The following is a 115,343-nucleotide window of genomic DNA, read 5'->3' as shown; positions in this document are numbered from 1 at the left end:
TATAGTTTGCCGCGTTTCTCTCCCATTGTTATATATACGAAGACAGGGCATCCGAGTGATATGGCATGAATGATACGCCAGTAACAGTTTTGCCGAAGTTTCACTATCTGGTCGAGAATTATCAAACAGAGGTGAATGATTTCCTCAAAGAGCGGTTTGACCGAATGTTTTTTGAAGTTGAGCCGGTCATGATCGACTTTGCCAGTAAAGCTGAAACTGATAACGCGCAGATCCTGTTTTTCGACTCCATCAGCCATATACAGGATCTGAGTGATCAGGTTACACAGGCCTATTTTGACACTCTTAAAACAGGCTTTTCCGCATTCCGTCGCGGACAGTCTATCCACTATCCAAAGCCGATTATCGAGGCGAACAACACTGAACAGATCGACATCGTAGAAAATAGTGACCTTGAGATACACATCGCCATTCAGTCGATGATCACCCGGTCGAGAAATAAAAACCATCAGGTGCTTTATCAAATCGGCCAGCGGCTGGCGGTTATGCAACAGGGCAGGAAACTTCGAGACCCGGATATACCGGCCTGTCCTGATCATATTGCCACAACTTTCCAGGCGGTCTCCTGCAGGTTTGAACTTGAGCAGAAACTGCTACTGATACTCTATGTTTTGTTTGAAAAGAATGTCCTGAATGATATTGGTACCTTGTATGCCGAAATAAACAAGATTCTTTCCGACGCCGGTATCTATCCTCATCTTGCACCCGTGGTTTCATTAAATAAAAGCAAGGCACAGAACAGTGAAGAACGTGTGCCGGCAGAAAACGAATCAAGCAGTCAGCCGGAAGCGGCAAAGAACACGTCACGGGGCAGGACCGAGCCGTTAACCAATGAGGATTTTTCTATTGGCGAAGCGGTGTTCAATTCCATCCTTTCACTGTTGACGGAACGACGCCGAACCGACCCCCGTTTCAAGGATCATCCGGAATATCGTCCGGATGGCAACCTGGAACAGCTGAGAAGCAAACCTGACCTGGTGACGGCGATCAATCAACTCGACATGCCAAAACATTTTGACATGGGGGTTTATGAATCCGAAACAGCAGCCACACTCACACCTGCCGATAGAAGTGCGGCTACTATTGAATACCTGCAAAAAAGGATCACCAGCGAAAGAGAAGATATTTATAGGGAACTGGATACAAATACCATTCCTACTGCTGACCTGGATACGATAGAACTGGTCGGCATGCTGTTTGAGCATATTCTCGATGATCAGGATCTTGCCAGTCTTACAAAAACCCTGATATGTCACCTGCATACGCCTTATCTGAAAGTGGCAATAATCGACCGTGATTTTCTGACCAATCCTGAGCATATCGCCAGAAAACTGCTGAATTTGGTGGTGAATGCCGGGCGCCGCTGGGTCGATGAAAACAATGTTGAGGCGGGTATCTATCACAGGATGAGCGACATGATTCAGATCATCATGCGCGACTTCAAGGATGACATTTCACTCTTCAGCCGTGCCTATGATGAATTCCTCGATCACCTGCAGGCACTGGAACATAAAACAAAAATACTTGAGGAGAGAACCAAGGAGGCCACCAGGGGGAAGGATAGACTGGAGTACGCACGGCTACGTGCCGATGAAGTTATGCACCAGCATTGCGCCGGAGTGCGCTTCCATCCGGTACTCTGGCAGTTCCTTTCCGTTGTCTGGGAAAACTATATGACTCTGCTGCTGTTAAGAGATGAACAGGCAGAAAAGCATAAGGAGTGGCGGACAGTCCTGATGGTGATCAATAGCGTCATCAAGATCAACAACGGCTACACAGACCCCCAAACAAGGGAATGGCTGAAGCACACCTGGCCACGACTAAAGAACAGCATCGAGTCAGGGCTTGATTTTCTTGGTAATACCAATCCATCGGAGTATGTTGCTTTACAGCAGGCAGTTCATGAATTACAGCGATCCACTCAACCGGAACCGGTAGAAAAAGTTGTCGTTCAGCCTGAGGCTGAACTGCGCACCAATAGAGAAGCGGTCAAGGGTATGCGATCAGAAAAAATGCGCAAACTCCTGGCAAAGGCACAACAAACAGATATCGGTAGCTGGTTTGAGTTTGATGAACCTGATGGCAAGTTACAGCGTGTCAAGTTGTCATGGTATAGCCCGGTGACAAATAATCATATGTTTATAGACCGCTTTGGCTACAAAGCTTTTATTCTGCCCACGGAAGTCCTGGTTTCGAGGCTGGCCAATGAGACAGCGCGCATTATTGAGCCAAACCGGTTCCCGTTCGTGGATCAGGCCCTGAAGAAGATCTACGGTCTGTTGCGAACCGGATAGTTCATTGCCGATACAGAATACGGCTGAAAGCATTTCGACAGTTCTGCGATAATATGCCGGGTTAACCAGATCAATCGGCATCCGGCTGGATGCCAGGGCGGCAATTGCACGTACTCACCAAGGCTGTAATCCTTCACCTTGGTTATTTCTGTTTATACACAAGGTATCGGCTTACATAATGAAAGCTCCTTATCCACACCTGCTCGCGCCGCTTGACCTTGGATTCACTGTGTTAAAAAACCGCGTTTTGATGGGCTCCATGCATACGGGACTGGAGGATAGAAAGGCGGATTATCCAAAATTGGCGGCCTACTTTGCCGAACGGGCTCGCGGTGGTGTTGGATTAATGGTGACCGGCGGCTTTGCACCGACACGGGCCGGCTGGTTGGCGCCTTTCGCCTCCAAACTGACCAGCAGGTTCGAGGTTAAACGGCATCGGTTAGTTACCGATGCGGTCCACCGGGAAGGCGGTAAGATCTGCCTGCAGATACTTCATGCAGGGCGCTACGGCTATACACCGATCAGTGTTGCCCCGTCGGCAGTGAAATCACCCATCACCCCATTCAAGCCCCGCGCACTCTCCGCCCGGGGGATACAAAAGCAGCTTGAAGGTTTTGTACGTTGCGCCCGTCTTGCGCAACAATCCGGTTACGATGGCATCGAGGTGATGGGTTCCGAGGGGTATTTCCTGAATGAGTTTCTGGTCACCCATACCAACCTGAGATCGGACAACTGGGGCGGGACATTCGGTAACCGCATGCGCCTGCCAGTTGAGGTGGTCAAACAAATCCGCGCGGCGGTGGGCCGGGAATTCATCATTATATTCCGCCTCTCAATGCTGGATCTGATTGAAAAGGGGAGCAGTTGGGAAGAGGTGATCGACCTCGCCAAGGCAATAGAAGCCGCCGGTGCCACATTGATCAATACCGGTATTGGTTGGCATGAGGCGCGAATACCCACTATAGCCACGATGGTTCCCCGCGCCAGCTTTACCTGGGTTACCGGACGATTGAAGGGTGAGGTGGGGATTCCGTTGATCACCACCAACCGGATCAATACCCCGGAAGTTGCAGAAGCGGTGATCGCACAAGGCGATGCCGATATGGTCTCGATGGCCCGACCAATGCTGGCCGACCCGGAGTTTGTCCGCAAGGCGGAGCAGGGCAGGGCCGATCAGATCAACACCTGTATCGCCTGTAATCAGGCCTGTCTTGATCATGTCTTTTCCCGGCAACGGGCCACCTGCCTGGTGAATCCACGGGCATGTTACGAGACTGAGTTGAACTACCCGCCGGCAGAGCGGCGCAAGCGCGTCGCGGTTGTGGGTGCCGGACCCGCCGGCCTGGCCTGCTCCACCATCGCCGCCGGCCGGGGGCATGAAGTGCATCTGTTTGAGGCAGATCCGCTTATTGGCGGACAGTTCAATATGGCCCGGAGGATTCCGGGAAAAGCGGAATTCAATGAGACCCTGCGCTATTTTAATCGCCAGATTGAACTGACGGGCGTGGTGCTGCATGCCGGACAGGAGGTGACAGCGGAGGAATTGATATCAGCAGGTTACGATGAGGTAGTGATTGCAACAGGTGTGCTGCCCAGAACCCCGACAATCACTGGTCTCTCTCACCCCAAGGTGCTCAGCTATATCGATGTATTGCGCGAGCAAAAGCCTGTCGGTGAACGGGTGGCGATCATCGGTGCCGGTGGCATTGGCTTTGATGTGGCCGAGTACCTTTCCCACAATGAACCGGAGACCGGTCCGGCTGAAGGGGTCGACGCCTTTCTTAACGAATGGGGAATAGACAAGAGCCTGGCTGCCAGGGGCGGAGTTGCCGGTATGAGGCGGGCATCCATAGCGTCGGGCAGAAAGATATATCTGCTGCAACGCAAGGCAAACAAGCCTGGTGCCGGCCTGGGAAAAACGACGGGCTGGATCCACCGGGCCACTCTGAAACATCGCCAGGTAGAGATGTTGGCAGGTGTCCGGTATGAGCGGATTGATGATGAAGGGTTGCATGTTGTCATTGATCACAAGCCGCGACTGCTCGACGTGGATAACGTCATTATCTGTGCCGGCCAGGAGTCGAGAGCATCGCTTTATGAAACGTTGCAGGCGCGGGGTGTAGCCGCGTATCTGATCGGTGGCGCCAAACTGGCGGGAGAACTGGATGCCAAGCGGGCGATTCGTGATGGGGCCGAGTTGGCCGCCGTATTATAAGCGAGGCATCACGCCTCGAAAGATTTCAGGGCATCAATATCCAGTATGGTAATGGCACCATACTTTACATCGACGATCTTTTCAGACTGCAGTACATGCAGGGCCTGGTTGACCCGTTGGCGGGAGATACCCGAGAGATTCCCCAACTCTTCTTGAGATACCTCCAGCTTGTAATGCATGCCGGGATAGAGGTTGAGATTAAACATGGAGGCCAGTGCACGGGCGACCCGCGCTTCCGGCGACAGGAAACGGTCATACTCCATATAGCCAATGAACTGGCCGAGACGTTCATTGAAATGGGTCAGCAGGAAGCGGTTAAAGCTGATGTTCTGTTCCAGCAGGGTGAAAAACGTCTCTGCAGGCATGAAGCCTATACGGGATTTCCGCAGTGCAACAATATCGTATCGCCTGGGTTCACGCTTCAGCAGAGAGCCCTCCCCAACCCAGCTGCCGGAAGGGATTCCGGTGATGAATGAGATCTGCTTGCCGGTGTGGGATTCACAGGAAATTTTTGCCAGGCCGTCGATAATACCGACCCACTCTTCAGTGGGGGAACCTTTCCGGCAGATAATGTCACCCGCGTTGAAGTGCCGCTCGTACAGCGTGTCCCTGACCAGCTGTTGCTGGGCCGGTGACAGGTCCTCCATCCAGGGGTTTTTAACCAGAAACTGTTCGAGAGTTTCCATAGCTCCAAATGTCATCTGAATGACAGAAAATAGAGAAATGAGTTGCTATGATAGCAGATCATAAGGGATTGAAATATCCAAGCTGAAATTGTGCTTGAAACAAGTATTGCATAATAAAAACAATGAGATAAAAGCTACCGGCCCACCTTGTCTGAAAGTTGTTGTATGTGGATGTTGAAGCGGGCCGTGATCAAAGGCGAATACTACGGAGCATTGTGACATGTCTGCACATATGAGTTTTTCAGTCGTCAACGAGACCTCTTCATTTATCTCCCCACTCCCCGTTGCACAGAACGATGCGTCCAGCCAGGTGGACGATGCAGTGATCCAGATACCCGATGCTTGCTGGGAACCGGTTGACTTCCTCGACGGCAATGAGAACGGCATACCCAGCCAACTGTTGGCAACCCTTTACGTCAATTCCTGTCCCATGCATTTTGAGGCTTACCTGGTGGATGAACAGGGTGATATCTGTGATGCCCGGCATCAGCAGGCGATCAACCTGGTCAAGGCGGCACTACGGGATGATGAACCCTGGAAGAGTTTCAGCTATGGCGGTCATGACTATGTGATGATCGCTATCCCGTTTGGCATAAGTCGCTGAAGGGCACCCCGGGAGTAGGGCGGAGTCAAGGTTCTTTGACTCCGTCCTCTTACGATCAATCATCCCGGTTTTCGATCACCCCGACAAAACTCTCCATAAAGCGATTGGCCTGGTAGGCATCCAGAGCCCGGTGGTCAATGGTCAGGGTGAAATAGGTCATGGGGTGGTTCTGTATTGAATCTCTACCTTCGATTGTCCCTGACAATGACCCGCTTTATGAGATAAATCATCGACTTCTTTTGTGTTGCTGCCGTGGTTCGTGGTTTGTTGCTCAAGTGAGAGTTGATTCAAAAAAACTGTGCTTATACCGCGGCTGGTTTGTATGCTATGCGCTTGATAAGGTGGATAATCACACTTCCATTTTGTGGAACTCGATATCTCAGGCGCCGAGGGAGGGCGATATGATCTGCATCAGCTGCGGCAGAACCCATCGGTACATCAGTTCTTCCGTTGATCAGGGCATGCACTGGCTGCGTCAGGATGAATCCACCCGGCTGGGTATCTGTTCTTTCTGTCCGGACTCTGTTGCCGCCTGGGATCAGGGTGCCCGGGATGTCCGTGATCTGGCCGCTGCGAAGCTAAAGACCGAACGTGAGACTGATCTGCCCGGTTGGTTGATCAAACATGCAAAATTGCCGTCCCTGCCACATGTGTTGATAGAAATCTATAAAGAGCTCGAATCGGAAACCGCCGGTATCGAGCGCATGATACAACTGCTTGAGACCGATCCCGGTTTAACGGCGCGGACACTCCAGATTGGAAACTCCGCTTATTACGGGGCGGCAAAGCAGATCACCCGGGTGGAAGACGCTATCCTGCGCGTCGGCCCATTCGACCTCTGGGCCTTGCTGATCTCCACCGAAGTCAAGAGCCTGTTTTTTGGTATTCGGCCAGATCTGATGGATATGAACAGCTTCTGGCAGCACTCCCTGTTCACCGCCTGCGCCTGCCGAGTATTTGCAGAACAGCAGCGTCAGGATTCGGCAGGGGAGCTGTTTGTTGCCGGATTGATTCATGATGTCGGCAAACTGTTGTTTCTGCAGATGATGCCGATAGAGTATGCGGATGTGATTAATCGTCATATTGGTGGCGATGAAGGCGCGGAACTGGAGGTGGAGCTGTTGGGCATTGATCATGCGCAATTGGGTGCGCGGCTTTTTGAGAATTGGGAGTTGCCGGGGATACTCATTAAACTGACCGCCGGTCACCACACGAAATCCTCACCATCGGAACAGGTGACGTTGCTGCGCCGGGCCGATAAGCTGGCGCATGAATACCTCGATCATAAACCAACCAATGCCGAGTCACAGGCACATACGGAACCGGCCATTCAGCCGATAGCCGCACTATTTCAACAGCTCACGGAGCTGGTACTTTGATCATGACCGATCATCTTTACAGACAGGTACCACTTGAATTTATCGAATTGCCTCCGTCGAAAATGCAGCAGCGTGCGGATGAGTTTCTTGAATTCATGAAACGTCGCCGCAGTATCAGGTCATTCTCGGACCGCCCGGTGGATCGAAAGGTGATTGAGCAGTGTCTCCGGACTGCCGGACGTGCCCCCAGTGGAGCCAATCAGCAACCCTGGAAATTTGTGGTGGTGAGTGACCCGGGGCTGAAACGCACAATCCGCTTGGCGGCTGAGGAGGAGGAGCGCGAGTTTTATTCGGGAGGCGCCTCGGAGGAGTGGCTTGATGCACTGAAGCCACTGGCTACCAATGCCGAAAAACCTTTCCTTGAATATGCCCCATACCTGATCGTGATTTTCAGCGAAAACTACGGGATCGATGAAGCGGGAAAAAAGATCAAGCATTACTATGTGCGGGATTCAGTCGGCATAGCAACCGGCATGCTGATCACGGCTATTCATAATGCCGGACTGGCCAGTCTGACCCATACACCCAGTCCGATGCGTTTTCTTAATCAGATACTCGACAGGCCGAAAAACGAAACCCCTACCATGATTCTGGTGGTCGGTTATCCAGAGGCGGGGGTCGGGGTGCCGGATATCGAAAAAAAATCTCTGGATGAGATTGCTGTTTTCAAGTGATCGACAGCGTGGCAGCCGGGCAAGCGGGACGGTATCGCTACCCTCAGTATGTCTCGTTCTTCGCCTCAGTCCAGCCTTCAGATCCGGAGCGGTTATTGGTTTCTGCTGGACGTTTCCTTGAGGCTATCTACCGGCGGGCAGGTTCTGAACTTCGCTGACGCCTGCTTGATTTCAGACCATGCCACACTGGTTGTCGCTGTCTTCTGTTCAGTTGCGATCCGGGGTGGGAGTCTATCCGGTTTCTCTGCTCTATACACGAATCGCCCAAACTTGGGTCTGCTGCTTGGCTACGGTGGAACTGTTCGAGAACGTATGACGCCGGGTATTATCCTGCTACAACAGGCTCTTACACGGATAAAGTGAAGCGGGACATGGGTCAAATAATGCTATTGTGTAGGCAATAACAAAACCGACAGGGGAATTAAGATGTCGTCCAGTCTGCTTTTTATCTCGGTTGTGGCGGTGATTGGCGGCGTTGCCGTCGCGCTGCAGGCCCAGTTGATGGCGTTGCTTGATCGGGGCATGGGTACTCTGGAGAGTGTATTTATCACCTATGGCAGTGGTGGGCTGTTGGTCGGCCTGTTGATGCTGGCTCTGCGTGGCGGCAACCTCTCGATATGGCATACCTTACCCTGGTATGCCTTTCTTTCCGGGGCCGCCGGCTTGGTGATTGTTGCCGCTATCGGATTCAGTGTTCCCCGGCTTGGGCTGGTGTCCGCTTTCACCTTGATCGTTGCGGCCCAGTTCATAGTGGGGGCACTACTGGATCACTACGGCATTCTTGGTGCCCAGGTGCGGGAACTGAACCTCCAGAAGATAGCCGGTATGCTGATACTGCTACTGGGGGTCTGGTTGACGGTTCGCAGTTGAACCAAGGCATGAAAGGAAAGCCGATATTGCAGGGTCTATATCCCTGACAGGTATGATTCCGCCGTGCGCTTCTGCTTGGCAGAACGACTGCCGCTACCAGGGAGCAACCTTCATGACCCAACCGGCAGCACATTGTTTGAAGCTGATTCTGGTTACTTGTTTCATGTTGCCGGTATCTGCGACCGCAGAGCGTATTGGTGACTTCGAACTCTATCCGGATCGGGCCTCTATCCCACTGGGGGAGATCCACTCGGGCGGGCCAGCAAAGGATGGCATCCCCGCCATCGATAATCCACGATTTGTACAATCCGGGGCGGTCGCTGATCTCAAACCGGAATCACGGGTTCTGGGATTGGACTGGAACGGGGTTACAAAGGCCTACCCGATAGGGATCATGAACTGGCACGAAATCGTCAATGACCGGTACGGTGAAGAACCTGTGGCGATCACCTACTGTCCGCTGTGTGGCAGCGGCGTGGCTTTTTCTGCGCGTGTCTCCGGTGAGGTATTACAGTTCGGTGTATCGGGTCTGCTCTATAACAGTGACGTGCTGCTCTATGACCGAAAGACGGAGTCACTCTGGTCACAGCTGCTGGCCCGTGCGGTCACCGGTGAGATGAACGGCACCCGGCTGAAGGTGTTGCCACTGGTGGTAACGACCTGGTTGGAGTGGCGGGCGCAGCATCCGGAGACATGGGTACTGTCGCGGGAAACGGGGTACACCCGAAACTATGATCGGGACCCCTATGCCGGCTATGAAACCAGCGAGGGGATCTATTTTCCAGTCAAGAAACAGGATCCGCGCTATCATCCGAAAGAACAGGTACTCGGGCTGGAGATAGACGGGCAGTTCAAGGCTTATCCGGTCGCCGAACTGAGTCGAACGGAGGGCGAGATCCAGGATCGGTTTGCCGGTCAGTCCTTCACCATCCACTACAATCCCGTCAGTCAGAGTGCACGATTTTTCGATCCTCAAGGTAACCAGATACCAGTTATCCGTTCATACTGGTTTGCCTGGTATGCGTTTCATCCCGACACCGCGGTATTTCGTCCGTGACCGCCGGGCCGATCAGCGATACTGGTCGATTCCGGTATCCTGCAGTCGGTCATAATAGCGCGCCCGGTAGAGATGACGCACACCTTGTTCATCATTTTGAAATGCCGTTCGGTCGTGGAGGATGTTGTTACTGATCAGCCCCATTCCCGGTTCCAGTCTGCCACGAAAGATGTAGGGCGAATCACTGTTGAGGATTTCGCTCAGGGCTCCCAGCGCCTCTTGGGTAAGCGGGTCTTCGGACCAGACGACGTGGCGGGTCCGGATGGTATAGCGCATGTGCAGGTTGCCACAGGGCATGATGGAAAAAACCGGGCCGACCTCCTCTTGCCGGGCCACTTCGCTCATGTTCATGCGCGGTGGTATGGTCATTACATCCGGCCCCATAAGCGCGGTAATGAATTCAGGGTTCCTGTCACGCAGCAGGATATAGGCAATTTCATGATCGAGCAGGGCGTTTTCGCCGCCGCTGCCGGCACTCTGGATACAGTGCAGGATCAGCGAGTGGATCTGCTCTTCGGGCCTGTTGTAGTAGCCATCAGTGTGCCACTTGATGGGGCGATTGGAGTAAGGGATGTACTGCTGTCTTACTCCGTCTGCGGCGACTTTCAGTGAGGTAAGACCGGTGTCATCCGAAAGCCAGTTGTGATTCAGGTGCCTGGCGCCAAACTGTCGTCCCAGCGAGAGCGGAATCTCGGGGTCCGGATCACTCCCGGTCTCGCTGATGTAGATGGCCATATTGGCCTTCTGTACCCGTTTCCTGATGGCGTTGAACTCGTCATCGCTCAGGCAGCGTGGGTCCCTGACCAATACCAGCAGTTGTTCCAGGGAAGTGGGGTAGCCGGCCAGTTTTCTGGCCCGCCAAGCCTGATAAAAACCATCATCATCCAGACTGAATGGTGTTCTGATCACATCTTCGGAAACGGCTGTATCGGGCATCTGCGGACTACCGGTCAGGAAACATTCAATAAATATTAGCAATTACTAACAAACACTGCCAGTAGACCGATGCGCGGCAGGCGTCACCCTGTTGGCTGCACCGATGTTTATCATTTTAATTCAGTCAGATATGAAGGATTGTTGCTAACCTTCCTGATCCAGTAGCGGAAACAGTGCGTCAATCTTTGCCGCGCAAATGAAATCGTTTTCTGAGAGGTTGCCGATTGCATGGGTACTGTACTGTACCTTGCAGCGGTTATAGCCTACCTCCAAATCCGGGTGATGATCCTCCCCATTGGCTATCCAGGCCACTGCATTGACAAAGGCGATGGTCTGGTAAAAGTTTCTGAAGCGAAACTCGCGGGTAATGGCCTGGGTAGCACCGACCAGTTGCCATTCCGCTGACAGGCTTGCCAACAATGCTCGGCATTGTGCCTCTGACAAGGGAGGTGTTTGGGGGTTACACGCTTTACAGTGCCTTGTCTGCAGCGCGGCAGACTTTGCTTCCGCATGTGACATGACTGCACCTCAAGTTACCGTCGTTGATTGATTTCACTGCATTACCAGTATGGTACAACTCAAGCGGATCTGCCGGGAGAGAGTGGTACTGCGGTTACATCTGAAACATTAAGTTGTTGCCTACGAATGTGCCAAATAGGTTAGAAACAGCTATGGAATTCCACAAGCCGGCTTAATTGCCAATCATGCTGATGACAGGGTTTCCGATAACCGGATGTTGCGGTTTGGGATAATTGCGCGTAATACGCTTGACGTAGTTTTGGGTTTCCCGATAGGGAGGAATTCCGCGATAACTCTCCACGGCATTTTCACCTGCATTATAGGCCGCCAGTACCAGTGATACCTCTCCATCGAAGCGCTGCATCAGCCATTGCAGATAGGCCATCCCTCCGTGCATGTTCTGTGAAGGGTCCCAGACATCCGCAACGCCAAAACGCCGGGCAGTGGCTGGAATCAGCTGCATCAATCCACGGGCATCCTGTGGGGAGTGGGCCTGCGGGTTAAAATTGGACTCGGCCCATATCACGGCAAGCACCAGATCGGGCTCCAGGCCGTAGGCGGGAGCCCAGACCCTGACCCAGTGTTCAATCTGCTGACGATTTGGATTTTGCTGTTTCTTCAGGGTACTGCATAGGGGGTCCTGACGTGGCTCCACTGCAGCCAGAACCTCCAGCATTCGTTTGGCGGCGGGATCCCCGGCGGCAGCGGCCTTTTCAAACCACCCGGCCGCCACCGATGGGTCCTGCGCAACCCCGCGACTGTTGAAATACATCCAGCCCAGGGCATAGTAAGCCTCGGTGTCTCCCCGGTCCGCTGCCATGCAATAGAGCCGGTAGGCCTTTTGATAGTCCTGCCTTACACCACGCCCATGCTCATACCGTACAGCCAGTTCGCGCAGGCCATCCGCTTGTTGCGGATTTGCCGCCAAGCAGAAAACGGGCGTCAGAAGAAGAAATAAAAGGGCAGGAAATAATCTGTAGTGCATGGCTGAGTCACCGGCGTGAAGATGCCCATGCATTACGCAAATATTATTCCATAACGCTAAATTATTATTAATGTCAGCTGGTTACAAATTTCATGCAGATCCAAAACTGGTCCAGTGTAAAATTGCCTGACAACATTGATCGGCTATTCGTGTACCACCAGCACATCGCAGTTTCCGTTTTCAATAACATGCTTGGCGGTGCTGCCCAGCAGGACACAGAGTCCATGGAATCTATGTGAACCAATGACCACCAGGTCGGATTGCTGTTGTGCTGAATAGGCGGATACCGCCCGATCGACAGACTCCGATGTCACCACCACCTCTTTCTCCACCTTCAATCCTTCAATGACCGATGTAAAAGCCTCCAGGCCGCGCAGTCGGAGATTTTTTGCCGCACTCGCTTTTTCCTTATCGTCAGCAAAATTGTCCACAACATTCAGGAGGGTCAGTCGTGCGTTGTATCGTTTGGCCATACGCACGGCTTTGTAGATGGTCATCAATCCCTGATCATTGAGATCGGCGGCAACCACGATATGCCGATAATCGACCACATTTTCATCGTCTGCGTCGGTTGTATTGCGAACCACCAGGGCGTCGCACTCTCCATGATCGCAGGCGGTTTCACTGCTTTCCTGGAGCAGCGGCTGCAGTTGCCCGTAGAGGCCGCTATCCAGGACGATCAGGTCACCACTCACCTCATCCGCCAGCCGGACTATCTCAAGCAGACTGCCTTGAGCACGCTTCGTCTGTACGATTTCAGAATGTTCGGCAGTCAACTCATTCAACCGTATGCTATCGGCGGCTTCGGATGTTTCTGCGATATGTGCCAGCGTCACCTGACTGTGCAATTTTGCAGCGACATTTGCCGCCCTGATAGTGGCCGGCTGCCGGGTTTCTGATGGCGAGAAAAGAGCGACAATACTGTGGTAGCCAACGGATTGCTTTGTTGTCATGGGCCGTTACCTGGTAGCTGAAAGTATCTCTAGCATAAGTGTGAAGCTTTGCTGATTACAACTGCATTGAGTTTACTTGCGGATTGGATACGGCCTCAAGCAGTTGCGTTACACCGGGATAGTCGGCCCGGGTTAATTGATACTTTCGTCCGCAACTACCCCAGGATTCCCCGGCTTCGATGGCGCGTTTCAGATCATCTGGCCGATCAATGATCAGGCCGCCGGTTGAGTGGATACCCAGGTCGAACAACAGATCGGGTAGTCCACTGGCACTCGGGCCAATCAGGTTTATCTTTGCCGGATTCCCGGCGGCCTGGATAATCGATTCAATGGTGTTGTTGATCAGGGTCGAGGCGGTACACAGGATATAGTCACAATCAGCCAACGCCTCTGGGGTGGTAAAAACCGCCAGTCCCAGTTCTGCCGGCACCCGTTCAGGTTGCTGCTCTATGACAGTGACCTTTTTTCCCTGGGCGAGATAGCGTTCTATCAGAGGTCCGAAAAAGCCCACCATGCCGATATGGGTATCGGGCAATTCGCTGTCGGCCCGCTTGCCAATGGTGGAGGGGTCAAAGCCGGCACGCTTCATCAGATGCTGACTGAGTGCGTTGAATGCGCCCAGGGCCAGCGCGCTGCGGGGGATGTTGACGCCATCGAGATGACGGGCAATGGTGACAGGTGATTGCCCGATGGTTGCATGAGCTGTTGTCTCCACCCATTCCCGGGTTTTTTCAAGGCAGGTATAAAATGGCCCGGTGCTGCCATCACTCAGCACAACGAAACCAAAGTTATCCTTTATATCCGCTGACGCCTCATCGACAGGAAGCAGAATTTGCCCAATCAGCGGAAGACTGATGGCGTTGTCGATCTGAGAAATCAATTCATGATAGTGGGTTAGGTAGGACATATTCTGGTGACCTGTTATCTGTTCACTAAACTATAGAAGAACCGGCTGTTTCGTGACCGCGACTTTACCATATCGCAAAAGGAGACGCGGACGCGGTAATAGGCCCGATTGTGATTGCTCCCGGGGATGACGGGCGCTACCATGATTGCGCCAAAATCGGCCGGCCCCATTGATCATCGTCGCCCATGAATGATGCTATTTCAAATCTCTTTCCACAACCTGTCTGGAAGCATTTTGACCAGCTTACCCGGATACCCAGACCCTCGCACCATGAGGCGGCAGTACAAGCGTACGTCATGCGGGTGGGTGAGCAACTGGGGCTGCAGGTCATCAGAGATCAGGTAGACAATATCCTGATCAGAAAGGCGGCTTCTCCCGGTATGGAGTCGGCGCCTGGCGTTGTGCTTCAGGGACATCTCGATATGGTCCCACAGGCCAATGCCGATACCCGGCATGATTTCACCAAGGACCCTATTCAGACCCGGATTGAACAGGACTGGGTGAAGGCGTCCGGTACCACCCTGGGAGCGGATAACGGCATCGGTGTGGCGGCGGCCCTGGCGGTGCTGGAATCCCGTCAGCTCAAGCATGGCCCAATAGAGGCGCTGTTCACCAGCAACGAGGAAGATGGCATGACCGGCGCTTTCGGTATCAGGCCGGATTGGTTGCAGGGGAAACTGTTACTTAATATGGATTCCGAAGACGAAGGCGTCCTCTGTATTGGCTGTGCCGGTGGTGCCAATGCCAGTACTCGCCTGGAGTACACACCCGAGGCCATTGAACCCGGCTGGATCGGCTATCGTCTTACACTAAAAGGTCTCAAAGGAGGGCACTCAGGGGTAGATATTCACCGCGGCAGGGGGAATGCCAATAAACTGCTGTCCCGTTTGCTATCGGTTGCTGAATCGGTTTGTGATATTCGGCTCAGTTCATTCGCCGGAGGCAATATGCGTAATGCCATTCCTCGGGAGGCGACCGGCGTATTCCTTGTGTCGGCATCCAGAACGGCAGAGCTGAAGGCATTGATTGAAGTTCATTCGGATGCCATAACGTTGGAACTGGCGGCCGTCGAACCGGATCTGTCGATCGAACTTCAGCCCGATACAGGCGCGGAATATTGGCTGCCGCAAGGCATTCAACAAGGATTGCTGGATGCTTTGATGGCCTGCCCGAACGGGGTAATGCGCATGAGCGACACCATGCCCGGACTGGTGGAGAGCTCAACCAATCTTGCCATTGTAAATGTGGCGGATGGCCGTATTGAGATCAAAAGCCTGATCCGCAGTTCGGTTGACTCTGCTCGCGATGAGCTTTGCGCGGTTCACCAGTCACTGTTCAGGCTGATCGGGGCGAAAACCGTGATTGATGGTCAATATCCCGGCTGGAAACCTGACCTGAATTCACCGCTATTGCGGATCATGCGCCACGCCTACCAGGAGATTTTTGATAACGAGGCCGAGATCGGGGCAATCCATGCCGGTCTCGAGTGCGGCATCATCGGGGGTAAGTACCCGGGGCTTGATATGATCTCGTTTGGGCCTACCATCCGCTACCCGCATTCGCCGGATGAATGCATGCACATTCCCTCGGTGCAGCGGTTCTGGGATCTGCTGGTTGCGACACTGGCGCGTTTGCAATAATTCAGCATATTTCTGAAAAGCATTTATAAAACAGGACCCTATCCATAAGTGGTGGCTGCTCTATACATAAGAAAAATTGAATCTATGGCGCATTGCATCAATCGAGGCAGTGTATTACGGTTTCGCAATGTCAATTAAACACCCCATTATCGTAATCACCGGCTCGTCGGGCTCCGGCTCCAATCGGGTTAGTGATGTGTTCAATCACATTGCCTGGCGAGAAAAAATCAGCCATCTCATCGTGGATGGCAGTGCGTTCCACCGCTATGAACGGGATGAGATGGCAGTACGGGTTGAAGAGGCCTGCGCCGATGGCCGCTACCTGAGCCATTTCAGTCCCGACGGCAATAGGCTTGATCTGCTGGAGTCCCTGTTCAGCGAGTTTTCATCCAATGGTTCTGGCCAGTACAGACACTATCTTCACACCGAAGATCAGGCGCAACAGCACGGTCAGGAAGTAGGCACCTTTACCCCGTGGGAATCTCTGCCGTCGAATCTGGACCTCTTGGTGTATCAGGGATTGCACGGTGCGTTTACCGGCCCCGATGTCAATATTAAGCGGCATGTGGATCTGACCCTGGGGGTCGCTCCCATTGTCAACCTGGAATGGATTCAGAAGATCCATGTCGATATCAAAAATCGGGGTTATACGCTGGATGCAGTGCGCGCTGCTATCCAGCACCGGTTGCACGACTATGTCCACTACATCACGCCGCAATTCTCACAGACCGATATCAACTTTCAGCGTATTCCGTTGGTGGATACTTCCAATCCGTTCGACGCACGGGATATGCCCGAGAATGACGAAAGTATGGTGGTGATCAGTTTCCGGGAACCCAGGGACCATGACTTTGCCTTTCTGTTGAAACGGATTGACGGTGCCTTCATGACACGGCGTAATTCTCTGGTGGTGCCAGGCGGCAAGATGGAATTCGCCATGGAGATGTTGTTGAACCCCCTGGTGCATGAGATGATGGAACGGCGCCGTCAGTTACAGGAGATCTGATCATCACTTCCGATAACACTAAAGACCGTGCCATCCTCGAAGCGATGCGCAAGGTATTAAGCGCGATCATCCGGGACACAACACCACCGCCGGGCATGCGCCACCCCCTGACCGATGAGACGATTCAGGATGTGCGGGTCTGCCTGGGGATGATTACGGCCCGAGAACGGGAGCTGGGTGACGAGGCGGGCGAGACAGCGCAACGCCCCTATTATACGGACGCGCAGCCCACCTCAACCGTTGTTCCGTTCGACCTGGGCAAAGGCAAGGACAAGGACGGGGAGTAGCCGCGGCCTGTCGAATGACAGCCCGCACCGGTTACTCTTTACTCGAACAGCTATCGATATAACGCCGCTGCAGATCGGCGAAGTTGTCGATCCGCCGGTCCCTCAGGAAGGGCCAGATACGCCGTACCGATTCGCTCCGTTCCAGATTGACCTCTACGAGCAGGATGTCCTCGTCTACGCCTGATTTTCCGAGGATTTCTCCCTGTGGACCGCAGACAAACGAATGTCCCCAGAACTGTATGCCTCGGCTCTGGCCAGACGGGTCCGCTTCGTGACCGATCCGGTTGCAGGCCGCCACCGGCAGACCATTGGCAACAGCATGACCCCGCTGCACCGTGACCCAGGCATCGCGTTGACGCATCTGTTCGTCCTCATTATCAGTCGGGTCCCAGCCAATGGCGGTGGGGTAGAGCAGCAGTTCAGCCCCGGCCAGTGCCATCAATCTGGCGGCCTCGGGATACCACTGATCCCAGCAGATCAGCACACCCAGTCGGCCGACGCTGGTGTTGATCGGGGTAAAGCCTAGATCGCCCGGGGTGAAGTAGAACTTCTCATAGAATCCCGGATCATCCGGAATATGCATTTTTCGATAGCGCCCGGCTACCCTGCCATCGCTGTCAAAAACCACCGCGGTGTTGTGATAGATGCCGGCGGCCCGCTTTTCGAACAGCGAACTGACAATCACCACGCCCAGTTCAGCGGCCAGGGCACCGAAGTGCTCGGTGGAGGGGCCGGGGATGGTCTCCGCTAGATCAAAAACACCTGTCTCCTCGGTTTGACAGAAGTAGGGCGTGTTGTGTAGTTCTTGCAGTAATATCAGCCTTCCACCCGCCTTCGCGGCCTGGCGTATCCGGTCGGTGATGAGCGCCAGATTTGTATCTCTGTCACTGCCACAGGCGTGCTGTACCAGGGCGATCTTGAGGGATTTGCTGTTGTTCATAGATAGTGTCTGAAAAATGGTTTCGGTGCCCCGGAAGGCAAACAGTTGTGGGCCGATTTAACAGGATTCAACGGGTCGTCACAACCTCGATCTGTATGGATCAGTCGGACAGAGCCGGGGAGAGTGTCACCTGCTGTGGAAACTGCATGGTGATACAGTGCAGGCTGCCGTTCTGTCGGATCAGTGGCAGGCAGTTGATCGGAATAATCTCGCGTTCCGGAAAACTCTCCTGCAGACGGCGAACCGCTTCCACATCCTGGGGAATATTATAGACCGGCAGCAGCACCGCTCCGTTGATAATCAGGAAATTGGCATAACCTGCCGGCAGACGATCACCATGCTCCGATATGATTGGCGGGATCGGCGGTAGCGGTATCAGTCTGTAGGGTGTCCCGTCGCGCTGCCGGAATTCACGGAGTTCTGCGGCCATCGCTTCCAGTTCCTGATGATCGGGGTCGTCCGGTGTTGCCGTGGCATAGAGTATGGTCGCCGGGTCGCTAAACCGGGCCAGGGTGTCAATATGGCCGTCGGTGTCATCGCCAGAGAGATGGCCATTATCCAGCCATAAAAATCGCTCAAGCCCCAACTGCCGGGTAAGCAGGTTCTCAACCTGCGCTGTTGTCAGTTGAGGATTTCTGCTCTGGGTCAGGACCGAACTGCGGGTCGCCAGCAGTGTTCCCTGGCCATCGGTTTCCACTGCGCCACCCTCCAGCACCAGCGGTACGGTCCGGTATTCGGCGTCGGTGAATAAGCCTGAATGGAACAGGTTCTGATTGATCCGGTTATCCAGATCGGCGGGATATTTTCCACCCCAACCGTTGAACTGAAAATCCAGCAGCAGGGCACCTTTATCACCGATACAGGTCAAAGGCGCGTGGTCCCGGGCCCAACTGTCATTGGAAGGGGCGATGGCGAACAGCAGATGGTCTGTGTCGATTGCCGCGTCAGCCAGTTTTTGACTGATAACCCGCTGGTGGCTCTTGCTGTTACAGACGATCAGCAGCTGTTGAAATCGGGTCACCTGCCGGCTGATCGAAAGGTAGACCCGATCCACGGCTTCGAGATGTTCGGCCCAATCGGTCTCCCGGTGTGGCCAGGTCAACATGATGGCGGATTGCGCCGCCCATTCGGCGGGCAGAAGGTATTCGGGTGTCAAGGAAGCGGTTCCATAGGACACCGGCCAGCGGCCGGTGTCTGGGTTGTCAACGGTGAACGACGGTGTTGATCACGTATTCGTTTTCAAAATAGACAGTGAAATCGGTATAAACCCAGCGACTGATTGGCGGTTCACCGACCCAGGGTAACTCCTGTGCAGGTGCCCCGAACTGGGCGCGAACACTGTTCATGCTCTGCCCGGTGCGCGGGCGCAACAAACCGTCACTGCTGTTTGCCGGTGCCTGCTCTATGGCATCGAGCAGGAGCACATCGGCTGATATCAGAGGGGGAATGGAGGCGAGCGCGGCAACCAGTAACAGTGTTGAAATGGGTTTCATAATATAGGAACTCCTGTCCTCTTATTCTCTAAGGTAAAATATAGCATTTTGATCTAGATCCCGAAACACAAAGGTGTTTCTTTTCAGAATATGGTTTAATGCGCGCCTATGTACAAGCCTCTCGAACTGTTTATCGGATTGCGGTATACGCGCGCCAAGCGACGCAACCACTTTATCTCTTTCATCTCGCTGATCTCCATGCTGGGAATCATGCTGGGTGTCGTGGCGCTGATCGCGGTGCTTTCAGTTATGAATGGCTTTCACAAAGAAGTCCGTGAACGAATTCTCGGAATGACTTCCCATGCCACCATTTCCTCTTATCAGAACAACCTGACAGAGTGGCAGGAGGCGATGCAGCTCTCTACCAAAAACCCCCATGTGGTGGGGCAGGCGCCGTTTATCGAGGCCCAGACCATGCTGACCAATGGGCAGAAGGTCAGTGGCGCCATCCTGCGCGGCATATTGCCGGCGTATGAACCCAGGGTCTCCGAGGTGGGTGAACATATGCTGGCCGGGCGTCTGGATCAGTTGGCGGCCGGTGAATTCGACATTATCCTTGGCAAGGAGCTGGCCCAGTTGCTGGGAGTCGGGGTCGGTGACAAGGTGACCGTAGTCACGCCACAGATACGTGTTACCCCTGCCGGGGCCATGCCTCGGTTAAAACGCTTTACGGTTGCGGGAATATTCGAAGTGGGCATGGGAGAGTATGATCGGGGACTGGCGCTCATTCACATGCAGGATGCGGCCAGGCTGCTGAAACTAGAGGAGGGTGTCACCGGTGTCCGTCTCAAGCTGGATGACCTCTACCTGGCCCCTGAGGTCTCCCGTGAGCTGGCCGAGCAGCTGCCCGGCGTCTATCGGGTCAGTGACTGGACTTTCCAGCATCGGAATTTTTTCAGTGCCCTGCGCACCGAAAAGCGCATGATGTCCCTGATACTCTTTTTGATCGTCGCAGTTGCGGCATTCAATATCGTTTCCACCCTGGTGATGGTGGTGACGGACAAACAGAGTGATATCGCCATCCTGCGCACCCTGGGTATATCGCCCCGCAGTGTCATGGGCATCTTCATAATTCAGGGCGCTACCATCGGTTTTGTCGGCACCCTTCTGGGAATTGGCGGTGGCATCCTGCTATCGCTGAATCTGGAGTCAATCGTCAAGTCGATTGAACAGCTTTTCAATGTAAATTTTCTTGACCCCAATATCTATTACATCAGTACACTGCCGTCCGACCTGCATTGGGACGATGTGGGTATGATCAGTATCAGCGCCTTTCTCATCACTCTGGTTGCCACTCTCTATCCGGCCTGGCGCGCCTCCCGTACCCAGCCGGCCGAGGCGTTACGTTATGAGTGAGAAAGCCAGCGTACTCGAATGCCGGGATCTAACCCGTACCTTCGTCGATGGACAACTGACGGTAAAGGTACTCAGCGGCATCACCCTGCGCGTGGAGCGTGGGGAGCGGATCGCCATCGTCGGCAGTTCCGGCTCAGGAAAAAGTACCTTGCTCCACTGCTTGGGTGGGCTGGACCGGGCCACCAGCGGGGAGGTTCTGATCGATGGACATAATCTGCAACGCATGAGCGAGAAGGCGCGGGGTCTATTGAGAAACCAGGCGCTCGGTTTTGTCTACCAGTTTCACCATTTGTTACCCGAGTTTACCGCTCTGGAAAACGTCGCCATGCCGTTGCTGATCGGCAACCACCCGGTACCCGAAGCAAGGCAGCGGGCCGCAGAGATGTTGTCACGGGTTGGTTTGGAGCACAGGATAGGACACAAGCCGGGGGAGCTTTCCGGTGGTGAACGCCAGCGTGCCGCTGTTGCCAGAGCCCTGGTGAACCACCCGCGCTGCGTGCTGGCCGATGAGCCGACCGGAAACCTGGATCAGAAAACGGCAAGGCAGGTATACGGTCTGATGCTGGAGCTGAATCGGGACCTGCAGACCAGCTTTATCGTGGTAACTCACGACATGGCGTTGGCAGAGAGTATGGACCGGGTGCTGCTTCTCTCTGATGGCCTGCTGAATGGCCAGCCAGTCCCGGAAGTGTCTATTTCGGGCCCCGCCGGTTTTTCCAGTTCGAGATGATGTGCATACGCCATAACCCGCGAATGGACAGGTATCCAATCAATGCGGCTATTAACGCGCAAACCAGACTACCCAGATAGAGCGGTTGCCAGATACTGCCCATGCTGTGGCTGAACCACTCCATGGTGGGTTCAAAATCACCGTTTGATGCCGGATTGCCCATGATCCAGGTGCCGACCAGATAGGTGAAATAAAATAGCGGTGGCATGGTGAGGGGGTTAGTGATCCATACCAGGGCAACTGAGATTGGCATATTAACCCGGACCGGTATAGCGGTTGCCGCTGCCGCAATCATTTGGAAGGGTATGGGAATTAAAGCCCAGAATAGTCCCACGGCAAAGGCACCGGCGACAGAGCGGCGATTCAAATGCCAGAGATTCGGATCGTGCAGAAGCTGACCAAAGACCTTGAGATGCTTGTGATTCCGAATCGTCTCATGATTCGGGGTAAAGCGTTTGATCAGGTTTTTTGGCATACAACCTCTTCTTGACAGTGTAATCCCCCCTTATAAAGGGCAGCGTATTGAATCACGCTATCACGCTTTTGACCAGTATTCACACGGTTTCCCACCATTATTGAACTCTGACCGGGGCTTGCAGATTCCCGTTTTATGGCGTTCTCTGTTGGTACAAAAAGCAGTGGAGTTAATCCACAATAAGATCTAATCTACTAGCTCAACGATTGCCAGATCATAAACCCAGGGAAGGGCGATGTGATTCACTCTACGATAGCTTTTGTCTTTGGTGTCCTGCTGCTGCAGTTTCAGCCGACGCTGCCCCCGCTGTTTTCATTGCCATTATTATTGCCGCTGGTAATTCTTGCCTGGCGCTACCGCTCCCATTTAGCCATCCAACTGCCCGCAATCCTGATGTGTGGATTTCTCTGGGCTTCAGTAATGGCGCATTTCGCCATGCAATCCAGTCTGCCGAGAGCATTGGAAGGGGTCGATTTACAGGTCACCGGTGTCATTGAGTCCCTTCCGGATGTGACCGCCCACCGGACACGCTTCTGGTTTCATATTGAGCAGATTTCCGATGCGGAGCGGCGCTATTCATCCCCTGGTCGGGTGCAATTGAGCTGGTATCAGAATGCGCCTGAACTGGCAGCAGGTGAACGCTGGCGGTTATCGGTCAGATTAAAACGGCCTCATGGAATGGCCAATCCCGGTACCCTGGACTATGAGCGAACTCTGTTCCAGAAAGGTATCAGAGCGACCGGCTATATCCGCGAGGGTGAGATGAACCGTCGACTCGACACGCTGTATGTGGGCTTTCTGTTTCAGCGTCTGCGGCAGATGATTGCCGAGCGGGTTGATTCTGTGCTGCAGCCGGGACAGCCGTCAGGATTGGTGCGTGCGCTGGTGATTGGCGATCGCAGTCGCCTCTCCCAGGATGAATGGGTGGTCTTTCGCAAGACCGGCACCAACCATCTGGTGGCGATCTCAGGGCTGCATATCGGTATTGTTTCCGGTCTTGCTTTTTTTCTTGGCGGCTGGTTCTGGCGTCAGTCCGCGGCACTTTGCAGCCTTATTCCCGCACCGCGGGTGGGCGCCATTGCCGCCCTGGTCAGCGGCTTCTGTTATGCCGGTCTGGCGGGTTTTGCCATCCCCTGTGTGCGGGCGGTGGTAATGCTTTCAGCCGTGCTGGGTGGTCTGCTATTTCGTCGCATGGTTCAACCGTCACGCGGTCTCTGTATCGCACTGCTGTTAATTGTGCTGGCGGACCCGGTGTCGGTATTGTCCGCCGGTTTCTGGCTCTCCTTTGGGGCCGTGGCGGTGATTATGCTAGGGATACTCGGGAGGAGCAGGGTAAGGCCTGTGGTGATTCCGGGGTTGTTCAAGATTCAGTGGGTTGTTGCACTGGGTCTTGCTCCGATACTGCTGCTGCTTGGGTTTGATCTGCCAGTCGTCTCTCCACTGGTCAATCTTATCGCCGTTCCACTCTTCTCACTGCTGTTGGTTCCCCTCACGCTGGTCTCGGTGCTGATGCTCATGTTGTGGCCATCCCTGGGTGTAACGCTGCTCACGGCTACCGCCTGGTCGCTGGGCCAGATACAGGCGATACTCGCCCTGGTGGCGGAGCACGGTGACCTCATTTCCCTGGCCGGTACACCGCCGCTGTGGATGCTGCTGGGCGTTCTGGTGAGCACTCTGTTACTGCTGCTGCCAGCCGGCATCCCGGGAAGATGGTTGGGAACGCTTCTGCTCTCCCCACTGCTGCTCTACCGGCCAGCGCATCCGCCCCATGGCGAGGTCTGGATGACCATGCTTGATGTGGGACAGGGGCTGGCTATCGTGCTGGAGACCTCAGACCACGTGCTGCTTTATGATACGGGTCCTATGTTCCCATCCGGATTTAATACCGGTGAAGCGGTTATCGTGCCCTTTCTGAATACCCGGGGTGTGGAAAAAATCGACCGGATCATCGTGACGAACGGTGATATGGACCACCGGGGCGGAGTGGCAGCGTTAATGCGATCGTTTCCATCGACAGAGCTGTTAAGTGGTGAGCCGGAACGTATCCCCATCGGTGAGCCGGTACGTTGTACCGCCGGCATGCAATGGGTATGGGATGGGGTGCGATTTGAGATACTGCATCCAGACGGTTCTTCGCGCTGGCGGGGCAATAATGCATCCTGTGTGCTTGCTGTCGACACGCCGGCTGGACGGTTGTTGCTGACCGGGGATATCGAGGCGGAAGCGGAAGAGTCCCTGGTTGCAAACTATGGGGAACGACTGGCGGCGACAGTGGTTACGATACCGCATCATGGCAGTGCCAGTTCGTCGGGTGGCCGGTTTATCGCTGCAACCGACCCACAGTATGGTTTGATATCAACCGGTTACCGGAACCGTTACGGATTCCCCAAGGCCGCAGTACTGGAACGTTGGCAGGGACAAAATGCCAGCCTGTTGAACACTGCTGAAGCCGGTGCTTTATCCCTGAGATTGAAGGCAGATGGCCAGATCGACGGCCCTTTCCGTTATCGAGAGACCCATAGACGATACTGGATGACCCCATGATTGTGCAGGACGATCAGGATGGGAAATGTCTAACAGCTTTCGATCACTGCATGGAATACAGTATGATACTGCTCATTTGGTGAGGCGGGCGGCCCTGATCCGCACAAAAGAACTCCAGAGGGAATAGACAAGGTGTTTGAACTGGTTAAAGCTGGCGGCATTCTGATGCTGCCTATCATCGCATGTTCCATCGTGGCCATGGCGATTATCATCGAACGCTTGTGGGCGCTTCGATCCAAGCGTGTCATACCGAATAACCTGGTAGCGCAGATCTGGCAGCTGCATAGCAAGGGACAACTCACCAACGCCCATGTGGTTACCGTCAAGGAGGGTTCCCCCCTGGGTCGCATTCTGGCGGCCGGTCTGGCCAATCGCCAGCATACCAAGATAGTGATGAAAGAGGCGATAGAGGAGGTCGGGCGCCAGGTGGTCCACGAGCTGGAGCGCTACCTCAACACCCTGGGCACGATCGCCTCGATCGCGCCTCTGTTGGGACTGCTGGGGACGGTGATTGGCATGATCAAGGTTTTTGCCGCCATTATGACTGCGGGTGTGGGTAATCCCACCGTGCTGGCGGGCGGCATCTCCGAGGCGCTGATCACCACGGCCGCCGGACTGTCGGTTGCCATTCCGAGCCTCATGTTTCACCGCTACTTTGGCGGCAAGGTGGAGCGACTGGTGATCAAGATGGAAGAGCAGGCGCTGAAAATGGTGGAGGTGATGCAGGGTGAGCGAGAGCAGGAGTAAACCCAGGTGAATTTACGCCCACATCGCAAGGAGTCGCCAGAGCTGAATCTTACCCCGCTGATTGACGTGGTCTTTCTGCTGCTGATCTTCTTTATGGTCTCCACCACCTTCGATAAGGAGTCCCGTATCAAGGTGGAATTGCCGACCGCGGCGACCCAGGATGAGCAGGTGGAGGAAGAGAAGGTCCTGGAGATCACCATCGATGCCAGTGGACGCTTCTATGTGGATGAGCGGGAAGTGGTGAACACCGAGGCCGATACGCTGAAGCGGGCCATTGAAAAAGCGGCCGGCATGCGCCGCGACCTTCCGGTCATTATCAAGGCGGATGCCCGCGCCTCCTTTCAGTCGGTGTTCAAGGTGATGGATGTCACCAGTCAGCTGGGCTTTGTCAACATGACCTTTCCCGGCAAGCAGCCGGTAGAGGGCAACTGACCGATTCGTGAAACGTCTGGATCACTACTGGGATAGCGTCAATCCGGTTTCCGCTGCCCTGCTGCCGCTTTCCTGGCTGTTTCGCATGGTCAGCTGGCTCAGGTATCGTGCCTACAGGGTCGGGCTGCTTGCCACAAAAAAACTGCCGGTGCCCGTCATTGTGGTGGGCAATATCACAGTTGGCGGCACGGGTAAAACCCCGCTGGTGATCTGGCTGGCTCGACACCTGCGAGACCTGGGCTACAAGCCCGGCATTATCTCCAGAGGCTATGGCGGTAAGGCAGCCGACTGGCCACAGCCGGTAGTACCTGAAAGCAATCCTGTCCTGGTGGGGGATGAGCCGGTCATGCTGGCCAGTCGAACCGGCTGCCCGTTGTGGGTAGGGCCCGACAGACCCGCGACCGCCCAGGCGCTGCTCGCCGCAGCCGATTGTGACATCCTGATCTCGGACGACGGCCTGCAGCATTACGCACTCCATCGTGACCTGGAAATCCTGGTCATCGATGGGGCCAGAGGGCTGGGCAATGGATTTTCTCTGCCTGCCGGGCCGCTGCGCGAGCGTCCGTCACGGCTGACCCAGGTGGACTTGGTAATAGCCAATGGACCTTCGGATTTAACCAGCAACCAGATGAGTCTGTACCCGGGACAAATGATCAATCTGGCATCGCCATCCCTCCAGGTCGGGTTGGACTATTTCAAGGATCAGTCGGTGCATGCGATGGCGGGTATAGGGAATCCCGAACGTTTTTTTAACACCCTGCGCGCGGCGAGTCTGCAAGCACATGTGCACCCGTTTCCCGATCACCACTGTTTCAGCGAGGCGGAAATAACCCCGGATGATGCCCTGCCGGTGATCATGACGGAGAAAGATGCGGTAAAATGCGCTCCATTCGCCCATCGGCGGCACTGGTACCTGGAAGTCAGTGCGCAACCGGACATGGGTTTTATACAACAGCTGGATAAGCGAATCAGAGAGTTTAGAGATGGATAAGAAATTGCTTGATATCTTGGTGTGCCCGCTGTGCAAAAGCAAACTGACTTACAACAAAAAGGCAGGAGAGTTGATCTGCAAGGCGGATCGGCTGGCATTCCCCATCCACGATGGCATCCCGGTGATGCTGGAGGAGGAGGCGCGTAGTCTGCCCGCGGATGAAGAGGTAGAGTAATCCGTCCCATCGTCCGGAGTCAGCAATGAACTTTAAAGTCGTTATACCCGCTCGTTATGCTTCAACTCGATTGCCGGGAAAACCACTGCTTGAAATAGATGGAAAACCGATGATTCAGCACGTGCATGAGCGTGCCGTTGAGAGCGGGGCCGATCAGATAATCATTGCCACGGATGACCAGCGAATCGCCGCTTGCGTGAGGGGATTTGGTGGTGAGGTCTGTCTGACCGATTCCCGTCATCGCAGTGGCACCGATCGCATAGCCGAGGTGGTAAAACAGTATGCCTGGGCAGCGGATGAAATCGTGGTCAACCTGCAAGGCGACGAACCGGATATGGCCTCCACGCTGTTGCACCAGGTTGCCGTTGACATGGACAACCATCCGGATGCTGTCATGACCACCCTCTCCGCCGACCTGAGCGATGCGGCGCAGTTGTTTGATCCGAACGTGGTCAAGTTGGTGACCGATGCCAGGGGCTACGCCCTCTACTTCAGTCGGGCGCCCATCCCCTGGAATCGGGATGAGTTTGCCAACCGGGAACGGCTACCTACATCGGTTCAGGGTTATCGCCGTCATATCGGGCTATATGCCTACCGCGCCGGATTTCTGGATCGATACATCCAATGGCAGCCCGCTCCGCTCGAGCTGGTTGAATCGCTTGAGCAGCTCAGAGTGCTCTGGCATGGCGAACGGATACATGTCAGTGCCGCGGCGGAGATGCCGGGGCAGGGCGTGGATACGCAGCAAGATCTGGACCTGCTCAATCAACGGTTTCAGCAACGGAACAGACCGCCGGCTAGTGAGTAATATCTGTGCCGACCTTGTTGGCCAGGAGTTCCAAAAGCTCCTCGGAAAGGGTGTCAGGTACTTTTCCGAACAGTGGAATCAGAACGGTTTCGGGTCCTTTTCTGGACGGCTCGCCAAACAGGTTTTCCTGAATGATTGCTTTATTGGATGGGTCAGAAAGCACCAGGACTCCCTCATCCGCCAGCACTTCATGCAACACCCACTCCCTACCGAGATGGTTGAAATGGCTTCCAATCAGTGAGCGTATGCGCAGAACAAAATCCTGATCTTCCAAAATAGACTCCAGGGTAAAGGGGCAAAAACGGATGGGTGATCGGAAGAGGGCAGGGTCACTCCTCCTAAAAATGGCCATAGGATACAAGTAGATCACTATTTCTGCGACCATGATTAAAGCGGCGGTCCGAGCCGTCTCTATGAGCCCGCCTGCGTTCCACGCGGTAGCGCCTGGATCTTGTGGTTCGCCGGTCAACAATTCCCTCATAGACACAATGACATTCAGCGGCATCACAGCCAGGAAATGGAAGTCTTGGAGGCTGGTTGACCTGGTACACCTGGTCCATCTGACGGATGGCGGATTTACAGCCACACCTGGATACCCTTAGCAGGATAAAGCGATCATATCGTCTGATCTTATCCAGTTCGGCCTTCCGCATCTCCTCAATACTTAACGGTTTGCTTTCGTATTTGGAAAACCATTTCATGATATCTAATACCGGTCTATGCACTGTATACATAATTATAGGCCAACTTTCTCCCTATGCTGAAAAGCCCGGGATAACCGTGGAAGCTAGACTATAAACGGACTTGAAGTGCCAGATGGCTGGGGGTTGATGGAGTGCCGCAGTTCCGCGGGGTGCTGGACATCATTCGGCAACCGTTTATCCTGAGTGTCATTTCAATGACGGCAGACAACGGTCCCGCCAATCGTGGAATAATGCGATAAGAATGAATAATGTGCAGGATGCCTGACTGATAGGCTGTCGGTCACAGGATACGGACCCCGTCCTGCCCCGTTTAAAGGTCTCAAAATATGAAAAAAGTATCCGTTTTGTTCGTCTGCATGGGCAATATTTGTCGTTCACCTACTGCACATGGCGTGTTTGAACAGATGGTCAAAAATGCTGGATTGACTCCATATATTGAAGTCGATTCAGCGGGCACGCATGCTTACCATGTGGGCAATCAACCCGATCCCCGTTCCCAAAAAACCGCACTTGGTCGGGGTATTGACCTTAGCAGGCAACGCGCTCGCAAAGCGGCACGGGAAGATTTTGAGCGGTTTGACTATGTCATCGCCATGGATCGGGACAACCTGAACAATCTGTTGGAAATTGCTCCGGATGATTTCCGGGAGAAACTGCATCTGCTACTCGATTTCGCCCCTGAGTTGGGCATACGGGAAGTCCCCGATCCCTACTATGGTGGTACCGGGGGATTCGATAGGGTTTTTGATCTGGTTTCGGCCGCCTCGGAGGCCCTGTTGGCAACAATAAGAAGGGAGCATCAGATTTGATCAGGTAATGCATAATAGCGGAGGGCGGCTTATTGCCGCCCTCCGCCATACCTGTGAAATTTCCTGGTGTCTGTTTACGAGTCCGTATCTGACGCAGGTCTATTTGTCGGCTTGTTGCTCGACACCATGTCATTGTTAGCTGCCGGCGCTTCAGCCGATTTATTGGCCATTGCCGGCTTGGCCCCGGATGTCTCGCCTTGCGGTTTTGCCGGGTCGGTATTGACACCGGGTTTGGTCTCAACCTGGCGTAGCGGCCGTTGCTCAGCCACCGGAGACGGCTGGGCAGCCTCCTTCGCTGGTGTCGCTTCAGGCTTGGCTGGTGCCGGTTTGGCCGGAGGAGGCGTTGGTACGGGCTTTGCCGCCATAGGCTTGGTCTCAACCTGCCGCAGTGGTTGTTCTGTGGCTAGGGGGGATTTTGGTGTTGCCGTAGCCACCGCCGCAGGCTTGGGTGGTGTTTCTGCCGGTTGTTTTACCGGTGCTGCTGACTCAGCCGGTTTAATTGCCGACGCTTTGGTCTCAACCTGCCGCAATGGCGGCTCCTTTGGCCCGCTTACCTTGGTATCCGGCTTGGTCTCACTCTTTTCCGCCGGTTTCACCACGGCTTTCGGCTCTGCTGGTTGTTCAGGTTTTACCTGTGGTTTTTCTGGTGCCGGGGCTGCGGGGGATTCAGCGGCCGGGCCTTTAGTGGTGTCTGGCGACTTTTCTGTTGCCGGTGACTTTTGGGCCTGCGGTTCGGCAGCCGATGTCGGCCTGGCAGTGGTATCTGTTTCTGCACCTCCGCCGGTCTGGGCCGCAGCCTGGGTGGCTTTTACATCGGTTTCGCCAGCAACCGGGCGACGTGCTGTTTTCTCGTCCCCTGAGTCACCTGATGCCTGGACATCTGGCGTGCCGCTGTCTCCATCTTGATTAGACGCTCTTGGCTTGCGCGTACGCGGACTTCTGCCGGGACGGGACTGATCCTTCTCCTGGGCGCCTCTCTCTTGCGAGACGGGGGTATCTCCTGTCCGGTCACTCTTGGCTGTATCTCCGTTACCATTTGTCGTGCCGGTTTCGTTGTCACCGGTGTTTGTTTTACGCCGCCGCCGGCCACCGCGACGTCCGCGGCGGGAGCTGCGCTTCGGTTCATCTCCAGTGGATGATTGCTCGGCTGGGCGGTTGTCTCCGGCTGTTGCCGGTTTTTGCTCCACCGCAGGCTCTTGATCACTACCGTTGCGCTTGTCGGCCCGGGTGTCGCTCTTGCGTTGGGCAGACTGCTGTTGACGGCTATCGTCGGATTTTTTCTTTCCGGTCGGCTTTGGCTTGCTTGAGCGGCCCGAGTTCGATCGGCGGCTCTCTTCCTGATTGTCCCGGGTGCGCTTGTCACGTGTTTTGGGTTCTTCACGCTTTTCGCTGGACTGTCTTGCCGGTGCCGATTTTTGCGTGCGGGATTCAACGGTTTCGGCATCATCGCCAATGATGGCCTTCCACAATTTGCTGAAGAATCCTTTCTCGCGTGGCTTCTCCTCCACAGTCGTCTGACGCTGCTGGGGTGTTGGAGCAGGGGAGGAGGGAACAACCCGTTTAACCGTCGGTTCTTCCGTTTTAGTCTCCTTGGGTTTGGCAAAACCAGGGGTTTTGTCTTCCGGTTCCACCATCATCTTGTAGCTGGAGGTCTCTTCAGCGTCTTCCGGTAGATCCTGTTCGCGAATGCGTTCAATTTCGTAATGTGGCGTCTCAAAATGGATATTGGGGATCAGTACAACATTCACATCCTGACGCTGCTCGATGTCATGTATCGCCTCGCGTTTTTCATTCAGCAGAAAGGTCGCCACGTCCACCGGCAACTGGGCGTTGATCCGCAGGGTATTCTCCTTCATGGCGTGTTCTTCAATGATACGAAGCACCGAAAGAGCAAGGGATTCGACCCCACGGATAAAACCGTGGCCATCACATCGGGGGCAGACATGCAGCATGGACTCGCCCAGTGAGGGACGCAGGCGCTGCCGCGATAGCTCAAGCAGACCAAAACGCGATATGCGTCCCAGCTGGACACGCGCACGATCCTGCTTCATCGCCTCTTTAAGTCGGTTCTCAACCTCCCGCTGATTACGGGTGGGGGTCATGTCGATGAAATCGATCACAAACAGACCACCCATATCACGCATTCTGAGCTGGCGGGCGATCTCATCCGCCGCCTCCAGATTGGTGTTCAGTGCCGTCTCTTCAATATCGGCACCCTTGGTGGAGCGCGCCGAGTTGATATCGACAGAGGTCAATGCCTCAGTGTGATCGATGACGATAGCGCCGCCGGAAGGCAGACGCACTTCACGCTGGAAGGCGGACTCTATTTGACTTTCGATCTGATAGCGACTGAACAGTGGTACTTCATCGGTGTAGTGACGCAGTTTTTTAACATTATGCGGCATCACCTGCTCGATAAACTCACATGCCTCTGCATAGACCTCGGGGTGATCAATCACAATCTCGCCAATATCTGCCCGCAGATGGTCGCGGATAGAGCGGATAATGACATTGCTCTCCTGATAGATCAGAAAGGGGGCAGGTTTCTCTTTGGCGGAGGTTTCGATCGCTTCCCAGAGTTGTAGCAGGTAGTTGAGGTCCCACTGCAGGTCTTCCTGGCTCTTGCCAATCCCGGCAGTACGTACGATTAGGCCGGCGCCATCTGGAATCTCAAGGCCGGACATGGCATCACGCAGTTCGTTGCGCTCCTGGCCTTCAATGCGGCGGGAAATACCGCCGGCCCGGGGATTATTCGGCATCAGCACGAGATAACGACCGGCGAGAGAAATGAAGGTGGTCAGTGCGGCACCCTTGTTGCCACGCTCTTCCTTCTCGATCTGGACAACGACTTCCTGTCCCTCTTTGATGGCATCCTTGATCTGTACACGTCCGCCAGACTCTTTTGCGGCACCGGTAAAGTAGTTACGGGAGATCTCTTTAAGTGGAAGGAAACCGTGACGGTCCGATCCGTATTCTACGAAGGCGGCTTCAAGACTCGGCTCTACCCGAGTAACTTTCCCTTTGTATATATTGGCTTTTTTTTGTTCTCGACCGGCTGTTTCAATGTCCAGGTTGTATAATTTTTGGCCATCCACGATGGCTACCCGCAACTCCTCTGGCTGAGTTGCGTTGATCAACATACGTTTCATATTGTGAAATTCCCAGGGCGCGCTTTCTTCCTGCAGGAACCGGACAGGGTTATATGACACCTGGCTTTACCGGGTCGTTCCCAGTATCCAGATTCCCATCAAAAGCGAGAGCTGCACGCGTGATTGAATCAGCCGTTGGCCTGTTCAACACGGCAGCATCTTTGAAGCACGCCGTTAATTATGTACATCGAGTGCGTCTGCAATACGATGCGTTCTTTGTTATGCATAGGGCCGGCAGTGGATTCTGCTGATCGATCTATCTCACCTGGGTGAGAGATCTGATCGCCCGCAATAACAGAACGCCACCAGGCAGGTGGGCGTTCGGTGATCAGTTTGCTTATAGCGGATACAGATAGCCCTATTAGCTAAATTCGCCGCTAACGGAGGATTATAACTATCTTAAGCAGGTGCAGCAAATAGAGAGTGCATGGGACAGGTCGACACTATTATCGATACCTGGCCAGGTAATATCAGCTTAAGTAACTAATTTACTGCAGTACGCCAACAACTGCTTGGTGTCGTTTCCGAAACTGGTATCATAAGGCCGATGTCAAACTCCCAGCCGATCAGCAGCACCGTGCATATCCTGAATATAGAACCGGGTTATGAAGGGCAGCGTATTGATAACTTCCTTATCAATCATCTCAAAGGCGTTCCCAAGAGCCTGGTCTACCGGATTCTCCGCCGCGGCGAAGTGCGGGTCAACAAAGGGCGCATTAAAGCAAACTATCGCCTGCAGGTGGGCGATCAGGTGCGCGTCCCTCCGGTTCGCATGGCTGAAAAGGATGAGCCGGGGAGAGTCGATAGCCGCCAGTTGGATCGGCTCGAAAAGGCCATAATATTTGAAGACAAGCGATTGCTGGTACTGAATAAACCATCGGGAGTCGCGGTGCATGGTGGGAGTGGCCTCAGTTTCGGAGTCATCGAGGCCCTGCGTCAGTTGCGTCCTGAAGAACATCAGCTAGAACTGGTGCATCGACTGGATCGGGAAACTTCCGGGTGTCTGCTGATTGCCAAGCGCAGAAGTGCCTTGCGCACGCTACATGAACTTATGCGCTCCAATGGGATCGATAAGCGTTACATCACGCTTGTGAAGGGTCACTGGCGCCGTGATCGTGTCGAAGTCGACGCGCCGCTTCTGAAAAACACCCTACAGGGTGGTGAGCGGGTCGTGGTGGTTGATCCCCGCGGAAAGGAGTCCGTTACCCGGTTCAGTGTCAGGGAACGAATGGGGGACTTTTTATTGATCGAGGCCCGGTTGATGACAGGGCGCACGCATCAGATAAGGGTTCATGCAGCACACCTGGGAACCCCGATACTGGGTGATGAAAAATATGGTGATGCAGCTGCCAACAGGGAGGCGAAGGAACTGGGTCTGAGGCGATTGTTCCTCCACGCTGAAACATTAAGGTTTCGCTGGCCCGATGAGAAACAGGATCTGGTGTTCAGGGCGCCGCTTGAGCCGGTGCTGGATGAACTGTTGACCCGGATTCGAGCGAAAGCGAGCTGAATTAAACTGGTATTTACAAACAATGAAACGTAAGTTCAAGCTCCTGGTGTTTGACTGGGATGGCACACTGATGGACTCGGAAGCGAGGATTGTCTCATGTGTACGTGCCGCCACCCGGGATATGGCGATTGAAACCCCGGCAGACGAGCAGATCAGAGATATTATCGGGCTGGGGCTGAAAGAGGCCCTCGAGAAGCTGTTCCCCGGCTCTGATGAGCCTTTCAAGGAGCGTTTTATCGCATTTTATCGGCGCTATTTTCTCCATGAAGACAGCACGCCTTCGCTGCTCTTTCCCCGCGCCTTGGAAGTGCTGAACGGGTTGGTTGCCCAGGACTATCTGCTGGCTGTTGCCACGGGAAAGGGGCGGCCAGGCCTGGACAAGGTATTGGAGGAGACCGGTCTCAAGTCGCTGTTCCATGCCACCCGGTGTGCTGACGAAACCTTTTCCAAACCACATCCGGAGATGCTGATGCAGATTATGGATGAACTGGGCGTAGAACCGGCGGACACCCTGATGATCGGGGACACCGAATACGATCTGCAGATGGCCATTAATGCCGGAACCCACGGGCTGGCGGTAAGCTATGGGGTTCATTCGGTCGATCGTCTTAATCAGTTCAATCCCCTCGGATGTCTGGATGATATATCAGAGCTTTCGGATTGGCTGGATCGCTAAGTCTCGATTTAGGACTATTACAATAAATTCAGAGTAAGAACGATGGATAATCTGGAACAAGAGAGAGTGAAACGCAAGGACGGCTGGGAACGGGAGTTGTTGGAAAAGCTGGCCACGGCATCCATCACCGAGCAGCGGCGTGCCCGGCGATGGGGCATTTTTTTCAAACTGCTGACTTTTGCCTATCTGGTCACGCTACTCATTCTTTGGATTCCGGGCACCTTGCCAGATGCCGCCATGAAAGCGACCAAGGAGCATACCGCTCTGATCGAAATCAACGGCGTAATCGCGGACGATGCGGAGGCCAGTGCGGATAATGTGGTGACTGCCCTGCGTTCAGCTTATGAGGACAAGAAAACCAAAGGGGTAATTTTGCGTATCAATAGTCCGGGCGGCAGTGCGGTGCAGGCGGGATATATCAATGATGAGATCCGTCGGCTTAAAGAGAAGCACCCGAAAATACCCGTATATGCAGTGGTCACCGATATGGCCGCCTCGGGCGGCTACTATATAGCTGTGGCAGCCGACGATATTTATGTGGATAAAGCCAGCATCGTCGGGTCGATCGGTGTGCTGATGAGTACTTTTGGTTTTGAGCGCGGCATGGAGAAACTGGGCGTAGAACGCAGATTACTGACGGCTGGCGAACACAAAGGCATTCTTGATCCATTTTCTCCCCTGAAGCAGGAGGAGAAGCAGCATATCCAGGAAATGCTTGATCAGGTACACCAACAGTTTATCCAGGCGGTTAAGGATGGTCGCGGCGACAGACTGAAGGAGAGCGGTGATATCTTTAGCGGGCTGTTCTGGTCCGGCGAGGAAAGTATCAAGCTCGGACTGGCGGATGGTCTGGGCAGCAGCAGTTACGTCGCGCGCGAGTTGATCGGCGCCGAGACTCTGGTGGATTATACCCGGTCAGAGGATCTGCTGGAGCGGTTCGCCAAACGCATTGGCGCTGGCGCCGCGGCTTTTGTTTCCAGTCGCACCGATTTAGGGATAAACCCGGCAATTCGCTGAGCGTCTGTGGCGGGGTGCGGCCGATCAATCTGCCAGGCAGGAACGGATGCGATCGTGGCATCTACAAAATAGTACCCGCAGTTTTCCTGAATACGGCGGTTAGCTGGGTATTCAGGATGGGTGCCGGGTTTAATGTTGCCACGGTTCCGAGGTCCGGCGTACTATCGCCTTAGTGATGATTATCGCCCGAAGCCCAGAGACAGCCTGAAAATATTGTTATGATCGGTCCTGTTGACTCCAATTGCGCCAAGACCCTTTGTAAAAGCCACCGCAAGGTGAGCTCTCCGGCCTCCGAGGGTGAAGCGAATATTTTCTTCAATCTCTGCATGGACCGCGTTCATTACTCACCCGGCCGTAATGCCATCTACTTTGTTGACTCCAGCTATATCAAGGTAGCAGAGACCATCGATCTGGTCCTGAAGGGGCTGGGGTGTGATCCACAGATTGAACAGCTCTACCTGGATCAGCTGAGCATTTTCAAGAGCCTGAAACGGGTAAAGCTTGAGCCGGCTCAGGCCCGGGCCGTCATGGTGGCCCTGCGCATGCAGGGCATGCAGATCACCGTATCAAAATAAGTGATCAACCTGTCGGGCCGGCAGGTAAGTAGGAGCAACAAACACCTTAGTGTCGCTATTTGGTCATCTCCTTGACCTTGTCGACCACCTCCCCGGTTTTTTCGATGGTCGCCTGCTTCACCTCTTCATATGTTTGCTTTATGGCCTCCATGTCGGCATCCTGGGTTGGTGGTGACGGCTCTTCCCGGGAGGGTTCATCGAGGCGATCTTTGTTCATTTCGTCCCACTTTTCACGCGCCGACTCGGTGGACTCTGATATCGCATTGCCCAGCTCTTTAGCTGATGCTTTTGCATGCTCGGCAGCCTTTTCCATGCTGCTTTTTTCCGCGCTCCCGGAAGCGCGCTCGGTACCCTGATTTTCCGCACCGCAACCAGCCAAAAGCAACGTGGATATTGCAATTATTAATACCTGTTTGTTCATGACACGCCTCGTCTTGATAGTCTGCTGATGGCGGAACAACCGGTGGTTCCCTGTGGGGTCCATGATGACAATCAGCCTGGTATGTATCAAGTGAGTAAATGTAAACAACAGTGTCAATATTGTTACTCTCTCCAGAAGGGTTTAGCTGCCTCCTGTTCCGCCTCACAACGACTGATACCGATATCACTCAGCATACGGTCATTCAATTGCAGCAATACCCGGCGCTGTTGTTGCCGTTGGTACCAAATAGTGATCAGTTCGCCGAGCCGACGGTGGGGGTGTCTTCTCGGTTGGTGCGCAATCAGGTTGCGTAGTGTGATTTCCATTTATCGATCTCCGCCTGTTTGATGAGACCTAGTTTATGCGTTACTCTGTGACCGTTACAGATTCACAATATAAATATCTATTGCATTACAGTTTTCCAATTTATCCACCTGTGAGGCATCCTTCGAGGCCTATCTGTACTGGTTAATATGAAAAAATACGAACAAGTTGCCCAAACTCTGAGTGAACAGATAGCGGGTGGAATCTATAAAATGGGCGATCGCTTACCCTCGGTCCGCCATCTGAGCGGGCAGTTGGGCGTGAGTATATCCACGGTTCAGGAGGCCTATCTTCTGCTGGAACAGCGCGGTCTCACCGAGGTACGGCCAAAATCGGGGCATTTTGTCACCCGGCAACAGCAGCGGTTGCTCGATTTGCCGTCTACCCAGGCCTACTCGGCACACCCCAAGGAGACCAGTACCTGGGCCAAGGTGTTCCATGTGCTCTATCAGACGGAAACCGCCGATGCCCTCTATCTGGGCCGGGCGGTACCTAACCTGTCACTTGGCACCCTGAAGCCACTGCAGCGATCACTTGCCTCTCTGACACGACGCGGCGAACTGCGTGGCCTCTCTTACGACTATATTTTTGGTTGTGATGAGCTGCGTAAACAGATCACCCGCCTTGCCGTTGACTCCGGCTGCAATCTATCTTCCGATGAGGTCATCATAACTTCGGGTTGTCAGGAGGCGCTGGCCAGCAGTCTGCGTGCACTGACGCAACCGGGAGATACTGTGATTGTCGACTCTCCCAGCTTTTACGGTTCGCTCCAGGCGATAGAAGCGTGTGGCCTGAAAGTTTTGGAGCTGCCGACGCACCCGGAGCAGGGGATCAGTCTGGATGCAATGGAGTTGGCGCTGGAGCAGTGGCCGGTAAAGGCCTGTCTGATTACCCCCACGTTTAATAATCCGCTGGGATACACCATGCCGGATGAGCGCAAGGCGCGGCTGGTAGAGTTGTTGGCACGCTTCGATACGCCGCTGATTGAAGATGATATCTATGGGGATCTGGCCTACGACACCCCCAGGCCGCGCACCCTGAAGTCTTTTGACAAGGAGGGGCGGGTGATACTCTGCTCATCCTTCTCGAAATCTCTGGCACCTGGCCTGCGCGTTGGCTGGGTGGCGCCAGGCCGCTACGCCAGCCGCGTCATGCATATGAAATATATATCGAGTATGAGTTCGGCTACACTGCCCCAGTTGGCGGTGGCTGATTTCATCTCACGTGGCGGGTATGACCGCCATTTGAAAAAGGTTCGATCCGTGTATAAACGTGGTCGGGATTATCTGCTGGAGTGGGTTACCCGCTATTTTCCTGAAGGTACCCGCGCCTCCAATCCCCGGGGAGGATATCTGCTTTGGGTGGAACTGCCGGAAACGGTCAACTCAATGGCATTGACTACCGCCGCTATGGAACAGGGTATAGGGGTGGCGCCAGGCGAGCTGTTTTCCAGCACCGGAAAATATACCCACCATATTCGAATTAATTATGCGGATTGTCCAACTGCTAAAATGGAGAAGGGTGTAAAAATGTTGGGTGAGATAGCAGCAACCATGGATCAATCGGCATGAATCGATTTGAGCTCGATTGCACCATTATCTCCAGGATACTTGCAGACAGAGGACACCAGGTTCCTGAACCGGTGGAGTATCCTGAGGGATATTTTTCCGCACCTCCGGAACCCGCATCGGTGCTGATACCGCTGTTCAGGGATATTGACGGGTGGCGGGTTCTCTATATCCGGAGATCCGAGCACGAAGCTGACCGTCACAGTGGGCAGGTTGCCTTTCCGGGGGGAAAGCTTGATGCGGTTGATCGTGATGCCCACGATGCCGCCCTGCGTGAGGCCCAGGAAGAGATTGGCCTCGACCCGGAACATGTATCCATACTTGGTAATTTAAAATCCTATCGCACTATCAGTAACTACCTGGTAACTCCGGTCGTGGCGGAAATCAACTGGCCTGTTCCGCTGGTATTGGACAGCCGTGAAGTAAGCCGGGTTTTTAGTATTCCGGTTACCTGGCTGGCAGACCCGGCAAATCATCAGATTAGCAGGCGCGCGTTGAACAATGCCGATGCCAGCGTGCAAGTGATTCACTTTCAGCGTTATGAAGGTGAGTTGTTGTGGGGAATAACCGCCAAATTGACCGTTAGTCTGCTGAATCTTATTGGACTACTGGATGCCAGGCGCTAGAAACCTGCCGGGCGGGGCCATTTCCGGCCGATGGCGTTAAATTCGCCCGGTTTCCAAGATTGGATTGTCGGAAAATGCGTCTCTATCAAGCTCCTCCATACATGCTAACATTGCCCTCCTGACTAAAAGTGGCTTCTCCGCGCGCCGACGCTCATACATGAAAAACCTGACCCGTAGGTTTGAGAACTCATCACTTCCACTTGCCCTCAAGTGGTCGGTTATTATCGCCTGTTTTGTTTCTCTGGTGATGGGCCTGCTCGGCTGGTTTTTAATTAATCAACAGACCGCCACCTACCGCCAGCAGAATGAAGTTCTGGGCGGAGTCGTGGTTGACCAACTGGCTTTTGCTGCCGGTGAGCCACTCCTGGCCGGTGATGACCTCAGTCTGCAAGTGCTGGTCAGGCAGCAGGAGAAAAACTCCCTGATTATCGGCATGCAGGTGTTTGATCTCAAGGGGGCACTGAAGGCAAGCGCCGGCGTCTCGCCAATCGGCGATATTCTGTTCCTGCTTGGGCGGGACGACGGTCTGCGCCAGCTACCCTGGCGCACACCTTATGTAAATGCCGTCTCTTTTTTCAGTAGTATCAAGTTTAAGGATGTCGTCGCCGGGTACGCGGTGGTGAGTATTGATCAGGGTCCACTGGAGCGGCAACTCAATGCGCTGACCGGCGCACTGATAACCACCACTATCGGTTTGATAGTACTCGGGGCATTACTGGCATTCCCCTTGTCCCACAAACTATGTCAGCCGATTTATCAATTGGTGAAAGTGGGAGAGGCCATTGATAGCGGCGATACCCGAATGCCGATCACCATAGGGCGGAAAGATGAGATAGGCCGGGTCCTTGGTGCCTTCCAGCACATGGCAGAGGGCATGGAAAAAAAACGGGAAGTGGAACAGGCGTTTTCACGCTTTCTTTCTCCCACCATCGCTCATCAGGTGTTGAACCAGCCCGAAGGTAGTGAGTTAGGCGGCATTACCAAAGATGGTAGTGTACTGTTCTGCGATGTGGTTGGTTTTACTGAATTGTCGGAATATCTGTCGCCACAGGAAGTGGGGGCATTACTGAACCAGTACTTCAGCTACTTTTCCATTGCGGCAGACAGCTGCAATGGAACGGTGGATAAGTTTATCGGCGACTGTGTCATGATCCTTTTTGGGGTGCCGGAGTCGGATGCTTCCCATGCACTGCACGCGGTTACCTGTGGCGTGCTGATTCAGGAGATCGCTACCCGCATCAATCACCAGCGCTATAAAAAGGGATTGCCCCTGGTGCAGTTCAAGATTGGTATCAACAGCGGTCAGATGTTGGCTGGAAACCTGGGGAGCGTCGAGCGGATGCAGTACACGGTGGTGGGGGATACGGTCAATCTTACTGCGCGCATCTGCGATATATGTGCGCCGGATCAGATTCTGGTTACTGAGGCTACCCTGGCACAGCCGGGCGTCAAATCCTTGATCAAGAGTGTTCCCCAAAATACCGTAAAAGTTAAGGGGCGTCGCCAATCCGTAAAGACTTATCTTATTGATAGTGAATCATTTATCTCCGAGTCCATGTTTCAGGAAAGCCTCGACAAAATACTGCCCATGGAGGAGGTTCCGTGAAAATTCTGCCGATTCTGCTGCTCGTCGTCCTGCTCGCGGGTTGCAGTGCCATTACCACAACAGTCTCGCCAGTGACGAAGGCAACCACTCCTTCGGTACTGATCAAACAGGCGGAAACACTATACAAGCAGGAGCAGTGGCATAAGGCAGTAGCCCTTCTGGACGCAGGGGTTAACCAGTTTCCGGAAGAGCGGCGAATTGTTGAGTTGAGATCGGAAATAATTCGTGACTGGGAGATGCGAAAACGCAATAAGGAAGACTGGATTCTTGTCTATGAGACACAGTCGTTGAAGGAGAAGATCCCCTATCTGGAGGATCTGGCGACAATTGACCCAGAGAATTTAATTACCAAATCTCGCCTGCTTTTTTGGAAAAACCTGCTTGAATCCAAAGTTACCGGCTTGATTGCCTGCGGTTCAGTGCATCTGCATCTTGATCAAGCGCTTGCCGAAGAGTGCGCAACTCTGGCGGAAAAGATTAAACCGACCGAGGAGAGTGCGCATCTGCTCAAGAAAATCAAACAGTCCCATGCCGCGCAAAAACGCACGGAACGCTCTGAACAGGCTGTTCGGGAGAAACAAAACACAGCACAACAACGTGAGCATCTGATGAAACTTGCAAGGGCGCAGCTGTCTGATGATGCTATTCCTGATGCGATTGCCTCTCTTAACCGGCTGCTGGAGCTGGTACCGGATGACGCGGAAGGCCGTGCCTTGCTGGATCAGGTTATTCAATTACGCGATGAAAAGGTGACACGCCTGATTGCATTCGGCGATGCGCTTTATCGTGAAGAGCAGATAGAACAGGCGGTTTCCGTGTGGGAATCGGCAGAAAAACTCGATATGGGCCGACAGGATGTGGCCGCCCGGATTGATCGCGCCATGAAAGTGCTGGAACGGCTGCGGGAAATTCAGAAACAGCCCTAGTTCTAAGCCTGCTTCCTCACGCATCCACCGCCGGTCGATTGGTTGAACTGATATCACCTGACCAGAAGGCATTTCGCGGGTTCAGGAAGTCGCTCCAGGGGATGTAATGCGAACCATCGCATGAGAAATTCAGGCCGACCAGACCGTTGAAGATATTGATGGATCCAGAGCGTAAATAAACGGTTTCATCTGCCAAGCGTAACTTGGTGAATCCATCCAGTATCGATTTGATTTTATCCTGTGGTAAAACCGCACCGGACGGGTAAGGGTGCAGGGGATAGGCGAGGCAGATATCCGGGTCTATCAGCTCCTCCACTTCCAGCATCCGGTAACGGTAGGGATCATCCACCAGCCAAAGGGTTGCCCGGCTACTGGAAAAGTGAAGCTTTCCGTGGAATACCCCCCGCTGGGCAATCAGTTCTTCCATAATGGCCATTACTTCGTCGATATGGCTGTCCAGGACACTTTTAACCCTCGTTTGCTGAAACAGCAGGCCGCGAATCGAGGGGTCGCCCTTCATTTGTCGCCATTGATCCGGCTCGTCATACAACTGCTGGGTCAACGGGAGATTGCGAAGATCAAAATCGGCACCCAGCAGCCCGATGACCTGTCCCTCTCGTCTGACCAGTTGGATTGCCGTGATACTGGGGCGTCCTGAAAGCAGGCTGATATAGGCCTCCGAAAGGTGATAGTCGACGGCCGGATAAATACTATTCAGATAGGGCCGACTGGAACGATCCCGACCGAAATGTTCCGGAAAACGGCCACTGCCGTTGATATTGTCCGATATCTGAATTGCGTCGGTGCCCAGGGCGTAGATATAAGCGCAGTAGGGAAGTTCGGCGACGTGGGTTGCGAGTACTTGGTTAATCGATTCCCGTACGGGCCAGGCATCGCTGCAGGCGTCGGCGATCCGCCCGAGAATGGGACGGATCAGCTTGCCCAGGGCGTGTCGCTGTTTACTGATGCTTTTCTGTATGGGGCTGTTCATTACCGCTGTCAGCTAAAAAAGAAATAAGAAGAAGGCATAATCAAGGAATCTTGATCCCTTCCACATCAAGAAATGCGATAAGCCGGATAAGCGGTAACCCGATCAGGGAATTCGGGTCATCGCCCTCCATGCGGCTGAACAGAGAAATACCCAGTCCCTCGGATTTAAAACTACCGGCGCAGTTGTAAGGAGTTTCCGCATCCAGATAACGTTCTATCTGCTGTTTATCAAGTTTGCGAAAATGGACGTGGAATAATTCACAGCTTGCCTGTACCTCCCCCGTTGCCGCGTTATAAAGGCATAGGCCGGTGTAAAAAGTCACCCGTTTGCCCGACACCAATGAAAGCTGTCTGATGGCATTGTCACGATTTCCCGGTTTTCCCAGTATCTGGTGGTCAATACAGGCCACTTGATCCGATCCAATCACCAGAGAATCCGGATGCCGTTTCGCAACGGCTGCGGCCTTCGCTTTGGCAAGTCGAATCACTAACTGCTCAGGGGTTTCCTGCGCCAGGCGCTGTTCATCGACCTCTGGTGCATCGACGTCGAAGTCGATGCCCAGTTTTTCCAACAGGGCGCATCGAAAAGGGGAGGTCGAACCAAGAATAATTCCTGGGTTGGTTGATTTGTGTGTGGAAATGTTGCCGTTCATGGGGAGGGGTGAGCGCTCATTCGAGTAAATACTGATTTGCTAATGCTATCAAATAACCGCTTAGCAGGGGAGGAAATGTCCGACTAATGGATGCAAAAAAATTTGCAATGTTGCAGTCATATTGCAATGTCTTGACATTTTTAAAACCTATAGATACATTGAGAAAAAGCATTGGTTTTATCAATACATAACATCCATGTAGGATATACATATTTATTATCAATGAGTTATAAATCCACACGTATCGCATAGACTTGACAAGATAGCCCCGCATCCCATAGAAATGCTGACCGTTTTAAGTCTTTGCTAATATTGAACCGTCATGCTGTAACTCAACGGATTGAGAGGGCGGGACGAAGGGGTCGAAAAAATGCACGTATCCGATCTGCTGGTTGAGGGAGTGAATCTCATGCTGTTAGGCATGGGAAGTGTGTTTCTCTTTTTAACCGTTCTGGTACTTGCGATGAGCGGGGTGTCAAGACTGGTTGCCCCCTTTGCAACTGATGACACCTATCCGAATCCGCACCGCCAGCCTGTATCAACGCCGACCGAAGAACACAAGGAGACCATTGCGGTGATCTCCGCGGCAATCAGCCGTTATCGAAAAAAACCATAAAACAGCGGTCTTAAATACCGTGCGGCAAGGCCGCTTCTTTACGCATCACTGTCTAGTTAAGCGAAACTCCTATGACCAATAACACTAAACTCGGCATTACCGAAGTCGTTCTGCGCGACGCTCATCAATCACTCTTCGCCACTCGTTTGCGGATTGAGGATATGTTGCCGATCGCGGCCAAACTGGATCAGGTCGGCTTCTGGTCACTGGAAACCTGGGGGGGCGCCACTTTCGACTCCTGTATCCGCTTTCTGGGTGAAGACCCCTGGGAGCGGCTGCGCCTGCTGAAACAGGCAATGCCGAACACTCCGCAACAGATGCTGTTCAGGGCGCAGAATATCCTCGGCTACCGGCACTATGCGGATGACGTGGTTGAGCGTTTTGTTGAGCGGGCTGCTGCCAATGGCATGGACATTTTCCGCATTTTTGATGCCATGAATGATTTGCGTAACCTGGAAACCGCTGTCAAGGCGACGCTGAAGGCGGGTAAACATGCGCAAGGCACCATCTCCTATACCGTAAGTCCAGTGCACGATACCGCTTACTGGCTGGACATGGCCAAGGGTCTGGAGGATATGGGGGCAAATTCCATCTGTATTAAAGATATGGCTGGCCTGCTGAAACCCTATGTCGCTTTCGATCTGATCAGCCAGATCCGCGAGGCTGTCTCAGTACCAATTGCACTGCACTGCCACGCTACAACCGGATTGAGTACCGCCACTATCGTCAAGGCCGCCGAGGCCGGTGTGGATATGGTGGATACCTCAATCTCCTCCATGAGTATGACTTATGGACATTCGCCGACCGAATCGGTGGTATCCATATTAAACGACACGGCGCGGGACAGCGGGCTTGATATCCATCTGCTGGAAGAGATTGCCGCCTACTTCCGCGAGGTTCGCAAGAAGTACGCAAAGTTCGAAGGCTCTCTAAAAGGGGTGGATTCCCGTATCCTGGTTGCCCAGGTACCGGGAGGCATGCTCACCAATATGGAGGGGCAGTTGAAAGAGCAGGGTGCGGCAGACCGGCTCGATGAGGTACTGGAAGAGATTCCCCGGGTTCGCAAGGATCTCGGCTATATCCCCCTGGTCACCCCCACATCACAGATTGTGGGCACCCAGTCGGTACTCAACGTACTCAATGGTGAACGCTATAAAAATATAACCAAGGAGACTGCCGGTGTCCTGAAGGGAGAGTATGGGGCAACGCCGGCGCCCGTGGACAGTGCGCTGCAGTCAAAGGTGCTTGAGGGGGCTGAACCGATCCGCTGTCGACCGGCTGACCTGCTGGAACCCGAAATGGATAAATTGACCCGGGAATTCCAGGCGATCGCTGAGGAGAAGGGTATAACGGTTGCAGAAAACCTGGTTGACGATGTATTGATCTACGCGCTGTTCCCGCAGATCGGTCTCAAATTCCTGGAAAACCGCAATAATCCGGATGCTTTCGAACCGGCACCGCAGACCGTGCAGCAGCAACCCGTGGCGACTCCTGCTCCACCCGCGCCCGTCGCGCAAGGAGCGGAATCTTACACGGTGACGGTCAATGGAAAGTCTTACAGTGTGACGGTTGCGGCCGGGGGCGAGATACAGCAGGTAATCCAGCATCAATCATCGGCTCCGGCACCCGGCACGACCGGAGAAGCGGTGCCGGCACCGCTGGCGGGCAATATCTTCAAGGTCAAGGTAGCGGTAGGCCAGCACATCAATGCGGGTGACGTGATCATGATCATGGAGGCGATGAAGATGGAAACCGAGGTAAGGGCGACTCGTGGCGGGATCGTGGAAAGAGTAGTCGCCAAAGAAGGTGAGGCGGTCCAGGTGGGTGATCCACTTGTGATCCTAAGCTGACATGAGCGGAGCAGAAGCACTCTGGCAATCCATGGGTATTGCCAATATGACCTGGGGCCAGCTATTGATGATGCTGGTGGGATGCCTGTTGATCTATCTGGCGGTTGCCCGGAAATTTGAACCACTACTGCTGTTGCCGATCGGTTTTGGCGCCATTTTGAGTAATATCCCGGAGGCGGGGATCGCCGATGCAGGCGGGCTTTTATACTATATCTATCACATCGGTATCGAAACCGGGGTATTTCCCCTGCTGATTTTCATGGGGGTAGGCGCCTTAACCGATTTCGGTGCGCTGATCGCCATGCCCAGTACACTGTTTCTGGGCGCCGCCGCCCAGTTTGGCATTTTTGCCACCCTAATCGGCGCCTTGACCCTGAATATGATTCCCGGCTTTAATTTCAGTCTGGCTGATGCCTCCGCCATCGCCATCATTGGCGGCGCCGATGGTCCGACTGCCATCTTCCTGGCTTCACGCCTGGCCCCTGATCTGTTGGGTGCGATCGCGGTAGCGGCATACTCCTATATGGCACTGGTGCCGATCATCCAACCCCCTATCATGCGCCTGCTGACCACGGAAAAGGAGCGGAGTATCGTTATGTCCCAGTTACGGCCGGTTGGCCGACTGGAGAAAATACTGTTTCCATTCACTGTCTTATTGCTATGTATCCTCTTTCTGCCCTCTGCCGCCCCTCTGATAGGCATGCTGATGTTCGGCAACATCTTAAAAGAGGTGGGTGTGGTGGACCGGCTGAGCCGTGCCGCCCAGAATGAGATAATCAACATTGTCACGATCTTTCTGGGTCTGGCCGTCGGATCAAAACTGTCGGCGGACAAGTTCCTGACGCTTGACACCCTCGGCATACTGGCGCTGGGTGCCATTGCCTTCTGTATCGGTACCGCAGCGGGGGTTTTGATGGGGAAAGCAATGTGTAAGATTAGCGGAGGTAAGATAAATCCACTGATAGGTGCTGCAGGGGTATCAGCGGTTCCAATGGCTGCACGGGTAGTGAATAAGGTTGGCCTGGAAAGCAATCACCATAATTTCCTGCTCATGCATGCCATGGGGCCGAATGTGGCGGGGGTTATCGGCTCTGCGGTAGCCGCGGGTGTATTGCTGGCAATAGTTGGAAATTGATCAGTCCAGATAACAAAGAATAGTATTCCTGGTGTAATGCCCGTCGTAGGGATGAGCGCGATACTATCCTATTGCCTGCACGCTAACATGGTGAATGCACGTTATTTTTTTGACGTTTCCCGGAACCCGTAATATCATTGCGCGCTTATGTCGTCGCGACTTCCTGAATTCATCGATCCCCGACGCCTTGCGAACCAGGGGGGCGGGTACTCCGGTACGGTGGAACTGGGTGATCTTCCCCGTTTAAGCGGGGCGCTCATGGATACTGGTGGTGTCGCTGAGTTCAATCTGGAGTTCTATAGGGACAACAGGAATCGCGCACGCATTAAAGGACAAATTCAGGCGGATCTGGTACTGGAATGCCAGCGTTGTCTGGGTGCAATGGTATTACCGGTAAGTGCCGTACTTGATCTGGCCGTTATTCAGGTGCCGGAAGAAGCGGAACGACTACCGGAGTCCTGTGACCCGGTATGGGTCGAAGAGGATACCTTGCGACTGTTGGATCTGGTGGAAGATGAGTTGATACTTGCCATCCCCCAGGTACCAAGACATGAACCTGATGCCTGCAGGGTGGCCGGCGTCAATCCGGTCCAGGGAGAGACAGCGGATCAGGAACAGGAAGATGATGCGTCAGACAAGCCGAATCCATTTGCCGTACTGGCCGGGTTCAAGTCTGATAAATAGTTTAAATTTAATTGCTTATTGTAAATCAGGAGCTTGAACCATGGCGGTCCAGCAGAATAGAAAAACTCCTTCAAAACGTGGTATGCGTCGTTCACATGATGCACTGAAGGGTGAGACCCTCTCCATCGACCCAACCTCCGGTGAGACTCATCTTCGTCATCATGTCTCTCCTGACGGTTTCTACCGCGGCCGCAAGGTTGTCAGCGGTAAGGGCGAATAAACCCTCACACCGTGGGTAGTATGATAGTGGTTCCACACAACCGTCCTTTTGGGACGGTTGTGCTTTTTTGCGCCCGTAAAAGCAGTCTAAATCCCCGAGGAAATGCAGGTGAGTGATCGGATAACCATAGCCCTGGATGCGATGGGGGGTGATTATGGCCCTTCCGTGGTAGTGCCTGCCGCAATTGACTTCCTGAAAAAAGATCGGGATGTTGACCTGATCCTGGTAGGGCGGGAAGAGGCGATAAAAGAACATCTGCAGGGGCATCGACCGGATAGTCGGCTGCGAATCATTGCCGCTTCCGAAGAGGTCGGCATGGATGAATTGCCGTCCAAGGCCCTGCGTGGAAAAAAAGACTCATCCATGCGCGTGGCCATCAACCTGGTGAAAGAAGGGCAGGCGCACGCTTGCGTCAGCGCCGGTAATACCGGCGCTTTGATGGCCATTGCCCGCTTTGTCCTGAAAATGCTTCCCAATGTGGATCGCCCCGCCATCATTACCGCGTTACCGTCCATGACCGGGCACACCTGGGTGCTCGATTTGGGGGCTAATGTTGAAAGCAGTTCAGATCACCTGTTTCAGTTTGCCGTGATGGGCAGTGAACTTGTTGCTTCGGTCGACGAAGATATCCCCAATCCACGCATAGGGCTGCTGAATATAGGGCAGGAAGAGATCAAGGGAAATGATCAGGTGAAGCGGGCCGATGAACTGTTGAGTAACAGTTCGCTCAATTATATTGGATATATTGAAGGCGATGGTGTCTATACTGGTGAAGTCGATGTGGTGGTGACCGATGGATTTGTCGGCAACATCGCACTGAAAAGTGCGGAAGGTGTCGCCAAGATGATCGCTCACTACCTGAAAAGCGGCTTTAAACGCAATATATTTACCAAGCTGGCCGGTTTGCTAGCCATGCCGGTGATCAACGGCTTCCGAAAGAAAATCGATCCGCGACGATATAACGGGGCCAGCCTTTTGGGATTGCGTGGAATTGTGATCAAAAGTCATGGCGGAGCCGATGTGCTGGCCTTCAATCATGCCATCCACATGGCCAAAAAGGCCGTCCATAACAACGTCCCTGAGCGCATCGCCCATGGGGTCGAACGTCAACTTGAAAAAAGGGCAAGCGTGTGACCTATTCCCGCATTATCGGAACAGGCAGTTATCTGCCTGAGAAAGTACTCACCAACGACGACCTGGCAAAAATGGTCGATACATCAGATCAGTGGATCAGGGAACGCACTGGCATACACAAACGTCATATTGCGATCGATGGTGAGACCACTTGTGACCTGGCCGAACATGCGGCGCGAAATGCAATTGCGGCCTCGGGCAAAGATGTCTCGGATATTGACCTGATTGTGGTGGCAACAACCACTCCGGACCAGATATTTCCCAGCACCGCCTGCCTGTTACAGAGTCGTCTGGATATCCATGGTTGCGCCGCCTTTGATGTGCAGGCCGTTTGTACCGGATTTATTTATGCGCTGAGTGTTGCTGATAATTTTATTCGTGCAGGAAACGCCACTTGTGCGCTGGTAATCGGCGCGGAAACCTTTTCGCGTATTCTGGACTGGCAAGACCGTGGTACGTGCATCCTGTTTGGTGACGGTGCCGGAGCGGTCGTCATAGAGAAAAGTGATGAGCCGGGTATTCTCTCCAGCCATTTGCATGCGGATGGTGATTACGCGAATCTGTTACAAGTCCCTGAAGGTGTTTCCAAGGGCTATGACGTGGTCAGGCAAAACGCCGCCTTCGTCGAGATGAAAGGTAACGAGGTGTTCAAGATGGCCGTGAACACACTGGGTCGAATCGTTGATGAAACACTGGATAAGAACGGCATGAAAAAATCTGATGTGGACTGGCTGATACCACATCAGGCCAATATCCGCATTATTCAGGCCACCGCACGTAAACTGCGTATGCCGATGGAACAAGTCGTGGTTACTGTCCATGAACATGGTAATACCTCGGCAGCCTCGGTCCCGCTGGCACTGGATGTCGCGGTTCGGGACGGAAGGATCAAAAAGGGAGAAACCCTGTTGATGGAGGCCTTCGGTGGCGGTTTTACCTGGGGTTCCGTACTGGCAAAGTTTTAACGGATTCGTAACACGGTTGGAGAGAAAGATGCTTGAGAACGAAATTGCGCTGGTAACCGGGGCAAGCAGGGGTATCGGTGCGGCCATCGCCTTGGGACTCGGGGAAAAAGGGGCTACGGTCATTGGAACGGCAACTTCTGAAGCCGGTGCGGCCGCAATTACTGCCCGAATCAATGAGGCCGGTTTCAAAGGGGAGGGGATGGTGCTGAACGTCACCGACCCCGCATCCATTGACAGTGTGCTGAAGGCTATCGCAGAACGTTTCGGTGCCCCCGGCATCCTGATCAACAACGCCGGTATCACGCGGGATAATCTCCTGATGCGGATGAAGGATGATGAGTGGGATACCATTATGGATACCAATCTCACCTCGATATACCGGCTTTCCAAGGCCTGTCTCCGCTCAATGATGAAGGCGCGCAAGGGACGCATTATCAGCATTGGCTCCGTGGTTGGTTCTACCGGAAATGCCGGCCAGACCAATTATGCGGCAGCCAAGGCGGGCATGATCGGTTTCACCAAATCCTTGGCCCGTGAAGTGGGCTCACGTGGCATCACTGTCAACGCAGTTGCGCCCGGTTTTATCGATACCGATATGACCCGGGAGTTACCCGAAGAACAGCATAAAAAACTGCTTTCAGAGATTCCGCTGGCTCGCCTTGGCGCACCAAAAGAGATCGCTAACGCCGTGATTTTCCTCGCTTCATCAGCTGCGGATTACATCACCGGTGAGACTTTGCACGTCAATGGCGGTATGTATATGGGGTAAACCCTAATAATTATCCATTCATTCAACCATCATGGATCGAATGTATCGGATTGTTTTTACAAGTTTTTTTTATCACATCAAAAAACAAGAAATTAAAGGCCAATTTGCTTTGAACTTTTGAGGTTTGATGAATACAATACCCGTCGGTCGTGTGACAAGCCGACCATATTTTTTTACCGGAGGAATTTAAGAACATGAGCTCTGTCGAAGAACGTGTTAGGAAGATAGTTGTTGAACAGCTGGGTGTATCTGAAGATGAGGTGACCCTGGAAGCCTCTTTTGTGGACGATCTGGGTGCAGACTCTCTTGACACTGTCGAGCTGGTCATGCAACTGGAAGAAGAGTTCGGTACTGAAATTCCAGATGAAGACGCTGAAAAAATCACCACTGTTAAGTTGGCAGTTGAGTACATCAACGCACATAGCTGATTCACTCTCACCCGTCTAAATACAAGGCCGCACAGCCGTCAATAGCGACTGGTTGCGGCTTTTTGCTTTATTAAGGTCCCAATAGGGGGTAGATCTCAGATGTCTGAAAGAAGGGTTGTTATAACCGGGTTGGGTATGGTGGCGCCGGTTGGACACACAGTTAAAGAGTCCTGGGAGAATATTCTTGCAGGAAAGAGCGGTATTCAGCCGATTACTCATTTCGATATTGAACCTTTCAGCGTCCATTTCGGCGGTCCAATCTATGGATTTGACGTGACCCAGTATGTTCCCAAGAAGGATGTGAGAAAAATGGATAAGTTTATCCATTACGGCATAGCCGCCGGCTCACAGGCCATTGAGGATTCCGGACTGGAGATCAACGATGAGACTGCCCCGCGTATTGGCGTGGCGATCGGTTCCGGTATTGGTGGTATCACCGGTATCGAAAACAGCTACCACGCCTATCTTGATGGCGGACCAAGAAAGATTTCACCGTTCTTCGTTCCCGCGAATATTGTCAACATGGTCGCGGGAAATCTCTCAATTAAATACGGATTGAGAGGTCCCAACTACTCCATTGTATCCGCCTGCAGTACCGGCACGCATAATATTGGTGAGGCGACCCGCCTGATTCGTCATGGCTATGTCGATGCCATGGTGGCTGGTGGCGCGGAGATGGCGACCTCGCCGGTCGGACTGGGCGGTTTTGCCGCTGCCCGTGCACTTTCTACCCGTAACGACGATCCTCAGGGTGCAAGCCGGCCATGGGATCGTGACCGCGATGGTTTCGTGCTCAGTGATGGAGCAGGCGTCATGGTGCTTGAAGAGTATGAAGCGGCCAAGGCCCGCGGTGCCAAAATCTATGCCGAGATCGTCGGTGTGGGCATGAATTCCGATGCCTATCACATGACAGCCCCGTCCGTGGGTGGTGAGGGCGCCAGCGAGTGCATGCTGCTTGCGCTTAAGGACGGTGGAATCAACCTGGAACAGGTGAACTATATCAATGCCCACGGCACCTCGACGCCGGCAGGTGACGTTGCCGAAACGCTTGGTGTGAAGCGAGCATTTGGCGATCACGCCTATAAGCTGGCAGTCAGTTCGACAAAATCCATGACCGGCCACATGCTCGGAGCCGCCGGCAGTGCCGAGGCGGTATTTACCGCGCTGGCTATTCGTGATCAGGTCGCGCCTCCCACCATTAATCTGGAAAACCCGGATCCGGAGTGCGATCTTGACTACGTGCCGAATACCGCCAGAGAAATGAAAATAGACGTGGCCATTTCCAACTCCTTTGGCTTTGGCGGGACCAACGGCACGTTGGTCTTCCGACGTGTTTCCGACTGACCTGCTGTTGGTCGGATTACCACTCCTTGTACAATAAAAAACGCCTACTGCTAGGCGTTTTTTATTGGCGGGGCTTTCAATCAGGGGCGGTTCCAACTATCTTTCCTGTCGATAGTCCCGTGAAACCCAATCAAGACACTCAAGAGGCATACGTTTGTTAATCAACGGCAAAACCGAAACCCAGGTTGAGGCAACTGATCGTGGATTGCAGTTTGGCGACGGATTATTCGAAACCGTCGCCATTAAAAACGGACAGCCCTGTCTCTGGCGACGACACATGGAAAGGCTGCTGAGTGGCTGTTCCCGTTTGGGTATTACACCACCCGACTCCAGCCAATTGTTTGACGAAGTCATCAAGGAACTCGGTGAAGAGCAGCAGGGGGTGATAAAGATTATTATCACCCGTGGGCCAGGTCGGCGAGGTTACCGCCCACAGCCCAATGGTGAGCCTACCCGTATTATCAACTGGAGCAAGGAACCGGTTTTTCCGGAACAGGTTTATCAACGTGGAATAGTGGCGCGGTTATGTGCAACGCGTCTTGGCTGGAATCCGGCATTGGCCGGGCTGAAACATCTCAATCGCCTCGAGCAGGTACTGGCCCGATCCGAGTGGCATGACCCATCAATTCAGGAAGGCCTGATGATGGATGCCGCCGATAGAGTTATTGAGGGAACCAGCTCAAATTTGTTCACCGTTCAGGATGGAAAACTCTATACCCCTGATCTTAGTCGTTGCGGTGTGGCTGGCGTCATGCAGGGTCTGGTGATTGAAGTGGCTGAAGAGCTTAATATTCCACTCATTATTACCGATATTTCACTGCAAGATGTTTGGGTGGCCGATGGCCTCTTCGTTTCCAATTCGCTTATCGGTATCTGGCCGATCCGGGAGCTCTCAGGGCAGGATTTTGCGGTAGATGCTATACCGGGAAAACTGATAGAGACTGTTTTGACACGGGGCTACAGCAATGAATGACCTCTTTTCCTTCTCTAAACAGGCCCAGATCCGGTAAAGTCTTACTGATGTTTTATCGACTACTTGGAATCCTTGTTCTTGGGGGAAGTTTTGCTTTCGCCTGGGTGATGATGTCACTCAATAGCTTCAGTGAGAATCCGATACTGTTGCCCGAGACCGGGATTGCCTACGAGCTTCAGCCAGGCACCTCGCTCTCCGCTGTTGCAAAGGACCTTGAACAACGAGGTTATTTGCAGAGTGCATTCTATTTCCAACTGATGGCCCGACTGGATGGCCAAGCCAGTAACATCAAGGCCGGGGAATACCATCTTCAGGCTGGATTAACGCCTAAATCATTGCTGGCATTGCTGGTTTCAGGGCAAGTCGTGAGTCACACTCTCACCCTGGTGGAGGGATGGAATTTCCAGCAGGTATTGGCGGCCATATCCGGGCATGAAGCCCTGAAAAAGACCCTTGTCGGTCTCTCCGATGAAGAGATCATGGCCAGGCTTGGATCTCCCGACATGCATCCGGAAGGGCGCTTTTTACCCGATACCTACCATTTTCCCAAAGGCACCACCGATCTGGACTTCCTGAAGCGTGCCCAGCGCGCGATGGAACAATTACTGGCGCGAGAATGGGCTGAACGGGAGCCGGATCTGCCACTCACCACACCCTATGAGGCACTGATACTCGCCTCTATTGTGGAAAAAGAGACCGGGCAGGCAGCGGAGCGTCCGGAGATTGCCGGTGTATTCATCCGCCGGCTCAAAAAAGGGATGTTATTGCAAACAGACCCGACGGTAATTTATGGAATGGGGCCGTCATTTGACGGAAATATCAGGCGTAGTGATCTGCGCCAGGATACGCCTTACAATACCTACGTCCACAGAGGCCTGCCGCCGACCCCCATCAGCATGCCGGGAGCAGATGCCCTACATGCCGTATTACACCCGGCCAAGGGCAGTAGCCTCTACTTTGTGGCCAAGGGTAATGGCTGGCACTATTTTTCCGATACGCTGGCTGAACATAACAAGGCCGTAAGAAAATACCAGCTTAAGCGATAGCAACATATGGCAGTCACCAAAGGAAAGTTCGTTACGGTCGAGGGAGGCGAAGGAGCCGGTAAAAGCTCCAATCTGGCCTTTATTCGTGATCTGCTGGAACAATCGGGTCTTGAAGTGGTTTTTACCCGTGAGCCGGGTGGGACCGCCCTGGGCGAGGACATTCGGGATCTTCTGTTGGGTCACAAACATACCGGCATGGCCAGGGACACCGAATTGATGCTGATGTTTGCAGCCAGGGCGGAACATCTGGCGCGGATTATTTTGCCGGCGCTGAATGCGGGTAAATGGGTGCTTTGTGACCGTTTTACCGACGCCTCCTACGCCTATCAGGGAGGAGGGCGTGGCATTGACATGTCACGGATTCAGGCATTGGAGGAGTGGGTGCAGCAGGGACTCAAACCTGATCTGACCCTGTTACTGGATCTGCCGATAGAGACCGGTCTTGATCGTGCGGGACAACGCTCGGAGCCTGATCGTTTCGAGGTGGAACAGCACGCCTTTTTCGAACGGGTCCGTTCAACTTATCTGGAAATAGCCAACCGGGATAACCAGCGTGTCCACATTATTGATGCGGCAGTGCCGCTGGTTCAGGTTCAAGAGCAGATCCGCGCCATCATGAATCAGTTTATACAGGCAGAACTCCATGGATGAGAATCTGTCAGTGGATGTGAAAGATGCCGCTGTGCTGCCTTGGCAGGAGGCTAACTGGGACAGGCTTTCCGCTGCGAAAAAATCGGGACGCATGCCCCATGCGCTCCTGTTGACCGGTGGCGTGGGACTGGGCAAATCCTGGTTTGCCCATCGCCTGGCAGCAGCTCTTCTATGTAACGATCCCCTGGAAGATGGCAGGCCCTGCGGTAGCTGTCAGAGTTGTCGGCTTCTACGTGCAGAGACACATCCGGATTTCACCTGGATACAGCCTGAGGAGCCAGGCAAGGCGATCAAGATCGATACCATCCGGGAGTTTACCCAAAAAGGGGCGCTCACCAGCCGCTCCGGTGGGTTCAAGTTAATCATCGTAGAGCCTGCGGATGCATTGAATACCGCAGCGGCAAACAGCCTGCTGAAGACCCTGGAAGAGCCGGTTGAGCGTACGGTTATCATTCTGGTAACTGCCAATGCCGGCCGACTGCCGGCGACAATTCGCAGCCGTTGTCAGCGCTATCATTTTGCGCCACCGGATGAAGGTACCGCGCTTACCTGGCTAGACAAACAGGTTCAGGATACCGCGAATTCCCGATTACTACTCTCACTGGCCTCGGGCGGCCCCTTGTTGGCGGTTAAATATGCCCGGGATGGCATCCTGGCAGAGCGCGCCAAGATGATTGATGAGCTGGTGGCGATGTTGCAAGGTACGCAGGATCCTATCCCCGTGGCCCAACGCTGGAGCAATCTGGAACAGGATGGCGTCGTCAAATGGTTCAGTGGTTGGGTGATAGACCTGATCCGGGTAAAGATTGCCGCGGAATCTGCCAATATAATTAATGTTGATCAAAGGGAGTGCTTGCAAGCGCTGGCGCGAAAGGTAAACTCTAAAAGACTGTATGCACTGATGGACCGACTGTTTGACGCAAACCGGACACTGGGTGCCCAGCTGAATACACAGATGCAACTGGAAAGCCTGCTGCTGGATTGGGCGGGCATTGGCGTTGAGTGAAATTGGTATGTCTGTAACGAATGCACCAGCGGCTCGACAAGGCATTCTCTCTTTGACCATCAAGGACAAGAATGCCCTGTACGCGGCCTATATGCAGTACGTCAAAAATGGCGGTCTTTTTATTCCTACCAATAAAAAGTACAGCCTGGGCGATGAGGTATTCATGCTGTTGACCCTGATGGAGGAGACAGAGCGCATACCCGTGGCTGGAAAAATTATCTGGATCACACCAGTAGGGGCTGAAGGTAACCGTGCAGCGGGTATCGGCGTCCAGTTCAGCGACCAGGATGGCGGTATGGCCAGAAACAAAATCGAGGGCTATCTTGCCGGCGCCCTTAAATCCGATCGTCCGACGCACACCATGTAGGCTTCCCGCCCGTCCACTTTATTCGATAGATTTAAGAGATCGTAATGCTTGTCGACTCTCACTGTCATCTGGACTGCCTGGATCTGGCGCCTTTTGGCAACAGCTTTGAGAAACTGCTCGAATCCACCCGTGAAGCAGGCGTGGGGCATATGCTCTGTGTTTCGATAGATCTCGAGAACTATTCCTCCATGCTGGCATTGGTCGAAGATCAGCCCGATATCTCTATTTCCGTTGGCGTACATCCGAATGACCGGGATCGCCAGGAACCCAGCCCCGAACAGCTGGCCACACTGGCCCGGCACCGAAAAAATGTCGCCATCGGAGAAACCGGGCTAGACTATTTTCGCAGCGAAGGTGATCTCGAATGGCAAAGAGGGCGTTTCCGGCGCCATATCGCCGCGGCTAAACTGTGCAAAAAGCCGCTGATTATTCATACCCGCGCCGCCAGGGAAGATACCATCGATATCATGCGGGAGGAGGGGGCTAGTGATGTTGGCGGGGTGATGCACTGCTTCACGGAAGATTGGGAGATGGCCAAACAAGCCTTGGACCTTGGCTTCTATATCTCATTTTCCGGGATCATCACCTTTAACAGCGCGGCCGACCTGCGTGACGTGGCGAAGAAAGTACCTGAAGACAGAATCCTGATCGAGACGGATTCACCCTATCTTGCACCAATTCCGCATAGGGGAAAACCCAATGTTCCGGCCTATGTAGGGTATGTGGCAGACAAGATCGCAGCCATCCGCGGACTCACACGAAAACAAGTAGAAACGCTCACAGCAGATAATTTTAATAGATTGTTTTTTACAATTTGAATATATAGTTAGGGTATATATTTAAACTATTTCTTAAGTGTCTTTGGCCGGGAGTTTTCGTCCAGTCCCACGTAAGTAATGGAGGCGAGGGCGACGCGTCCAACAGTGTGAGGATTCCTGTCGCGCTCGGCATAGACTTCAACCTTGACCCTTATTGAAGTATTTCCCATACGCTCCACCTCAGCGTAACAGCTTACCAGGTCACCCACATGGACCGGCTTTTCAAACTGAAAGTCATGCACGGCCACTGTCGCCACTCGGGTATCGGCTACCTGCATGGCGATAATGCTGCCGGCAATATCCACCTGTGACATTAACCAGCCACCGAAGATATGCCCTGAAGGGTTGGTATCTGCTGGCATCGCAAGTACTCTGACGGTTAACTGACGTTCGCCGGGGTTACGCTCTTCTATAGGGTATTTGCTCATAATATGTCTCACGTACTCACTGAAATAATATATCGTGTTATCCGATAGTACATTGTTATTAATAACTTAGTATTTATAGTTAAAGTTATTCATTGTTTATTATTTGATCCAGTATCCGAATTGCGTCATGGAGTTTCTGCTCTCCAGTATAAAAATGAGGTGAGAATCGAATGCCGCCTCCACGGAGTGCACAGATGACATGGCGTCTCATCAATTCCCGGTAAATCTTCTCGTGATCCCCAGCAAGCACCTTAAATGTCACGATTCCAGAGCGCCGCTCCTGGTCAGGAGCGCTGATTAATTCAAGTTGATTGTGTTCAGAAATCAACCGGATCAGCAGATCAGTATTACGCAGAACATTCGTCGATATCGTCTCAAGGCCGATCTCTCTTATGAGTGAGATACTACTGTTAAGTGCATGAATACCCAGCATATTGGGGCTGCCACACTCGAAACGACGGCCACTATCGGCAGGTGTGGTTTCGAGAGTATCGTAATTTCCGGCTGATTCCAGCATATGCCAGCCGAATTGGTTCAGTTCAAGATCTTCCCGGATATGTTTACCCGTATAAAGCAAGGCAACACCTTCCGGCCCAAGCATCCATTTATGGCCATCAGCAACGACAAAGTCTGCCTTGATCTGGTCGAGATCAAAGTCCAGGGCCCCGAGGCTCTGAATAGCGTCAACACAAAATAAGATGTTGTTTTTATTGCAATAATCACCGATGCGCTGCAGATCCATTTTCAATCCTGACGCATATTGAACTGAACTTACGCTAATCAGCCGTGTGTTTTTATCACAAGCCGCAAGCAGGGCGGCTTCAGGTTCCTGGCCACCGGTAGGTTCAATCATTCTGGCCGCTACGCCATAGCGTTCCAGGCTTTGCCAGACAACCCGGTTTGAGGGAAATTCCTGTTTCAGAAAAACCACATTCTGGCCGTTTCGCCACTCAATCCCGTGGGCAATGGTTGACAGTGCCTCAGAGGTGCTTTTTTGAATAGAGATATCATCAGAAGACGGCGCATTGATTAACCAGGCGAGATTTTCACGTAGCTGGCGTTCTGTATCCAGCCACTGCAGATAGTTAGTTGCGCCCAGGCTACTGTTTTCATTGGCAAATTGTTTAACAGCATCTGCCGTACACAAAGGCCAGGGTGACACGGCTGCGTGATTCAGATAGATAAGATCATCATTCAGCCCGAATAGATTTTGCGATATGTTCATTTAGACCGTCATTACCAATTTACGGGGTTTAAAGTGCAGAATAGCGGTCTTTTATATGATAAAGCCAGTCCGGGCGTGTTTTGCTGGGTATTATTGTATTGCGCATAATACATATTATGTTAAATGATATGTCTGTGAAATTAACATTATTACGGATTAATGGCCCAGCGGTATAGCTAGCGGGTTTCATGACGACGAAAGCTTGTTATGCCACCAGACTCAAATGGGCATCGATGACATCCCAGGGGGCCTGTAAGGTGCCCGATTCCGTACGCTCCAATAAATCCACCTCTTCCAGTGCTCGGATGTCGCCATGGACATTCTTGTAGTCACGTGCCAGTGTCGTCGCTAGTGCCCGTACACTCATCGGACCTTCTTGGCGGAGGGTTTTCAGCACTTCCAGGCGACGTGGCGTAATCACGGCCAGCAGCATGGAAAGATCCTCAAAGTTCAGGTGAACTTCAGTTTCCGACTGTTCACCCCGTTCTGCCCGCTGCCAGGCGTCCACAAAGCGGTCGAATCCACGATCAGGGGCTTCAGTGCCAATATGGATATGCTGTTTAGTCATCTTGATTACCTCGCAGTTGTTCGATGTCGCCTTTAAAATCAACCATGAGTTGTTGTACGGATACCCAGGAGTAGGCCTCCTCGCGCTCATTCCCCTCGCCATCGCGATAGTGGCGGTGATCACCTTTACCTTGCTCGTTGTCGTATCGCACCAGACACTGGCCGGGTTGACCGTAATAAAGCCGGTATTTCAATCCATGAGGTCGTTCCGCATCGGGTGCTGGTAGCCGCCAGATCACCATTTCACGGATGGCACCATCGCGGTAGACGTACTTGTCCTTGAAAAGTAATTCCGCCTTCATATGGTAAACAATACCATATGGCATTTATCAGTGACAGCGGTGTTCAATTATATCCATGATATGGGATGGGGAGTAGTATATGCGGACGAATTTGGTGACTAGTGGGACTAGTCTTACGAAGGCCGGCCAGATTGACATCGTGGCTGATGAAAATTCATTCACCGATAAAGGGTTGAGACTCATTTCACCCTGCCGAAGCCGACTCAACGAAAATCCCGCGACGAGATATTTAACTCACCCAGCCAATTACTGCGATCCTCCAGCTTGTGAGCGATCAGATGCACAACCTGCCCCTCGCGCTGTACCTGACCGTTGACCAGTAACAGCCGGGCGTTCAACACCACCTGACGAAAATGCTCCAGCATCTTGGGCCAGATGACCAGATTGATCTGGCCGCTCTCGTCCTCCAGAGTGGCAAACATCACGCCGCTGGCGGTATGGGGCCGCTGACGACAGATCACCAGGCCGGCCGAGCGCAGGAAGGTGCGATCGCGCGCAGCCTGCACCTCGGCCGCCGTGCGCACCCCGGCGCGGCGCAGGCGGGTGCGCAGCAACTGTAGCGGGTGCCGGCGCAACGACAGGCCCAGGGCGTCATAATCGGCGCACACCGCCTCCCCCAGCGTCGGTTCCGGCAGAGCGACTCCCCGCTCTTCTGTCGACGCGGCAAATAACGGGGTTGGTTCCTCGACACCCAACACCTGCCACTGGGCCTGGTAACGGTGCCCACCCAATCCGGCCAGGGCATCGGCGGCGGCCAGGGCCTGAAGATCGCGTTCGTTGAGTCGGGCGCGCCGGGACAGGTCAGTGATATCGGCAAACGCTTTTATTTGGCGCGCCTCGACCAGGCGTGCCGCACCGTTGCACGACAGTTCATTGACCAGGTGCAGTCCCAGCCGAAGTTCCGGTCTGGCGCCCCTGCCTGGCTCCAGGGAACTATCCCAGTTGCTGCGGCGTACATCCACCGGATGCACCCGCACACCACGGCGCCGGGCATCCTGGATCAGCTGTGCGGGGGCATAGAAACCCATCGGCTGGCTGTTGAGCAGACCGCAGAAAAAGGCCGCCGGATGGTGACATTTTAGCCAAGCCGAGGCGTAGGCCAGCAAGGCAAAGCTGGCTGCGTGGGATTCGGGAAAGCCGTATTCGCTGAAGCCCTTGATCTGATCGAAGATGCGCCCGGCAAACTCCTCGCTATAACCACGTTGGCGCATGCCATCGAACAGCTTGCGCTGAAACACCTCGATGCCGCCACGGCGTCGCCAGGCCGCCATGGCCCGTCGCAGGGCGTCGGCCTCGCCGGCGGAAAAACCCGCCGCCACCATGGCCAGTTTAATCGCCTGCTCCTGAAACAGGGGCACCCCCAGGGTGCGTTCCAACACGCTCCGCACCGCCGGGCTGGGATAATCCACCGGCTCCAGTCCCTGCCGTCGGCGCAGGTAAGGGTGCACCATGTCCCCCTGGATCGGTCCCGGGCGCACAATGGCCACCTCGATCACCAGATCATAAAAACAGGCCGGGCGCAGTCGTGGCAGCATGGTCATCTGGGCTCGGGATTCGATCTGGAATACGCCGACAGTATCTGCTTTGCTGATCATGGCGTAGGTGGCCGGGTCTTCCGGCGGGATATCCTGCAGACGAAACGGCTCTCCCCGGTAGTCACTGATCAGTGCCAGGCTGCGCCGGATGGCACTGAGCATACCCAGGGCCAGTACGTCGATCTTTAACAGCCCAAGGGCCTGCAGATCATCCTTGTCCCACTGAATGACCGTGCGCTCGGGCATGGCTGCATTTTCAATCGGTACCAGCCAGTCGAGCCGTTTTTGCGCAATGACAAAGCCCCCGACGTGCTGTGAGAGATGGCGTGGAAAGCCGATCAACTGGGTGGTCAACCCCAGCAACTGGCGTATCTGTGGCTGCTCCGGATCAAACCCCAGTTCGCGAATGCGCTGGATGTTCAATCGGCGGCCGTCCCACCAACTGTGGGTGGTGGCCAGGCGCTCCAGCGTATCGCTATCAAAGCCCAGGGCTTTACCGGTCTCACGCAGGGCACTGCGGGTACGGTAGGTGATCACCGTGGCGGCCAAGGCGGCCCGATGACGGCCGTACTTCTCATAGATGTACTGGATGACCTCTTCACGCCGTTGGTGCTCGAAGTCCACATCGATATCGGGCGGTTCGTTGCGTTCCTTCGAGATAAAGCGTTCGAACAGGGTCGACAGGCGTGCCGGGTCCACCTCGGTGATACCCAGGGCGTAACAGACCGCCGAATTGGCCGCCGACCCCCTCCCCTGGCAAAGAATTCCCCGCTCACGGGCAAAGCGCACGATGTCGTGTACGGTCAAAAAATAGGGCTCGTAGTTGAGCTCACCGATCAGCTGTAACTCGTGCTCGATCTGATCCCGCACCTTGCGACTGACCCCGTCGGGCCAGCGCACCTGCATACCGGCCTCGGTCAGGGTCCGCAGATGGGCCGCCGGGCTGAGTCCTTCTGGCACCAGTTCATCGGGATACTCATAACGCAGCTCGTCCAGACTGAAACAGCAACGCTCGGCGATAGCACAACTCTGTTGCAACCATTTTCGGGGATAGATCCGTGACAAGGTCGCCAAAGGCCGAAGGTGACGTTCGGCATTGGGATAGAGCGCCCAGCCGGACCGGGCCAGTGTGGTGCGATGGCGGATGGCGGTCACCAGGTCCTGCAGTCGCTGACGTTCACGCCGATGCATGTGCACATCACCAGCGGCCACGATCGGCAGGCCGAAGTGATTGGCTGCGGCACGCAACGAGCGCAGATAGTGTGGCTCATCACCGGTTAGCAGCCGGTTGGCCTCCAGCCACAGGCGGCCGCCAAAGCACTCTGCATAGCGGGTCAGTCGATGCTGATCCTGCGGGTTGTCGGGGTGCAGCAGGACCAGGCAACCCGGCAGATTATCCAGGCCATCGATAGCCAGCCGGTATTGTCCTTTATCGGCGGCCCGCCGAGCCCGGGTGATCAGGGCACTCAACTCGGCGTAGGCCTGGCGGTCAGTGGCCAGCAGCACCAGCCGGTCACCCTCCTCCAGCCGGAATTCGCTACCGATGATCAGCGGCAGCTCCTGCGCCCTGGCCTCTTCGTGGGCCCGCACCACACCGGCCAGGGAACACTCGTCGGTCAAGGCCAACGCGCGATAGCCCAACCCGGTGGCCTGTGCCACGAGCTCTTCCGGGTGTGATGCACCGCGCAGAAAACTGAAGTTGGAAAGGCAATGCAACTCGGCGTATTCGACAGGCAACGGGGTCACCTCAACCAAAACGGCCGTGCAGGTACCAGTCTCGCTCATTGGCCTGCCTGAATAACCACAGCCTGGCGCCGTGGCTGTCGGTGGCGATGAAGTAATCACGCCGCACCCAACGGCCCTGCCACCAGCCGCTCTCAATCCGTTCCGGTCCCTGTTCCAAGCGCAACGGCCCATCGCGCCACGGCCCTTCCGGTCCCTGCCGTAACCGCTCCGGTGGGTCCAGCAGCCACAATGGGCGTTGCCCCATGGGGTTTCCTTCGGCTGACTCGCCCAGGCCCCATGCCGACTCGGGGCGATGGTCGGCTAATACCCCCAGTCGCCGCACCGTATCCCGGCCCAGGCGTGCCTGCAGGCGTTCCCATAGAGTTTGTTCTTCCAGTTGCCCGGGCGCATGACCAAAGAGTCCCAGGCTGGCGTGATTAGCCAATCGGAAATCGACACTGGCCAGGCGCAGTCCCAATACCGGCGCCTGCAGTGCTTCCCGCTCCAGACGGTCACGCCAGAGTTCCAGCAAGTAGTCCGGATCACGATGAGGCTGAAGCAGCTGCAAAACGATAGCGGAGGGTGGTATATCCACATACTCCAGTGTCAGCGTCAGCTGATCGATGGTGGCGTCGGCACCCAGCAGTGCCCCGCCCAACTCCTGCAACAAACGCCGCAGGCCAAACAGCAGTCCGGTGCAGTTATCGACCTCGGCCGGCAATTCCAGCCGCGCCTCAAATCGACGAGGCGGCTGGAAACAGGAACGGGGATCGGGCTGGTGACCCAGGGCGCGATCGAGCCGATCGAGCCACTCCGCACCAAAGCGTCGTCGCAATCCCGCTCTTGGCAGGCGCAGGCACTCTCCCAGATGTCGCAGTCCCATACGGCGCAGTGCCTGGCGCTGTTTGTCCGACAAATCCAGACAACCTAACGGGAGCACGGTGAGTGCCGTATACAATGCTTTGTCCTGGGTGATCACCAGCGATTGGGGCAAGGCGCTAAACCACCAGGCCGCTTGGGGATTGGGTGCAATAGCGGTGCGAGGCGAGTGACCGAGCCGGGCACAACTGGTGATTACCTGTTGGTGCAGCGCGGCCACCCCGCCGAACAGGCGCCGGCTGGCACCAATCTCCAGCAGCAGCCCATGGGGGGACTGGAGCACCACTTGGGAGGTGAACTGCATAGCCCAGTGGGCCAAGTGCTCCAGCCCTTCAGCCTCTTGCCCCATATCCCGGTCAACAATAGTGAGATCCGGCACCAATAGCTGGGCTTTCTTCATGCTCATGCCCCGACGAATACCAAGCTGACGCGCGACCGGACTGGCATCAAACACCTGCTGACGATTGGCGTGCTGTTCACGAATTACCAGGGGCACAGCTGCCGCCTGCATGGATGTGGCGAGCCGCTCCAGCGCAAGGTGCGAAAAACGCAGGGCCAACCAGAGCATGTCACACTGCCAAACAGGTGTGGGCACCAGGACGGCGTCCACGGCATTTAAGCAGTTCCACACCCAGTCCTTGGGCTTGTGCACTCAACAGCAGACGCAAGGCTGCCGGAGAGCTTTGCGAGGCCGCCGCCCGGGGACGAAACAGAAAACCGGGACACTCCCCCTGCTCGGCGGCCAGTTGCAGGCGGCGCAATATCCGGGTGTTGATGGCCTTGGGCCAGAACAGCACCGCACCGCAGCTTCCTGATCGCAGGCACTGCTCCGCCACCCAGGCGGCGTCGCCAGCCTTATCGGGGGAGATCCAGCACATGCTGTCCAGGGATATCCGTGCTTGGCGTAGCGCCGGGGCATAAGGAATATAGGGTGGTGAGATCCAGACTGCCGGCTTTCCTGTTTGTCCCAGTTTACTCAGCAATGGACGCAGCAGGCCCAGTTCGCCGATACCGTGATGATCGAGCAACAGCTCGGTGAGTGCCGCCCCCGGCCACCCGCCACCGACCAGCAGCGTATCAAGGTCCGTATAACCACTGGATAACGTCTTGGGCTGATGGCCAAGGAGCAGTTTATCGCCGCGCCAGACAGGGACGCTTGAGAGGATTTCTTCCAGGATCATCGTTCTCTTACCAGGAGGCAGTAGGCGGAATAGCGACAGCTACCTGATCACTACGAATAAGGGATCTATCGCTGTTCGAATCTGTGCTTTAAAGCATAGAGAACATATGGAGAACTTTCAACAGGTTGTTGTGCCGGGTGTTGCACAGGAGCGGGACAGCCAGATGGGTTTTCTACACAGATACATCAAATGGGGGCCGCCACCTCGCGACTCTGGCGAGGTGGCGGAAGTGTGTGTCTGCTATGCCTGCTCTATCTGGGCATTTGCGGATAGTGGTAGGGATATCTCACCGCGGGTCCATAGACCGGCGGACGTGGCGGGTAAGGCCAGTAATAAGGTGCTACCTGAGGGTTAAAGCCCCAGGGATATCCGGGTGTAATGAAGCCACGTTGATAGGGTAACGGATAACGTCGGCCCATTGTGGTTGGCGCTTGTTGCATGTTATTTGCCGAATTCCCAGTCTGACCCTGATCTATCCCTGGCGTAGCAGCCGCAGGTGCGGGTGATTGAGTTGCTTCAATACGATTGGGCATGGGCCGCTGGGGATTGGTCCACATCGGGGCTACTCCAGGACGACTGTATCCTGATGCCATGCCTGGCGAAGGCTGTTGATCTTCCACTGGGCCGGCAACGCTTGTCGGTGGCGCCTGACTCTCTGAGTCTGCTGATCCAGCAAGCGCGCTGTTGTTTTCCGCCACAACGGCAGTTTCTTCAGCCTGTGGGCTGGTGTCGCTGTCTGTTGATCCAGTCATCGCTACCGGCTGTTGTTCACTGCCCTCACCCACTGATATTTGCCCTGTTTCGTCGTCTGCGGACTGTGATACCGGGGCAGGCGCGGGGGGCGTTGTGGTGGCAGCTTGCTGATCCCCTTCTGCCGGATCCGTTGCAGAGATGGGAGCCGCTACTTCGGTAGGTTTGTTGTCCTGTACTTCGGCATCGGCTGTTTCCACGGTTGTGGTGGCAGCTTGCTGATCCTCTTCTGCCGGATCCGTTGCGGAGATGGGGGCCGCTACTTCCGTGGGTTTGTTGTCCTGTACTTCGGCATCGGCTGTTTCCGCGGTGGTAGTGGCTGTCACGATAGCCGATGCATTGTCACTGGAGGTTTGATTGGCGGGCGCCGAATCAGAACCATCCTTTGCTGCTTCTACCATTGCCGCATCTTTTGCATCCGGTTGATCGGTGGCTGTTACCGGATTACCGGTTTGCGTTGTATCGGTTGATGAGTTGTCTGTGGTTGCGACCTGTTCCGTCTTGTTCATTTCAGCGTCGCGCAGTGCGGTCTCATCGCCAGTTCCATCGCCATTGTTGGTGAGCGTGCGTAGGTAAAGTAATCCGGCTACGATGACAATGGTCCAGATAAATGACTTTTGCCAAAATCCGAGGCCGCTCCCGGTGTTTTTGGCTGGCGGGGGTGTCTGTTTTTCAGCTGAATCAGAAGGCATGAGTCCCATCTCCTCTAATCGTTTCTGAACATTTTCATTCCGCGGTGAGGTATCTTTCTGCTGCTTTTCTCCCGACTTCGGGGCAGCGGCAGCTATTTCGGCAGTCACTTCTGTTGTCTTATCAGAAACCTGATCAGTTGCATTGACTGATGCTTCGGTCACCGGATCCGAATCAGGATTCACTGTGTCAGCCATATCTTCGGGTGGTGTTTCTTGAGCAGATACCGCAACGGGTTGTGGTGACTCCGGCACTGTTGCCGGCGATGAACTGCTTGCGTCTTTCTCCATACTGGCCGCGATGCCGCTTTTTCTGGCCGCTTTTTTCTTTGGCGCGGCCTTTTTCTTTACGCTGACTTTTTTCTTGGCGGCAGTTTTGGCTTGAGGTGTCTTTTTCCTTGCGGCCTTTTTCTTAACTGGCGGCGTATCCTTGTCTGTTACCGTTTCCCCGGTAGCTTCCTTTGGTGCCTCGTTCAGATCATCCTCGGCCATATTCTCTACTCCTGAGTTGTTCCACTTCATCCCGAAAGCCTATCGTTTGCGGGCAATAGATTCTATGTGCTGGATCAATCCTAGCAGTTCTAACCGGGCGCTCAGACATTGGATATCTTTATGAGGATATAGAGGGATGATTGGGCGTTGGCGGAATTTTACTTTTCCAGTGATTCAACCAGCGCTTCTATCAAGGCAATAATTTGCTCCATACCTCGACCGATATGCTCTTCGATCTCTTTCATCGAAATCGGACCGTCTCCTTTTCCCGCCGCCCAGTTCGCCACCACGGCGCAACAGGCATAGTCCAGTCCCAGTTCCCGGGCCAGTGCTGTTTCCGGCATGCCGGTCATGCCGACCAGAGTGCAGCCATCCCGCTCCATCCGGTTAATCTCCATGGCGGTTTCCAGGCGCGGCCCCTGGGTGGCCCCATACACGCCGTTGGCAACAACAGGGATATTGGTGGTTTTTGCCGCCATCATTAATTGTTGGCGTATCTTTTCACTGTAAGGATAGGTGAAATCAATATGCGTAACCTGGCTCAGGTCATGCTCGAAATAGGTGTGATCCCTGCCATAGGTATAGTCGATAATCTGGTCTGGTATGGCGATAACACCGGGTGCCATCTCTGAACCTATACCGCCGACAGCGGCAATAGCTAGAATTTGCCTGGCGCCGATATGCTTCAGTGCCCAGATATTTGCACGATAATTGACCTTGTGGGGCGGTATGGTATGGGCGGTGCCATGTCGTGGCAGAAAGGCAATCTCACGGTTTTTGAATATGCCGTGGGTAATTGGTGCCGAAGGTTCTCCATAGGGGGTATGAATTACCTGTCGCCGGGTGATCTCAAGTTCTTGAAGCCGGGTGAATCCCGAACCACCAATTATTGCCAAGTCAGTCACTGTATCCACCCTGCCACATTTAATTAATGGGTTTTACTGGTAATAAAACAGTTATAAATCCAGATCGAGAGAGGGATTCTCTTCATACTGCGCAATAATTTCCAATGCATGTTTCCATCTTGGATCAAGATGCAGGGCATCTTTGGATAGCGCCTTTCTACCATGCATGCGCACCAATCGCATCTGCGCCGCCGGATCGGTGTAGTCCGCCAGCGCCTCTAACACTTCGGCCGCACCTGACGGGTTATTGCAGACCAGTACCATGTCACACCCCGCCGCTAGCGCCACCCTGGCCCGCTCGGCAAAACTCCCGGCCTGTTCCGCGGCGGCCATGGTGAGATCATCACTGAATATCACACCGTGGAAACCGAGTTGATCGCGAAGTACGTCCTTTAACCAGAACCGGGAGAAGCCGGCCAGTTGCCGATCGGCCTGCTCGTAGATCACGTGGGCGGGCATGATGGCATCCAGGCCATAATCGATCATGCGCTGAAAAGGGATTAGGTCCTCCATCAGCAGGTCGCCCATCGGGCGGCGATCTACCGGCAATTCACAATGGGAGTCTTCGGACACGCCGCCATGGCCGGGGAAATGCTTACCGACCGCGGCCATCCCCGCTTCATGGACGCCCATCATCCAGGCATGGGCGATTTCAGCCACATTGAGTGGTTTAGCATCAAAGGCCCGATCACCGATGACACTACTGAATCCGAAGTCAAGATCCAGTACCGGCGCAAAACTGAAATCAACCCCGACGGCACGCAACTCCGCCGCCATTAACCAGCCGATGCGTTGTGTAATAGCCTTGGCCTTTTTCGGATTGGCCCGATTCAGCTCTCCAAACCAGGCCGCGGGTGGCAGTCGGGTAAACCCCTCTTTGAATCGCTGCACCCTGCCCCCCTCCTGGTCTACCGCAACCAGTAGTGGAGGTATGCGCAAGGCATGTATCTCGGCAATTAGGGAAGCAATCTGGTCGGGCGATTCATAATTTCTGCTGAACAGAATTACCCCCCCGGCGGCGGGATGACGCAGTAATTTCCGCTCATCTTCCGTGAGCGCCGTTCCCTGAATATCCAGCATAAGCGGGCCGTGGCTCATGGAGCGAATTCCTCAATCATCATTTTTTTCAATCGGCTATACTGTGCGGCTTGATTAGGAGGGGAGTCCGTCCGGTCTTTCCACTGTGGATTCAGTGTTAAGTCTGGCAGACTCCTGAATCAAGCATTACAAATTAAACGGATTCGGAAGTAAAGATGCGTTTTTCAACCCTGCTATTGAGTGCTGCACTTGTCTTGTTTACGTCTATACTTTTCGCGGCCGACGGGGAGATTGATGATGCGAAAGCACCCGCTACCATGGCCTATTACGAGCTGTCTCCCTCCATTGTGGTCAACGTCAAAGGAAGGGCGAAATATATTCGCTGTGATGTGCAGCTCATGACCCGGGACGAAGCTAAGCTTCCCGCTATCAGTCTGCATGCCCCGGCGCTGCGCCATGAACTGATCTTATTACTGAGTGATCAACAGGGAACCGATATTCGCACAAGCAAAGGCAAGGAAAAGTTGCGAAAAATCGCGCTTAAATCACTGAAGGGTGTCATGAAGGCGCAGGTTGGCGATGAGATGATTGATGATCTTTTCTTTACCACTTATCTGGTGCAGTAGCTGTATCGAACTTCAAAACTGCTCGCGTATATCCACGATAGTTCCCACCGACACCTGGTCGTATAGCTGGATCAGTTCGCTGTTACGCATCCGGATACATCCATGGGATGCCGCCCGTCCCATCGGCTCACTGTCCGGTGTGCCATGGATATAGATAAAACGTCTCAGGCTATCGACTACGCCGCCCCGGTTTCTGCCCGGTTCCAGTCCGGTTAACCAGAGGATTCGGGTCAGGATCCAGTCACGATCCGGGTTGGCGGCTGCCAGCTCAGGCGTATGTATTTCACCGGTGGGCCGGCGACCAATAAATACGCTGTTAGTCGGTTCACCATCCCCAATCTTCAGGCGGATGCGGTGCAGACCACGCGGAGTACATTCGCTACTCTGGAGTTCGCCTGGGCCGTTACGTGCGGTTGAGACTGAATAGGTTGCGACACACGCACTCCCGGACAGCAGGCGCAGTTGCTGCCGTTCCAGGTCAACCTGAATATGTAGGCCCTGGCGACTCACCACTGGGTGTAGGGATGCTTGACCAGGCTGGCATTGTAATAGCGGGGATCTCCAGACACCTCTTTGCCAGCCCAGGGTGGTAGCTCAAACGACTCATCTTCACTGTTTAATTCAACCTCCGCCATGATCAATCCCTGATTCTCTCCAGCAAACAGATCCAGATCCCACACATGGCTTCCCCATTGCACCTTATATCGCGTTTTATCAATAAAGGGATGCTCGGCCACCTGTTCCAGTATCTGTTCGGCATCCGACAGTGGGATTTGATACTCAAACTCCGCCCTCGTTATGCCTGTGGTAGCGCTCTTGATATTCAGATAGGCGACCTCACCGGCAATCCGGACCCGCACGGTAGCGTTTGGCTGATTGGCGATGTAGCCCTGTTTCAATACCGATTTAGAGAGTATATTTTCTTTCCATTTATCATTTATAACCAAATACTTGCGTTCTATTTCTAAAGCCATTTATATATCCGCCTATGGTTTCTCAAAGAGCGCAATCGATTCGACATGGGCCGTATGGGGGAACATATCCATGACGCCCGCCGAGACCAGCCGATAGCCATGCCGGTTTACCAGCTCCCCTGCATCCCGTGCCAGGGTACCCGGGTAGCAGGAGACATAGACAATTCGTTTTACGCCCAGTCTGGGGAGATGCTCAAGCACCTCAGCAGCGCCGGAACGGGGCGGATCGAGCAGGGCCTTGTCGAAATGCTCACGCAGCCAGGGCTCCTTCTGCAACGAATCATACAGGTTGGCCGTATAGTAGCGGCTGTTTTCAATGCCGTTGTGCCTTGCGTTCTCCCTGGCCCGGGCAACGAGTCCCGCGTCCCCTTCCACACCAACCACTTCAGCCACGCCCCTGGCAATCGGCAGAGTGAAGTTACCCAGTCCGCAGAACAGATCCAGCACTCGGTCTTCCGGTTCCATGGCCAGCAGTTCCAGTGCGCGTTCAATCATCAGGCGGTTCAGGGCGCTGTTCACCTGGGTGAAGTCGTTGGGCAAAAAGTGAATGTTCAGGTCATACGCCGGCAGCGCATATTGCAGATCAACCGGCTCGCCGTTCAGCGGGATGACGGTTTCCGGACCGCCGGTCTGGGTGTAAACGGCGATATCCCGTTCCCTGCCAAAGGCCAGGAGCGCCTGCTCATCGGCAGACGACAGCGGCTCAAGGATGCGAAACACCAGCACGCACCGGGTGTCGCCCATCGCGACTTCAATCTGGGGTACACGCTCTCTGATGCTAAGTGATCCGATCAGCTCGCTCAGGGGCGTGATGAGCTGTCCAACCCGGGGATGCAGGATATGACACTCCGAGAGATCAGCCACATAAGGAGAGCCCCGCTCACGAAACCCCACCAGCACCTTTCCTTTCTTGGCCACGTATTTCACCCCAAGCCGGGCTTTTCGCCGATAGCCGAAGGTGTCACTGCTGACAAGCGGCGGTAATATCGCTGCCGGTATCACCTTGCCGATGCGCTGGAAAGCATCCATGAGCGCCGTCTGTTTGGAGAGAATTTGTGCGTTCGTGGATTGGTGCTGAAGGGAGCAGCCACCACACAGGCCAAAATGGGGGCACTGGGGTACTACTCGATCAGGTGAAGCGGTGATGATTTCAATGGCTTCACCTTCATCAAACTTTTTTTGCACCCCTGTATAGCGAAAGCTGACGGACTCCCCCGGTAATGCGCCCTGTATAAATACTGCCTTGCCGTCGATGTGTGCCACCCCACGGCCGTCATGACTCAGGGTGTCGATACCTGTTACTACCGGATCTTGTGGCAACTTGCGTCTTCTTGAACGTCCCATGAAACCTAACATTCCTCATTCAGGAAAGGCTATCTGTAAAATATCAACGGCAGCCTGTCCGGCTGCCGTTGATTCTGTAGAGCGGGATAACAGTCAGCGGGTTATTTCTGTACCCAGCCGCCACTTGCGTTCTGATACCACCATCCCCTGGATGCTTTCTCAACCCAGGTACGGGCAAAGGTGGCACGGATTTCAGGCTCCCACTCGGGGTGACCATTGGCATCGGCAATCGCGCGATAAAGGGCGCTACGGTCGCTGTTTTCGCTACTGATCAGCCCCTGTACCTTGTTGCGATCCTTGAGCGGGATCGCTCCGGCGTCGTGTACCGCGATCATGGCATCCCGGGTAAATCCCACCGCACCGCTGTTGTAGTGTGGTGTCAAGGCGCTGTTGCGGCTCTTCATGCTGGCTTGCAGTTTGCGGATAGCCGGCGAACTGGCATTAAAATCGGGTTGAGCCGCCTGGGCCGACGGGATCAGGAACTCGAGCGTCCCGGATGCGATGGTTTGAAATAGTGACTGGTTGAGTGATGAGCTCTTTTTTTCGTCCTTATTCTGCTCTTCCTGCTGTTTTTGCTTGCCCAGGATATCGTCCACTATCCGTTCAGCTGCCTCTTCTGCCTGGGCCGCGGGAAAATAGATGTTGATGGTAACGCAGGCGGCAAGAAACAACAGGGTTGCCAACATACTGCCTATTCTTAATACTTTCATCGGGTTAGCTCCTTAAATGCCATTCTATATTTTTACTATTTGATTACGGGCGCCCCGCCCTCTGTGATCTGTTTTAACTTGCTTACCAGCACCTGCCAATCGGTCTTTCGATTAAAGCCCATGATGTCGATCCGGGGTAATCCACCGCCTTTGACCAGGTAGTAACCCCTGTCGGCAGCTTCAATTCCGCCCATGTGGCAGACCCCACGCTCAAGACGACAACTGATACCAAGCCGGTCGTATCCAAAATCTTCAAACATCCTCAGGAAGCTCCGGGATATGGCACCGGAAACTCCCGATCCACCCAGGTTAGAGATATTATCCACCGCCTTCTGGTTGATGCGGTGCCGGCTATCGTCATCCTCCGGTGTGTAGAAGGCCGCATTGAACGACACGGGAGCCCAGTCTTCCAGCCTGAGATCGTCTACGCGGCCTTCCAGTTTCCCGGTAATCTTACCAAATGAGAACGCGCGGGTCAGAGTTTCCAGCTCAATATCCTTCAACTCCAGGTCGGCACTCAGCGCAGGTAATGCACCAAACAGATCATCCAGCTTAAGGTCCCGAATAACAATCTCTCCATCAAAAATCTTTACCAGTGCCACACCATTCACGGCAATAACGCCGTTTTCATACGAGAGTCCGGGAATCATTCCGGAAAGCTGTCCCGCGAGCGGAGGCCAACCGACGGCGCTACTGATTGTGGCCATGCTGATCGGGGTGAGGTAGCCTTGAAACTGGACCTTGGGGCCCGATTCTCCCTGCTCCAGGGCAAACTTCTCAGCCTGTAATTTACCATCCAGTATCGGTATGCTTGCCTGTTTCACGAGCGAAACAGCCCCGCCGGAGAGATTCAGATCCACTGCCGTGGCACCCAGCGTGATGCCCCCGAACAGATGCCCCCCCTGCCAACTGAGGTGGCTCTCTTTCGCTAACCCGCTGGACCAGTTGATTTCCCCATCCAGGTCATACAGGGCAAACTGACCCTTGCCGTCCCCCCGTACCTGTAGTCCCTGCTCAATATAGACATCCTCAAGGCCGACTCTGAGCTGGGTATTGTTTTCCAGATGAGTGATATCCACGGCAAATTGTCCAGCCAGTTCCATATCCTCAAGCTGGGGATTGGCCAGTACCGGCAGCACATTATCACGAAATAGTGCTGCCAGATCCGCCGCTTTCGATGTCAGGTTCAACGCAACCAGCCGTGTTTCGTTTTCAACCGATATGTCTGCTGACCCGGTGATATCCAACCTCTCCGGCTGACTGAATTTGAATGTATCGAGGGTGATCAGCGACTTATTTGTCTGATAACGATAAGCGGTTTCCAATGACAGAGGATGGCTGGATGGCGAGAGATAAAACAGCGGTGTCAGCACTTCTCCGGCAGAGATGTCCATCTGCTGTTTTCCGGACCAACTCCCCTTGCTTAAGGAAAACCCACCACGCCATTCCCCCGTCAACCCCTGTCCGATATAGTTTCCCGATTGATCGGAAAAATTGACGTCGGTGAAATTGATACGGGTACTGCCCCGGTGTAATTGGGCGCCTCTCCCACTCAAGTCCATGGACAAACCAAAGCGCCCATTAAGCGATAACCAACCGATCGGCTCTGCCAGCGCGGCATGCAGTTTTTCCAGCTTGTTGATCTCGACATCACGCCCCCTCAGCAACAAACGCCACTGCTGTTTGTCGAGCTTCATCTCAGCAGTAAATTTACCGCCAGACAGCGTGATATTATCCAGATATATATCAATGAGTTGAGACGATATTTTCCAGTCAATTCTGGATGTTATACGGCGCTGTTCCTGACCGTTCAGTGAGAAATCGATCAGACCCTCCTGGCAGCTGATCCGATCATCTTCGATCTTTCCGCTCTGGCAGGCAAAACGAAGCGTTCGAACGGGAGCCGGTAACCCCGGATGTCTGATCTCGTCAGCGGAAAGTATAAAGCGGTCCTGAGGTGACTGAAGATCAAGTTGCAGCACCACCCCCTGGGCCTGCCACTCCTCGTCACCGATATTGCCCAGGGAAAGTGAAAAATAATCGGAGGCCGTGAGCGCAAAAGGCGCTAACAGCAGTGCGCCAAAAATGCCTGCCAGGTTGAAGAAGTAAGCTGGGTTATTCAGCCGGGAACACACCCGTTGAAAGATATCGATCGCCCCTGTCACAGATAATCGCCACAATGGTTGCATGCTCTACTTCCTGCGACAGTCGGAGCGCGGCCGCCACCGCGCCACCGGAAGATATACCGGCAAATATGCCCTCTTCCATGGCCAGACGACGGGTAACATCCTCGGCTTCCTCCTGGGTCACATCCAACGTCCGGTCCACCCGTTTCTTGTCAAATATCCTGGGGATATATGCCTCCGGCCAGCGCCGGATACCGGGTATCTTCGCTCCTTCTGCAGGTTGAACACCAATAATCTGTATCGATGGATTCATCCCCTTCAGATATTGCGATACCCCCATAATTGTACCTGTGGTACCCATGGCACTGACAAAATGGGTGATCTCTCCCTCTGTCTCATCCCATATTTCCGGCCCGGTCCCCTCGATATGGGAGAGTGGATTATCGCTATTTGAGAACTGGTCCAGAACCTTGCCTTCACCCCGTTGTTCCATCAGTTGCGCAAGGTCCCGCGCACCTTCCATGCCCTCCTCTTCCGTCACCAGAATGAGTTTTGCGCCATACGCTCGCATTGAGGCTCGCCGTTCAACACTCAGATTGTCCGGCATGATCAGTATCATCCGATACCCCTTGATCGCGGCCGCCATGGCCAGCGCGATACCGGTATTGCCGCTGGTCGCCTCTATCAGCGAGTCCCCCGGCTGGATATCACCCCGCTCCTCCGCGCGTTGAATCATGCTCAACGCCGGGCGATCCTTGACTGAGCCGGCCGGATTATTCCCTTCGAGCTTAACAAGCACGGTATTCGTGGTGTTTCCGGGTAAACGCTGCAGACGCACAAGCGGTGTATGACCGATAAATTCTTCAATGGTTGGGTAATTCATGCGGAAGGCTACTGTGGGGTCCTATGAAAAGAGGTCATTCTATAGTATAGAACTGATATATTCTGACAGCGGCGTTTCCGCCGCAAGTCGGCATTTAGTCTATCAATAACGCCAAGAGAACAAAACAGAAGCATCATGAAGTATTCGCATCCAGTTATTAACAGCCCAAAATGGTATTGGGCTTTGGGTCTGGGGGCGATCGTCTCCCTGCCCGTTCAGGCCATGGATGCCGTCAGCCCGCTTCCTGAGGAGCTGTTTTTCAGTGAGGTACCTGTGGTGTTATCTGCCACACGCCTGAAGCAGTCACTGCCGGATTCCCCGGCATCAGTTACTGTAATTGATCGGAAAATGATAGAGGCATCCGGTGCCATTGAACTGGTTGATTTGCTGCGTTTAGTGCCCGGTTTTCAGGTCGGCTACGACACTGGGTCACGATTTACCGTCACATCCCATGGCAATACCGACCGATTCGCCAGAGACATGCAGGTATTGATCGATGGCAGATCCATCTACGACCCGGCTTTCGGTGGAATAACCTGGAGTAACCAGGAGCTGGACATGGATGACATACAGCGCATCGAGGTGATTCGCGGTCCCAATGCCAGCACTCATGGCTCCAACTCTTTTGCCGGAGTCATTAATATCATTACCCGGCACCCCTCGGAGCAACCCGCGATTCGGGTCAAGACCCTCGTTGGCGACGGCGGCAGACGGCAGATCTATAACCGGTTTGCCGGCAGCGAGGGCAATCTTGCCTACCGCATAGCCCTCAAATATGACGAGAATGATGGTTTTGATAACCGGCATGACAGTTCAGACACGCGTTGGCTCAGTCTCCGCAGCGATTATCAGATCAACAGCCGGGATGCGTTGTTGTTCGAACTGGGCGGGAGCGGCGGGACCCACCAGGATGGTTTTCCCGGCGATGCCGCCCAACCACTCCGTGCAATGGACGAGAGCCACGCATTTCAGCAGCTACGCTGGACCCGCAGCCTCTCCCCGGGCAACGAGTTTTATCTTCAGTTCTACCATAACTATCAGGAGATTGATGACAGCTTCTCAAATGCTGTTAACTTTGCACCCCTAAATGTCTCCTTGGGTTATGGATTCGAATCCCAGCGTTATGATCTGGAGATGCAGCATACTTACGACTTCAACCCGGCCCAGCGTGTGGTCTGGGGTCTGGGGGTAAGACAGGATCAGGCCAAGGGGATCTGGACATTCAAACACAATGACTGGATGACCCGGGATCAGTATCGCGCCTTCGGCAATTTCGAGTGGCGGCTGAACGATAACCTGCTGCTCAATCTTGGGGGCATGTATGAAAAATTCGAACAGAAGAAAGGCTTCTTCTCCCCGATGGCGGCAATCAATCTGAAGCTGGACGAATTGAATACCCTGCGTCTGCGCGCCACCAGTGCCTACCGGATGCCTACCTTCTGGGAAGACCATGCCGACCTGTCAATTGTACAAACAGGCTCTATGATACCGCTGGTTCAACTGTTTAAAACCAATATCAACCTGCGGCCTGAATATATCGAATCCTTTGAATTGGGATACCTGGGTAATTTCCAGGAACAGGGACTGACCCTCGATATGAAGCTGTTTCATGAAGAGATCAAGGACATGATTGCCGAGGTAAAGGATTTGGGCACCCCGGATCAATCTTCCACCTATTTGAATAACGGGAGTTTCAATATTGAAGGTTTCGAAGTCGGCCTGCGCTGGGACCCGTCACCACGCAGTATGCTGCATATCGGCTATAGCTCGATCAATACGTATGGCATTCGCGTCAATAAGATTAATCCGGTTGAATACCGATATCTGCTGGGCTGGGCACCGGATCTGACCATGAGCATACTTGCCAGCCACCAGTTTGCGAATGGAATTAAATTGAGTTCCGCCTACTACTACATGGACGATTTCACCTGGGCTGGTGATGGTGATCCAGTAGATATCAACAGGCGGTGGGATATCAAGATTTCAAAACAGTTTGAGCTGGAGCGTGCCGATGGAGAAATCTCATTAATTTTTCAGAATATCGGACCGGATAATAATTTTCAGGATTATCGTCTCGATAACGTCTGGACAGACCGGGTATTTCTACAGGCCAGTTTGAACTGGCATTGAGGACAACATGTCTTCCCGCGGGTAACCGTAACTTTTACATGGAGGTTTTATTGTGACTTTTTACCAGAGGCATCGGCAGGCCTAGTGTCGTGACTTGCCTGAACCCTTGTCTTAGGCTTGGCTATCTATTGATACCGATGCGGTATCGCAGGTGGTTATTTTCTGCTTTTTTGCACACCTTGGGCTTTCTGTTGATTCTGCCCTACAGTTACGCAGGGCAACATAGTGTAGCTGTCTTCAGTAGCGGTTCAGCCCCGGTTTATAACCAGGTTGCCAAGCAACTAAAATCCTATCTCGGTGAAAAATGTGCTGATGTTAGTCCGACCTGTTCACCACGCCAGATCTTTATCCTTACACAGCCCTCCGACGGATCCACTCTTGTCATTCCGCCAGACACAAAGCTGATTATTGCGCTCGGACAGCATGCCGGTGAAGAGATACATGGCATGAATACCGGCATACCTATTCTACATGCCCTGATACCAGAAGCGGCTTATCAACAAATGGGTAAAGATAAACAACACTCCGCTATTTATCTCGATCAACCGGTCAGTAGACTCCTGCAACTAGCGCGAATAATTCGACCCGATCCACATATTGGTCTGTTGCTGAGCCCGCTCACAAAAACGCTACAGGATGAACTGATTACAGAATCATTGAGACAGAATATTCCCGTCTCTTATCGTAATGTTGGCTCCACAGAGATGGTTGGCCATCTGCTGAAAGAGGTTCTGGAAGAGAGCAATATATTGCTGGCCTTACCGGATCCAATGATATTTAACAGCACTACTATCTTCAACATCCTGCTGTCGAGCTATCATAATAAAATACCGGTAATCGGGTTTTCATCCGCCTATGTGAAGGCCGGCGCGTTGATTGCCGCCTACTCAACACCAGAAGATATCGCACGTCATCTGGCGGAATATACCAACAGATACCTGAATTCCGGTGCAGAAACATTGCCGGAACCGATATATCCGAAATACTTCAGTGTGTCAGTCAACCATAGTGTTGCCAGGTCACTGGGAATATCACTTCCGGATGAGACTGATATTATTCGTCGGATGTTGGAAGACAGTAAACCATGATAAGACGAAGACGTTATTCACGGATCAAGACTCGTGCACTGCTCCTTGGCATAGTGCCGGCGGCCATCATGGCATTATCATTGACTGCATACCCGATCACTGCACAGTTGGATAATCTCGAACAGGCATTCAAGGAGAGAGGCAAGGCCATAGCACAGGAAGTAGCCGCAGCCAGTTTCTACGGTATATTCAGTGGTGATATCGAGTCACTCTCACTGAACTTGAAACCAATAGTAAAAAGAAAAGATATACTCTCTATCATTGTCAATGACGCACAGGGAAAACTGTTGTTAAGCATCGGCAAACATACAGAGAATAATATCGATGTTGCCAATCATAATTTCACTAAGTCATCCTTTTTCTTCACTTCAGTTCAAACAAATTTTCGTATAGCCAATGTGGCTGACTATCCGGATCAGTTGCAATCCACACAGGATGATATAGCGCCAGCCATCATCGGTTCGATTGTCGTGGAGCTCGACAAAACTGGCCTGGTTGTACAGCAACGTAATTCGATCATAACCAGTCTGATCATCAGTATAACCGGGCTTATACTGACCGCCCTGATAGCCGTGTTCCTGAGCCAGAAAATAACCCGGCCACTATCCAAGTTGACCCAGGCGGTGATTCGAATGAAGCATGGGGATTTCTCGGCTACCGTGCCGGAAATTTCCACCGGAGAACTGCGCAGCCTGGAAGAAGGCGTCAATGCCATGGCCAGGACCCTGAAGTTCAACCAGGAGATATTGCAGCAACAGGTGGATCGGGCCACCTCGGATCTGACCCAGACCATGGAGGCTCTGGAAATACAGAATGTGGAACTTGATCTCGCGAGAAAACGCGCATTAAAGGCAAGTCAGGCAAAGTCGGAGTTCCTGGCCAACATGAGTCATGAGATCAGAACCCCGATGAATGGTGTAATCGGCTTTTCGACACTTTTGATGAAAACAAGGCTGACACCGGAACAACAGGAACTTGCCGAAACCATCCAAAAGTCGGCGACGGGTCTGTTAAGCATCATCAATACCATCCTGGACTTTTCAAAGCTTGAATATGGCAAACAGGAGCCTGAGTATGCGCCTGTTGATATTCGTTCCTGTTTTGAAGAGCCGATCATGCTATTGGCACCAGCAGCACATGAGAAGAAGCTTGAACTGGTGCTATTGATCTACTCGGATGTTCCTACGACTCTGATTGGGGATGAAACACGTATCAGGCAGATCCTGGTCAATCTGGTTGGCAATGCGATCAAGTTCACCCATCAGGGAGAAATTATCGTCCGGGTGATGATCGAAGATGAAACCGATACATCCTGTCGACTGCAATTTTCTGTCACGGATACCGGGATTGGAATCTGTGAACACATCCAGAAGGATCTCTTCACCTCTTTTCAGCAAGGAACAAAGGAAACAATAAAAACTTATGGTGGAACCGGCCTTGGATTGAGTATCAGCAAAAAGCTGGCCGAGTCGATGAAAGGAGAAATATCCGTCGATAGTGTTGAGGGGAAAGGCTCTTGTTTCAGGGTGATTCTCAACCTGCCAAAGTGCCCGGAAACGGTCGGGTCATTGGCTGATACTGCCCTGAAATCCAGAAAATGTACCCTTATTGATCAACATCCGATGTCACAATTGGCGCTTTCACATTCCCTGGAGAATCTGGGTATGTCGGTATCCAGGATTGCTTGGGAACAACTGGGTAGCAGGGTTGCAATAGATCAGGATCTACTGGTTATCGGGTTTTCTGCTGACGAGATCACTTCGGGTCTGGCTAAGGACAGGATTGCCCATTTGCAGAATATGATAGTGCCCAATAAGCTTCTGATATTACTCAGCAGCTCTGATGCAACACTGCATAAAACCATGCAGGAGTTGTCACAAGCACCCTGTATTCAAAAACCCGTCGCGCTGACAGCGCTGAAACGTACCCTGGTACAGATATTCACCAACCCCGCTTCACTTCCTGCAGTTCCTGAATATAGAAGTTCTGAAGCACCTTCATTCAGTGGCAGACGATTCATTGTCGCCGATGACAACAAGATCAATCTTCAATTGATATCGAATATCCTGTCGACATCCGGTGCTGAGATTGTGGAAGCCGAAAACGGTGTGGAAGTGATCAACGCCTATCGGCAACAACGCCCGGATCTGATCATTATTGATGTCCACATGCCCGTCATGGATGGAAAAGAAGCCACCAGACAAATACGGGAGCTGGAGCATGGAGAGATTCACACCCCAATTATCGCACTATCGGCTGACGTGATCCCGGAGCACCGGGACGCACTGATATCAGCCGGCGTGGATATCTACCTGACAAAACCAGTGGATGACAATAAATTATGGCAGGCAATCGACAGCCTGATAAATATAGGCCACAGTTCCAGCCTGACAACCGAACTGCCCCTTGCAAGCGATGAGAATGAAACAAATTCTGTGGGAGCACTGGCGATTCATGACATGCAAGAAGCATTGCGTATTACTGGTGGAAGAGAAGAACTGGCTGATGAAATGTTCAGAAAATTCATGGATGATCTCCCGCAGCAAGTAGCGCTACTTGAACAACATCAGGCGGATAGTGACTGGGATTCACTTGGCGAAGTAGCCCATCGCTTACATGGGGCCTGTGCGGTGTGTGGTGTTCCTGCCCTGAAAGCGGCGGTATATAACCTCGAGCGGTCGGCGCAACAAAGGGAGCCGGATGACATTGCTGCGTACATGCGATCAGTCGGCACATGTTGCATTCAACTCTATGCATTAGACATATCGCGGAACCAAACCAGACAGTTCAGCGCCGAATAGTTTCAGCGTTTAGCGAAGGCGATGGTGCGAAAAATTTCTTAATCACTAAATATGGATCTTTGTTGCCCCGCAAACTGTGATAGCAGAACCAGTAATAGCGCCAGCAAGTAGAGTGCATAAATCCCGATCATAGTTTGCGGCATGGTATAACCGAAAAACTGCCACTGAATCTCGTCGCAAAATCCCGTGGGCTGGAAAAGCCAGGGAAACCACTCATCCAGCTTTGCCCAATCAGGATAACTGGCTGCAAAATCACAAGTATTCGAGGGTGACGGAAAAAGCTGAATCCCCGTATGTTTCATTGCAAGCTGTAAACCCCAACCTGCACTGACTCCCCAGGCCAGTATCGCAGCCCAACGGAAAATCAGTATTCCGGGTGCCAGGGCGGCAATTAGGCCAGCAAGCAGTATACCCATCACTGCGGTTCGCTCGTACACGCAGAGTACGCAGGGGTCCAGCTTTAATTGATACTGAAAATAGAGTGCCGCCAGTTCCAGGCCAAGCGCGGTTAATGCCAACAGAAGCCAGGGGACGCGACGCTTTGATAGTTGGTTAAAAAGTTTCAGCATGTGATGACCAGGTAACTCTTTGGAAAGAAAGCAGGCAGCCTGAGTGGCTGCCTGGATAGCTAATGAAACAGAGGATACCTGTGACAAAGTGTCACTTCAATGCCTGTAGCGTTTCTGAACCCGTTTGTCAGCCAAAGCGGATACCCTGTGCCAAGGGTAGATCTGTCCCGTAATTGATTGTATTGGTGGAACGGCGCATATAGTTCTTCCAGGCATCGCTGCCCGATTCGCGGCCGCCGCCAGTCTCCTTTTCACCACCAAAAGCACCGCCGATTTCGGCACCTGAGGTCCCGATATTAACGTTGGCCAACCCGCAATCCGAACCGCGCGCGGAAAGGAAGAGTTCGGCCTCGCGAACATCCTGGGTGAATATTGCTGAAGAGAGCCCCTGGGGTACGCTGTTTTGTATCGCGATCGCCTCAATGATTTCAGTATAATTCATCACATAGAGAATCGGTGCAAAGGTTTCTTGTCTGACAACTTCCGCATGAGACGGTATGCGGATGATTGCCGGATCCACGTAAACACCCTCTTCCTTCCCTGTAACCACAACCCGATCACCGCCGCAAATCAGCTCCCCGCCTTCACTTTCCGCGGTCTGAATGGCCTGTTGCATCTGTTCATAGGCTTGAATATCAATCAGCGGGCCGACCAGGGTCGATGCTGAAAACGGATCGCCAATAGACAATGAACCGTAGGCCGCCTGAAGTCGCTGCAACAGCTCATCCACAATGCTGTCATGAACGATCAAGCGCCTGAGCGATGTGCAGCGTTGACCGCATGTGCCTACCGCGGAGAAGACTATGGCACGCAAGGCCATCTCCAGATCGGCTGAGGCAGTGACAATCATCGCGTTGTTGCCACCCAGTTCCAGCAAGGATCTTCCAAGACGTGCCGCGACGGTTGTCGCCACCTTTTTCCCCATCGCCACCGACCCGGTCGCAGAGACCAGCGCTATATCCGGGCTGCCGACAAGCTGCTGCCCAACCTGAGAATCGCCAATGACCACCTGGGAGATGCCTCTCGGAAACCTGGGAAAACCTTCCAGCGTCTGGGTGATCAGTTTTTGACAGGCTAGAGCACAGAGTGGTGTCTTTTCCGATGGCTTCCACAGGATCGTGTCACCACAGACAAAGGAGAGCATGGCATTCCATGCCCAGACGGCCATCGGGAAATTGAACGCACTGATGATTGCCACGGGCCCCAATGGGTGCCACTGCTCCATCATACGATGGTCCGGGCGTTCACTGGCGATGGTCAGTCCATGCAACTGCCGGGATAATCCAACTGCAAAATCACAAATATCGATCACCTCCTGTACCTCCCCCAGCGATTCCTGAAGGATTTTCCCGCATTCCAGTGTAATCAGCTCAGCCAAAGGCTGTTTATGCTCCCGGAATACATTGCCAAGCTGTCGCACAAAATCACCACGCACAGGGGCGGGAATACTTCTCAGCTCCAGGAATGCAGCCTTTGCCCGCTCGATCACATCGGCAACCTGGGATGCAGAGGCCATTCGAATCGAGCCAAGCGTAGCACCATCAATGGGTGTTGATAGGCGTATCGCTTCGCCCTCACCCGGCATGCCCAGATCACCGCTCAATATTGCGGGAAATTCCCCATCGGTCTGATTTAAACCAATTCCCAGATTGTTTATCAATTGACTGTTCATCTGTCTGCTCTCGTTTCGACTATCTGCCGCGCGGTCGGCCGGTTACCCGGTAACAGGATGCGAAGCGATTCTGGATAAAGTCATCAAAATCGATCTGCTCTTGGCGCACATAACCCCGATGTGGCAGTTTTCCGGTAAAGAAAAGGTCCAGTATGGTGCAGAGGCTGGAGGCGGTGGTGATCTGGATGGCCCCCCAATGCTCATCACCGACATCATCATGATAAACCTTCCTGCTGTCGGTAATTTGCATAAACTTCCCGTCGATTATGCCGGTTGCCGTGACCATGATCAGCACCACGTCCTGTCGGGTTACTGCCAGTGCTTTTTCAAATAGCTGTTTAAGCAGGTCTCTCTGTTCACCGAGTTTCAGGTCATTGATAAGGAAATTCATCAGATACTGATGCCCTTTGTAGCGGATAGTTTTATAGGTGAGGTCCGACACCTGGCCCTGGAGTGTCTCGTACAGGGTCCCCAGCCCTCCGGAGGTATTGAAGGCCTCATAGGAGACTCCGTCCAATGAGAATGTCTCCAACCCTTCGAGCGGCGTCAACTCGACATAGTGGCCGGCACGGATGGCATGACAGGGATTACAATACTCATTAATCAGACCCTGGGTAGACCAGGTGAGGTTGTACATCAAATTATTGGTTGGAAATTCAGGTAGCGCACCGACACGCAGTTTCAGATTATCCAGCTGATCAAACTGCTGTGCCATATGAAAACCCAGTATGCCAATGAAACCGGGGGCCAATCCGCACTGGGGGACAAATACCTGGCCGGGGGCTGCTCGTTCAGCGATCAGCTTGATGGTATGGGTGGTCGCGTTGTCCTCAGTCAGGTCAAAGTAACTGATACCGGCTTCAGCGGCGGCTTCGGCTATGGCGGAATTGACATCATATCCGCAGGCTGAAACCACGGCTTCACAACCCCGTATTGCCATGCGCAGGCTCTCTGGATCGCTGATTTTCAGCAGCCGCTTTTCAACCCGACCGGTAAGATTGACTCTCTCAAGGGTATGCTCGGACTGATCGGTCAATAGAATGTTGTAACTACCGCAATCATCCAGAAGCTTTGCAATGGAAGCCCCTATTCTTCCGGCACCAATGATGGCCACACTGTGCATACACCCCCTCCCCGGTTAATAACCCACATCACCGTTGCATACGTCAGAGGAGAGCAACTCATGCACCCTTTGACGAATGTGCTAGAATCCACGCCTTGCTACAGAAAAGCTTAGCACTCCCCTGTTTAAATGCCTGCGGATTTAACACCGCCCCGGTCCTGGGGCTGACCTGATATCACCCATAGATTTACACTTATGCCTGACAGTAAAACCCTGATGATTCAAGGCACCACCTCCGATGCAGGAAAAAGCACTCTGGTTGCCGCCCTGTGCCGTGTGTTCAATCGAAAAGGCCTTCAGGTGATCCCGTTCAAGCCACAAAACATGGCACTGAACAGCGCGGTTACGCCGGGTGGTGGAGAGATCGGCCGGGCGCAAGCGGTACAGGCTCAGGCTGCCCGAGTCGAGCCTCACGTCGATATGAATCCGGTCCTGCTGAAGCCCAATACCGATACCGGTTGTCAGGTGATCGTGCAGGGACAGCCGGCAGAGAACAACATGGAGGCCTGGGGCTATCACGAGTACAAACCCAGGGTGATGCCGGCCATTCTCCAGTCACACGCCAGACTCCAGGCCAAATACGGCTATATCCTGGTGGAAGGGGCCGGGAGTCCGGCTGAAATCAATCTGCGGGCGAATGATGTGGCCAACATGGGTTTTGCCGAAGCGGTGGACTGCCCGGTCCTGTTGGTGGCGGATATTGATAAGGGGGGTGTTTTCGCCCATCTGGTCGGAACCCTGGCACTGCTCTCGGAAAGCGAGCAGGCCAGGATCAAGGGATTTATCATCAATCGGTTTCGGGGTGACTTGAGTTTTCTTCAGCCGGGTCTCGATTGGCTGGAACAGCAAACCGGAAAGCCGGTTCTCGGTGTCCTGCCCTATCTCGCCGGCCTGCACCTGGAAGCGGAAGACAGTCTGACCAATTGCGGCGTCACGCCAACCGTGGATAAACCGCTACGGGTTGTGGTTCCCTGGCTACAGAGAACGAGCAATCATACCGATCTCGATCCCCTCTCGCTGCACCCACAGGTCGATGTTCGCTGGATTGGTCCGGGGGAGACAATTCCAGCCGCGGACCTGATTATTCTGCCCGGATCAAAAAGCGTACGGTCGGATCTGGAATACCTGCTGCAAAGTGGATGGGGACGGGCCATACAAAAACATGTGCGCTATGGCGGAAAGGTACTGGGAATTTGCGGGGGATTCCAGATGCTGGGACGCACCATCCACGACCCTCAAGGCATCGAAGGCCAAGCCGGTAGCAGCACTGGACTGGGACTGCTGGATATGGAAACCACCCTTGAGAGAGAGAAGCAGCTACACCTGGTGACCGGCAAATTAAACATACGGGAAGCGGTTCCGGTCAGTGGTTATGAAATCCACATGGGCATCAGCCGGGGTACGGCCCTATCCAGACCGCTGGTAATACTAAAAGACCGGCATGATGGGGCATTGTCTGATGATAACCAGATCGCCGGTACTTATCTTCATGGTCTGTTTGAGGCGCAATCGGCCTGTGACGAGCTGCTTGCCTGGGCCGGGCTGGAACAGGTAGAGACGCCCGATTACCAGCAACTGCGTGAGGCGGGCATTGACCGGTTGGCCGATGCCGCCGAGGCACATCTGGATATTGGTAGAATCATCCGGATTGCGCATGGCGAAGAATAGTCAGTACCATGTGCTGACCATGACAACCGGCACTACCCGGTCTTTGAAGAGATATTTCCACTAGCGCCGGGATTCATCGCCAACAGGGTTGTGGTGCGTAACCGGGCATCAGACCGCAGCAGCCGATTGATGCCATCCACCGGCAATGGCGGGCAGAAGTAGTAACCCTGTACCCATCGGCAATTAAGCCGGCGCAGATTTTCCATCTGCTCCCGTGTTTCAACTCCCTCGGCGACCACGGATAGTCCGAAATCTTTCGCCAGCCTCACTATTGAACTGACCAGCCGTTTATCCTTGCCCTGGGTTCCCATGCCCTGTACAAACTGTTTGTCTATTTTTAGTGTATTAAAGCTGAAATCCTGCAGATAGTTCAGTGAACTGTAGCCTTTACCAAAATCATCGGCACTGAGTCGCACACCCAACTCACGGAGATGCGCCATATTGTCACGGGTGGTAACTTGATCGTTGATCAGCAGGGTCTCGGTCACCTCACAATGCAGATAGGCCGGATCAAATCCGACTTTCTCCAGTGTCTCCTGCACCACGTTGATAAAATTCAGATGGCTAACCTGTCTCGCGGAGAGATTCACCGAGACAAAGAATTTCGTTTCCTTGGCGTACAGGCTGTTCCAGAGATCTACCTGCCGACAGGCATTTTCCAGGACCCACTGCCCGATATGCTGAATCACGTCGGAACCTTCGGCAATTGGAATAAACTGATCTGGCGGAATATTGCCAAGCAAAGGATGTCGCCAACGCAACAGCGCTTCGAAACCCTCGACCCGGTTGGTGTTGAGACTCACTATGGGCTGGTAGTGAATTGACAGCTCATTTCGTTCAAGAACGATATGCAGATCATGCTCAATCCGGGTAGTCCTTGCCACCTCGGCATGCATTTCGGGTTCGAATATGTCGATTCTGCCCTTGCCAAGATATTTTGCCCGGTACATGGCGGTATCGGCATCCCTTAGTATCTCTTCCGGACTCTGATACTTACGGTCACCCAAACAGATACCGATACTTGCGCCCACCTTTAGCGATTGCCCTCCGATCTCAAAAGGTGTCTCAACCGAGTGAAGGATACGTTCCGCAATCTGAAAAGCTTCTTGTGACTTTGAGATGCCATCCAGCAGGAAGGTAAATTCGTCACCGCCCATCCGTGCCACGGTATCTGAAGGCCGCAAAACCTTGCCGAACCGGGCCGAAACCTCTTTCAACAGTTGATCACCCGTGGCATGGCCATAGCTGTCATTGAGATTTTTGAACCGGTCAAGGTCAACAAAGCAGACAGCAAACAGATGTGACCGGTCCCTTGCCTGTCTGGCCATTGATACGTTCAGACGGTCGCTGAACAGAAACCTGTTTGGTAGACCGGTCAGTGCATCGTAGAGTGCGCCGTGTTCAAGCCTGGCCAACAAAGCACTACGCTCAATGTGCCGGCGGCGGGCGTATAATCCAAAAGCAACAAACCCCACGGAACCACTCAGCCAGACCATGATATGGGTGATAACCATGGAGCGGGAGGTCTCGTTCGCGGCATTAAGATAGGGGGTCATGGGGATAGAGACACTGACACCCCCGCGAAGATCACCCGCTTTAAATCCTAAAACCGCGTGGCACAGTTCACACTCCTTCTTCATGTACATCGGCTTCATATAGCGCATGTAGGGTGCGCCATCAATTACGGCCTGTTCCAATACCTCTGTGACCTGTTCATTTTCAAATCGCTCAATGGCTGCCAATTCCCAGGCATCTGGTTTGTTAACCGGATTGAGTGTTATTTTTCCGGTTATTTTGCCTTTGACTCCATAGGTATCTTCAAACTCCGTTGTCATCTGCCGAAGCATGTAAGCGGGATTCATTAGGGTCAGTTTCATACCCTCTGTTGTCACGACATCCCGGCGATCAAGGTGAGCCAGGTAGGGATTTGGCGGAGTACGCTCTGTTGGTTGTACATAGACTCCACCATGCTTTGTGGCCCATTGGCGGAAGGCCTGATCCTTGTCCCAGTTGGATTTTGCGGCACTGATGGCCAGTTTGGCTTGCTCATCCTGGAGATTGCTGATATTCCAGTCGAGAGAATAGCCAACCAGGGCACTCCAGGCCAAGATAGCCAATACCACCAATTTCACAATCGGCAGCTTTACGAATATGGTTAACTGTTGATCAAGTGATTTCACACAATTGCCTGAAAAATGGCATAACCGTTTGCCCAGGCCTGAGTTTCATCGGGTCTGGGCAGATTTAAAGTGGCAATTCATCGGGTACTTCTTAATGTTTGATGAGTATCTGTATGTATTATCGGCCAGTGTCTTATCGACTTAAGCAAGCGTCTGACGGTTTGTGGCATCAATGATCAGATTCGCTCGCGGCTAGAATAAGTGACTTCATCTCCCGTACGGCATCCGCCAATCCGGAAAAAATCGCCCGCGAAATAATCGAATGGCCAATATTGAATTCGCGGATTCCAGGGATTGCGGCTATCGAGGCAACATTATGATAGTCCAGGCCATGTCCGGCATTCACCTGCAGACCTGTATTTATGCCGAACGTCACAGCATGCTGTATCCTGAGCAGTGCTTTTTCCCTTTCGGCCCTGTTCCGGGCGTCAGCAAAATGACCGGTGTGGATCTCCACGGCAGGGACTCCGATGTTGCAGGACGCTTCCAGCTGTTTTTCATCGGCGTCGATAAACAGGGACACTTTTACGCCGGCCTCTTGCAATTCCGCGCAAAAATCGCCCAGGAATCCCCGATTGGCGGCAACATCAAGGCCTCCTTCCGTTGTCAGTTCCTGGCGGCGTTCCGGTACGATACAGCAGTCGCTGGGTGCTATCCGTCGGGCGATCGCCAACATTTCAGGTGTGGCCGCCATCTCCAGGTTCATACGTGTCTGCAGGACACCCGCCAGCAGTTCGACATCACGATCCTGTATATGTCGGCGATCCTCACGCAGATGCACGGTAATAAGATCCGCACCTGCCTGTTCAGCGACCAGCGCCGCCTGAAGCGGTTCGGGGTATCGGGTCCCCCGCTGTTGCCGCAGCGTGGCTACGTGATCAATATTGACCCCCAGTAATTTTGGATATGACATTTTCATGATGTTCCGCTTAGATACCTGTATCGCTCCGATAGTCTTGACTAATCCTACAGGGCATGACGAAAAAGTTCCCTACTTTTCAAAGGCTTATCACCCAAATAAAAACCCAGTACTGTTCGCAGCAGATTTCGCGCTTCTTTCAGTTGCCGGGGGTCGTTCAGCGAACGTAATTCCAATGATAGCAACGTCTGACCACTGATGGCATGCTCAATATCTGCAGGGCATTCAGTCACGCCACTCTCCTGCACAAACCGATACCACTTCGCCGCCTCAACCGGGCGACCATCCGCCAGATCCACGGTCAGTTCGATGCCGTAACCCAGTTCAACCAGCATTTCCAGCTCAAAATAGCGCAGGGATGCTTCATTTATACCCGATGCATCCAGCTGACTAAGTAACATGCGATAGTTTTGGAACAGCCGTTCATGGGGGTCATTGCGTTGCAATAACCGAATCAGGAGTTCGTTGATATAGAACCCGCAGAAAAGTGCTTTCCCATCAAGCCGGAACATACGTCCATCGGGTTCGTAGTGCGTCAGGTTTTTAACCTCGCCTCTGCCACTCCAGTTAATCTGTAACGGCACGAATGGCTGTAACAGTCCCGAAGCGGATTTCCCCCGTCCCTTGACCCCTTTAGCGACCGCCGGGAAGCGGCCCTGCTGTTCTGTAAAACATTCTACCAGCAGGCTGCTGTTAGAATAGTCTCTGCGATGTAACAGAAAAGCGGCTGACAAGGTAGATGTCCCGGCGGTGTTCAATCACTGTATCCCAACCGGGAGAGGGCCCCCTCATCACTGGACCAGCTCTTTTTTACCTTCACCCAGAGCTGGAGAAAGACTTTCTTGTCGAAGAATTTTTCCATCTCCTTGCGTGCCTGAGTGCCGACCTCTTTCAAGGCTTCACCCTTCGCACCGATAATGATGTTTTTCTGGCCCTGGCGTTCCACCCAGATCAACGCGTCGATTCGATAGAGATTGCCCTCTTCCTCAAACTTTTCTATCTCCACCGTCAGTGCGTAAGGGATCTCTTTCGCATACCGCCGGGTCAACTGTTCACGTACCAATTCCGCGGCAAAAAAGCGCTCGGACCGGTCGGTTAGCTGATCATCCGGAAAAATATGTTCACCTTCCGGCAGGCAGGCAATTACCTGCTTCTCCAGTGGTTCCAGATTGTTACCCTTACGAGCAGATAACGGTATGACTGCAGTAAAATCAAATTTTCCTGCAAGGTTCTCCAGGTAGGGAAGCAACGCCTCCTTGTTCTTGACGGTATCGATCTTGTTAACTACCAGTAAAACCGGCATATCCAGCCGGGACAAGGCATCCAGTACCGCCTGATCTTCATCCGTCCAGCGCAGGGCCTCCACGACAAACAGGATCAGATCCACATCGGACAGGGCGGATCGCGCGGTCCGATTCAGGTAGCGGTTCATGGCATGATCACCACGCTTATGAATCCCTGGGGTATCCACATAGACGATCTGCGCCGATTCAGTGGTTTTAACTCCCAGAATACTATGGCGCGTTGTCTGGGGCTTGTGTGAGGTAATGGCAAGTTTCTGACCAATCAACCGGTTCAGCAGGGTCGACTTGCCCACATTGGGTCGCCCGACAATGGCGCAAAAACCACACCGGCCACTCTGTTGATCAGACATTGTCTATTTGCCTCAAGAATTTGCTGGCGGCATCCTGCTCGGCCTTTCTTCGACTGTTACCCGTTCCTTCAGTCGTCAGATTCAGCTCATCTACCTGGCAGCTAACGGTAAAACACTGCTCATGCTGCTCGCCGGTAATGCTGATAATGGTGTAAGTGGGCAGCGGATTCTTCTGTGATTGAAGCAGCTCCTGCAGTCGCGTCTTGGGATCTTTCTGTTGCGATTTCTTGCTCAGTGTTGATAGTTTATCTGCAAATAACTGAAGAATAACGCGACGTGCCTCCTTGTATCCGCTATCAAGATAGACTGCGGCAAATAGCGCCTCAACAGCATCCGCCAGAATAGAGCCACGTGAGTGTCCGCCGCTTCTGAGCTCCCCTGCCCCCAGGTTAAGAAACTTGCCCAGTTCAAGCTTTCTGGCGATCTGAGCCAGTGAGTCCCCTTTTACCAGCCCGGCCCGAAGCCGGCTGAGTTGTCCTTCATCGGCATCCGGATAATTGGCATAGAGATAATCTGCTATCACAAAGCCAAGAATGGCATCTCCAAGAAACTCCAGACGCTCATTGTTACTACTACCGGCACTTCTGTGTGTCAGTGCCGTTTCGACCAGCCCCAGGTTATTGAATTCATAGCCTATAGACCGGCACAGGCGTTCAACCGGTTCTCTCAATTTGAAATCAGCTCTATTTGATCGGAAAAGGAGACCAGGATATCGATATTGCCCACCATCTTTTTCTGTACCTGGTAGGTGATATCCACTTTCATAATGCCCGGACTTTTCTTGACCGTGACATGATCACTCTTCAGGTCATATACCCCATTGATGTCCAAACGCTTCATAATCATGCTTTTCACTTCACTGGCTGAACGCTTGGTAATCAACGGCTCTTCCTTCAAGGATTCCACCACATCCTTGACCGTCAGATTTTCCAGGTATATAGGACCGATCTTCATGCCCAGAAGGGCAAAAAACAGAATCAATGCAATAACCGTCATCCAACCTGTAAGGGTCATGCCCCGCTGTTTTGTCAATCCACCTTTCATCATTCCCCCTGATCTATTTTTCGTCTTGATTTTGCTTGATCAGCCGCTTCAGTTTATGCCATTGCCTATGCGAGCCCAAGTAACCGGAAAGCTCGGGAGATTCGAGTCCCAGTTCATCCAGATGGCGAACGCTTTGCCCACCAGGAGTTGTTCCGGCACCAGCCCCCAACAGCGGCTGTCATTACTGTTATCCCGGTTATCACCCATGGCAAAGTAGTGCCCTTCCGGTACGGTAAAAGGGCCGCGCATCAATACCTGACAACCATAACCAAAATCCGGCGCCACGGGGTTGATGAGGATCTCATGCTCGACATCACCCAGTTGTTCAATATTTTTCAACGCCCCGGTCTCGCGTGCCCCGCTACCGACTCCGGTATAGATTTCGACATGGCGCTGTGGTTGCGGCTCCCCGTTGATATACAGTGTTTTATTGCTGTAGCTGATCATATCACCGGGTACGCCCACCACCCGTTTAATATAGTCCACGCGCGGATTCTGCGGATACTTGAACACCACCACGTCACCACGTTTGGGATCATCCAGTTCGATCACTTTTTTGTTCAGCACCGGTAACCGGATGCCATAAGAGAACTTGTTTACCAGGATGAAATCACCAACCAGCAGCGTTGGCATCATTGAACCGGATGGGATTCTGAATGGCTCGACAACGAAAGAGCGCAATACCAGAACTGCCAGAATAACGGGAAAGAACGAGCGAGAATATTCAACCAGCATCGGTTCTTTTGCCTTGTCTTTCCCACCTGCCTGCAGTCTCCGCCTGCCAGCAAAGAAAACCGCATCAATCAGCCAGATGAAGCCGGTCAAAAAAGTTGCAATGACCAGAAATAGGGGGAAATCGAAATTCATAGGCGGTTCCAACCTGATCCCGAACTACTCGCGTAGTTTGTGAAAATTACTGTCGATTAATAATTGTGAACGTTCAATTGTCCTTTCCAACACGTAGCACTGCGAGAAAGGCTTCTTGCGGTATTTCAACTCGACCCACCTGTTTCATGCGTTTTTTACCCGCCTTCTGCTTTTCCAGCAGTTTGCGTTTTCGGGTGATGTCGCCACCATAACACTTGGCCGTGACGTTTTTGCGCAACGCCTTTACTGTGGTTCTGGCAATAATCTTACTGCCGATGGCCGCCTGTATAGCCACTTCAAACATCTGTCGGGGTATCAGCTCCTTCATCTGGGAAGTGATTTCACGCCCCCGCGACTCGCAGTTTTCCCTGTGCACAATCAGGGACAGGGCATCTACCTGTTCACCATTAATCAGGATGTCCAACTTTACCAGACTGGCTGCCTGAAAGCGTTTGAACTCATACTCAAATGACGCATAGCCACGGCTGACCGATTTGAGTCGATCAAAAAAGTCCAGCACCACTTCATTCATCGGCAGTTCATAGGTCACCTGCACCTGACCACCCAGATACTGCAGGTTTTTTTGCATTCCGCGTTTTTCAATACAGAGCGTGATAACGTTGCCGAGATGCGCCTGGGGAACCAGGATGTGTGCCTCAATGATTGGCTCGCGTATTTCGGCTATCTGATTTGGAGCCGGGAGATTCGCCGGATTGTCCACCATTACAATACTGCCATCGGTCTTCTCAACTTCGTAGATTACCGTCGGTGCCGTGGTGATCAGGTCAAGATCATATTCCCGTTCCAGGCGCTCCTGCACGATTTCCATATGCAGCATGCCAAGAAAACCGCAGCGGAAACCAAATCCAAGCGCCTGTGATGTCTCAGGCTCATAATGCAGGGCGGCATCATTGAGTTTCAGCTTTTGTAACGCATCGCGAAAGTTTTCGTAATCATCGGAGCTGACCGGATACAGTCCGGAAAATACCCGTGGACGCATCTGGGCAAATCCTGGCAGCGCACTGGTCGCCTTGTTGTCCGCCAGAGTCAGGGTGTCGCCAACCGGTGCGCCGTTGATATCCTTGATACCTGCAATCACGAAGCCCACTTCGCCCGGCCCCAGAGCGGGACGGTTCTCACGTTTCGGCGTGAATACGCCCACCTTCTCCACCTGAAAGGTCCGTCCGGTCGACATGAGGAGCATCTTGTCCTTGGGTTTAATTCGGCCGTTTACCACGCGGATCAATGAGATAACTCCCACATAGGAGTCAAACCAGGAGTCGATTATCAGGGCTTGTAAAGGCTTGTTTTCATCTCCCTGGGGCGGCGGCACAAACTCCACCAGCTGGGCCAGCAGTTCAGGTATACCTACTCCGGTTTTGGCACTCACGCGTATCGAGTTATGCGCTTCAATGCCAATGATCTCTTCAATTTCCGTGATCACCCGTTCTGGCTCTGCCGCCGGTAGGTCGATCTTGTTCAGGACCGGCAGTACCTCCAGTCCCTGCTCAATGGCGGTGTAACAGTTGGCAACGCTTTGCGCCTCCACCCCCTGAGCCGCATCCACCACCAGCAATGCCCCTTCGCAGGCGGCTAATGAGCGGGATACCTCGTATGAGAAATCAACATGTCCGGGAGTATCAATGAAGTTGAGCCGATAGGTCTCTCCATTGGGGGCGGTGTAGTTGAGAGTAACGCTCTGGGCCTTGATGGTAATGCCGCGTTCACGCTCGATATCCATGGAATCCAGCACTTGCTCGGCCATTTCGCGCTCGGTTAGACCGCCGCAAAGCTGGATAAAGCGGTCAGCGATGGTCGATTTTCCATGATCGATGTGGGCGATGATGGAAAAATTGCGAATATGCTGGAGATCTGTCATGAATGATTTACTACGCAATGAGCCCTGAGTTGTAAAGCGAAGGATTACACTTTAATAAAATCTTGTAACCCATTGAAAAAAACGGAACTTTTTTTCAAAAAGTTCCGTCGGCAATACCGTTGATTGACTGTTCCCACGAAGGCTACATCATACCGCAGTTTGTACTGTACTCAAATAGCCTCATTCGCTGTCCGGCAGGCCACCGAGAAACCTTTCCAGTCCGACCGGATCAAGATAGTAGTTGCAGATTATCTTCTCACCCGATGCCAGCACCGGGATCAGGGTCCCATACCGCTCCCGCAGATCGGGATCGCTGTCAACATTTATCAAATCGACATCAAACGGGTGGGTTTCTCGTATCGATTGAAGATGCTGCCACATGTCTTCACAGAGGTGGCAGCCATCGCGGTAGTAAAACGAGAGACCAGGATGCTCCCCGAATTTACTCATTCGGGACCTGTAAAGGAATGAAACGTGCCCCGTTTTTGCGGTGTATAAGTACAGCGATCGTCGCCCCCTTGGGCAGATTTTCTACCGCCTCGTCGAATTCCTTGACAGTTGAAACCCGCACACGGTTAATCATCTGTATTACATCACCGGGTTCAATTCCAGCACGCTTGGCTGCACCGTCATCCACTGACTGGACAAATACACCCTTGATTCCATTTAGCTTGTACTGACTCCTGATATCACTGTCCAGTTCAACAACACTCATACCCAGACTGGAGTAGCTCTGCTGCATCGATCCTTCCATGCCGCCCTGGGCCATATCATTCTTCAATTCACCAATATTTACCTTAATCGTTTTGCGTACACCATTACGCAAGATTTCCAGCTCAGCAGGTTTGTCAATTCGACTGGCGCCGACCAGGTGCTGAAGCATTGAAGAGCTTTCCAGTTTGGTACCATTGTATTTCAGTATGACATCACCTACCTCCAGGCCAGCCTTCTCTGAAGGACTGCCCGGCACAACCCTGGCGATTAAGGCTCCATAGGGGTACTCCATGCCAAAAGACTCAGCCAGTTCGCGAGTCACATCCTGGATCATGACGCCCAGCCAACCACGCTTCACCTCACCACTGGTACGTAACTGATCGACCACATTCATTGCCAACTCGATCGGTATGGCAAATGAAAGACCCATAAAGCCCCCGGTCCTGCTATATATTTGAGAATTGATGCCTACAACTTCGCCCTCAAGATTGAATAGCGGTCCGCCTGAATTTCCGGGATTGATGGCGACATCGGTCTGAATGAAGGGGACATAGTTTTCATTTGGCAGGCTACGCCCTTTTGCACTGACAATACCTGCGGTAACCGAGTGATCAAAACCGAATGGTGAGCCTATGGCGAGAACCCATTCCCCAACCTTGAGGTTGCTGGTGGTGCCAATCTTTACCTGTGGTAAATCCTTGGCATCGATTTTCAGCAGCGCTACGTCACTGGTCTTGTCCATGCCGATTACTTTCGCCAAATATTCGCGTCTGTCACTGAGCCTTACCAGAATCTCATCGGCACCTTTGACAACGTGGAAGTTGGTCATGATGTAGCCGTCATCCGAGATGATGAATCCTGATCCGAGTGAGCGGGCGTCGTACTCACGCGGCTCCAACTCACCTGGCCCGCCCTCTCCAAAGAAGTGACGGAAGAATTCGTTGAAGGGACTCCCTTCGGGAAGTTCGGGCATCTGGAACTCCCGATTCAACCGGCTTGGCACCGACTTATGCTGCTTGGTACTGATATTGACCACGGACGGGCTATTGCTCTCTACCAGCGCTGTAAAATCAGGTAATGATTGAGCCTGCACGGCATAGGATGCCAGCAATAGAACGATGAGAGCAGGGATAGAGGTTAAGCGATTTTTCAACAACAACGTCTTCATGAGTTGTGCTCCGGGTAATCTATTACAGAGTGTTCTTTGTTATGTCACTAATGACATGAATCGAACTGGTGCGGCGAAGGATTACAGCCTGATAGGAACTGCTCCTGCTGGTTTTGAAGGCAAACCAGCGTAACCAGACAAGTCCGATTAACAGACCCAGTAGACCGCAAATAATAGAAAGTGGTTCCGTAGATTGGAGACTGATTGTTTCGGCAAACCATTGCCCCAATATGCCACCCGCCAGTAATAAAATAAGCGGCACGATATAGAAGAAAAACGAGGCACGGGTCAGGGCCGATTCGTCAAGGCCAACAACCACCCGGTCACCGGTTACCGCACCTATCGGGTTCAAAACCTCTACCACTGTTCGGCGATTTCCGAACACTTTGGACAGCGCGGAGGTGCCGCAGGTGCTTTTTGCTTCACAGCTTCCGCAACTGGTTGCCCTTTGTGTTTCCACCCGGGCGAATTCCCCATTGGTCGCTGTCACTATTGCGCTCTCTTCTATCATTTCCCGATCACTATTTTGAGAAACGGAGCGATTTTGCAATGCGCTCCACTGTCATTGCCGGGACTTCACCAACCGCCGTCACCTGGTAACCGGAAATTGTATTGCCATAAGCATTGACAGTGCCCATGGTCGAATTTCCCTGCAGGCCGACATCATCGTCGTCTTCAACATAGACAGAGAGTGACGCCAAACCATCCGATAGCACGAAATGATCTATTCCCCTCGCCTGTTTTCCGGCCTTTCGTTTCGAATGCAAGGTAACATCGAATCCTTTTGGCAGATCACTGAAAGACCATCCGGAAAACTGCCGATCAGAAATAGTACGCATCGGTTTTTGCTGCACCCACTGGTAATACTCCTTGCCATCCAGCGAAATTTCCGCGATCTCTCTACTACTGCTGTGTACCTGCAATTGGGTGAACATGAGCTGGGATATCGATACACCTGAAACATTCAGCATATCGGTTTTCAGTGGAAGCGCATGCTCGGTATCCAGATACAACCGATATCCATAACGGTAAGCATCCTGGGGTATGATGGCGACAACCTTGGCCTGGCGACCGGCTACCCGTTCCTCGCCAAGCATATGGAAGTTATAGTAGTCGGAGAGTTGATTGATATCGACCGAGAATACCGCACGAAAGCCACGACCACTGACACGATTGCCGATCGAGACCGATTTGATATCCGGAGCTATACAGGTTACCGATGCATTATCCCGGAATACTTCCCGGGCCACGCCATTCAGGGAAGTCAGACGCTCTCTTTCTCCGCCATTGTCCACGGTATGAACGATTTGCATGCTTTCGAGCTGCGCATTATGCAAAAAGACAAAGGTACCATCATAATTCAGTGAATGAACGGCATTGACCATCCGCTGTAGCCAGATACGCACATCGTCCTGCGCCGTATCTGCAGTAGCATTCAGAGAGACAGTAATCAGCAGAGCGGCATTTAAAAAAATATGAATAAATCTCATATGCTTCAGCGGTTACTGTCGTAACTGACGAAGTTCGCATAGGGTATGACACCGATGCCGCCCGGAGCTGCAAATTCATTATGATCAATCAGAAAGCTGTTAAGTTTTGATTCGACTTTCGGCTCTGAAAGGTTCTTCCAGCGAGTGCTCGACTGAACCAGATAGGGGGCAGGATCGGGCGCCACGCTTTCAGCAATCACCTCACTGCCCGGTTCCGGGGACATATTGGTAAATTGTGGGAACGACAGTACGGTAACTACCGCCACAGAAGCGGCCAGCGCTGCGCCACCGGCGGATTTATACCAACGGGCTGGAAAACACCTCAAACGGGTCGCTGGAAGGGCTTGAACATTGGAAAAATCCACTGATTCATGCTCCAGTCTTGCCTGTACCCGATCAGCTATTGAGACAGCGGAAAACCGCACCGCCTCACCACGCATGGCATCACCAATCAGGTTATATCGATCCCATTTATTACGAAGGGCTTCATCTTCCTGGAGCAGGTCCAGGGTGTGACGGATCTCTTTCTGGCTGAGTTCATTATCCAGAAGCGAGGAAATCTGCTCATTGATATCGTCTGTCATTGTCATATCCGACCGGTCGATATAGTACTACTGTTAAAGTATCAGCTCAGAAGCGGTTGTAGTTTCGCATCTATCGCTGCACGGGCACGAAATATTCTTGATCTCACTGTCCCTACCGGGCACTCCATCGCCTTGGCAATCTCCTCATAACTGAGTCCCTCAAGCTCTCTGAGGGTTATAGCTGTTCGCAAATCTTCGGGAAGCTCATCTATCGCCTGACTAACGGTTTCGGCAATCTCTTTCTCCAGCAGATGATGCTCCGGGGTGGCGTGCTCTTTCAACCGGACACCGACATCCAGTTGCTCGGCTGTGTCGGCATCAATATCCGAACTGGGAGGACGGCGTTTCTGGGCAACCAGGTAGTTTTTTGCCGTGTTGATGGCGATACGATAAAGCCAGGTATAGAACGCGCTTTCCTGGCGAAAGTTGGGTAACGCTTTATACGCCTTGATAAAAGCTTCCTGTGTCACGTCAAGCGTCTCACTGGGGTCTCTTACATAGCGGGAAACCAGATTTGCCACCTTTTGTTGATACTTGAGTACCAGTAGATCAAAGGCCTTCTTATCTCCACGCTGAACACGTTCGACCAACTCCCGGTCTATCTGCCGCTCCCCCATCAGGGTGTGCCCTCTGATAGTGGCAAGCTCCGCTCCATTCTCAATGTGGTTGACAACATGCTGTGTGATAAGTTCTCAATATCCGGTTCTAGAAATCCGTGAATTAGGATAGGATTCCCCCACAGTGCCTGCGACGCAGGGACACTGTCTTTCAAGCTGAATTATGACCCCAAGCCAGGATTCGGGTAAACCCCATGAATAAAAACGCCCCAAAACAATTTGATGTGCTGATTATTGGCAGTGGAGCAGCTGGCCTGAGTCTTGCCCTACGGCTGCCCGAATCCATCAGCATTGCCGTAATCGCCAAACGCCAACTAAGCGAGGGTAACACCTATTATGCCCAAGGCGGTATCTCCGCCGTGCTGGATGTTGAAGACTCTATTGATTCCCATGTGGAAGACACCCTGGATGCCGGGGCCGGCCTGTGCGATGCACAGACGGTCCGTCTGGTCGTTGAAAAAGGCCCGGAAAACATTCAGTGGCTGCTTGATGAGGGTGTGGACTTCACCCGGGATACCCCCGCCGGCAGCGGGTATCACCTTACCCGGGAAGGTGGTCATTCCCACCGCAGGGTTATCCATGCGGCGGATGCTACCGGACAGGAAGTCGAGAGCCGGCTGGAATCCCAGGTCAAGGCCCGCCGCAACATCAGCCTGTTTGAAGAGCACAACGCCATTGATCTGATCATGGGGGCCAAACAGGGCATCCCTGAAAACCCCTGCCTGGGCGCCTACATACTGAATAAAAAGACCAACCGGGTCGAAACCTTCACGGCAAAATTCACCGTGCTGGCAACCGGTGGCGCCAGCAAGGTCTATCTCTATACCAGCAACCCGGACGTCTCCACCGGGGACGGGATCGCGATGGCCTGGCGGGCGGGTTGTCGTGTCGCGAATATGGAGTTTATCCAGTTTCACCCAACCTGCCTGTATCACCCGCATGCCAAATCTTTCCTGATTACCGAGGCACTACGGGGTGAAGGTGGTAAATTGCTGCTTCCGGATGGTACACAGTTTATGCCGCGGTTTGATAAGCGCGCCGAACTGGCACCAAGGGATATAGTGGCGCGGGCTATAGACCATGAGATGAAGCGGATTGGCGCGGACTGCCTCTACCTGGATATCAGTCACAAGCCAGCCGAGTTTATCCGTGAACACTTTCCAAATATCTACGCCAAGTGCCTCGAATTCGGCATTGATATAACCACCGATCCAATTCCTGTGGTACCTGCCGCCCACTATACCTGTGGCGGTGTCATTACCGACCTCAAGGCCAGAACCGATGTGCCGAATCTTTTCGCCATTGGTGAAACCTCCTATACCGGATTGCATGGCGCCAATCGCATGGCCAGCAATTCCCTACTGGAATGCCTGGTTTATGCGCAGCAGGCGGCGCTGGATATCGAGCAACGCCTGCCCTCAGCCGCCACGCTGCCCGAGGTCATGCCATGGGATGAAAGCCGGGTTACCGACTCTGATGAAGAGGTGGTGGTCTCCCATAACTGGAACGAACTGCGCCATTTCATGTGGGACTATGTCGGCATTGTCCGTAGTAACAAACGACTGGAACGTGCGAAACGGCGCATTAACCTGTTACGGCATGAGATCAAGGAGTACTACAGCAATTTCCGGGTTACCAATGACTTGTTGGAGCTGCGCAATCTGGTAGAGGTTGCCTACCTGATTATCCATTCCGCGCAGCATCGTAAGGAGAGCCGCGGACTACATTTTAATATCGACTTCCCCCGTCAGGACGATCGTTTCCAGAAGATGCCTACTGTCCTGATACCGAATAATTATCAACCCTTGAATCCTGTTGACTGATCCGTAGCTTGAGGTGGACCCGTAATCGTCGGTGCTGCTCAGGGTCACAGTTGTCCACAAGCAGGAGATAGTATCGTCGGCTGAAAAATCCTTTCCGAAACCCCAGGATTGTCAGCCGGTGGATAGAAAAACAGCTATGCAGTGCCGGGTAGTACTGAGTCGCCCCGTTCTCCCGCTCGATCAACCAGCTGCCATCCGGTCTCCAGACAATGGTTGATTGTTCGCCTGCCCGAGCCCGCATTTTTTGATACAGCAGATACCAGGAGAGCATCAGCCAGGCAATTGGCAACAGCATCTCCAGGGGATATGAAACCGCAGCGACAACAGAATATGCGATCAACACCGCATGCAACAGGTGCCGGTAAAGGATCAATATTTTTGATTGGTGAAGCCGAATGCGCAACGGCGCCTGCTCTCTGTTCATCACACTCCCTGTGTAACAGAAATAATAGGATTTTTCTAACTAGGATCGCATCTGCATCAGCGTGATCAGGCGCCGGATATTACTATCGGAGGGAACCACGTTACCCATGACCCAGTCCAGCAACAGCTGGTCTTCAAAATCCAGCATCCGCACAAACAGCTGCTGGTCTTCAAGCGGAAGGTCGGAAAAGTGCCTATCAAGGAATCCGATCAGCACATAATCCAACTCGAGCATGCCACGCCGGCATTGCCAGCGTAGCTGCCCGAGAGGAGGAAGGCCGGATTCCTGCACTGGCACAATCACACTAGATTGAGTGCTTCAGCATCAGTTCCTTGATCTTGCCAATCGCCTTGGTGGGATTGAGTGATTTTGGACAATACTCAACACAGTTCATGATCGAGTGACAGCGGTACAATTTATAGGGTCCTTCCAGTGCGTCCAGACGCTCTTCGGTGGCCTGGTCGCGGCTGTCCGCCAGGAATCGCCAAGCCTGCAGCAGCGCCTGCGGACCGTGGAACTTGTCCGGGTTCCACCAGAACGAAGGACACGCAGTGGAACAGCAACCGCACATGATGCATTCGTACAGACCGTCCAGTTTATCCCGATCCTCGGGAGACTGCAGAATCTCCTGTTCAGGCAGGGGGTCCTTGTGGATCAGATAGGGTTTGACCGCCCGGTACTGCTGATAGAACTGGGACATATCGACGACCAGATCCCGGATTACAGGGCGACCCGGAAGCGGACGGACATTGACCGGCTCTTTCAACTCACTCACAGGGGTGGTGCAACCGAGCAGATTGCTGCCATTGACGTTAACAGCGTCTGAGCCACACACGCCCTCGCCACAGGAGTGACGGAAAGCGAAAGCCTCATCCTGACGTTTAATCTCCATCAGGGCGTCGCGAAGCATCATGCCTCGGGTCACCTCGACGTCATACTCCTGCATGTGCGGAGCGGTATCGACGTCGGGGTTATAACGGTAAACAAAAAATTTCATTCATCAACCCTCAGTAGACACGTGGCTTCGGTGGGAAGGTATCGACGGTAAGCGGTTTGGTCTGAACCGGTTTGTAATCCAGCCGATCACCCTCTTTAAAATAGACCGAATGCTTCAGCCAGTTCGCATCATCACGCTCGGTATAATCAGGACGGGAGTGGGCACCGCGGCTCTCCTTGCGCTCAAGCGCGGAAAGAACAATCGCCATACCGATGTCAATCAGGTTTTCCAGCTCCAGGGCTTCAATGCGTGCGGTATTGAACACCTTGCTCTGGTCACCCAGGCGCACATCCTTCAGTTTCTCGCGAAGCGCCTTAACCTTGGCGACACCTTCCGACATGATGTCGTCTGTTCTGAATACGCCAGCATGATCTTCCATTACCTTGCGGAACTCGTCACGCAGTTCGCGCACCGAGATACCCTCGCCCGGCTGCTCCCAACGGGTCAGTCTGGCCACGGCCTGCTCGACGGCGGTTTCATCCATCGTCTTGTGTTCCGGGTCGTCCTTCAGATGATCAATAATCTGCTGTCCAGCCGCACGACCGAATACCAGAATATCCAGCAGCGAGTTACCGCCCAGTCGATTGGCGCCATGCACCGACACGCAGGCGCACTCACCAGCGGCGTAGAGTCCGGGCACGATCTGCTCGGAGCCGTCGGAAGCAGGCACCACCACATGACCCAGTCGGTCGGTCGGGATACCACCCATCACATAATGTGCGGTGGGGAATACCGGAATCGGCTCTACTGCAGGGTCGACGCCGGCAAAGATCTTGGAGCTTTCGCGGATGCCCGGCAGACGCTTGGCGATGATATCCTCACCCAGGTGGTCCACCTTCAGCAGCACATGATCCGCGTTGGGGCCGCAACCACGTCCCTCTTTCACCTCGGTCACAATGGCGCGCGCCACCACGTCGCGGCTGGCGAGATCCTTAGCGTTGGGGGCATAACGCTCCATGAAGCGTTCTCCATCCTTATTGACCAGATAACCACCCTCGCCGCGCACACCCTCGGTAATCAGCATGCCACGTCCGGCGATACCGGTGGGATGGAACTGGAAGAACTCCATATCCATCAACGGCACGCCAGCCCGCAACGCCATGGCCATACCGTCACCGGTATTAATATGGGCGTTGGAGGTGGTACGGAACACCTGTCCGCAACCGCCGGTGGCCAGCAAGGTGGTCTTGGCCTCAATCAGCAGCGGCTCACCGGTCTCGATCTCCAGTGTCAGGGCGCCCAGGATAGCGCCTTCGCTATCACGAATCAGCTCAACACCGAAATACTCGTCAAAAAAGTGGGTGCGGGCCCGGATGTTCTGCTGGTACAGCGTGTGCAGAATAGCGTGACCAGTACGGTCCGCCGCGGCACAGGTGCGTGCCGCCTGGGCACCACCAAAATTCTGGCTCTGGCCGCCAAAGGCACGCTGGTAGATCTTCCCGTTGTCCAGGCGGGAGAACGGCACGCCATTGTGCTCCAGCTCGTAGACAGTGGGGATTGCCTCGCGGCACATATACTCGATGGCGTCCTGGTCACCCAGGTAATCCGATCCCTTGACGGTATCAAACATATGCCAGTGCCAATTATCTTCAAAGACATTGGCCAGCGCGGCATTCACACCACCCTGAGCGGCAACCGTATGGGAGCGGGTTGGAAATACTTTTGAGACAACTGCAACTCGCAGGTTGGCGTTGGCAAGCTGTAGCGCTGCGTTCAGACCGGCACCACCGGCACCGATAATCAGCGCATCAAAACGTCTTCTGGCTAGCGTCATGATATACCTATATTAATATGTGGTGTTCAGGCAGCCACACTGGCGAGGAATACAACCTTGGCAAACCAGAGGCCGCAAGCGATGAAGCCGATCGCAAACAGGCTGAGCAGACCTACCCTGGCCATGATGGGATGGATATAATCGATCAGCACGTCGCGAATGCCGACCCAGGCATGTATCAGTAGCGCTGTGACAAACAGCAACATGCCGATGGTAACACCGGGGTCCGCAACATAGGCTCGCCATGCTTCGTAGGTTTCAGGTGCATTGAAGCTCAGATGTCCGAGCATATATATAAGGTACAGGCCCAGATAGACTGCACTTATGCGTTGCAGCGCCCATGCGCGCAATCCGGATGCTTGACGACTCATAGCACTAACCCAATCAATACGGCGAGGACAGGAGCAGCCACCATAACGGCCTGCGCCGATTTGGTCTCTATCTCCTTCTCAACACCCAGGTGAAAATCAAGCAGCAGGTAACGAATGCCCGCCAGTAAATGGTGCAGCATCGCCCAAAGAACGACGAACAGGACCAGTTTAATAAACAGACTGTCCAAAATCGCCTTCGCCTCTGCAAAACCTTCCGGTCCGGAGAGAGAGAGATCAAGGGTATATGCCAGGAAGGGAATGGCCAGGATCATCAGCACACCACTGGCCCGATGTCCCACCGACATGATGGCGGCAATCGGAAAGCGGAACTGCGTCAGGTCTAGATAGACAGGCCGGTTTTTTGTCGTCATACAGATAGTCTCGTTGTCTCAGCCTAATGTACGTTTGTGTTTTTTCGTCAGAAACGTTGCACCTGACGGAACCGAACCCAATTATAGCGATTTGTCCCGGCTTTGAAAGGGTATATTTTATACAGCCATTAAATTTACTTAGCAGTAAATCATCCGTAAATAAATTTTCATTTAATATCTAACTCTCTGAGATATTTGAATAATTTACGTTGAGCGGCCGGTGGCTTTGCCATTTCCCGTTCTTTTTTTCCAGCACGAATTAATTGCCTTATGCGCTGAATGTCTACATTAGGACAAATATCCAACAGATCTGACAGAGTTTTGTCGTCGCCATCGATCAGCCGATCCCGCCACTGCTCTATACGGTGAAAACGCTGAGTATCCTGCATCGCCCGATCATCCATCCGCTTGAACAGCAACTCTACTTTCTCCGTATCCTCCTGATTGAGCAGCTTCCCAAGGCGCCGGATGTGACGACGCATGGCATTATGGCTTTTGATCCGCTGTGATTCCTGCAGGGCATCCAGCATCACGTCCGAAAAGCCAAACTCTTCCCACTGCGCCGGTTTGAGGCTGACCAGTCGCTCGCCCAATGCCTGAAGCGCCAGGTGCTGACGCTTGATTTCGCTACGGGAGACCTGTTGCTCTTCTTCATCATATTCATATGATTCAAAATCATCGGACATCACTTAACCACCTGAAAATATTCAATCATTAACTGCAATGTTCTTGCGCCTCGAAACTCATTGACTGAAAGTCGGTAAGCCGCATGAATGGTTGCCCCCTGTTGCGCCGGCATGGATTCAGCCTGATTAAAAGCGATCGCCTCCAGGATTTCGGAGCAATCTTTTCGCCGCAAAGTCATTTTTGCGTGCCTGCCGCCAACCGTCCGTTGCTGCTCAATCTCAAACCAGTCATCGAACAGCGGCTCGGGAAACCCCTGCCCCCATGGCCCCGCCTGATCAAGCTGTTCAGCTAACTGAAGGTCCAGCTGATCCGATTCCAGACTGCCATCGGAAACCAACTCACCTGTCAGGCTCCGCCCCCTGAGCTGTACCGCCACCGCTTCATCAAACCGACTGCGAAATTCCCCAAAATCGGATTTTGCCAGGGTTAAACCCGCCGCCATGGCATGCCCGCCAAATTTCTGCAGCAACCGGGGACAGGCGACTGCTATTGCTTCCAGGGTATCCCGGATATGTAGACCTTCGATCGACCTGGCCGAGCCTTTCAGAGTGTTTTCATCTGCCTCGGCAAAAGCGATTACCGGCCGGTGATAGCGATCCTTGATACGTGATGCCAGGATGCCAATAACACCTTGATGCCACCCTTCCTGGTATACACAAAGCCCGTACGGAAGCTGTTCACCCAGTTCCAGGCGACTGAGATGCTCCAGCGCCTGCTCCTTCATCGCCTGCTCAATCTGCTTGCGCTCGCTATTCATCTGATCGAGCAGATCCGCGGTTTTCGCGGCCTGGATCGACGAATCACTGATCAATGCGGCAATTCCCACAGACATATCGTCCAGCCGTCCCGCAGCGTTAAGCCTGGGGCCCACGATAAAGCCAAGATCGCCCGCAACCGCGCGCGCTAACGACTTGCCGGCTTTGGAAAATATTTCGCATATCAAAGGGCAACATCGGCCCGCGCGAATTCTCGCCAGCCCCTGCTGTACCAGAATCCGATTGTTATGATCCAGTCTGACCACATCGGCAACCGTCCCCAGTGCCACCAGATCAAGAAAATCAGCCAGATTTGGCTCCGCAAGATCTCTCGACTCGAACCATCCAATTTGCCGTAACCAGGCTCGCAGGGCTACCATGACATAAAACACAACCCCTACCCCGGCAAGATGTTTGCTTTCGAAAGACTCATCGGGACTGTTCGGATTCACGATTACGTTGGCGTTGGGCAAATCGGTGCCGGGCAGATGATGATCCGTCACCATAACGGCAATCCCTTTCTCTCGTAGCAGCGCCACTCCCTTCAGGCTCGATATACCGTTATCCACCGTGATCACAAGATCCGGGCCGAAATCCGCCGCCTTCCCGGCTATCTCCTCAGTCAATCCGTAACCGTCCGAAAAACGGTTCGGCACCATGAACATGACCCGTTCTGCACCCATGGCTGTCAGTGAGCGGACCGCCAGGGCACAGCTGGTTGCACCATCCGCATCAAAGTCGGCGACAATGAGTATGCGTCCATTGTTTTCCATTACCTGGTGAATCAGTTTTGCCGCCCCGGCCGTGCCACCAAGCTGCTCCGGCGGAATCAGGGCGCCCAGGCTGTATTGCAACTCGTCGGGGCCGCTCACACCGCGCAGGGCGTAGATACGCCGCAACAGTGGTGGCAGATCAGACAATTGCTCAACTGACTGGCACGAAACCGCTGGGCGGATAATGGTTCTTTCGCGGTTTGTCACGCGCGGATTTAGGCTTTCGCCAGGATGAAGGAGCCTTTGCTCTTGCCAAAAGCCACAAAACGCTGTTCAAAGTCATCCACAACAGAGGTCTTGACGGAATCCCTGTCCAGCAAGGCCTGACCCCATCGATTCAGCCGGGTCGGCATAAGATCTTCCAGGGCTTCATGATATTTTTTGAGGATTTCAAAACGCATAAAAAAAGGCGCATAGGCGGTATCGAGTAATGAGAAACGTTCTCCCATGAAGTAAGGGCCGTCACTGATCACCGGATCAAGGCGGGCGAAGGAACCACCCAGAACCTCGCACTGCTGCTGGAAGCTATCTTCATCCTTCGCCATCATCGCCTTGAACTGATCGAATAGCAGATTTGATCCGAACTCGATCCAGCCCCGGTGCTTGGCGCGTTCCAGCGGGTTTTCCGGATGCAGTGCGGGTGGATAAACCTCATCCAGATACTCGTTGATGATGGCTGATTCGAACAGTACTTCATCACCTATCCTGAGCAGTGGTACCTTGCCAAAAGGTGAAATCTCCTTGAACCAATCAGGGGGGTTATCCAGATCGATGTAAGTGATATCGAAATCCACACGCTTCTCTTTCAATGCGATTACCGCACGCTGCACAAACGGACAAATGGCAAAACTGACCAGCTCCAGGCCCATGATAATACCTCCGGTAATTGGTGAGTGACTCCGACAAATGATCATGGAAGAATATCATGAAGCCGGAGAAAGCTACCCATGAATCCTCCATAGCAGAGCGCTTCTTGAGATAATGCTGAAGATTGATCAGTGGATAATACCTGATGTCATGCCCGCCCTGCCCGGCAGGAATGAAGTCCATATCTGGAAAATCGAATTATCCACGCCGGGGCTGGACCTCGCACACCTGCTCACCCCTGATGAACAAATACGTCGCAAGCAGTTGTCACACAGAGAAGAGCAGATCCGGTTTGGAAATGCCCGTGGTTGCTTACGCTCGATATTATCTGCATATTCCGGAATCCCTCCTGCCCTGATACAGATCAGCTATGGTGAGAAAGGCAAACCCCGGCTGAAATCAGCAGAAAACAATCTCCAGTTCAACCTCAGCCATGCCGGAGAGCTCGCCTTGCTGGCGGTGAGCACGGAATATCCCATTGGCATTGATCTGGAGTTTGTGGTTATGCGGAAAAGCTTGCGAAGAATCGCCCGTAAGATGTTTGATCATGAGGTATTTAGGCAGCTTGAATCACTGGATGACGAAGCTTTAAAGCAGGCATTCTTTGTCCACTGGACCGCCCTGGAAGCCAGTACCAAGGCCGAAGGCAGGGGTATTTTTTCCCGTTCCATGAAAAACGGCCGTCTCTCCTGCGTCAATTTTCAGCCACACCCTGGTTGGTGTGCCGCGCTCGCCTCCGTGGGTAGTCTGCCGGCGGCCAAAAACTGGAGCACGCTGAAGTTCTCGCCTGATCTGGATACACAAATAGGGTAGAATATCGGCAATTTCGCACTTGCTATTCCGATAATAAACCACCCGCCCGGCTATACAACCACATGAAAAACAATCCATTTACCGGCATCAATCAGCTACTCCAGGGACTAAAGATGCTGACGCGGCCCGGCCTCAGGCGATATCTGCTGGCACCCGTTGCAATCAACATTGTAGTCTTTGTCATTATCGGCTGGATCGGTTTTAGCCAGTTTGACAGCCTGCTGAATACCTTTCTGCCAGAATCCAGCTGGCTGAGCTTCTTGCGCTGGCTGCTATGGCCACTGTTTGCCCTGAGTGTTCTGCTGATCACCTTTTATACGTTCACCGCGGTCGCCAACCTGATTGCCGCACCGTTCAATAGTCTACTCTCCGCCAAGGTGGAGGAGCTATTGACCGGCAACAAACCGCCTGAAAGCCGGCGGACCCTCCAACAACTGATTCTGCCGACCATACAGTCGGAATTGAGAAAACTGGGTTACTTCCTGCTCCGGGCAATACCTCTGTTATTGCTGTTCGTCATTCCCGGGATTAACCTGCTGGCACCTTTTCTCTGGTTGCTGTTCAGCGCCTGGTTTCTGGCCATCGAGTATGCCGATTATCCACTGGGGAATCATGGACTGGATTTCCGATCACAGCATGACCGGCTAAAACAGACCCGCCTGGCAGCGCTTGGTTTTGGTGGCGGGGTCACGCTGTTGATGATGATTCCAATACTGAACTTTGCCGCCATGCCTGCGGCCGTGGTCGGTGCAACACGCCTTTGGTGTGCCGGTACCGCGCGGGAATGATCAGCGATCGATAAAGCGGGCGATTCGCGCCACACCTTCTGCCAGTTTCTCCATGGAGGTGGTGTAGGCAAATCGCACATGTTGTTCTGGCAGGTTATCTCCAAAATCCTTACCCGGTGTAGTGGCTACACCTTCCGACTCCAGCAATTCATGGGCAAAGGCAAAGCTGTCCTCGGTTATCTTTTTACAGTTGGCGTACAGATAAAAAGCACCCTCCGGCTCCACGGGAATGTCAAAACCCAGCTGTCTCAGTGCCGGCAACAGATAATCCCGGCGCGCCTGGAATGCCCCACACCGCTGTTCAACAATACGCTGGGTCTCGTCTCCAAAGGCTGCCAGCGCGGCATACTGGGCAGGGGTTGGTGCGGATAGAAAAATATTTTGCGCCAGCCGGTCAGCAGCGCTGACATGACGTTCGGGAGCGATCATCCAGCCCAGCCGCCAGCCGGTCATACCGTAATACTTGGAGAAACTGTTGATGATAAACAGATCATCGGTGATCTCAAGTGCGGTAAAGGGATCAGCTCCGTATACCAGCCCCTGATAAATCTCGTCGACTATGAGGATACCACCCCGCTCTTTGACCACCCGGTATATCCTGTTCAGTTCTTCACGCTTGATCAGTGTGCCGGTAGGGTTCGAAGGCGAGGCTACCATCACCGCGCGCATATTGTCAGTCCACTCGCGCTCGATAATCTCGGCCGTCAGTTGATAACCGGACTCCGGACCCACCGGTACGGTCACCGGCTCGCCGGAAACCAGTCGGACAAAATGGCGATTGCAGGGGTAACCGGGATCGGCCATCATCACCGCCTCCCCCGGATTCACTACGATACTCATCACCAGTTGCAACGCCCCTGAAGAACCCGGGGTTACCAGTATCCGCGCCGGATCAAGGTGAACGCCATAACGATTCCGATAATCCGCGGCTATAGCTGCACGCAACTCCGGAATTCCCGCCGCCGGTGTATAGTGGGTATAACCCTCATCCAGCGCCCGCATCCCTGCCTCGATAATAGGCCTGGGCGTCTCGAAATCGGGCTCCCCTACCTCCATGTGGATAATTGAGCGGCCGCTGTTTTCCAATTCCCTGGCACGCGCCAACAGTTCCATTACATAGAAGGGGCGTATAGATGCCATTCGATCAGCTATCATCGGCGAAGCTACTCATTTAATGTGTGATTGAAAGGTATTTAAGTTGCAAGGGTAAAACCACAGACAGGCTGCCAGCTCAGGATACCGCATGCAGCCTGCGCAACATACCGACATCTACCACGGCTGCCCCATTAAGTTTGCCAGCCACGACACAGGCTGGATTTTCACTATCCCCCAATTGGTCCACGACCAGACTGGCACCGGTGAAATCCTCATTGGCCGTGTATCCATTCAGAGTAATGACCACGGTCGAAATACCGGCGGAGGTGGCCGATAGGAGACCGTTATGGGAGTCCTCTATCGCCACACACGCCTCTGGTTTCAGGCCCATTTTCTCAAGGGCCCAGAGGTAGATATCCGGCGCCGGCTTCTTTGCCGGAACCACATCACCGGCAGCTATCACCTCGAACGGATGCTTTCCTGCACGTCCGAAAAACTGTTCCAGCAGGGCATCCACATTGGCCGGCGTTGTGGTGGTTGCAATGGCCAGCCGTAAACCGGCTGCCGCCGCCTCGTCAATCAACCTGATCACCCCACTTCGTGGAGGTATCCGGCCTTCTTTCATTAGTGAAACGAAAACCTCGCTCTTATGACGATGCAATTCAGCAATAAACCGGTCCAGATCAGATGGGCGTTCCCAGGCAGGATTGAACCTGTCGAGATAATAGCGGATTCGCTCCTTGCCCCCGGTCACTTTGAGTAATTGACCATACATTTCCACGTCCCAGTGCCACTCCAGGCCAGCCTGGGAAAATGCGCTATTAAAAGCGACACGATGTCCATCCCGCTCAGTGTCGGCCAATGTGCCATCCACATCCCATATCAGTGCTTCCAGATTTGTCATAACCTACTCTTTTAACTGCTAATTATCATTCCTTGCAGGGCAAGGCGACAGGTTTGAAAACGTCTATTTTACCTGAGCCGGCAGTACGCAACACGGACCAATAATGGGGGTGTCTGACAAGTGTTGCCCGAAACAGAAGATTCTGGTTATCATACCCGACTTCGTTAGCGTGGTTTTCCAGGAGTCATTGAATGACCGCAAAGAAAAAGCCAGAGAATGACCTTACCGGCCCTTTTGGCTTCAAGCCTTATAAAGAGAAGAAGGGCGAGGAGTACATGAGTGAGGCGCAGGAAGAGCATTTCCGGGCCATCCTAAGGGCATGGAAGCAGGAATTGATGGAAGAGGTTGACCGGACCGTCCATCACATGAAGGATGACGCCGCCAACTTTCCCGACCCCAACGACCGGGCCACCCAGGAATCGGAATTCAGCCTTGAGTTGCGCACCCGTGACCGCGAGCGGAAGCTGATCAAAAAGATCGAAGAGACTTTAAATCTTATTGACAGCCATGACTACGGCTATTGTGTAGCCTGTGGTGTGGAAATTGGGATTCGCCGTCTGGAGGCACGACCTACCGCCTCTCTCTGTATTGATTGCAAGACCCTGGATGAGATCCGGGAAAAACAGATGAGCTAAAGCCATCAATATCGCACCTGTCAAACTCAAGCCGGCTTTTAGCCGGCTTTTTTGTCCGGGGATGGAGTTATACCGCGAAACATCGGGATATTTTCGCTCGGAGCGTATAGTTTTTTACTTCGATCTATGAATTACCGCGGACGATTTGCACCTTCACCTTCCGGCCCTCTTCACTTTGGCTCGCTGGTAGCCGCCATGGGCAGTTACCTTGATGCCAGAAAGCGGCAAGGCAAGTGGCTGATCAGGATAGAGGATATCGATCCACCACGCGAGGTGGCGGGTGCTGCGGACAGCATCTTAAGGACACTTGAGTCTCTTGGTTTCGAATGGGACGAGTCGGTGCTTTATCAAAGTACCCGTCTTGATGCTTACGGGGAGGCAATGAATGAATTACAGCAAAAAAATATCCTCTATCCGTGTTTTTGCAGCCGCAGCGAAATTCAGGCCCTGGGTGTAGCAGGCGCAGAAGGGGTGATTTATCCAGGGACCTGCAGAAACAGACCCATCTCAAGGTCAAATAGTGGTGCAAAACGGCACGCGATTCGCCTGATCACCCAAGATCGGCCGGTCATTTTTACTGACGAAATACGGGGAACCATTAGTCAAAATATCGCCAGGGAGATCGGCGATTTCATACTGAGACGAGCCGATGGCCTCTTTGCCTATCAACTTGCGGTAGTGGTGGACGATGCCTACCAGGGCATTACCGATGTGGTGCGTGGAGCTGATCTGCTGACCTCCACGCCACGCCAGATCTATTTACAACAATTACTCGATCTTCCCACGCCAAACTATAAGCATCTGCCACTGGTTACCGACAAAAACGGCCAAAAATTGAGCAAGCGCCTGGGCTCTGATCCAATCAATATGACAAATCCGGTTGCCGTGTTAATCAGCGCGCTGAGTTTCCTCAACCAACCACTACCGCCTGAGCATTCGGCAAGTATTGCAGAGTTCTGGCGCTGGGCCATAGCCCAATGGAATCATCTAAGAACGATTGACCCCAAATAATCCTGTACGTAGCCACTTATAGAAAACAAAGCCCGCCAGGCATATCTGCCTCTAAGAAAAATGACTCGTTTTCCATCCACAATCTATGCTTTTATCGAGTCCAGATGTATACTTAGTACATAGATTTAATTTGATTTTTAAACAGGAATATCGACATGAGGAAAGCCCAGACCCCGCTTCCCCCTGGTATTTTAGGCTGGTACAACCGCAAAATGGCCCAGGCAAACACACCCAGGACCCAGGCCCAGCAAAAAGTTCTTGATGCCTATAGTAACTATCTGCTTAAAGATTTGGTCACATCAGAAAAATAATTTTTTTCTGATGTGAATATGGCGTCGGCTAAGCTTGCGCAAGTTTGCAGATAGTCTGAAATTCATGCTTATTGAGCGGCATGATAGAGAGTCTGTTCCCTTTTTGCAGTAACTTCATCCCTTCTAGCGTAGGCGTTTGTCTGATCTGATTGAGTGAAATCACTTCAGGGAATTTTTTTACGAACTCCACATCCACCATATACCATCGCGGTTTTTCCGGGGTTGATTTTGGGTCGTAATATTTTGAGTCCGGATTCCATGCAGTGAAGTCTGGATACGCCTCCTTGCAGACACGGGCCAATCCGACAACCCCCGGAACCTTGCAACTGGAATGATAAAACAGTATTTCGTCACCCGGTTTCATATCCTTCATCATAAAGTTGCGGGCCTGGTAATTCCTGATGCCATCCCAATGTTCGGTTCGATCCCGCTTTAAGTCATCAATCGAATAGGCATCCGGTTCTGTTTTCATTAGCCAGTATTGTTTCATTGATGTGGGTCTTCCTGGAATCTATCCTGGTTCAGTGGTGCTAAAAATATGAGGAGATATTAACGAACTTCTGCCTGCGGGAACTCAACCGACATGAAAAACCTTATCCCACTCCTCTTGCTTAAATCCGATAAGGGCTGTCGCGTCAGAAATAACAAAGGGTCTTTTAATCAGGTTACCGTTCGCGGCAAGCTCCGAAATCATCTCTTCAACAGACATGGTCTTGAGCTTTTCTTTATAACCGCCCCGCCGGTAATCCTGCCCTGATGTATTGAAAAGCCGGGTTATCGCACCATCGTAGGCATCGAGCATAGCGCCCAGTTCCTGCACCGAGGGAGGTTGTTCACGTATGGGGATTTCAGTGAACTGAATGTCATGCTCAGCGAGGTATTTTTTTGCTTTTCGGCAGGTTCCGCAACCGGCATACAAATAGACTTTTAGAGAACTCATGGCACCTTGATAAATCTGTGTCTTCATACGTGCTTATTATACGCCCCGTCCAGATGGACGGTTACCTAAGAGCGATGCTTTTTCTGGTGAAAATACATCCGCAATTTCGCAATCGCGGTCGCTAGATTAGATTATTCTCGATGTATTCCACCACGTCTTCATGGTGGGTCTTGGTTT

The 115,343-nt window shown here is 53.3% G+C and carries 117 protein-coding genes (1 of these 117 cut by a window edge); 53 read left to right on the top strand and 64 right to left on the bottom strand.

Going from position 1 to position 115,343, the window contains the following annotated elements:
• The first annotated feature begins 65 nt into the window (after positions 1-65).
• Entirely contained in the window at positions 66-2,312 is a 2,247-nt protein-coding gene (locus ACHZBF_RS09005; RefSeq protein ID WP_084610073.1) for a DUF1631 family protein, read from the top strand.
• Between the two features lie 178 nt (positions 2,313-2,490).
• Complete coding sequence (locus tag ACHZBF_RS09000; protein WP_321528241.1) at positions 2,491-4,527, top strand: NADPH-dependent 2,4-dienoyl-CoA reductase; 2,037 nt, start codon at positions 2,491-2,493, stop codon at positions 4,525-4,527.
• A gap of 8 nt (positions 4,528-4,535) precedes the next feature.
• Here the strand turns inward: ACHZBF_RS09000 and ACHZBF_RS08995 are convergent, their stop codons facing one another.
• A complete protein-coding gene (locus ACHZBF_RS08995) occupies positions 4,536-5,213 on the bottom strand; it encodes a Crp/Fnr family transcriptional regulator (RefSeq protein ID WP_029133795.1) in 678 nt (225 codons plus the stop codon).
• Between the two features lie 220 nt (positions 5,214-5,433).
• Between ACHZBF_RS08995 and ACHZBF_RS08990 the strand changes: the two genes are divergently transcribed.
• A complete protein-coding gene (locus tag ACHZBF_RS08990; protein ID WP_037375349.1) occupies positions 5,434-5,817 on the top strand; it encodes a hypothetical protein in 384 nt (127 codons plus the stop codon).
• Between the two features lie 55 nt (positions 5,818-5,872).
• Here the strand turns inward: ACHZBF_RS08990 and ACHZBF_RS08985 are convergent, their stop codons facing one another.
• Positions 5,873-6,022, bottom strand: coding sequence for a 2-oxo acid dehydrogenase subunit E2 (locus tag ACHZBF_RS08985; RefSeq protein WP_335342962.1), 150 nt, complete (start codon positions 6,020-6,022; stop codon positions 5,873-5,875).
• Positions 6,023-6,218: 196 nt separating this feature from the next.
• On the opposite strand from ACHZBF_RS08985, the gene ACHZBF_RS08980 reads away from it, so the two are divergent.
• The 4 genes from ACHZBF_RS08980 to ACHZBF_RS08965 all read left to right on the top strand — a co-directional run bounded on the left by ACHZBF_RS08980 (position 6,219) and on the right by ACHZBF_RS08965 (position 9,797).
• Entirely contained in the window at positions 6,219-7,196 is a 978-nt protein-coding gene (locus ACHZBF_RS08980; protein ID WP_321528239.1) for an HDOD domain-containing protein, read from the top strand.
• 2 nt (positions 7,197-7,198) lie between these two features.
• Positions 7,199-7,870, top strand: coding sequence for a nitroreductase family protein (locus tag ACHZBF_RS08975; protein WP_321528238.1), 672 nt, complete (start codon positions 7,199-7,201; stop codon positions 7,868-7,870).
• A gap of 426 nt (positions 7,871-8,296) precedes the next feature.
• On the top strand, positions 8,297-8,740 hold the full coding sequence (locus ACHZBF_RS08970; RefSeq protein ID WP_029133799.1) for a DMT family transporter: 444 nt from the start codon (positions 8,297-8,299) through the stop codon (positions 8,738-8,740).
• Positions 8,741-8,903: 163 nt separating this feature from the next.
• Complete coding sequence (locus ACHZBF_RS08965) at positions 8,904-9,797, top strand: DUF3179 domain-containing protein (protein ID WP_321528237.1); 894 nt, start codon at positions 8,904-8,906, stop codon at positions 9,795-9,797.
• A gap of 12 nt (positions 9,798-9,809) precedes the next feature.
• Here ACHZBF_RS08965 and ACHZBF_RS08960 read toward each other — a convergent pair whose 3' ends face one another.
• The 5 genes from ACHZBF_RS08960 to ACHZBF_RS08940 all read right to left on the bottom strand — a co-directional run bounded on the left by ACHZBF_RS08960 (position 9,810) and on the right by ACHZBF_RS08940 (position 14,097).
• The gene (locus ACHZBF_RS08960) at positions 9,810-10,733 is read right to left on the bottom strand and encodes a TauD/TfdA family dioxygenase (RefSeq protein ID WP_321528236.1); all 924 of its coding nucleotides are present in this window, start codon (positions 10,731-10,733) and stop codon (positions 9,810-9,812) included.
• A gap of 144 nt (positions 10,734-10,877) precedes the next feature.
• Complete coding sequence (locus ACHZBF_RS08955; protein ID WP_029133802.1) at positions 10,878-11,252, bottom strand: 4a-hydroxytetrahydrobiopterin dehydratase; 375 nt, start codon at positions 11,250-11,252, stop codon at positions 10,878-10,880.
• Positions 11,253-11,424: 172 nt separating this feature from the next.
• On the bottom strand, positions 11,425-12,237 hold the full coding sequence (locus ACHZBF_RS08950; protein WP_321528235.1) for a transglycosylase SLT domain-containing protein: 813 nt from the start codon (positions 12,235-12,237) through the stop codon (positions 11,425-11,427).
• Between the two features lie 143 nt (positions 12,238-12,380).
• Positions 12,381-13,190 carry a universal stress protein gene (locus tag ACHZBF_RS08945; protein WP_321528234.1) on the bottom strand — a complete coding sequence of 270 codons (810 nt, stop codon included), beginning with the start codon at positions 13,188-13,190 and terminating at the stop codon, positions 12,381-12,383.
• A 55-nt stretch (positions 13,191-13,245) separates the two neighbouring features.
• Positions 13,246-14,097 (bottom strand): Rossmann-like domain-containing protein, encoded by an 852-nt coding sequence (locus ACHZBF_RS08940; protein WP_321528233.1) that lies wholly within the window; start codon positions 14,095-14,097, stop codon positions 13,246-13,248.
• A gap of 185 nt (positions 14,098-14,282) precedes the next feature.
• Here ACHZBF_RS08940 and ACHZBF_RS08935 point away from each other — a divergent pair, with 185 nt between their 5' ends.
• From ACHZBF_RS08935 to ACHZBF_RS08925, 3 genes are all read left to right on the top strand, one after another.
• A complete protein-coding gene (locus tag ACHZBF_RS08935; protein ID WP_321528232.1) occupies positions 14,283-15,737 on the top strand; it encodes an aminoacyl-histidine dipeptidase in 1,455 nt (484 codons plus the stop codon).
• 127 nt (positions 15,738-15,864) lie between these two features.
• On the top strand, positions 15,865-16,743 hold the full coding sequence (locus ACHZBF_RS08930) for a phosphoribulokinase (protein WP_321528231.1): 879 nt from the start codon (positions 15,865-15,867) through the stop codon (positions 16,741-16,743).
• A 44-nt stretch (positions 16,744-16,787) separates the two neighbouring features.
• A complete protein-coding gene (locus tag ACHZBF_RS08925; RefSeq protein ID WP_321528230.1) occupies positions 16,788-17,030 on the top strand; it encodes a segregation and condensation protein A in 243 nt (80 codons plus the stop codon).
• A gap of 31 nt (positions 17,031-17,061) precedes the next feature.
• On the opposite strand, the gene ACHZBF_RS08920 is transcribed toward ACHZBF_RS08925, so the two are convergent.
• From ACHZBF_RS08920 to ACHZBF_RS08910, 3 genes are all read right to left on the bottom strand, one after another.
• Positions 17,062-17,970, bottom strand: a complete 909-nt coding sequence (locus tag ACHZBF_RS08920; protein ID WP_321528229.1) for a carbon-nitrogen hydrolase — start codon at positions 17,968-17,970, stop codon at positions 17,062-17,064.
• 100 nt (positions 17,971-18,070) lie between these two features.
• Complete coding sequence (locus ACHZBF_RS08915) at positions 18,071-19,126, bottom strand: agmatine deiminase family protein (protein ID WP_321528228.1); 1,056 nt, start codon at positions 19,124-19,126, stop codon at positions 18,071-18,073.
• 46 nt (positions 19,127-19,172) lie between these two features.
• On the bottom strand, positions 19,173-19,463 hold the full coding sequence (locus ACHZBF_RS08910; RefSeq protein ID WP_051302278.1) for a hypothetical protein: 291 nt from the start codon (positions 19,461-19,463) through the stop codon (positions 19,173-19,175).
• A gap of 108 nt (positions 19,464-19,571) precedes the next feature.
• Between ACHZBF_RS08910 and ACHZBF_RS08905 the strand changes: the two genes are divergently transcribed.
• Together ACHZBF_RS08905 and lolD are read left to right on the top strand one after the other, a co-directional pair.
• Positions 19,572-20,819 carry a lipoprotein-releasing ABC transporter permease subunit gene (locus ACHZBF_RS08905; protein WP_288103370.1) on the top strand — a complete coding sequence of 416 codons (1,248 nt, stop codon included), beginning with the start codon at positions 19,572-19,574 and terminating at the stop codon, positions 20,817-20,819.
• Entirely contained in the window at positions 20,812-21,549 is a 738-nt protein-coding gene (lolD, locus tag ACHZBF_RS08900) for a lipoprotein-releasing ABC transporter ATP-binding protein LolD (protein ID WP_321528227.1), read from the top strand. Before ACHZBF_RS08905 ends, lolD begins: the two co-directional genes overlap by 8 nt.
• Here lolD and ACHZBF_RS08895 read toward each other — a convergent pair.
• The gene (locus ACHZBF_RS08895; protein WP_029133813.1) at positions 21,512-22,024 is read right to left on the bottom strand and encodes a DUF2062 domain-containing protein; all 513 of its coding nucleotides are present in this window, start codon (positions 22,022-22,024) and stop codon (positions 21,512-21,514) included. The genes lolD and ACHZBF_RS08895 overlap by 38 nt on opposite strands.
• A 237-nt stretch (positions 22,025-22,261) precedes the next feature.
• Between ACHZBF_RS08895 and ACHZBF_RS08890 the strand changes: the two genes are divergently transcribed.
• The 6 genes from ACHZBF_RS08890 to kdsB all read left to right on the top strand — a co-directional run bounded on the left by ACHZBF_RS08890 (position 22,262) and on the right by kdsB (position 27,721).
• Positions 22,262-24,568 carry a DNA internalization-related competence protein ComEC/Rec2 gene (locus tag ACHZBF_RS08890; protein ID WP_321528226.1) on the top strand — a complete coding sequence of 769 codons (2,307 nt, stop codon included), beginning with the start codon at positions 22,262-22,264 and terminating at the stop codon, positions 24,566-24,568.
• A 132-nt stretch (positions 24,569-24,700) separates the two neighbouring features.
• Positions 24,701-25,315: a MotA/TolQ/ExbB proton channel family protein gene (locus ACHZBF_RS08885; protein WP_029133815.1), complete on the top strand. Its 615-nt coding sequence runs from the start codon at positions 24,701-24,703 to the stop codon at positions 25,313-25,315.
• A gap of 6 nt (positions 25,316-25,321) precedes the next feature.
• Entirely contained in the window at positions 25,322-25,747 is a 426-nt protein-coding gene (locus ACHZBF_RS08880; protein WP_029133816.1) for an ExbD/TolR family protein, read from the top strand.
• Between the two features lie 7 nt (positions 25,748-25,754).
• Positions 25,755-26,738, top strand: coding sequence for a tetraacyldisaccharide 4'-kinase (gene lpxK, locus ACHZBF_RS08875; RefSeq protein WP_037375354.1), 984 nt, complete (start codon positions 25,755-25,757; stop codon positions 26,736-26,738).
• Positions 26,731-26,913, top strand: a complete 183-nt coding sequence (locus tag ACHZBF_RS08870; protein WP_321528225.1) for a Trm112 family protein — start codon at positions 26,731-26,733, stop codon at positions 26,911-26,913. The genes lpxK and ACHZBF_RS08870 overlap by 8 nt, the downstream gene beginning before the upstream one ends.
• Positions 26,914-26,938: 25 nt before the next feature.
• A complete protein-coding gene (kdsB, locus tag ACHZBF_RS08865; protein WP_029133818.1) occupies positions 26,939-27,721 on the top strand; it encodes a 3-deoxy-manno-octulosonate cytidylyltransferase in 783 nt (260 codons plus the stop codon).
• On the opposite strand, the gene ACHZBF_RS08860 is transcribed toward kdsB, so the two are convergent.
• Positions 27,711-27,995 (bottom strand): hypothetical protein, encoded by a 285-nt coding sequence (locus tag ACHZBF_RS08860; RefSeq protein WP_029133819.1) that lies wholly within the window; start codon positions 27,993-27,995, stop codon positions 27,711-27,713. The two genes, kdsB and ACHZBF_RS08860, sit on opposite strands and share 11 nt — an antisense overlap.
• Positions 27,996-28,751: 756 nt before the next feature.
• Here ACHZBF_RS08860 and ACHZBF_RS08855 point away from each other — a divergent pair.
• The gene (locus tag ACHZBF_RS08855) at positions 28,752-29,234 is read left to right on the top strand and encodes a low molecular weight protein-tyrosine-phosphatase (RefSeq protein WP_029133820.1); all 483 of its coding nucleotides are present in this window, start codon (positions 28,752-28,754) and stop codon (positions 29,232-29,234) included.
• Between the two features lie 74 nt (positions 29,235-29,308).
• Here ACHZBF_RS08855 and rne read toward each other — a convergent pair whose 3' ends face one another.
• The gene (gene rne, locus ACHZBF_RS08850) at positions 29,309-32,383 is read right to left on the bottom strand and encodes a ribonuclease E (RefSeq protein WP_321528224.1); all 3,075 of its coding nucleotides are present in this window, start codon (positions 32,381-32,383) and stop codon (positions 29,309-29,311) included.
• Between the two features lie 547 nt (positions 32,384-32,930).
• Between rne and rluC the strand changes: the two genes are divergently transcribed.
• The 4 genes from rluC to ACHZBF_RS08830 all read left to right on the top strand — a co-directional run bounded on the left by rluC (position 32,931) and on the right by ACHZBF_RS08830 (position 36,161).
• Positions 32,931-33,893: a 23S rRNA pseudouridine(955/2504/2580) synthase RluC gene (gene rluC / locus ACHZBF_RS08845; protein ID WP_321528223.1), complete on the top strand. Its 963-nt coding sequence runs from the start codon at positions 32,931-32,933 to the stop codon at positions 33,891-33,893.
• 22 nt (positions 33,894-33,915) lie between these two features.
• The gene (locus ACHZBF_RS08840) at positions 33,916-34,569 is read left to right on the top strand and encodes an HAD-IA family hydrolase (RefSeq protein WP_321528222.1); all 654 of its coding nucleotides are present in this window, start codon (positions 33,916-33,918) and stop codon (positions 34,567-34,569) included.
• Positions 34,570-34,611: 42 nt separating this feature from the next.
• Positions 34,612-35,586: a signal peptide peptidase SppA gene (gene sppA / locus ACHZBF_RS08835; RefSeq protein ID WP_321528221.1), complete on the top strand. Its 975-nt coding sequence runs from the start codon at positions 34,612-34,614 to the stop codon at positions 35,584-35,586.
• Between the two features lie 218 nt (positions 35,587-35,804).
• The gene (locus tag ACHZBF_RS08830; RefSeq protein WP_321528220.1) at positions 35,805-36,161 is read left to right on the top strand and encodes a hypothetical protein; all 357 of its coding nucleotides are present in this window, start codon (positions 35,805-35,807) and stop codon (positions 36,159-36,161) included.
• A 55-nt stretch (positions 36,162-36,216) separates the two neighbouring features.
• Here the strand turns inward: ACHZBF_RS08830 and ACHZBF_RS08825 are convergent, their stop codons facing one another.
• Positions 36,217-36,582: a hypothetical protein gene (locus tag ACHZBF_RS08825; RefSeq protein ID WP_157606814.1), complete on the bottom strand. Its 366-nt coding sequence runs from the start codon at positions 36,580-36,582 to the stop codon at positions 36,217-36,219.
• A gap of 122 nt (positions 36,583-36,704) precedes the next feature.
• Entirely contained in the window at positions 36,705-36,908 is a 204-nt protein-coding gene (locus ACHZBF_RS08820; RefSeq protein WP_051302280.1) for a DUF1127 domain-containing protein, read from the bottom strand.
• 147 nt (positions 36,909-37,055) lie between these two features.
• Here ACHZBF_RS08820 and ACHZBF_RS08815 point away from each other — a divergent pair, with 147 nt between their 5' ends.
• The 4 genes from ACHZBF_RS08815 to ACHZBF_RS08800 all read left to right on the top strand — a co-directional run bounded on the left by ACHZBF_RS08815 (position 37,056) and on the right by ACHZBF_RS08800 (position 41,632).
• Positions 37,056-38,477 (top strand): aminotransferase-like domain-containing protein, encoded by a 1,422-nt coding sequence (locus tag ACHZBF_RS08815; protein WP_029134647.1) that lies wholly within the window; start codon positions 37,056-37,058, stop codon positions 38,475-38,477.
• A complete protein-coding gene (locus tag ACHZBF_RS08810; RefSeq protein ID WP_051302617.1) occupies positions 38,474-39,100 on the top strand; it encodes an NUDIX hydrolase in 627 nt (208 codons plus the stop codon). The genes ACHZBF_RS08815 and ACHZBF_RS08810 overlap by 4 nt, the downstream gene beginning before the upstream one ends.
• Positions 39,101-39,257: 157 nt before the next feature.
• Positions 39,258-40,706 (top strand): adenylate/guanylate cyclase domain-containing protein, encoded by a 1,449-nt coding sequence (locus tag ACHZBF_RS08805; RefSeq protein ID WP_029134646.1) that lies wholly within the window; start codon positions 39,258-39,260, stop codon positions 40,704-40,706.
• The gene (locus tag ACHZBF_RS08800; protein WP_321528219.1) at positions 40,703-41,632 is read left to right on the top strand and encodes a tetratricopeptide repeat protein; all 930 of its coding nucleotides are present in this window, start codon (positions 40,703-40,705) and stop codon (positions 41,630-41,632) included. The genes ACHZBF_RS08805 and ACHZBF_RS08800 overlap by 4 nt, the downstream gene beginning before the upstream one ends.
• Before the next feature lie 16 nt (positions 41,633-41,648).
• Here ACHZBF_RS08800 and ACHZBF_RS08795 read toward each other — a convergent pair whose 3' ends face one another.
• Both ACHZBF_RS08795 and ACHZBF_RS08790 read right to left on the bottom strand, forming a co-directional pair.
• Complete coding sequence (locus ACHZBF_RS08795) at positions 41,649-42,623, bottom strand: PDC sensor domain-containing protein (RefSeq protein WP_029134644.1); 975 nt, start codon at positions 42,621-42,623, stop codon at positions 41,649-41,651.
• 40 nt (positions 42,624-42,663) lie between these two features.
• On the bottom strand, positions 42,664-43,275 hold the full coding sequence (locus ACHZBF_RS08790) for a Maf family protein (protein WP_321528218.1): 612 nt from the start codon (positions 43,273-43,275) through the stop codon (positions 42,664-42,666).
• A 370-nt stretch (positions 43,276-43,645) separates the two neighbouring features.
• Between ACHZBF_RS08790 and ACHZBF_RS08785 the strand changes: the two genes are divergently transcribed.
• The 16 genes from ACHZBF_RS08785 (at position 43,646) to ACHZBF_RS08710 (ending at position 57,281) form a co-directional block, all read left to right on the top strand.
• Entirely contained in the window at positions 43,646-43,891 is a 246-nt protein-coding gene (locus ACHZBF_RS08785) for an OadG family protein (protein ID WP_273437507.1), read from the top strand.
• Positions 43,892-43,962: 71 nt separating this feature from the next.
• Positions 43,963-45,741 carry a sodium-extruding oxaloacetate decarboxylase subunit alpha gene (oadA, locus tag ACHZBF_RS08780; protein WP_029134641.1) on the top strand — a complete coding sequence of 593 codons (1,779 nt, stop codon included), beginning with the start codon at positions 43,963-43,965 and terminating at the stop codon, positions 45,739-45,741.
• Between the two features lies 1 nt (position 45,742).
• Complete coding sequence (locus ACHZBF_RS08775) at positions 45,743-46,876, top strand: sodium ion-translocating decarboxylase subunit beta (protein WP_029134640.1); 1,134 nt, start codon at positions 45,743-45,745, stop codon at positions 46,874-46,876.
• 147 nt (positions 46,877-47,023) lie between these two features.
• On the top strand, positions 47,024-47,560 hold the full coding sequence (locus ACHZBF_RS08770) for a YceD family protein (RefSeq protein ID WP_273437511.1): 537 nt from the start codon (positions 47,024-47,026) through the stop codon (positions 47,558-47,560).
• Between the two features lie 40 nt (positions 47,561-47,600).
• A complete protein-coding gene (gene rpmF / locus ACHZBF_RS08765) occupies positions 47,601-47,780 on the top strand; it encodes a 50S ribosomal protein L32 (RefSeq protein ID WP_029134638.1) in 180 nt (59 codons plus the stop codon).
• Between the two features lie 108 nt (positions 47,781-47,888).
• Positions 47,889-48,914: a phosphate acyltransferase PlsX gene (gene plsX / locus ACHZBF_RS08760; RefSeq protein WP_321528217.1), complete on the top strand. Its 1,026-nt coding sequence runs from the start codon at positions 47,889-47,891 to the stop codon at positions 48,912-48,914.
• Positions 48,911-49,879 carry a beta-ketoacyl-ACP synthase III gene (locus tag ACHZBF_RS08755; protein WP_029134636.1) on the top strand — a complete coding sequence of 323 codons (969 nt, stop codon included), beginning with the start codon at positions 48,911-48,913 and terminating at the stop codon, positions 49,877-49,879. The genes plsX and ACHZBF_RS08755 overlap by 4 nt, the downstream gene beginning before the upstream one ends.
• A gap of 28 nt (positions 49,880-49,907) precedes the next feature.
• Positions 49,908-50,648 (top strand): 3-oxoacyl-ACP reductase FabG, encoded by a 741-nt coding sequence (gene fabG / locus ACHZBF_RS08750; protein ID WP_029134635.1) that lies wholly within the window; start codon positions 49,908-49,910, stop codon positions 50,646-50,648.
• 194 nt (positions 50,649-50,842) lie between these two features.
• Positions 50,843-51,076 carry an acyl carrier protein gene (gene acpP / locus ACHZBF_RS08745; RefSeq protein WP_029134634.1) on the top strand — a complete coding sequence of 78 codons (234 nt, stop codon included), beginning with the start codon at positions 50,843-50,845 and terminating at the stop codon, positions 51,074-51,076.
• A 99-nt stretch (positions 51,077-51,175) separates the two neighbouring features.
• On the top strand, positions 51,176-52,420 hold the full coding sequence (gene fabF / locus ACHZBF_RS08740; protein ID WP_029134633.1) for a beta-ketoacyl-ACP synthase II: 1,245 nt from the start codon (positions 51,176-51,178) through the stop codon (positions 52,418-52,420).
• A 154-nt stretch (positions 52,421-52,574) separates the two neighbouring features.
• Positions 52,575-53,393: an aminodeoxychorismate lyase gene (gene pabC / locus ACHZBF_RS08735; RefSeq protein WP_029134632.1), complete on the top strand. Its 819-nt coding sequence runs from the start codon at positions 52,575-52,577 to the stop codon at positions 53,391-53,393.
• Between the two features lie 47 nt (positions 53,394-53,440).
• Entirely contained in the window at positions 53,441-54,439 is a 999-nt protein-coding gene (gene mltG / locus ACHZBF_RS08730; RefSeq protein ID WP_321528216.1) for an endolytic transglycosylase MltG, read from the top strand.
• 6 nt (positions 54,440-54,445) lie between these two features.
• Positions 54,446-55,090, top strand: a complete 645-nt coding sequence (tmk, locus tag ACHZBF_RS08725; protein WP_029134630.1) for a dTMP kinase — start codon at positions 54,446-54,448, stop codon at positions 55,088-55,090.
• On the top strand, positions 55,083-56,096 hold the full coding sequence (locus tag ACHZBF_RS08720) for a DNA polymerase III subunit delta' (RefSeq protein WP_051302609.1): 1,014 nt from the start codon (positions 55,083-55,085) through the stop codon (positions 56,094-56,096). The genes tmk and ACHZBF_RS08720 overlap by 8 nt, the downstream gene beginning before the upstream one ends.
• Positions 56,097-56,103: 7 nt before the next feature.
• Positions 56,104-56,463, top strand: a complete 360-nt coding sequence (locus ACHZBF_RS08715) for a PilZ domain-containing protein (RefSeq protein WP_029134628.1) — start codon at positions 56,104-56,106, stop codon at positions 56,461-56,463.
• A 44-nt stretch (positions 56,464-56,507) separates the two neighbouring features.
• On the top strand, positions 56,508-57,281 hold the full coding sequence (locus ACHZBF_RS08710) for a TatD family hydrolase (RefSeq protein WP_273437528.1): 774 nt from the start codon (positions 56,508-56,510) through the stop codon (positions 57,279-57,281).
• A 26-nt stretch (positions 57,282-57,307) separates the two neighbouring features.
• On the opposite strand, the gene ACHZBF_RS08705 is transcribed toward ACHZBF_RS08710, so the two are convergent.
• The 10 genes from ACHZBF_RS08705 to nagZ form a co-directional block, all read right to left on the bottom strand.
• Positions 57,308-57,709 carry an acyl-CoA thioesterase gene (locus ACHZBF_RS08705; RefSeq protein WP_029134626.1) on the bottom strand — a complete coding sequence of 134 codons (402 nt, stop codon included), beginning with the start codon at positions 57,707-57,709 and terminating at the stop codon, positions 57,308-57,310.
• A gap of 85 nt (positions 57,710-57,794) precedes the next feature.
• The gene (locus tag ACHZBF_RS08700; RefSeq protein WP_037375961.1) at positions 57,795-58,934 is read right to left on the bottom strand and encodes an aminotransferase class V-fold PLP-dependent enzyme; all 1,140 of its coding nucleotides are present in this window, start codon (positions 58,932-58,934) and stop codon (positions 57,795-57,797) included.
• Positions 58,935-59,139: 205 nt separating this feature from the next.
• Positions 59,140-59,502, bottom strand: a complete 363-nt coding sequence (locus ACHZBF_RS08695) for an HVO_A0114 family putative DNA-binding protein (protein WP_029134624.1) — start codon at positions 59,500-59,502, stop codon at positions 59,140-59,142.
• A complete protein-coding gene (locus ACHZBF_RS08690) occupies positions 59,495-59,803 on the bottom strand; it encodes a toxin-antitoxin system TumE family protein (protein WP_029134623.1) in 309 nt (102 codons plus the stop codon). Before ACHZBF_RS08690 ends, ACHZBF_RS08695 begins: the two co-directional genes overlap by 8 nt.
• A gap of 203 nt (positions 59,804-60,006) precedes the next feature.
• Positions 60,007-63,123: an error-prone DNA polymerase gene (locus ACHZBF_RS08685; RefSeq protein ID WP_321528215.1), complete on the bottom strand. Its 3,117-nt coding sequence runs from the start codon at positions 63,121-63,123 to the stop codon at positions 60,007-60,009.
• A complete protein-coding gene (locus ACHZBF_RS08680) occupies positions 63,086-64,537 on the bottom strand; it encodes a Y-family DNA polymerase (RefSeq protein ID WP_321528214.1) in 1,452 nt (483 codons plus the stop codon). Before ACHZBF_RS08680 ends, ACHZBF_RS08685 begins: the two co-directional genes overlap by 38 nt.
• Positions 64,512-65,123 carry a translesion DNA synthesis-associated protein ImuA gene (imuA, locus tag ACHZBF_RS08675; RefSeq protein ID WP_321528213.1) on the bottom strand — a complete coding sequence of 204 codons (612 nt, stop codon included), beginning with the start codon at positions 65,121-65,123 and terminating at the stop codon, positions 64,512-64,514. Before imuA ends, ACHZBF_RS08680 begins: the two co-directional genes overlap by 26 nt.
• A 251-nt stretch (positions 65,124-65,374) precedes the next feature.
• Positions 65,375-67,054, bottom strand: a complete 1,680-nt coding sequence (locus ACHZBF_RS08670) for a prolipoprotein diacylglyceryl transferase (protein ID WP_321528212.1) — start codon at positions 67,052-67,054, stop codon at positions 65,375-65,377.
• A 158-nt stretch (positions 67,055-67,212) separates the two neighbouring features.
• Positions 67,213-67,959 carry an S-methyl-5'-thioinosine phosphorylase gene (locus ACHZBF_RS08665; protein WP_029132543.1) on the bottom strand — a complete coding sequence of 249 codons (747 nt, stop codon included), beginning with the start codon at positions 67,957-67,959 and terminating at the stop codon, positions 67,213-67,215.
• A gap of 51 nt (positions 67,960-68,010) precedes the next feature.
• Positions 68,011-69,057 carry a beta-N-acetylhexosaminidase gene (nagZ, locus tag ACHZBF_RS08660; RefSeq protein WP_321528211.1) on the bottom strand — a complete coding sequence of 349 codons (1,047 nt, stop codon included), beginning with the start codon at positions 69,055-69,057 and terminating at the stop codon, positions 68,011-68,013.
• A 155-nt stretch (positions 69,058-69,212) separates the two neighbouring features.
• Between nagZ and ACHZBF_RS08655 the strand changes: the two genes are divergently transcribed.
• Positions 69,213-69,623, top strand: coding sequence for a flagellar basal body-associated FliL family protein (locus ACHZBF_RS08655; protein ID WP_029132541.1), 411 nt, complete (start codon positions 69,213-69,215; stop codon positions 69,621-69,623).
• A gap of 12 nt (positions 69,624-69,635) precedes the next feature.
• On the opposite strand, the gene ACHZBF_RS08650 is transcribed toward ACHZBF_RS08655, so the two are convergent.
• The 6 genes from ACHZBF_RS08650 to cysM form a co-directional block, all read right to left on the bottom strand.
• Positions 69,636-70,133, bottom strand: coding sequence for a L,D-transpeptidase (locus ACHZBF_RS08650; protein WP_321528210.1), 498 nt, complete (start codon positions 70,131-70,133; stop codon positions 69,636-69,638).
• Complete coding sequence (locus ACHZBF_RS08645) at positions 70,130-70,597, bottom strand: CYTH domain-containing protein (RefSeq protein WP_321528209.1); 468 nt, start codon at positions 70,595-70,597, stop codon at positions 70,130-70,132. Before ACHZBF_RS08645 ends, ACHZBF_RS08650 begins: the two co-directional genes overlap by 4 nt.
• Before the next feature lie 12 nt (positions 70,598-70,609).
• Positions 70,610-71,941 (bottom strand): 23S rRNA (uracil(1939)-C(5))-methyltransferase RlmD, encoded by a 1,332-nt coding sequence (gene rlmD / locus ACHZBF_RS08640; RefSeq protein ID WP_321528208.1) that lies wholly within the window; start codon positions 71,939-71,941, stop codon positions 70,610-70,612.
• A gap of 101 nt (positions 71,942-72,042) precedes the next feature.
• Positions 72,043-72,651 carry a YdbL family probable chaperone protein gene (locus ACHZBF_RS08635; protein ID WP_029132537.1) on the bottom strand — a complete coding sequence of 203 codons (609 nt, stop codon included), beginning with the start codon at positions 72,649-72,651 and terminating at the stop codon, positions 72,043-72,045.
• Positions 72,652-72,686: 35 nt separating this feature from the next.
• The gene (locus ACHZBF_RS08630; protein ID WP_321528207.1) at positions 72,687-74,840 is read right to left on the bottom strand and encodes a hypothetical protein; all 2,154 of its coding nucleotides are present in this window, start codon (positions 74,838-74,840) and stop codon (positions 72,687-72,689) included.
• Positions 74,767-75,660, bottom strand: a complete 894-nt coding sequence (gene cysM, locus ACHZBF_RS08625) for a cysteine synthase CysM (protein WP_029132535.1) — start codon at positions 75,658-75,660, stop codon at positions 74,767-74,769. Before cysM ends, ACHZBF_RS08630 begins: the two co-directional genes overlap by 74 nt.
• Before the next feature lie 135 nt (positions 75,661-75,795).
• On the opposite strand from cysM, the gene ACHZBF_RS08620 reads away from it, so the two are divergent.
• The 3 genes from ACHZBF_RS08620 to ACHZBF_RS08610 all read left to right on the top strand — a co-directional run bounded on the left by ACHZBF_RS08620 (position 75,796) and on the right by ACHZBF_RS08610 (position 81,679).
• Positions 75,796-77,790, top strand: coding sequence for a TonB-dependent receptor plug domain-containing protein (locus ACHZBF_RS08620; protein WP_321528206.1), 1,995 nt, complete (start codon positions 75,796-75,798; stop codon positions 77,788-77,790).
• A 137-nt stretch (positions 77,791-77,927) separates the two neighbouring features.
• Positions 77,928-78,878 carry an ABC transporter substrate-binding protein gene (locus ACHZBF_RS08615; protein ID WP_321528205.1) on the top strand — a complete coding sequence of 317 codons (951 nt, stop codon included), beginning with the start codon at positions 77,928-77,930 and terminating at the stop codon, positions 78,876-78,878.
• 68 nt (positions 78,879-78,946) lie between these two features.
• A complete protein-coding gene (locus tag ACHZBF_RS08610; protein WP_321528204.1) occupies positions 78,947-81,679 on the top strand; it encodes an ATP-binding protein in 2,733 nt (910 codons plus the stop codon).
• Between the two features lie 38 nt (positions 81,680-81,717).
• Here the strand turns inward: ACHZBF_RS08610 and dsbB are convergent, their stop codons facing one another.
• The 3 genes from dsbB to ACHZBF_RS08595 form a co-directional block, all read right to left on the bottom strand.
• Positions 81,718-82,248, bottom strand: coding sequence for a disulfide bond formation protein DsbB (gene dsbB, locus ACHZBF_RS08605; protein ID WP_394707560.1), 531 nt, complete (start codon positions 82,246-82,248; stop codon positions 81,718-81,720).
• Positions 82,249-82,375: 127 nt separating this feature from the next.
• Entirely contained in the window at positions 82,376-83,833 is a 1,458-nt protein-coding gene (amaB, locus tag ACHZBF_RS08600; protein ID WP_245621674.1) for an L-piperidine-6-carboxylate dehydrogenase, read from the bottom strand.
• Between the two features lie 106 nt (positions 83,834-83,939).
• Positions 83,940-85,043 (bottom strand): saccharopine dehydrogenase family protein, encoded by a 1,104-nt coding sequence (locus tag ACHZBF_RS08595; protein WP_321528202.1) that lies wholly within the window; start codon positions 85,041-85,043, stop codon positions 83,940-83,942.
• A gap of 195 nt (positions 85,044-85,238) precedes the next feature.
• Between ACHZBF_RS08595 and ACHZBF_RS08590 the strand changes: the two genes are divergently transcribed.
• A complete protein-coding gene (locus tag ACHZBF_RS08590) occupies positions 85,239-86,711 on the top strand; it encodes a cobyric acid synthase (RefSeq protein WP_321528201.1) in 1,473 nt (490 codons plus the stop codon).
• 32 nt (positions 86,712-86,743) lie between these two features.
• Here the strand turns inward: ACHZBF_RS08590 and ACHZBF_RS08585 are convergent, their stop codons facing one another.
• The 14 genes from ACHZBF_RS08585 to rpoE all read right to left on the bottom strand — a co-directional run bounded on the left by ACHZBF_RS08585 (position 86,744) and on the right by rpoE (position 99,827).
• Entirely contained in the window at positions 86,744-88,891 is a 2,148-nt protein-coding gene (locus tag ACHZBF_RS08585) for an EAL domain-containing protein (protein ID WP_051301863.1), read from the bottom strand.
• Positions 88,892-89,060: 169 nt separating this feature from the next.
• Complete coding sequence (pdxJ, locus tag ACHZBF_RS08580) at positions 89,061-89,810, bottom strand: pyridoxine 5'-phosphate synthase (RefSeq protein ID WP_029132527.1); 750 nt, start codon at positions 89,808-89,810, stop codon at positions 89,061-89,063.
• A 47-nt stretch (positions 89,811-89,857) separates the two neighbouring features.
• Positions 89,858-90,544, bottom strand: a complete 687-nt coding sequence (gene recO / locus ACHZBF_RS08575; protein ID WP_029132526.1) for a DNA repair protein RecO — start codon at positions 90,542-90,544, stop codon at positions 89,858-89,860.
• A gap of 20 nt (positions 90,545-90,564) precedes the next feature.
• On the bottom strand, positions 90,565-91,464 hold the full coding sequence (gene era / locus ACHZBF_RS08570) for a GTPase Era (protein WP_029132525.1): 900 nt from the start codon (positions 91,462-91,464) through the stop codon (positions 90,565-90,567).
• Positions 91,457-92,134, bottom strand: a complete 678-nt coding sequence (rnc, locus tag ACHZBF_RS08565) for a ribonuclease III (RefSeq protein ID WP_029132524.1) — start codon at positions 92,132-92,134, stop codon at positions 91,457-91,459. Before rnc ends, era begins: the two co-directional genes overlap by 8 nt.
• Positions 92,131-92,478 (bottom strand): DUF4845 domain-containing protein, encoded by a 348-nt coding sequence (locus ACHZBF_RS08560; RefSeq protein ID WP_169720368.1) that lies wholly within the window; start codon positions 92,476-92,478, stop codon positions 92,131-92,133. Before ACHZBF_RS08560 ends, rnc begins: the two co-directional genes overlap by 4 nt.
• 78 nt (positions 92,479-92,556) lie before the next feature.
• A complete protein-coding gene (lepB, locus tag ACHZBF_RS08555) occupies positions 92,557-93,375 on the bottom strand; it encodes a signal peptidase I (RefSeq protein ID WP_029132522.1) in 819 nt (272 codons plus the stop codon).
• 73 nt (positions 93,376-93,448) lie between these two features.
• On the bottom strand, positions 93,449-95,254 hold the full coding sequence (gene lepA / locus ACHZBF_RS08550) for a translation elongation factor 4 (protein WP_029132521.1): 1,806 nt from the start codon (positions 95,252-95,254) through the stop codon (positions 93,449-93,451).
• 180 nt (positions 95,255-95,434) lie between these two features.
• Positions 95,435-95,704, bottom strand: a complete 270-nt coding sequence (locus tag ACHZBF_RS08545) for a glutaredoxin family protein (RefSeq protein ID WP_273437563.1) — start codon at positions 95,702-95,704, stop codon at positions 95,435-95,437.
• Entirely contained in the window at positions 95,697-97,136 is a 1,440-nt protein-coding gene (locus ACHZBF_RS08540; protein ID WP_037374702.1) for a DegQ family serine endoprotease, read from the bottom strand. The genes ACHZBF_RS08545 and ACHZBF_RS08540 overlap by 8 nt, the downstream gene beginning before the upstream one ends.
• A 22-nt stretch (positions 97,137-97,158) precedes the next feature.
• Entirely contained in the window at positions 97,159-97,647 is a 489-nt protein-coding gene (locus ACHZBF_RS08535) for a SoxR reducing system RseC family protein (protein WP_029132518.1), read from the bottom strand.
• 10 nt (positions 97,648-97,657) lie between these two features.
• Complete coding sequence (locus ACHZBF_RS08530) at positions 97,658-98,626, bottom strand: MucB/RseB C-terminal domain-containing protein (protein WP_037374701.1); 969 nt, start codon at positions 98,624-98,626, stop codon at positions 97,658-97,660.
• 5 nt (positions 98,627-98,631) lie between these two features.
• Positions 98,632-99,210 carry a sigma-E factor negative regulatory protein gene (locus ACHZBF_RS08525; RefSeq protein ID WP_321528199.1) on the bottom strand — a complete coding sequence of 193 codons (579 nt, stop codon included), beginning with the start codon at positions 99,208-99,210 and terminating at the stop codon, positions 98,632-98,634.
• Between the two features lie 41 nt (positions 99,211-99,251).
• Positions 99,252-99,827 (bottom strand): RNA polymerase sigma factor RpoE, encoded by a 576-nt coding sequence (gene rpoE / locus ACHZBF_RS08520; RefSeq protein ID WP_029132515.1) that lies wholly within the window; start codon positions 99,825-99,827, stop codon positions 99,252-99,254.
• 194 nt (positions 99,828-100,021) lie between these two features.
• Between rpoE and nadB the strand changes: the two genes are divergently transcribed.
• Positions 100,022-101,650: an L-aspartate oxidase gene (gene nadB / locus ACHZBF_RS08515; RefSeq protein WP_029132514.1), complete on the top strand. Its 1,629-nt coding sequence runs from the start codon at positions 100,022-100,024 to the stop codon at positions 101,648-101,650.
• Here nadB and ACHZBF_RS08510 read toward each other — a convergent pair.
• The 9 genes from ACHZBF_RS08510 to ACHZBF_RS08470 form a co-directional block, all read right to left on the bottom strand.
• Positions 101,601-102,074, bottom strand: a complete 474-nt coding sequence (locus ACHZBF_RS08510) for a protein YgfX (protein WP_321528198.1) — start codon at positions 102,072-102,074, stop codon at positions 101,601-101,603. The two genes, nadB and ACHZBF_RS08510, sit on opposite strands and share 50 nt — an antisense overlap.
• Before the next feature lie 39 nt (positions 102,075-102,113).
• Positions 102,114-102,365: an FAD assembly factor SdhE gene (locus tag ACHZBF_RS08505; protein ID WP_029132512.1), complete on the bottom strand. Its 252-nt coding sequence runs from the start codon at positions 102,363-102,365 to the stop codon at positions 102,114-102,116.
• A 13-nt stretch (positions 102,366-102,378) separates the two neighbouring features.
• Positions 102,379-103,071, bottom strand: a complete 693-nt coding sequence (locus tag ACHZBF_RS08500; protein ID WP_029132511.1) for a succinate dehydrogenase iron-sulfur subunit — start codon at positions 103,069-103,071, stop codon at positions 102,379-102,381.
• 10 nt (positions 103,072-103,081) lie between these two features.
• Positions 103,082-104,845: a succinate dehydrogenase flavoprotein subunit gene (gene sdhA, locus ACHZBF_RS08495; RefSeq protein WP_029132510.1), complete on the bottom strand. Its 1,764-nt coding sequence runs from the start codon at positions 104,843-104,845 to the stop codon at positions 103,082-103,084.
• A 26-nt stretch (positions 104,846-104,871) separates the two neighbouring features.
• Positions 104,872-105,216 carry a succinate dehydrogenase, hydrophobic membrane anchor protein gene (sdhD, locus tag ACHZBF_RS08490; protein ID WP_029132509.1) on the bottom strand — a complete coding sequence of 115 codons (345 nt, stop codon included), beginning with the start codon at positions 105,214-105,216 and terminating at the stop codon, positions 104,872-104,874.
• On the bottom strand, positions 105,213-105,587 hold the full coding sequence (gene sdhC, locus ACHZBF_RS08485) for a succinate dehydrogenase, cytochrome b556 subunit (RefSeq protein ID WP_029132508.1): 375 nt from the start codon (positions 105,585-105,587) through the stop codon (positions 105,213-105,215). The genes sdhD and sdhC overlap by 4 nt, the downstream gene beginning before the upstream one ends.
• Positions 105,588-105,754: 167 nt before the next feature.
• The gene (yjgA, locus tag ACHZBF_RS08480; RefSeq protein WP_321528197.1) at positions 105,755-106,273 is read right to left on the bottom strand and encodes a ribosome biogenesis factor YjgA; all 519 of its coding nucleotides are present in this window, start codon (positions 106,271-106,273) and stop codon (positions 105,755-105,757) included.
• Positions 106,273-107,949 (bottom strand): single-stranded-DNA-specific exonuclease RecJ, encoded by a 1,677-nt coding sequence (recJ, locus tag ACHZBF_RS08475; protein ID WP_321528196.1) that lies wholly within the window; start codon positions 107,947-107,949, stop codon positions 106,273-106,275. Before recJ ends, yjgA begins: the two co-directional genes overlap by 1 nt.
• A 68-nt stretch (positions 107,950-108,017) precedes the next feature.
• Positions 108,018-108,671, bottom strand: coding sequence for a glutathione S-transferase family protein (locus tag ACHZBF_RS08470; RefSeq protein ID WP_321528195.1), 654 nt, complete (start codon positions 108,669-108,671; stop codon positions 108,018-108,020).
• Positions 108,672-108,783: 112 nt separating this feature from the next.
• On the opposite strand from ACHZBF_RS08470, the gene ACHZBF_RS08465 reads away from it, so the two are divergent.
• On the top strand, positions 108,784-109,482 hold the full coding sequence (locus ACHZBF_RS08465) for a 4'-phosphopantetheinyl transferase family protein (RefSeq protein WP_051301859.1): 699 nt from the start codon (positions 108,784-108,786) through the stop codon (positions 109,480-109,482).
• Positions 109,483-109,544: 62 nt separating this feature from the next.
• Positions 109,545-110,270, top strand: coding sequence for a sulfate transporter CysZ (gene cysZ, locus ACHZBF_RS08460; protein WP_321528194.1), 726 nt, complete (start codon positions 109,545-109,547; stop codon positions 110,268-110,270).
• On the opposite strand, the gene ACHZBF_RS08455 is transcribed toward cysZ, so the two are convergent.
• The gene (locus tag ACHZBF_RS08455; RefSeq protein ID WP_037374699.1) at positions 110,271-111,425 is read right to left on the bottom strand and encodes a pyridoxal phosphate-dependent aminotransferase; all 1,155 of its coding nucleotides are present in this window, start codon (positions 111,423-111,425) and stop codon (positions 110,271-110,273) included.
• Positions 111,426-111,501: 76 nt separating this feature from the next.
• Positions 111,502-112,269: an HAD family hydrolase gene (locus ACHZBF_RS08450; RefSeq protein ID WP_321528193.1), complete on the bottom strand. Its 768-nt coding sequence runs from the start codon at positions 112,267-112,269 to the stop codon at positions 111,502-111,504.
• A 191-nt stretch (positions 112,270-112,460) separates the two neighbouring features.
• On the opposite strand from ACHZBF_RS08450, the gene dksA reads away from it, so the two are divergent.
• Positions 112,461-112,904, top strand: coding sequence for an RNA polymerase-binding protein DksA (gene dksA, locus ACHZBF_RS08445; protein ID WP_029132501.1), 444 nt, complete (start codon positions 112,461-112,463; stop codon positions 112,902-112,904).
• 126 nt (positions 112,905-113,030) lie between these two features.
• Positions 113,031-113,915, top strand: a complete 885-nt coding sequence (gene gluQRS, locus ACHZBF_RS08440) for a tRNA glutamyl-Q(34) synthetase GluQRS (protein WP_321528192.1) — start codon at positions 113,031-113,033, stop codon at positions 113,913-113,915.
• Positions 113,916-114,254: 339 nt separating this feature from the next.
• On the opposite strand, the gene ACHZBF_RS08435 is transcribed toward gluQRS, so the two are convergent.
• The 3 genes from ACHZBF_RS08435 to bcp all read right to left on the bottom strand — a co-directional run.
• Positions 114,255-114,716 (bottom strand): EVE domain-containing protein, encoded by a 462-nt coding sequence (locus ACHZBF_RS08435; RefSeq protein ID WP_037374698.1) that lies wholly within the window; start codon positions 114,714-114,716, stop codon positions 114,255-114,257.
• Between the two features lie 84 nt (positions 114,717-114,800).
• A complete protein-coding gene (locus ACHZBF_RS08430) occupies positions 114,801-115,193 on the bottom strand; it encodes a Spx/MgsR family RNA polymerase-binding regulatory protein (RefSeq protein WP_321528191.1) in 393 nt (130 codons plus the stop codon).
• 94 nt (positions 115,194-115,287) lie between these two features.
• On the bottom strand, positions 115,288-115,343 hold the 3' portion of the coding sequence (bcp, locus tag ACHZBF_RS08425; protein ID WP_321528190.1) for a thioredoxin-dependent thiol peroxidase. It continues 418 nt past the right edge of the window; the window shows 56 of its 474 coding nt (coding positions 419-474); the start codon falls outside the window, past its right edge; the stop codon is at positions 115,288-115,290.

Source organism: Sedimenticola selenatireducens (assembly GCF_963675335.2).
GTDB classification, from domain to species: Bacteria; Pseudomonadota; Gammaproteobacteria; order Chromatiales; family Chromatiaceae; genus Sedimenticola; species Sedimenticola selenatireducens.
This window is presented reverse-complemented; position numbering and strand designations above follow the sequence as displayed.

Coding starts and splice junctions, on each gene's coding strand:
- ACHZBF_RS08925 (WP_321528230.1), top strand. CDS start 16,788: ATGCGCAAGGTATTAAGCGCGATCATCCGGGACACAACACCACCGCCG.
- rluC (WP_321528223.1), top strand. CDS start 32,931: ATGTCAAACTCCCAGCCGATCAGCAGCACCGTGCATATCCTGAATATA.
- ACHZBF_RS08830 (WP_321528220.1), top strand. CDS start 35,805: ATGATCGGTCCTGTTGACTCCAATTGCGCCAAGACCCTTTGTAAAAGC.
- ACHZBF_RS08825 (WP_157606814.1), bottom strand. CDS start 36,582: ATGAACAAACAGGTATTAATAATTGCAATATCCACGTTGCTTTTGGCT.
- ACHZBF_RS08500 (WP_029132511.1), bottom strand. CDS start 103,071: ATGAAATTTTTTGTTTACCGTTATAACCCCGACGTCGATACCGCTCCG.
- acpP (WP_029134634.1), top strand. CDS start 50,843: ATGAGCTCTGTCGAAGAACGTGTTAGGAAGATAGTTGTTGAACAGCTG.
- ACHZBF_RS08975 (WP_321528238.1), top strand. CDS start 7,199: ATGACCGATCATCTTTACAGACAGGTACCACTTGAATTTATCGAATTG.
- ACHZBF_RS08980 (WP_321528239.1), top strand. CDS start 6,219: ATGATCTGCATCAGCTGCGGCAGAACCCATCGGTACATCAGTTCTTCC.
- ACHZBF_RS09005 (WP_084610073.1), top strand. CDS start 66: ATGAATGATACGCCAGTAACAGTTTTGCCGAAGTTTCACTATCTGGTC.
- ACHZBF_RS08450 (WP_321528193.1), bottom strand. CDS start 112,269: ATGACAAATCTGGAAGCACTGATATGGGATGTGGATGGCACATTGGCC.
- dksA (WP_029132501.1), top strand. CDS start 112,461: ATGACCGCAAAGAAAAAGCCAGAGAATGACCTTACCGGCCCTTTTGGC.
- ACHZBF_RS08530 (WP_037374701.1), bottom strand. CDS start 98,626: ATGAGATTTATTCATATTTTTTTAAATGCCGCTCTGCTGATTACTGTC.
- ACHZBF_RS08510 (WP_321528198.1), bottom strand. CDS start 102,074: ATGAACAGAGAGCAGGCGCCGTTGCGCATTCGGCTTCACCAATCAAAA.
- ACHZBF_RS08645 (WP_321528209.1), bottom strand. CDS start 70,597: ATGGCTTTAGAAATAGAACGCAAGTATTTGGTTATAAATGATAAATGG.
- fabG (WP_029134635.1), top strand. CDS start 49,908: ATGCTTGAGAACGAAATTGCGCTGGTAACCGGGGCAAGCAGGGGTATC.
- ACHZBF_RS08655 (WP_029132541.1), top strand. CDS start 69,213: ATGCGTTTTTCAACCCTGCTATTGAGTGCTGCACTTGTCTTGTTTACG.
- ACHZBF_RS08620 (WP_321528206.1), top strand. CDS start 75,796: ATGAAGTATTCGCATCCAGTTATTAACAGCCCAAAATGGTATTGGGCT.
- ACHZBF_RS08615 (WP_321528205.1), top strand. CDS start 77,928: ATGCGGTATCGCAGGTGGTTATTTTCTGCTTTTTTGCACACCTTGGGC.
- ACHZBF_RS08805 (WP_029134646.1), top strand. CDS start 39,258: ATGAAAAACCTGACCCGTAGGTTTGAGAACTCATCACTTCCACTTGCC.
- ACHZBF_RS08965 (WP_321528237.1), top strand. CDS start 8,904: ATGTTGCCGGTATCTGCGACCGCAGAGCGTATTGGTGACTTCGAACTC.
- sdhC (WP_029132508.1), bottom strand. CDS start 105,587: ATGACGACAAAAAACCGGCCTGTCTATCTAGACCTGACGCAGTTCCGC.
- nagZ (WP_321528211.1), bottom strand. CDS start 69,057: ATGAGCCACGGCCCGCTTATGCTGGATATTCAGGGAACGGCGCTCACG.
- sppA (WP_321528221.1), top strand. CDS start 34,612: ATGGATAATCTGGAACAAGAGAGAGTGAAACGCAAGGACGGCTGGGAA.
- ACHZBF_RS08690 (WP_029134623.1), bottom strand. CDS start 59,803: ATGAAGGCGGAATTACTTTTCAAGGACAAGTACGTCTACCGCGATGGT.
- ACHZBF_RS08535 (WP_029132518.1), bottom strand. CDS start 97,647: ATGATAGAAGAGAGCGCAATAGTGACAGCGACCAATGGGGAATTCGCC.
- ACHZBF_RS08465 (WP_051301859.1), top strand. CDS start 108,784: ATGCTGAAGATTGATCAGTGGATAATACCTGATGTCATGCCCGCCCTG.
- ACHZBF_RS08635 (WP_029132537.1), bottom strand. CDS start 72,651: ATGAAAGTATTAAGAATAGGCAGTATGTTGGCAACCCTGTTGTTTCTT.
- ACHZBF_RS08970 (WP_029133799.1), top strand. CDS start 8,297: ATGTCGTCCAGTCTGCTTTTTATCTCGGTTGTGGCGGTGATTGGCGGC.
- ACHZBF_RS08695 (WP_029134624.1), bottom strand. CDS start 59,502: ATGACTAAACAGCATATCCATATTGGCACTGAAGCCCCTGATCGTGGA.
- ACHZBF_RS08770 (WP_273437511.1), top strand. CDS start 47,024: ATGTCGTCGCGACTTCCTGAATTCATCGATCCCCGACGCCTTGCGAAC.
- tmk (WP_029134630.1), top strand. CDS start 54,446: ATGGCAGTCACCAAAGGAAAGTTCGTTACGGTCGAGGGAGGCGAAGGA.
- dsbB (WP_394707560.1), bottom strand. CDS start 82,248: ATGCTGAAACTTTTTAACCAACTATCAAAGCGTCGCGTCCCCTGGCTT.
- ACHZBF_RS08990 (WP_037375349.1), top strand. CDS start 5,434: ATGTCTGCACATATGAGTTTTTCAGTCGTCAACGAGACCTCTTCATTT.
- ACHZBF_RS08545 (WP_273437563.1), bottom strand. CDS start 95,704: ATGAGTAAATTCGGGGAGCATCCTGGTCTCTCGTTTTACTACCGCGAT.
- lepB (WP_029132522.1), bottom strand. CDS start 93,375: ATGAATTTCGATTTCCCCCTATTTCTGGTCATTGCAACTTTTTTGACC.
- rne (WP_321528224.1), bottom strand. CDS start 32,383: ATGAAACGTATGTTGATCAACGCAACTCAGCCAGAGGAGTTGCGGGTA.
- ACHZBF_RS08840 (WP_321528222.1), top strand. CDS start 33,916: ATGAAACGTAAGTTCAAGCTCCTGGTGTTTGACTGGGATGGCACACTG.
- ACHZBF_RS08670 (WP_321528212.1), bottom strand. CDS start 67,054: ATGGCCGAGGATGATCTGAACGAGGCACCAAAGGAAGCTACCGGGGAA.
- ACHZBF_RS09000 (WP_321528241.1), top strand. CDS start 2,491: ATGAAAGCTCCTTATCCACACCTGCTCGCGCCGCTTGACCTTGGATTC.
- imuA (WP_321528213.1), bottom strand. CDS start 65,123: ATGATCCTGGAAGAAATCCTCTCAAGCGTCCCTGTCTGGCGCGGCGAT.
- ACHZBF_RS08710 (WP_273437528.1), top strand. CDS start 56,508: ATGCTTGTCGACTCTCACTGTCATCTGGACTGCCTGGATCTGGCGCCT.
- pdxJ (WP_029132527.1), bottom strand. CDS start 89,810: ATGAAAATGTCATATCCAAAATTACTGGGGGTCAATATTGATCACGTA.
- ACHZBF_RS08610 (WP_321528204.1), top strand. CDS start 78,947: ATGGCATTATCATTGACTGCATACCCGATCACTGCACAGTTGGATAAT.
- ACHZBF_RS08945 (WP_321528234.1), bottom strand. CDS start 13,190: ATGACAACAAAGCAATCCGTTGGCTACCACAGTATTGTCGCTCTTTTC.
- ACHZBF_RS08905 (WP_288103370.1), top strand. CDS start 19,572: ATGTACAAGCCTCTCGAACTGTTTATCGGATTGCGGTATACGCGCGCC.
- sdhD (WP_029132509.1), bottom strand. CDS start 105,216: ATGAGTCGTCAAGCATCCGGATTGCGCGCATGGGCGCTGCAACGCATA.
- kdsB (WP_029133818.1), top strand. CDS start 26,939: ATGAACTTTAAAGTCGTTATACCCGCTCGTTATGCTTCAACTCGATTG.
- ACHZBF_RS08820 (WP_051302280.1), bottom strand. CDS start 36,908: ATGGAAATCACACTACGCAACCTGATTGCGCACCAACCGAGAAGACAC.
- gluQRS (WP_321528192.1), top strand. CDS start 113,031: ATGAATTACCGCGGACGATTTGCACCTTCACCTTCCGGCCCTCTTCAC.
- nadB (WP_029132514.1), top strand. CDS start 100,022: ATGAATAAAAACGCCCCAAAACAATTTGATGTGCTGATTATTGGCAGT.
- ACHZBF_RS08715 (WP_029134628.1), top strand. CDS start 56,104: ATGTCTGTAACGAATGCACCAGCGGCTCGACAAGGCATTCTCTCTTTG.
- ACHZBF_RS08810 (WP_051302617.1), top strand. CDS start 38,474: ATGAATCGATTTGAGCTCGATTGCACCATTATCTCCAGGATACTTGCA.
- ACHZBF_RS08435 (WP_037374698.1), bottom strand. CDS start 114,716: ATGAAACAATACTGGCTAATGAAAACAGAACCGGATGCCTATTCGATT.
- ACHZBF_RS08895 (WP_029133813.1), bottom strand. CDS start 22,024: ATGCCAAAAAACCTGATCAAACGCTTTACCCCGAATCATGAGACGATT.
- ACHZBF_RS08940 (WP_321528233.1), bottom strand. CDS start 14,097: ATGTCCTACCTAACCCACTATCATGAATTGATTTCTCAGATCGACAAC.
- ACHZBF_RS08430 (WP_321528191.1), bottom strand. CDS start 115,193: ATGAAGACACAGATTTATCAAGGTGCCATGAGTTCTCTAAAAGTCTAT.
- ACHZBF_RS08705 (WP_029134626.1), bottom strand. CDS start 57,709: ATGAGCAAATACCCTATAGAAGAGCGTAACCCCGGCGAACGTCAGTTA.
- ACHZBF_RS08955 (WP_029133802.1), bottom strand. CDS start 11,252: ATGTCACATGCGGAAGCAAAGTCTGCCGCGCTGCAGACAAGGCACTGT.
- ACHZBF_RS08960 (WP_321528236.1), bottom strand. CDS start 10,733: ATGCCCGATACAGCCGTTTCCGAAGATGTGATCAGAACACCATTCAGT.
- ACHZBF_RS08930 (WP_321528231.1), top strand. CDS start 15,865: ATGTCAATTAAACACCCCATTATCGTAATCACCGGCTCGTCGGGCTCC.
- rlmD (WP_321528208.1), bottom strand. CDS start 71,941: ATGGGACGTTCAAGAAGACGCAAGTTGCCACAAGATCCGGTAGTAACA.
- ACHZBF_RS08790 (WP_321528218.1), bottom strand. CDS start 43,275: ATGAACGGCAACATTTCCACACACAAATCAACCAACCCAGGAATTATT.
- ACHZBF_RS08815 (WP_029134647.1), top strand. CDS start 37,056: ATGAAAAAATACGAACAAGTTGCCCAAACTCTGAGTGAACAGATAGCG.
- ACHZBF_RS08950 (WP_321528235.1), bottom strand. CDS start 12,237: ATGCACTACAGATTATTTCCTGCCCTTTTATTTCTTCTTCTGACGCCC.
- ACHZBF_RS08700 (WP_037375961.1), bottom strand. CDS start 58,934: ATGAACATATCGCAAAATCTATTCGGGCTGAATGATGATCTTATCTAT.
- ACHZBF_RS08855 (WP_029133820.1), top strand. CDS start 28,752: ATGAAAAAAGTATCCGTTTTGTTCGTCTGCATGGGCAATATTTGTCGT.
- fabF (WP_029134633.1), top strand. CDS start 51,176: ATGTCTGAAAGAAGGGTTGTTATAACCGGGTTGGGTATGGTGGCGCCG.
- mltG (WP_321528216.1), top strand. CDS start 53,441: ATGTTTTATCGACTACTTGGAATCCTTGTTCTTGGGGGAAGTTTTGCT.
- lepA (WP_029132521.1), bottom strand. CDS start 95,254: ATGACAGATCTCCAGCATATTCGCAATTTTTCCATCATCGCCCACATC.
- ACHZBF_RS08795 (WP_029134644.1), bottom strand. CDS start 42,623: ATGAACAGCCCCATACAGAAAAGCATCAGTAAACAGCGACACGCCCTG.
- lolD (WP_321528227.1), top strand. CDS start 20,812: ATGAGTGAGAAAGCCAGCGTACTCGAATGCCGGGATCTAACCCGTACC.
- ACHZBF_RS08720 (WP_051302609.1), top strand. CDS start 55,083: ATGGATGAGAATCTGTCAGTGGATGTGAAAGATGCCGCTGTGCTGCCT.
- rpmF (WP_029134638.1), top strand. CDS start 47,601: ATGGCGGTCCAGCAGAATAGAAAAACTCCTTCAAAACGTGGTATGCGT.
- cysM (WP_029132535.1), bottom strand. CDS start 75,660: ATGAATTACCCAACCATTGAAGAATTTATCGGTCATACACCGCTTGTG.
- oadA (WP_029134641.1), top strand. CDS start 43,963: ATGACCAATAACACTAAACTCGGCATTACCGAAGTCGTTCTGCGCGAC.
- ACHZBF_RS08590 (WP_321528201.1), top strand. CDS start 85,239: ATGCCTGACAGTAAAACCCTGATGATTCAAGGCACCACCTCCGATGCA.
- ACHZBF_RS08560 (WP_169720368.1), bottom strand. CDS start 92,478: ATGACCCTTACAGGTTGGATGACGGTTATTGCATTGATTCTGTTTTTT.
- rpoE (WP_029132515.1), bottom strand. CDS start 99,827: ATGGGGGAGCGGCAGATAGACCGGGAGTTGGTCGAACGTGTTCAGCGT.
- ACHZBF_RS08525 (WP_321528199.1), bottom strand. CDS start 99,210: ATGACAGACGATATCAATGAGCAGATTTCCTCGCTTCTGGATAATGAA.
- ACHZBF_RS08775 (WP_029134640.1), top strand. CDS start 45,743: ATGAGCGGAGCAGAAGCACTCTGGCAATCCATGGGTATTGCCAATATG.
- ACHZBF_RS08870 (WP_321528225.1), top strand. CDS start 26,731: ATGGATAAGAAATTGCTTGATATCTTGGTGTGCCCGCTGTGCAAAAGC.
- ACHZBF_RS08920 (WP_321528229.1), bottom strand. CDS start 17,970: ATGAACAACAGCAAATCCCTCAAGATCGCCCTGGTACAGCACGCCTGT.
- ACHZBF_RS08630 (WP_321528207.1), bottom strand. CDS start 74,840: ATGCAACCATTGTGGCGATTATCTGTGACAGGGGCGATCGATATCTTT.
- ACHZBF_RS08995 (WP_029133795.1), bottom strand. CDS start 5,213: ATGGAAACTCTCGAACAGTTTCTGGTTAAAAACCCCTGGATGGAGGAC.
- ACHZBF_RS08540 (WP_037374702.1), bottom strand. CDS start 97,136: ATGAAGACGTTGTTGTTGAAAAATCGCTTAACCTCTATCCCTGCTCTC.
- ACHZBF_RS08685 (WP_321528215.1), bottom strand. CDS start 63,123: ATGAGCGAGACTGGTACCTGCACGGCCGTTTTGGTTGAGGTGACCCCG.
- ACHZBF_RS08935 (WP_321528232.1), top strand. CDS start 14,283: ATGAATGATGCTATTTCAAATCTCTTTCCACAACCTGTCTGGAAGCAT.
- cysZ (WP_321528194.1), top strand. CDS start 109,545: ATGAAAAACAATCCATTTACCGGCATCAATCAGCTACTCCAGGGACTA.
- era (WP_029132525.1), bottom strand. CDS start 91,464: ATGTCTGATCAACAGAGTGGCCGGTGTGGTTTTTGCGCCATTGTCGGG.
- ACHZBF_RS08470 (WP_321528195.1), bottom strand. CDS start 108,671: ATGGGCCTGGAGCTGGTCAGTTTTGCCATTTGTCCGTTTGTGCAGCGT.
- yjgA (WP_321528197.1), bottom strand. CDS start 106,273: ATGTCCGATGATTTTGAATCATATGAATATGATGAAGAAGAGCAACAG.
- ACHZBF_RS08910 (WP_051302278.1), bottom strand. CDS start 19,463: ATGAAACCCATTTCAACACTGTTACTGGTTGCCGCGCTCGCCTCCATT.
- amaB (WP_245621674.1), bottom strand. CDS start 83,833: ATGCCGGGTGAGGGCGAAGCGATACGCCTATCAACACCCATTGATGGT.
- ACHZBF_RS08595 (WP_321528202.1), bottom strand. CDS start 85,043: ATGCACAGTGTGGCCATCATTGGTGCCGGAAGAATAGGGGCTTCCATT.
- sdhA (WP_029132510.1), bottom strand. CDS start 104,845: ATGACGCTAGCCAGAAGACGTTTTGATGCGCTGATTATCGGTGCCGGT.
- ACHZBF_RS08785 (WP_273437507.1), top strand. CDS start 43,646: ATGCACGTATCCGATCTGCTGGTTGAGGGAGTGAATCTCATGCTGTTA.
- ACHZBF_RS08455 (WP_037374699.1), bottom strand. CDS start 111,425: ATGATAGCTGATCGAATGGCATCTATACGCCCCTTCTATGTAATGGAA.